Origin of the sequence: Paenibacillus timonensis, assembly GCF_022427145.1 — a bacterium.
Classification (GTDB): domain Bacteria; phylum Bacillota; class Bacilli; order Paenibacillales; family Paenibacillaceae; genus Fontibacillus; species Fontibacillus timonensis.
In genome coordinates this window covers 1-115,343 of record NZ_JAKSXN010000004.1, presented here as the reverse complement: position 1 = coordinate 115,343, position 115,343 = coordinate 1, and the positions used below count along the sequence as shown (strand labels likewise).

The 115,343-nt window shown below is 51.4% G+C and carries 91 protein-coding genes, 1 tRNA gene, 1 other RNA gene and 3 pseudogenes; 32 read left to right on the top strand and 64 right to left on the bottom strand.

Annotated elements, in window-relative coordinates; translation table 11 throughout:
- Positions 1-82: 82 nt before the first annotated feature.
- Positions 83-1,300, bottom strand: a complete 1,218-nt coding sequence (locus MJ257_RS02700; protein ID WP_240267785.1) for a transporter substrate-binding domain-containing protein — start codon at positions 1,298-1,300, stop codon at positions 83-85.
- Between the two features lie 415 nt (positions 1,301-1,715).
- Between MJ257_RS02700 and MJ257_RS02695 the strand changes: the two genes are divergently transcribed.
- The 4 genes from MJ257_RS02695 (at position 1,716) to MJ257_RS02680 (ending at position 4,545) form a co-directional block, all read left to right on the top strand.
- Positions 1,716-1,901, top strand: a complete 186-nt coding sequence (locus MJ257_RS02695; RefSeq protein ID WP_240267784.1) for a hypothetical protein — start codon at positions 1,716-1,718, stop codon at positions 1,899-1,901.
- On the top strand, positions 1,894-3,309 hold the full coding sequence (locus MJ257_RS02690) for an amidase (protein WP_240267783.1): 1,416 nt from the start codon (positions 1,894-1,896) through the stop codon (positions 3,307-3,309). Before MJ257_RS02695 ends, MJ257_RS02690 begins: the two co-directional genes overlap by 8 nt.
- A 169-nt stretch (positions 3,310-3,478) precedes the next feature.
- Positions 3,479-3,886 (top strand): CidA/LrgA family protein, encoded by a 408-nt coding sequence (locus tag MJ257_RS02685; protein ID WP_240267782.1) that lies wholly within the window; start codon positions 3,479-3,481, stop codon positions 3,884-3,886.
- The gene (locus tag MJ257_RS02680) at positions 3,856-4,545 is read left to right on the top strand and encodes an LrgB family protein (protein WP_240267781.1); all 690 of its coding nucleotides are present in this window, start codon (positions 3,856-3,858) and stop codon (positions 4,543-4,545) included. Before MJ257_RS02685 ends, MJ257_RS02680 begins: the two co-directional genes overlap by 31 nt.
- Before the next feature lie 307 nt (positions 4,546-4,852).
- Here MJ257_RS02680 and MJ257_RS02675 read toward each other — a convergent pair whose 3' ends face one another.
- Together MJ257_RS02675 and MJ257_RS02670 are read right to left on the bottom strand one after the other, a co-directional pair.
- Positions 4,853-5,755 (bottom strand): VanZ family protein, encoded by a 903-nt coding sequence (locus MJ257_RS02675; RefSeq protein WP_240267780.1) that lies wholly within the window; start codon positions 5,753-5,755, stop codon positions 4,853-4,855.
- A gap of 251 nt (positions 5,756-6,006) precedes the next feature.
- Entirely contained in the window at positions 6,007-6,525 is a 519-nt protein-coding gene (locus MJ257_RS02670; protein ID WP_240267779.1) for an SRPBCC domain-containing protein, read from the bottom strand.
- A 186-nt stretch (positions 6,526-6,711) separates the two neighbouring features.
- Here MJ257_RS02670 and MJ257_RS02665 point away from each other — a divergent pair, with 186 nt between their 5' ends.
- Positions 6,712-8,010: an arsenic transporter gene (locus MJ257_RS02665; RefSeq protein ID WP_275693642.1), complete on the top strand. Its 1,299-nt coding sequence runs from the start codon at positions 6,712-6,714 to the stop codon at positions 8,008-8,010.
- A 157-nt stretch (positions 8,011-8,167) separates the two neighbouring features.
- Here MJ257_RS02665 and MJ257_RS02660 read toward each other — a convergent pair whose 3' ends face one another.
- The 3 genes and pseudogenes from MJ257_RS02660 to MJ257_RS02650 form a co-directional block, all read right to left on the bottom strand.
- Positions 8,168-8,452, bottom strand: coding sequence for a DUF6809 family protein (locus tag MJ257_RS02660; protein WP_240267778.1), 285 nt, complete (start codon positions 8,450-8,452; stop codon positions 8,168-8,170).
- 548 nt (positions 8,453-9,000) lie between these two features.
- A pseudogene (gene cas2 / locus MJ257_RS02655) lies at positions 9,001-9,291 on the bottom strand (CRISPR-associated endonuclease Cas2).
- A 10-nt stretch (positions 9,292-9,301) separates the two neighbouring features.
- Positions 9,302-9,494, bottom strand: a pseudogene (locus MJ257_RS02650) (subtype I-C CRISPR-associated endonuclease Cas1); the annotation flags it as partial.
- A gap of 304 nt (positions 9,495-9,798) precedes the next feature.
- Here MJ257_RS02650 and MJ257_RS02645 point away from each other — a divergent pair.
- Positions 9,799-10,347: a hypothetical protein gene (locus MJ257_RS02645; protein ID WP_240267777.1), complete on the top strand. Its 549-nt coding sequence runs from the start codon at positions 9,799-9,801 to the stop codon at positions 10,345-10,347.
- A 13-nt stretch (positions 10,348-10,360) separates the two neighbouring features.
- Positions 10,361-10,536: pseudogene (locus MJ257_RS02640) on the top strand (class B sortase); the annotation flags it as partial.
- 48 nt (positions 10,537-10,584) lie between these two features.
- Here the strand turns inward: MJ257_RS02640 and MJ257_RS02635 are convergent.
- Positions 10,585-11,421 carry a YitT family protein gene (locus tag MJ257_RS02635; protein WP_240267776.1) on the bottom strand — a complete coding sequence of 279 codons (837 nt, stop codon included), beginning with the start codon at positions 11,419-11,421 and terminating at the stop codon, positions 10,585-10,587.
- A gap of 256 nt (positions 11,422-11,677) precedes the next feature.
- On the opposite strand from MJ257_RS02635, the gene MJ257_RS02630 reads away from it, so the two are divergent.
- The 8 genes from MJ257_RS02630 (at position 11,678) to MJ257_RS02595 (ending at position 24,720) form a co-directional block, all read left to right on the top strand.
- Positions 11,678-13,015, top strand: coding sequence for an ABC transporter substrate-binding protein (locus MJ257_RS02630; RefSeq protein ID WP_240267775.1), 1,338 nt, complete (start codon positions 11,678-11,680; stop codon positions 13,013-13,015).
- Positions 13,016-13,115: 100 nt separating this feature from the next.
- Complete coding sequence (locus MJ257_RS02625; RefSeq protein WP_240267774.1) at positions 13,116-14,153, top strand: SGNH/GDSL hydrolase family protein; 1,038 nt, start codon at positions 13,116-13,118, stop codon at positions 14,151-14,153.
- A gap of 86 nt (positions 14,154-14,239) precedes the next feature.
- Positions 14,240-16,057, top strand: coding sequence for a sensor histidine kinase (locus tag MJ257_RS02620; RefSeq protein ID WP_240267773.1), 1,818 nt, complete (start codon positions 14,240-14,242; stop codon positions 16,055-16,057).
- A 28-nt stretch (positions 16,058-16,085) separates the two neighbouring features.
- Positions 16,086-16,907, top strand: a complete 822-nt coding sequence (locus MJ257_RS02615; RefSeq protein ID WP_240267772.1) for a response regulator — start codon at positions 16,086-16,088, stop codon at positions 16,905-16,907.
- Positions 16,908-17,129: 222 nt separating this feature from the next.
- Positions 17,130-18,011, top strand: a complete 882-nt coding sequence (locus MJ257_RS02610; RefSeq protein WP_240267771.1) for a carbohydrate ABC transporter permease — start codon at positions 17,130-17,132, stop codon at positions 18,009-18,011.
- A 19-nt stretch (positions 18,012-18,030) separates the two neighbouring features.
- Positions 18,031-18,858, top strand: a complete 828-nt coding sequence (locus MJ257_RS02605; protein WP_240267770.1) for a carbohydrate ABC transporter permease — start codon at positions 18,031-18,033, stop codon at positions 18,856-18,858.
- Positions 18,859-19,165: 307 nt separating this feature from the next.
- Entirely contained in the window at positions 19,166-21,421 is a 2,256-nt protein-coding gene (locus MJ257_RS02600; RefSeq protein ID WP_240267769.1) for an FAD-dependent oxidoreductase, read from the top strand.
- A 233-nt stretch (positions 21,422-21,654) separates the two neighbouring features.
- Positions 21,655-24,720, top strand: a complete 3,066-nt coding sequence (locus MJ257_RS02595) for an endo-1,4-beta-xylanase (RefSeq protein ID WP_240267768.1) — start codon at positions 21,655-21,657, stop codon at positions 24,718-24,720.
- Positions 24,721-24,767: 47 nt separating this feature from the next.
- Here MJ257_RS02595 and MJ257_RS02590 read toward each other — a convergent pair whose 3' ends face one another.
- From MJ257_RS02590 to MJ257_RS02540, 11 genes are all read right to left on the bottom strand, one after another.
- Complete coding sequence (locus tag MJ257_RS02590) at positions 24,768-27,089, bottom strand: M28 family peptidase (protein WP_240267767.1); 2,322 nt, start codon at positions 27,087-27,089, stop codon at positions 24,768-24,770.
- Between the two features lie 397 nt (positions 27,090-27,486).
- Positions 27,487-29,007 carry an ABC transporter substrate-binding protein gene (locus MJ257_RS02585; protein ID WP_178024451.1) on the bottom strand — a complete coding sequence of 507 codons (1,521 nt, stop codon included), beginning with the start codon at positions 29,005-29,007 and terminating at the stop codon, positions 27,487-27,489.
- Between the two features lie 27 nt (positions 29,008-29,034).
- Positions 29,035-29,796: a response regulator transcription factor gene (locus tag MJ257_RS02580; RefSeq protein ID WP_178024449.1), complete on the bottom strand. Its 762-nt coding sequence runs from the start codon at positions 29,794-29,796 to the stop codon at positions 29,035-29,037.
- Between the two features lie 7 nt (positions 29,797-29,803).
- Positions 29,804-31,531 carry a sensor histidine kinase gene (locus MJ257_RS02575; protein ID WP_240267766.1) on the bottom strand — a complete coding sequence of 576 codons (1,728 nt, stop codon included), beginning with the start codon at positions 31,529-31,531 and terminating at the stop codon, positions 29,804-29,806.
- Positions 31,532-31,665: 134 nt separating this feature from the next.
- Positions 31,666-32,997: an ABC transporter substrate-binding protein gene (locus tag MJ257_RS02570; RefSeq protein WP_240267765.1), complete on the bottom strand. Its 1,332-nt coding sequence runs from the start codon at positions 32,995-32,997 to the stop codon at positions 31,666-31,668.
- Positions 32,998-33,229: 232 nt separating this feature from the next.
- A complete protein-coding gene (locus MJ257_RS02565) occupies positions 33,230-34,159 on the bottom strand; it encodes a carbohydrate ABC transporter permease (protein ID WP_155607009.1) in 930 nt (309 codons plus the stop codon).
- A 12-nt stretch (positions 34,160-34,171) separates the two neighbouring features.
- Positions 34,172-35,116: an ABC transporter permease gene (locus MJ257_RS02560; RefSeq protein ID WP_240267764.1), complete on the bottom strand. Its 945-nt coding sequence runs from the start codon at positions 35,114-35,116 to the stop codon at positions 34,172-34,174.
- Between the two features lie 170 nt (positions 35,117-35,286).
- Positions 35,287-36,816 carry an alkyl hydroperoxide reductase subunit F gene (gene ahpF, locus MJ257_RS02555; protein ID WP_240267763.1) on the bottom strand — a complete coding sequence of 510 codons (1,530 nt, stop codon included), beginning with the start codon at positions 36,814-36,816 and terminating at the stop codon, positions 35,287-35,289.
- A 12-nt stretch (positions 36,817-36,828) separates the two neighbouring features.
- The gene (gene ahpC / locus MJ257_RS02550; protein WP_155607006.1) at positions 36,829-37,392 is read right to left on the bottom strand and encodes an alkyl hydroperoxide reductase subunit C; all 564 of its coding nucleotides are present in this window, start codon (positions 37,390-37,392) and stop codon (positions 36,829-36,831) included.
- Positions 37,393-37,665: 273 nt separating this feature from the next.
- Positions 37,666-38,100: an HNH endonuclease gene (locus MJ257_RS02545; protein WP_240267762.1), complete on the bottom strand. Its 435-nt coding sequence runs from the start codon at positions 38,098-38,100 to the stop codon at positions 37,666-37,668.
- A 23-nt stretch (positions 38,101-38,123) separates the two neighbouring features.
- Positions 38,124-39,227, bottom strand: a complete 1,104-nt coding sequence (locus MJ257_RS02540; RefSeq protein ID WP_155607005.1) for an NAD(P)/FAD-dependent oxidoreductase — start codon at positions 39,225-39,227, stop codon at positions 38,124-38,126.
- Positions 39,228-39,544: 317 nt separating this feature from the next.
- Here MJ257_RS02540 and MJ257_RS02535 point away from each other — a divergent pair, with 317 nt between their 5' ends.
- On the top strand, positions 39,545-40,405 hold the full coding sequence (locus MJ257_RS02535; RefSeq protein ID WP_240267761.1) for an RNA polymerase sigma-70 factor: 861 nt from the start codon (positions 39,545-39,547) through the stop codon (positions 40,403-40,405).
- A 65-nt stretch (positions 40,406-40,470) separates the two neighbouring features.
- Here MJ257_RS02535 and MJ257_RS02530 read toward each other — a convergent pair whose 3' ends face one another.
- From MJ257_RS02530 to MJ257_RS02520, 3 genes are all read right to left on the bottom strand, one after another.
- Complete coding sequence (locus MJ257_RS02530; protein ID WP_155606997.1) at positions 40,471-40,950, bottom strand: carboxymuconolactone decarboxylase family protein; 480 nt, start codon at positions 40,948-40,950, stop codon at positions 40,471-40,473.
- A gap of 128 nt (positions 40,951-41,078) precedes the next feature.
- Entirely contained in the window at positions 41,079-42,470 is a 1,392-nt protein-coding gene (locus MJ257_RS02525) for a glycoside hydrolase family 32 protein (RefSeq protein ID WP_240267760.1), read from the bottom strand.
- 27 nt (positions 42,471-42,497) lie between these two features.
- Positions 42,498-44,765, bottom strand: coding sequence for a GH92 family glycosyl hydrolase (locus MJ257_RS02520; RefSeq protein WP_240267759.1), 2,268 nt, complete (start codon positions 44,763-44,765; stop codon positions 42,498-42,500).
- A gap of 214 nt (positions 44,766-44,979) precedes the next feature.
- Between MJ257_RS02520 and MJ257_RS02515 the strand changes: the two genes are divergently transcribed.
- A complete protein-coding gene (locus tag MJ257_RS02515) occupies positions 44,980-45,855 on the top strand; it encodes an FRG domain-containing protein (protein WP_240267758.1) in 876 nt (291 codons plus the stop codon).
- A gap of 125 nt (positions 45,856-45,980) precedes the next feature.
- On the opposite strand, the gene MJ257_RS02510 is transcribed toward MJ257_RS02515, so the two are convergent.
- The 13 genes from MJ257_RS02510 to MJ257_RS02450 form a co-directional block, all read right to left on the bottom strand.
- Positions 45,981-50,168: an S-layer homology domain-containing protein gene (locus MJ257_RS02510; RefSeq protein ID WP_240267757.1), complete on the bottom strand. Its 4,188-nt coding sequence runs from the start codon at positions 50,166-50,168 to the stop codon at positions 45,981-45,983.
- 195 nt (positions 50,169-50,363) lie between these two features.
- Positions 50,364-51,560: a hypothetical protein gene (locus tag MJ257_RS02505; RefSeq protein WP_240267756.1), complete on the bottom strand. Its 1,197-nt coding sequence runs from the start codon at positions 51,558-51,560 to the stop codon at positions 50,364-50,366.
- Positions 51,561-51,733: 173 nt separating this feature from the next.
- Positions 51,734-52,516, bottom strand: a complete 783-nt coding sequence (locus MJ257_RS02500; RefSeq protein WP_213623086.1) for a sensor domain-containing protein — start codon at positions 52,514-52,516, stop codon at positions 51,734-51,736.
- 186 nt (positions 52,517-52,702) lie between these two features.
- Positions 52,703-53,125: a DUF1259 domain-containing protein gene (locus MJ257_RS02495; protein ID WP_372489731.1), complete on the bottom strand. Its 423-nt coding sequence runs from the start codon at positions 53,123-53,125 to the stop codon at positions 52,703-52,705.
- A 52-nt stretch (positions 53,126-53,177) separates the two neighbouring features.
- A complete protein-coding gene (locus MJ257_RS02490; protein WP_155606990.1) occupies positions 53,178-53,597 on the bottom strand; it encodes a DUF1259 domain-containing protein in 420 nt (139 codons plus the stop codon).
- Positions 53,598-53,738: 141 nt separating this feature from the next.
- Complete coding sequence (locus MJ257_RS02485; RefSeq protein WP_240267754.1) at positions 53,739-54,482, bottom strand: CPBP family intramembrane glutamic endopeptidase; 744 nt, start codon at positions 54,480-54,482, stop codon at positions 53,739-53,741.
- Positions 54,483-54,484: 2 nt separating this feature from the next.
- Complete coding sequence (locus MJ257_RS02480; RefSeq protein WP_240267753.1) at positions 54,485-55,066, bottom strand: TetR/AcrR family transcriptional regulator; 582 nt, start codon at positions 55,064-55,066, stop codon at positions 54,485-54,487.
- A gap of 139 nt (positions 55,067-55,205) precedes the next feature.
- On the bottom strand, positions 55,206-55,859 hold the full coding sequence (locus tag MJ257_RS02475) for a phosphatase PAP2 family protein (protein WP_240267752.1): 654 nt from the start codon (positions 55,857-55,859) through the stop codon (positions 55,206-55,208).
- 228 nt (positions 55,860-56,087) lie between these two features.
- Positions 56,088-56,561, bottom strand: a complete 474-nt coding sequence (locus MJ257_RS02470) for an SRPBCC family protein (RefSeq protein WP_240267751.1) — start codon at positions 56,559-56,561, stop codon at positions 56,088-56,090.
- A 3-nt stretch (positions 56,562-56,564) separates the two neighbouring features.
- Positions 56,565-61,328, bottom strand: a complete 4,764-nt coding sequence (locus MJ257_RS02465; protein WP_240267750.1) for a leucine-rich repeat protein — start codon at positions 61,326-61,328, stop codon at positions 56,565-56,567.
- 103 nt (positions 61,329-61,431) lie between these two features.
- On the bottom strand, positions 61,432-62,022 hold the full coding sequence (locus tag MJ257_RS02460; protein WP_240267749.1) for a response regulator transcription factor: 591 nt from the start codon (positions 62,020-62,022) through the stop codon (positions 61,432-61,434).
- Positions 61,994-63,235, bottom strand: coding sequence for a sensor histidine kinase (locus MJ257_RS02455; RefSeq protein WP_240267748.1), 1,242 nt, complete (start codon positions 63,233-63,235; stop codon positions 61,994-61,996). Before MJ257_RS02455 ends, MJ257_RS02460 begins: the two co-directional genes overlap by 29 nt.
- 91 nt (positions 63,236-63,326) lie before the next feature.
- Complete coding sequence (locus MJ257_RS02450; protein WP_240267747.1) at positions 63,327-63,908, bottom strand: TetR/AcrR family transcriptional regulator; 582 nt, start codon at positions 63,906-63,908, stop codon at positions 63,327-63,329.
- Positions 63,909-64,081: 173 nt separating this feature from the next.
- On the opposite strand from MJ257_RS02450, the gene MJ257_RS02445 reads away from it, so the two are divergent.
- From MJ257_RS02445 to MJ257_RS02425, 5 genes are all read left to right on the top strand, one after another.
- Positions 64,082-64,840: an SDR family oxidoreductase gene (locus MJ257_RS02445; protein ID WP_240267746.1), complete on the top strand. Its 759-nt coding sequence runs from the start codon at positions 64,082-64,084 to the stop codon at positions 64,838-64,840.
- A gap of 17 nt (positions 64,841-64,857) precedes the next feature.
- Complete coding sequence (locus MJ257_RS02440; RefSeq protein ID WP_240267745.1) at positions 64,858-65,766, top strand: oxidoreductase; 909 nt, start codon at positions 64,858-64,860, stop codon at positions 65,764-65,766.
- Between the two features lie 185 nt (positions 65,767-65,951).
- On the top strand, positions 65,952-67,976 hold the full coding sequence (locus MJ257_RS02435; protein WP_240267744.1) for a right-handed parallel beta-helix repeat-containing protein: 2,025 nt from the start codon (positions 65,952-65,954) through the stop codon (positions 67,974-67,976).
- 254 nt (positions 67,977-68,230) lie between these two features.
- On the top strand, positions 68,231-69,097 hold the full coding sequence (locus MJ257_RS02430; protein WP_240267743.1) for a sigma-70 family RNA polymerase sigma factor: 867 nt from the start codon (positions 68,231-68,233) through the stop codon (positions 69,095-69,097).
- A 32-nt stretch (positions 69,098-69,129) separates the two neighbouring features.
- Positions 69,130-69,615 (top strand): effector binding domain-containing protein, encoded by a 486-nt coding sequence (locus MJ257_RS02425; RefSeq protein ID WP_240267742.1) that lies wholly within the window; start codon positions 69,130-69,132, stop codon positions 69,613-69,615.
- 161 nt (positions 69,616-69,776) lie between these two features.
- Here MJ257_RS02425 and MJ257_RS02420 read toward each other — a convergent pair whose 3' ends face one another.
- Positions 69,777-69,974, bottom strand: coding sequence for a hypothetical protein (locus tag MJ257_RS02420; RefSeq protein WP_240267741.1), 198 nt, complete (start codon positions 69,972-69,974; stop codon positions 69,777-69,779).
- Positions 69,975-70,203: 229 nt separating this feature from the next.
- Here MJ257_RS02420 and MJ257_RS02415 point away from each other — a divergent pair, with 229 nt between their 5' ends.
- Complete coding sequence (locus MJ257_RS02415) at positions 70,204-70,707, top strand: hypothetical protein (RefSeq protein ID WP_240267740.1); 504 nt, start codon at positions 70,204-70,206, stop codon at positions 70,705-70,707.
- A 23-nt stretch (positions 70,708-70,730) separates the two neighbouring features.
- Here MJ257_RS02415 and MJ257_RS02410 read toward each other — a convergent pair whose 3' ends face one another.
- The 4 genes from MJ257_RS02410 to MJ257_RS02395 all read right to left on the bottom strand — a co-directional run bounded on the left by MJ257_RS02410 (position 70,731) and on the right by MJ257_RS02395 (position 74,934).
- Positions 70,731-71,150, bottom strand: a complete 420-nt coding sequence (locus MJ257_RS02410; protein ID WP_240267739.1) for a hypothetical protein — start codon at positions 71,148-71,150, stop codon at positions 70,731-70,733.
- A gap of 157 nt (positions 71,151-71,307) precedes the next feature.
- On the bottom strand, positions 71,308-71,871 hold the full coding sequence (locus tag MJ257_RS02405) for a nitroreductase family protein (protein WP_240267738.1): 564 nt from the start codon (positions 71,869-71,871) through the stop codon (positions 71,308-71,310).
- A 21-nt stretch (positions 71,872-71,892) separates the two neighbouring features.
- A complete protein-coding gene (locus MJ257_RS02400; protein ID WP_240267737.1) occupies positions 71,893-72,903 on the bottom strand; it encodes an iron-siderophore ABC transporter substrate-binding protein in 1,011 nt (336 codons plus the stop codon).
- A 129-nt stretch (positions 72,904-73,032) separates the two neighbouring features.
- Positions 73,033-74,934: an ABC transporter substrate-binding protein gene (locus MJ257_RS02395; RefSeq protein ID WP_240267736.1), complete on the bottom strand. Its 1,902-nt coding sequence runs from the start codon at positions 74,932-74,934 to the stop codon at positions 73,033-73,035.
- Between the two features lie 84 nt (positions 74,935-75,018).
- On the opposite strand from MJ257_RS02395, the gene MJ257_RS02390 reads away from it, so the two are divergent.
- On the top strand, positions 75,019-75,282 hold the full coding sequence (locus MJ257_RS02390; protein ID WP_240267735.1) for an AbrB/MazE/SpoVT family DNA-binding domain-containing protein: 264 nt from the start codon (positions 75,019-75,021) through the stop codon (positions 75,280-75,282).
- Positions 75,279-75,686 (top strand): type II toxin-antitoxin system death-on-curing family toxin, encoded by a 408-nt coding sequence (locus tag MJ257_RS02385; RefSeq protein WP_240267734.1) that lies wholly within the window; start codon positions 75,279-75,281, stop codon positions 75,684-75,686. Before MJ257_RS02390 ends, MJ257_RS02385 begins: the two co-directional genes overlap by 4 nt.
- A gap of 53 nt (positions 75,687-75,739) precedes the next feature.
- Here MJ257_RS02385 and MJ257_RS02380 read toward each other — a convergent pair whose 3' ends face one another.
- Together MJ257_RS02380 and MJ257_RS02375 are read right to left on the bottom strand one after the other, a co-directional pair.
- The gene (locus MJ257_RS02380; protein WP_240267733.1) at positions 75,740-77,599 is read right to left on the bottom strand and encodes a DUF2357 domain-containing protein; all 1,860 of its coding nucleotides are present in this window, start codon (positions 77,597-77,599) and stop codon (positions 75,740-75,742) included.
- A gap of 50 nt (positions 77,600-77,649) precedes the next feature.
- The gene (locus MJ257_RS02375) at positions 77,650-78,147 is read right to left on the bottom strand and encodes a hypothetical protein (protein WP_240267732.1); all 498 of its coding nucleotides are present in this window, start codon (positions 78,145-78,147) and stop codon (positions 77,650-77,652) included.
- A 208-nt stretch (positions 78,148-78,355) separates the two neighbouring features.
- On the opposite strand from MJ257_RS02375, the gene MJ257_RS02370 reads away from it, so the two are divergent.
- Positions 78,356-78,550 (top strand): ribbon-helix-helix protein, CopG family, encoded by a 195-nt coding sequence (locus MJ257_RS02370; RefSeq protein ID WP_240267731.1) that lies wholly within the window; start codon positions 78,356-78,358, stop codon positions 78,548-78,550.
- 471 nt (positions 78,551-79,021) lie between these two features.
- Here MJ257_RS02370 and MJ257_RS02365 read toward each other — a convergent pair whose 3' ends face one another.
- The 13 genes from MJ257_RS02365 to MJ257_RS02305 all read right to left on the bottom strand — a co-directional run bounded on the left by MJ257_RS02365 (position 79,022) and on the right by MJ257_RS02305 (position 91,644).
- Positions 79,022-79,579 carry a hypothetical protein gene (locus tag MJ257_RS02365; protein WP_240267730.1) on the bottom strand — a complete coding sequence of 186 codons (558 nt, stop codon included), beginning with the start codon at positions 79,577-79,579 and terminating at the stop codon, positions 79,022-79,024.
- Positions 79,563-81,248, bottom strand: a complete 1,686-nt coding sequence (locus MJ257_RS02360; protein ID WP_240267729.1) for a DEAD/DEAH box helicase family protein — start codon at positions 81,246-81,248, stop codon at positions 79,563-79,565. The genes MJ257_RS02365 and MJ257_RS02360 overlap by 17 nt, the downstream gene beginning before the upstream one ends.
- Positions 81,241-83,667 (bottom strand): ATP-binding protein, encoded by a 2,427-nt coding sequence (locus MJ257_RS02355; protein ID WP_240267728.1) that lies wholly within the window; start codon positions 83,665-83,667, stop codon positions 81,241-81,243. Before MJ257_RS02355 ends, MJ257_RS02360 begins: the two co-directional genes overlap by 8 nt.
- Positions 83,636-84,676, bottom strand: a complete 1,041-nt coding sequence (locus tag MJ257_RS02350; RefSeq protein WP_240267727.1) for a DNA cytosine methyltransferase — start codon at positions 84,674-84,676, stop codon at positions 83,636-83,638. The genes MJ257_RS02355 and MJ257_RS02350 overlap by 32 nt, the downstream gene beginning before the upstream one ends.
- A 225-nt stretch (positions 84,677-84,901) precedes the next feature.
- Positions 84,902-85,195, bottom strand: coding sequence for a site-specific integrase (locus tag MJ257_RS02345; protein ID WP_308193143.1), 294 nt, complete (start codon positions 85,193-85,195; stop codon positions 84,902-84,904).
- Positions 85,196-85,348: 153 nt separating this feature from the next.
- Positions 85,349-86,491, bottom strand: a complete 1,143-nt coding sequence (locus tag MJ257_RS02340) for a DUF3800 domain-containing protein (protein WP_240267725.1) — start codon at positions 86,489-86,491, stop codon at positions 85,349-85,351.
- Positions 86,488-87,645, bottom strand: coding sequence for a hypothetical protein (locus tag MJ257_RS02335; protein ID WP_240267724.1), 1,158 nt, complete (start codon positions 87,643-87,645; stop codon positions 86,488-86,490). The genes MJ257_RS02340 and MJ257_RS02335 overlap by 4 nt, the downstream gene beginning before the upstream one ends.
- Positions 87,646-87,724: 79 nt before the next feature.
- Positions 87,725-87,798, bottom strand: a tRNA-Ala gene (locus tag MJ257_RS02330).
- A gap of 120 nt (positions 87,799-87,918) precedes the next feature.
- A complete protein-coding gene (locus MJ257_RS02325; protein WP_240267723.1) occupies positions 87,919-88,302 on the bottom strand; it encodes a hypothetical protein in 384 nt (127 codons plus the stop codon).
- Between the two features lie 10 nt (positions 88,303-88,312).
- Positions 88,313-89,272: a caspase family protein gene (locus MJ257_RS02320; protein WP_240267722.1), complete on the bottom strand. Its 960-nt coding sequence runs from the start codon at positions 89,270-89,272 to the stop codon at positions 88,313-88,315.
- Positions 89,273-89,665: 393 nt separating this feature from the next.
- Positions 89,666-90,029: a transfer-messenger RNA gene (gene ssrA, locus MJ257_RS02315) on the bottom strand.
- A gap of 178 nt (positions 90,030-90,207) precedes the next feature.
- On the bottom strand, positions 90,208-90,687 hold the full coding sequence (gene smpB / locus MJ257_RS02310) for an SsrA-binding protein SmpB (RefSeq protein ID WP_155606970.1): 480 nt from the start codon (positions 90,685-90,687) through the stop codon (positions 90,208-90,210).
- A gap of 102 nt (positions 90,688-90,789) precedes the next feature.
- On the bottom strand, positions 90,790-91,644 hold the full coding sequence (locus MJ257_RS02305; RefSeq protein WP_240267721.1) for a MurR/RpiR family transcriptional regulator: 855 nt from the start codon (positions 91,642-91,644) through the stop codon (positions 90,790-90,792).
- Between the two features lie 187 nt (positions 91,645-91,831).
- Here MJ257_RS02305 and MJ257_RS02300 point away from each other — a divergent pair, with 187 nt between their 5' ends.
- The 4 genes from MJ257_RS02300 to MJ257_RS02285 are packed head-to-tail and all read left to right on the top strand — an operon-like array spanning position 91,832 to position 96,163.
- A complete protein-coding gene (locus MJ257_RS02300; RefSeq protein WP_240267720.1) occupies positions 91,832-92,719 on the top strand; it encodes a DUF8171 family membrane protein in 888 nt (295 codons plus the stop codon).
- Positions 92,712-94,562, top strand: a complete 1,851-nt coding sequence (locus tag MJ257_RS02295; protein ID WP_240267719.1) for an ABC transporter ATP-binding protein — start codon at positions 92,712-92,714, stop codon at positions 94,560-94,562. Before MJ257_RS02300 ends, MJ257_RS02295 begins: the two co-directional genes overlap by 8 nt.
- On the top strand, positions 94,537-95,358 hold the full coding sequence (locus MJ257_RS02290) for an energy-coupling factor transporter transmembrane component T family protein (protein WP_240267718.1): 822 nt from the start codon (positions 94,537-94,539) through the stop codon (positions 95,356-95,358). Before MJ257_RS02295 ends, MJ257_RS02290 begins: the two co-directional genes overlap by 26 nt.
- A gap of 19 nt (positions 95,359-95,377) precedes the next feature.
- On the top strand, positions 95,378-96,163 hold the full coding sequence (locus MJ257_RS02285; protein ID WP_240267717.1) for a PHP domain-containing protein: 786 nt from the start codon (positions 95,378-95,380) through the stop codon (positions 96,161-96,163).
- Positions 96,164-96,211: 48 nt separating this feature from the next.
- Here the strand turns inward: MJ257_RS02285 and MJ257_RS02280 are convergent, their stop codons facing one another.
- From MJ257_RS02280 to rnr, 7 genes are all read right to left on the bottom strand, one after another.
- The gene (locus MJ257_RS02280; protein ID WP_240267716.1) at positions 96,212-97,972 is read right to left on the bottom strand and encodes a sugar-binding domain-containing protein; all 1,761 of its coding nucleotides are present in this window, start codon (positions 97,970-97,972) and stop codon (positions 96,212-96,214) included.
- A gap of 22 nt (positions 97,973-97,994) precedes the next feature.
- On the bottom strand, positions 97,995-100,457 hold the full coding sequence (locus MJ257_RS02275; protein WP_240267715.1) for a family 43 glycosylhydrolase: 2,463 nt from the start codon (positions 100,455-100,457) through the stop codon (positions 97,995-97,997).
- 9 nt (positions 100,458-100,466) lie between these two features.
- On the bottom strand, positions 100,467-101,306 hold the full coding sequence (locus tag MJ257_RS02270) for a carbohydrate ABC transporter permease (RefSeq protein WP_240267714.1): 840 nt from the start codon (positions 101,304-101,306) through the stop codon (positions 100,467-100,469).
- 39 nt (positions 101,307-101,345) lie between these two features.
- The gene (locus MJ257_RS02265) at positions 101,346-102,239 is read right to left on the bottom strand and encodes a carbohydrate ABC transporter permease (protein WP_240267713.1); all 894 of its coding nucleotides are present in this window, start codon (positions 102,237-102,239) and stop codon (positions 101,346-101,348) included.
- Between the two features lie 90 nt (positions 102,240-102,329).
- Positions 102,330-103,721 (bottom strand): ABC transporter substrate-binding protein, encoded by a 1,392-nt coding sequence (locus MJ257_RS02260; RefSeq protein ID WP_240267712.1) that lies wholly within the window; start codon positions 103,719-103,721, stop codon positions 102,330-102,332.
- Positions 103,722-103,849: 128 nt separating this feature from the next.
- Positions 103,850-104,920 carry a GntR family transcriptional regulator gene (locus MJ257_RS02255; RefSeq protein WP_240267711.1) on the bottom strand — a complete coding sequence of 357 codons (1,071 nt, stop codon included), beginning with the start codon at positions 104,918-104,920 and terminating at the stop codon, positions 103,850-103,852.
- 503 nt (positions 104,921-105,423) lie between these two features.
- Complete coding sequence (gene rnr, locus MJ257_RS02250) at positions 105,424-108,090, bottom strand: ribonuclease R (RefSeq protein ID WP_240267804.1); 2,667 nt, start codon at positions 108,088-108,090, stop codon at positions 105,424-105,426.
- A 274-nt stretch (positions 108,091-108,364) separates the two neighbouring features.
- On the opposite strand from rnr, the gene MJ257_RS02245 reads away from it, so the two are divergent.
- Positions 108,365-109,999, top strand: a complete 1,635-nt coding sequence (locus tag MJ257_RS02245; RefSeq protein WP_240267710.1) for a methyl-accepting chemotaxis protein — start codon at positions 108,365-108,367, stop codon at positions 109,997-109,999.
- A gap of 51 nt (positions 110,000-110,050) precedes the next feature.
- On the opposite strand, the gene MJ257_RS02240 is transcribed toward MJ257_RS02245, so the two are convergent.
- Together MJ257_RS02240 and secG are read right to left on the bottom strand one after the other, a co-directional pair.
- Complete coding sequence (locus tag MJ257_RS02240) at positions 110,051-110,623, bottom strand: GNAT family N-acetyltransferase (protein WP_240267709.1); 573 nt, start codon at positions 110,621-110,623, stop codon at positions 110,051-110,053.
- A 196-nt stretch (positions 110,624-110,819) separates the two neighbouring features.
- Positions 110,820-111,053, bottom strand: coding sequence for a preprotein translocase subunit SecG (gene secG / locus MJ257_RS02235; protein WP_240267708.1), 234 nt, complete (start codon positions 111,051-111,053; stop codon positions 110,820-110,822).
- A gap of 301 nt (positions 111,054-111,354) precedes the next feature.
- On the opposite strand from secG, the gene MJ257_RS02230 reads away from it, so the two are divergent.
- Positions 111,355-113,376 (top strand): methyl-accepting chemotaxis protein, encoded by a 2,022-nt coding sequence (locus tag MJ257_RS02230; protein ID WP_240267707.1) that lies wholly within the window; start codon positions 111,355-111,357, stop codon positions 113,374-113,376.
- A 115-nt stretch (positions 113,377-113,491) separates the two neighbouring features.
- Here MJ257_RS02230 and MJ257_RS02225 read toward each other — a convergent pair whose 3' ends face one another.
- Positions 113,492-115,174, bottom strand: a complete 1,683-nt coding sequence (locus MJ257_RS02225) for a glycoside hydrolase family 13 protein (RefSeq protein WP_240267706.1) — start codon at positions 115,172-115,174, stop codon at positions 113,492-113,494.
- Positions 115,175-115,343: the final 169 nt, after the last annotated feature.

Below are 115,343 nucleotides of genomic sequence, written 5' to 3'. Positions count from 1 at the left end.
CCTTTATAGAAGAAGAGGGGAGTCGCCTCCCCTATCTTCCGGCTGGCGTGATGATGCCGCTAACCTCGCCGACTTACTTGGCTTATTGGTTCCAAGGCTCCTCATGATCCGGGAAAATCAGTTTTGACCACGGTTCAGGACTAATCGGCTCGAAGGTTTCAACGATGTCGAATTGCGCTTGATCATTGGCGATCCCAATGTAAGCATTCAGCTTCGTATGATGATTCTTGGCATCCACCTGAATCTTCCCTTGCGGCGCCTCGAGCTCCAACTCGGCAAAATTCGCGATGAGCTGCTTCGTATTCGAATAATCCTCTGTCTTCGCCAACGCCTCTTTCAGCAGATAAACCGAATAATAAGCGGATTCCATTTGTGTGTTCACCGGCTCATCACCATATTTTTTCTGGTAACTTTCGATAAAGCTCTTATTCTCGGGCGTGTCGACGGTTTGAAAATACGGTTGCACGGTGATATGCCCTTTGGCCGCCTCGCCTCCCATCGCAGCTAAATCCGATTCCGTCGGCGTCGTGCTGGCAATCACAATATCCTCGGACGTCAATCCGTAATTGGCAAATTGTTTATAGAATGCAGATACACTCTCCGCGACTAAAGTTGAGAACACGATATCCGGTTTAGCCTCTTTGATCTTGTTGATCAACGAGGCGAATTCGGCCTGACCCATTGGCACATATTCTTCGCCAACCACGGAACCTCCGTTCATTTCAAGCAATGCCTTAACCTGCTTATTCGTTTCTACCGGAAATACGTAGTCCGAACCGATCATGAAGAATTTCTTTCCTTCGTTCTCCAACAGCCACGGAACAAACATTTGCAACCCTTGGTTCGGAACAGGTCCGGTGTAAATGATGTTATCGGAATACTCCTCACCTTCGTATTGCATCGGGTATACCAGCAACCCGTCGTTTTGTTCGACAATCGGCAATACAGCTTGCCGGCTTGCTGAAGTATAAGCTCCAATAATGGCCGCTACCTGATCTTGCATTAACAGCTTCTTCGCCTTCGTGGCTGCCATGGACGGGTCGGATGCATAATCCTCTTGAATCGGAACCAGCTTCTTTCCATTGACGCCGCCATCGGCATTGATCTCATCGATCGCTAGCAGCGTTGCGTTCGCCATACTTTGTTCGCCTAAAGCCGTTTGACCGCTCGTGGAAAACAACACGCCGACCTTTATGCCATCCTCACTGCCAACACTGCCTCCAGAGTTTCCGCAGCCCGTTAACGCAAGTGTCAAAACCAGCCCTGCCGCCAAAACGGACATCCAGCTTCTTTTTCTCATCACGCATCCCCTACCCTTTATCCAGTGTATGTGATTCTCACGCCAATTCTCTCGTTACTTTAATGTTAGAATATATAACATTTTGAGGCGTGTTTTATATCAAAAACTATAGCATACAATGTGGATCCGTAAGGTATATCAACTTTTTATACCCTCATTTTAGGTGATTAGGTCAACCGAGCTTATACGGATACGTTTGCCAAATCCCCCGCCAATAAAGGATTTATTATGTCATTGCAGTAAGAAATCACTGTGAATCGTTTGTGTATGTTAGGTTTGTGTAACATATATCATTTTGTTATATCTCAAACATCTTTTTGTCTGATAAAATGGCATTCAATATCCCGATTCGACCAAATATGTAATGTTATCTAACATTGAATTCCGGGATAAACCTGTGAAGGAGGAAGTGGGAATGGAACAATATGTTCAAACTTTGCTGATATCGAACGAAATCGAGTTGCCCCAACAGGATATTCCGATTTTGGTTGACAGAATGGCCGATTTCGTCCAACTGAGAGAAGAAGCGGAGACAGAGTGGCTGGACATTCAAAACATGCAATTATTTCTAATTCCGGTAGGAGGGGAGAATCATGAGTGAAGCATTGATGCGTCAATCCGTTTCGCAACTCGCTCCGCTGATCAAACAGAAGCAACTGTCCCCCGTCGAACTAACCACAGCGTTGCTGGATCGCGTAGAACAATTGAATCCCCACGTCAATGCATATATTCATGTTGATGCGGAATCGGCCATAGAGCAAGCCAAACAAGCTGAAGCCGACATTGCGGGCGGCGGATACCGCGGTCCTTTGCACGGAATTCCGCTGGCGCTTAAGGATATCTTCTTCATGAAGGACAAAGTATCGACCATGGGTTCAAAAATCCATAAGGATTTTATCGGGGGGTATGACGCTACCGTCATCTCTAAACTCAAAAACGCAGGAGCGGTATTGACGGGCACTCTGAACATGCATGAATACGCCTGGGGAGGGACCACGAACAACGACCACTTCGGCGCCTGCCGCAACCCCTGGGATTTGGAGCGGATTCCCGGGGGCTCCAGCGGCGGTTCAGGCGCAGCCGTCGCCGCCGACATGTCCTTCGCTTCCCTGGGTACAGACACGGCGGGTTCCATCCGTATTCCCGCATCGATCTGCGGTATCGTCGGCTTGAAGCCTACTCACGGGCGTGTCAGCAAGCACGGTTGCTTCCCGCTCTCCTGGTCACTCGATCACATCGGACCGATGACCAAAACCGTATCGGATGCTGCTATTCTGCTGCAAGTTATTGCCGGCTACGATGCGGAGGATCCGACGACGTTGAAGGTGCCTGTCCCGCAATATTCCGACTTCCTTACGGAGGATATTCGCGGGCTGGTCGTCGGGGTCGAGGAGGACTACTTCTTCCACAATATCGATCCGGACGTGGCAGCGGCAGTTCGTCAAGGCATCGAAACGCTGCGGGCTCTCGGCGCAGTGATCAAACCCGTATCGATTCCGACGCTCAAGCATACACTGTTTGCCGAATTAGCCACGGTATTAGGCGAGTCGGGGGCGATTCATCACCACAATATGAAAACTCGGCCTATGGATTTCGGCGAAAACGTCCGGCATTCCCTTGGGTTAGCCCATTTACCAACCGCCGTGGACTTTGTGATGGCCCAACAAATTCGTCGCAAATTATCCCTCGAGTTTGAGACTGCCTTAGAGCAATGCGACGTAATCGTCGCACCAACGCTGCCGATCACAGCCAGCAAAGTCGGCGAGAGTTTCGCAAGCTTGAACGGAACCCAGGCCAACGTTGATAACGAGCTTATTCGACTCACGCCACCCGCCAATTTGACAGGTCTGCCCAGCCTGTCTGTCCCATCCGGGTTCAAAGACGGACTGCCGGTCGGCATGCAGATCATGGGGAAGCCCTTCGATGAAGGGACCTTACTTAAAGTGGGCTATGCTTTTGAACAAGCTACCCAGTTCCCGGCGAAGAAGCCAGCCCTAGCGCTAACCTAAGTCAAGTTCAAAACAAGCCGGCCAGACAAGATGATCATCTTGCCCGACCGGCTTGTTTCCACATATTTGTTGCTTTTCACCCTTGTAAGTGTGCTCCGGAAGGGATAAGATTACTTTGACATTTTTCGGCAGCAAGGAGGCGCAATGAAGGGATCCCTCTTCATCAACTATGAAAGTCATCAAGTTCTTCTTACAGATTGCCCTGCTCACGGGGTTTTATGGTGCGGGGTTGTTGCTTCAGACGGTAAGCAAGGCACCGATTCCCGGGAGCATCTTCGGCCTTGTGCTATTGTTCCTGGCTCTTAAACTGAGGATTGTTCCTGCGAAGTGGATGGAACAAGGGGCCGGGTTTATGCAGAAGTTCATCCCTTTATTCCTGGTACCGGCCACGGTTGGCGTCATGGACTATTTCCAGGTGTTCACTGCGGGCGGACAATGGCTGATTCTGATCGTTGTGCTCAGCACCCTTTTAACCATGATATTGGCAGGGTTGACTACGCAATGGGTAGCCCAACGGACCCCGAAACCGAAAGAGGAGGCGGCCCCATGCGTGAAATCTTTCACGAAGCAGGCATAGTGCTGGGCGTTGTCCTTTTGTACCTCCTGATGAGCGGGCTGTACCGCAAGTTGAAGTGGGCCGTTCTCGTTCCGGTCCTGACCTGTTCCACGCTCGTGATCGGCTTGTTGCTAACGACGGGGAACTCCTACGGAGATTTCATGAGAGGCGGACGTTGGCTGCAGTATGGTCTGGGCCCCGCCGTCGTAGCGCTCGCCTACCCGATGTACAAAGAACTCAACGCATTGCTAAAAGAATGGAGAGCGGTCCTCGCGGGCACGATCGTCGGCATTGCGGCCGGGATGATCAGCGGCATCGGGTTTGCCCTATGGGCAGGGTACCCACGTGAGCTCATCCTGTCGATCTTGCCCAAATCGATTACCACGCCGGTGGCGATGGAAATCTCCAGCAGCTTGGGCGGCAACGCCTCCATTACCTCTGCGCTGGTGATGATCGCGGGGCTTACGGGAGTGATCCTAGGTCCTATCGTCTTCAAATGCTTTGGCATCACCAATGACAACGGACGGGGCATTGGCTTTGGGGCCGCCTCCCACGCCCTCGGAACGGGCAAAGCCGCGGAGTTTGGACCTACCGTCGTTTCGACCAGCACGGTAGCCCTGACCTTTAGCGCCGTGTTCGGCTCCGTGTTGGCGCCGTTGGTCGCCTGGCTTCTGTTGTGAGAGGGGAATAAGAGGACGCGCCTTGTGAATTGTAACCTGCTCCCTCTGCGGTTTCTGCGCATGCAAAATAAGGCCCTTTTGGGGCCTTATTTGCGTTGATTGGGTCCATGTCCCGAAAATAAGGGACTTTTATGCCCTTATCAATCCGGGCGACCTGCCAAAACCGCCCCTTCCGGCCCATTTAGCCAAAATAAGGCCAAAAAAGTCCGCTATTTCAAGCCAAACTCCGAGTTTGCAGCGAATAAGGCCCTTTTTTTTACCCTTATTCCCGCGCGCGCCCACTATCCATGAAACACTCCCGCACGCCTTATTCAACCACGCTAACCAGCACCGCTTCGGCCACTTGCCGATCATCGCTGGAGAACCAGACTTTAACCGGGGGAGCCATATCCCTCGTTTCCAACAAAGAAACGACTTCGGGATTTGTTGCCTCCTGATAGTCGCTGATCACGGTATGTTTATGGGAACGGATATGGCTGATGAAGAATTTCGTAGCGTCCGTGATCGGGATCCGGACCTCCTGCCCCTCCGCTTCTGTTGGCTCCGACGTTTGTCTATGCATCGGATTCACATGCACCGTCAATTCTTGTGCCCCTACGGCAATCAAATTCCCAAACACGTCGGCCCGGACTTCGTCCCATCCCGCCATCACCTCTTTGTTCTCGTCGACAAATCCAACCCTTGCATTGGAAAAAGGCAAAAGGCTGTCATATCCCAGCATCTTGGCGGAAGCGCCTACGGCAAAGCCAACCACCAAGAAGAGGGCGATCAAAGCCGTCAGAAGGCGATTGGTTGTGGCCGTTTTTTTGCGGAACCAACGATAAATCCCGATACCGATGACCCCACCCAAAGTATTCAATAGAATATCATCGATATCGCTGCTGCCCAAGGCCAGGACATATTGGATGATTTCAAGCAGGAGCGAAGCGATCAGCAACCAAAGCGATTGCATGCGAAATGACTTTCCGTTCCCGATCTGGGCCGCCAAGATCCCCAAGGGCACAAAAATCGCGATATTCCCCCCTACATTAATGAACGCCCTCCCTATCCCAATGTCCCGGCTTGTAAAAAACTCCGCGATCGTATAGAAAGGAATCCAATTGATGCTTCTTATCGACCGCACTCCGGCGTGGTAGAAGATCGCCGAAAACGGAACCGTCTTAAACAAAATCACCTGAAGCGTAAATAAACCAGATGCGAAATATAGCAAGTAAAAAAGAGTCAGCAGCCATCGGCTGGTCCTGGCTTGGCTGGATATGACGCTCCTTCTGCGATCGAACGGGGAATCCATACTGTAGACACACCTTCCTTGGTTCCTTGATTGGGTCACCTCCCACAAGGAGGTTCCGATATATCGGAATTACGTTTGGAGGGATCCATTAGTTAGCGTCTCTACGGCTTCTTAGGCAAAAGAAAACAGCCGCCGGCACTTCAAGCCGACAGCTGCTCTTGCGTTCTAGCTTATTTCACTTCGTTCAAGCGCTCTTCCAGGCGATCCCACGTTTCGGTAATACCTTGCAGCATGCCCATATCCATAACGGTTTTGAGGGAATCCGAGGAGACGTATTCCCCGCGGCTGACCAGCTTCGTTTGTCCGCCGCCCAAATCAATGAACTCCATCTTAACTACGGTGGCTGGCAACGAATCGTTTACGTTCCCCTCGGCATCCGAGAAGTAATCGGTATAAACGAAACCGTCCGGTTCGTCAATTTCCTTGTATACGGCTTTGCCCCAGGATTCCGTTCCGTAAAAATCCCCCATCTGCGGGTCCATGCATTTCATGCAGTAATGCCAAACGCCGCCAGGCCGGAAATCGACGGTGCACACCGTAACCTCAAATCCCCTTGGCCCCCACCAGTGTTTCAAATGCTCCGCCTCCTTAAACATGGAGAACACCAGCTCTTTCGGCGCGTTGAACACCCGTTCCAGTACCAGTATCGTTTCATTTTCCACGCGGTGAACCATCGTTTGATTCGACATCGACAAATCCTCCTCATTGGGATTAGAGATTTAGGTTTTATGAGAACAATATACACCATTCTGAATATTCCTGTAAAGGAATATTTGAAATCTATGTACAAAAAAAGAAAGCAGTGAGACAATGATTAACGGCTCGCATACAGAGCTCAGAAAGATAGAGAGCGTTTGGGGGAAGAAGAGAAACCGATGGAATTTGACATCTTGGCGGCATCGCTGATTTTTGTGATTACTTTAACTTTTGTTATATGGCAGCCGAAGGGGCTGAATATCGGGTGGTCCGCCTGCGGCGGCGCGGTGCTGGCCCTGCTGGCCGGCGTTGTCGGGTTCGGCGACGTGGGGGAAGTCGTGCAGATCACGTGGAACGCCACCTTAACGTTTATCGCGATCATTATCATTTCGCTGATCTTGGACGAGATCGGCTTGTTCGAATGGGCGGCGCTGCATATGGCCCGGGCCGCACGGAGCAGCGGCATTCGCATGTTCGTTTACGTCAGCTTGCTGGGGGCGGTCGTTTCGGCGTTTTTTGCCAATGATGGGGCGGCCTTGATCCTCACGCCGATCGTGCTGGCGATGGTCCGGCATTTGAATTTTGAGGAGAAAATGATCTTTCCGTTCATCATGGCGAGCGGATTTATCGCAGACACCACCTCGCTGCCGCTCGTCGTCAGCAACCTGGTGAACATCGTATCGGCGGATTATTTCGGGATTGGCTTCGCGCAATACGCCGCCCGGATGATTATACCGAATCTGTTCTCGCTCGCGGCGACGATTGCCGTGCTGCTGCTTTATTTTCGCAAAAGCATCCCTCGCGCCTATGACCCATCCAAGCTTAAAGCACCGGCCGAGGCCATTAAAGACCAGCGCTTATTCCGCTTGTCCTGGGTGGTGATGGGGATCCTGTTGGTCGGATATCTGGTCAGCGAGTTTCTCCACCTCCCGGTGTCCTTGCTCGCCGACGCGGTGGCCCTGATCTTCTGGGCCATCGCCCGCCGAAGCCAAGCGGTCGACACGAAGGCCGTCATGAAAGGCGCGCCGTGGAACATCGTCGTTTTCTCGATCGGGATGTACGTCGTCGTATACGGCCTTGGCAATGCCGGGCTGACCGATGTTTTGGCCGACCTCATCCAAGCGGCCGCGGACCATGGCCTATTCGTGTCCACGATGGCCATGGGCTATATTTCGGCGTTCCTGTCGTCGATCATGAACAACCTGCCGGCCGTCATGACCGGCGTGCTCGGCATCGCCGAAACCGCCACCTCCGGCACGATCCGCGAATCGTTGATCTACGCCAACGTCATCGGTGCCGACCTCGGCCCGAAGATTACGCCGATCGGCTCGCTCGCCACCCTCGTCTGGCTCCACGTCCTCGCCAAGAAGGGCGTCCGCATCTCTTGGGGGACGTACTTTAAAGTCGGCATCGTGCTGACGATCCCGATTTTGTTTGCGACGTTGTTGGGGTTGTGGGTGGTTTTGGTGGTGTTTTAGGGAGGGGCTGTGGTAGGAAAGTGAAGTTGCTGAGCTACTAATGGTAGCTTATGGGGTTGCGCTGGGGAAATGCTTGGGCTTTTCCCGAAGTTAGGTACGGGCATTGAGGTTTCCTATTGCGATGCCTTGCTATACTCGGCCGGTCGTTGCTTGGGGTTTATGCCCTCTCCGGCCCGCTCCCAATCAGAACTTCGATCATGAGTCCCGCCCCCAGCTTAAACCCATTCGTAAACACCTCGGTCATTTCCATTCCTTGAATCTTCTGTTGTAAATCGATTAGAGTCTCCAATTCGGTGAAATCCTCGCCGGATAACTTCTCCCTCCAAGCAACCATTGCTTCGGATAGTTCTCTGCTTAATTGGCGGTATTGCGGGTCTTTGGGGACAACCTGCTCCTCGGGGAGAAGGTTGCCGTAATAGAGGGATTCGAGAAGGGATGGCATGGGATTCCTCCTTTTTACCACAAGCATAGCAGAATCAGAGGCAGTATGTGGTGGTACGTATTTACGTAATCACTTCTCCAATTTTTCGGCAGCCACACCCATTTCAATCTCATCGAACCTTTTTCAATCCCTCCCCTTCAAACCTCCATCAAATAACCTCCTGATTTCTTGTAAATGCCAGAAACATGCGATCTTCCGGTAGATAAATAACAATTTATATTGATACAATGATCTGCTTAATCTGGAAATCAAATACGAGATTTGGCCGCCATGTTTCATAATCTGGCCAAACCTATCTGAGTGTAACCGCGAATGGCCCCTTTTAACAGCATCAGCTCGATTTCAATCCACACACTCACAAGGAGTGCGACAGCGGGTCTTGTGAAGCCTTGAGCCGCAAGGCCTCACGTACCAAGAAGTGCGAACCTATTGTGTAAGTGCGAAATTTTACCGTTTATTTCAACCAGAATCTCAATAAACCTTATAATGGCGTGGGGTGCGAACCTCCCAGGGATTTCATGTGAACTTGGGGTTCGCACCATTAGCCATTAAAAGATTAAGGGGTCTTCTAAATCCAATGACGGTTTGGCACCCATATGCTCTACTTTGATCTTGTAGTTATTGCCCAGCCGATAAAACCGCAAGTTGTCTTTTTCTTGATCAATGAGTTGGGATAGTTCCAGTTTCAGAGCAGTGAACTGTGCTGTATCGATGATACATTCAAACACGGAGTTTTACACCCGCTGCCCGTAGTTCTGACATGCTTTTGCCACTTTCCGAAGCCGCGCGGCACCTCCCACACCTGATGTTTGAACATCATAAGTAATGAGTACAGGCATCCCGACTCACCTACTTCCATAAAAAATGGCGATTATTCATCTAAATCACCGCACAAAAATCGGGCCAAAAATAAGGCTTGAAAGTAAGGGACCCGCCCCCAAGGGATTTTTTCACCCAGATAGGGGTGTGTAATATTCTCTTACTTCTTGGTTTGCCATGCTTTCAGAAACATTTTGCGGGCCTCGTCCGTCATCAGCATAGCCCTTTGGATCACTTTGCTTTGTGTCAAGAAGGTAATGAAAAATATTACGACTAGCATAGAACCCAGTCCTATTCTACCGCAAAATTTGTCATTATTCACCAATACACGAGTGAAAAGCCTCAATAAAAAACTCAATAAAAAACTCAATAAAAAACTCAATAAGAAACTCAATAAGAAACAATCCCAACAAGCAAGATGCCTGCCGAGATTGCTGGTGGTTTACGTTTATCTTCGGTGTACACTTCTTCGGTTATAATAGTATAATTTAACCATACTTGGAACCGTCATGAATGGAGGGATTTATTTGACGCCAGTACTGAAAAAGAAATGGTTCCTTCAAGGATTGGCCCTCCTTCTGCTTTTCTCACTTTTGGCCCTGATTCACTTCTCTCAAAGGGATTCTTACAGCAAAATTTCCGATCTTCATATTCAACAGCTAAGTGAAAAGGAACACATTGAAATCCTCGATGTCGAAATGAAAAACGACCTAGACAAGCCCTTTGCCTATGTTTTTTACAAGCGGGGCGTGAAAGTAGGGGCATACTATCTAAGCGTCATTAATGATAAGTTGGTTTACGGCATGGACTTCATGCTTAACGAGGATGAGGACAAACCTGTCCAGGTTTTTGGAATTCGAACGGGATATCCTTATCTTATGATTCAAATCAATGATGATCACCTTCTCAAAGAGGGCGACCAGATTTATGCCACTTTCAATCAAAATAAATGGCATCGTTTAGACATAGATAGCTCTAAAAGGAACTATATCGTTTCCGGTGACTACGACGAGGCATCGGACGGAAGATCATCTGTTCAAATCTACAATGCTAAAAAAGAAATGATATTTGAGTGAGCTCCCCTCCGGGATTGTTGCCGTTATTCTGTCAAAAGTTTATCGCAAATCGGACGACGTTTTTAATACTACCAGATCGAGAAGGTTAGAACGCCCGCCGAGTTCGATTCCTATGTTCAGAACATCAAGAATCTCGCTCTTTACGACACGGGAGTAACAGCACGGTATGGCGACAAACTTGTTGTCTAAAGAGTAATGAATTGACCGTTGAGTAAGTTCCCCTCGATCCAACACCCCTCACTTCGAAATATCCAAAAACCCCTCCCCAAACACATCCCGCACGTCGTGAATCGTAAGGAACGCCGCTTGGTCGATGGAACGGACGATTTTCTTCAGGGTGGACACCTCTTGCTTGCTGATGACGATATAGAGAACCTCCTTCGGGTTCTTCGTATAGTAGCCATGGCCCGACAGGACGGTTACGCCGCGGTCCATTTGGGTGATGACCATCTCGGCGATGTCGTTTTGCTTCTCGGAGATGATCGTGACGGCTTTCTTGGGATTCAGCCCTTCGATCATGAAGTCCATCACTTTCGTGCCTACATATAAGATGACGATCGTCAGCATCAGCTTCTCCGCGCCAATGATGAAATAGGAGGAGAACGCCACGATCAGGTCGAAAAACAACAGCGCATAGCTGATATTCCAATCGAGATATTTATTGGCGATCCGGGCCAGGATGACGGTTCCCGCCGTCGTTCCGCCGACCCGCACGATCAGGCCGATGCCAACCCCCACGATCACGCCGGCGAACACCGCATTGATGGTCGGCTCGTGCGAATCGATTCTCCAGTTCTCGGTCAAATGCAGGAACAACGAGTTAAAAGCCACCGCAATCACCGTATAGATCGTCGTCTGCCGATCCAGAAATTTGTACCCGACAATCAGCAGCAACCCATTGATCCCAATATTGACCAGCGACGGCGACCACTGAAACAGGTAGTACAAAATGATCGTGACCCCCGTAACGCCCCCTTCGCCGAAGTCGTTCGGAATAATAAACAAATTGACGGCCAGCGCAAACAAAAAGGCCCCCACAATGATAATAACGATATCCGCGATTCTCTTTTTCATTCCAACTCTAATCCTCTCTCTGCCACATTTCTATCCTAACAACCAGAACATCGTAGCGATTCGGATTTGGAAAGTCAAGATGACTTTAACACTTTATTTCTCTAGTCCAATAGAACATTTCCCCTCCCCGCCTCCCGGCAAAATGCACAGGTTTGTTCCATATTCTCTGGTATTTTGTTACTTATGACGGTTTACCCGGTTTGTTATGCTGAGGATGCAAAGACAATAACGAGTTTGCTTAGGGAGGGTGTCAATCGTGAATAAGAAAAAACGCTGGATCGCCGGGGCTGCGGCGCTTGTACTGTTGACGGGCCTCTTGGCGGGTTGCGGGGGGAACGGCAACGGCTCTTCCGCCGCCAAGAATGAAAGCGCTAGCAACGGAGGCGCGGAGACGGCCAAAAGCCCGGTCAAGTTAACCATGTGGGGCGGCGTTCCGCCGGAGTCGGGGCCGCAGGAAGTGATCGACAACTGGAACAAAGAACATCCCGACGTTCAAATCGAATATGTCCGCTTCGTGAATGACGATGACGGCAATTTGAAGCTGGATACGGCGATGATTACCGGTCAAGACGTGGATTTGTTCGTCAACTACACGATTTCGCAAGCCTCCAAGCGCAAGGATTCGGGATTGGCCCTGGACCTGAGCCAATTCACGGATTACAACATCGACGAGAAAATGGGCGGGGACGCAGCCAGCTGGAAAATCGACGGCAAATACTACGGCGTGCCGACCACGAAAAGCCCTTTCTTCATCGCGATGAACAAGGAAGCCTTGGATGCGGCAGGTTTGCCGGTCCCCAAGGACTGGACCTGGGATGAATTGCGCGAATACGCCAAGAAGCTGAAGGGCAGCAACCAATACGGGTTCATTCAAAATATGGAGCCTTTCGTAGACCCGATCGACTCCGTGTTATCCCAAGAGGGTTACACCAAGGCGGACGGCACATCCAACCTGGACCATCCGCTCGTGACCAAATGGCTGGAAACGCTAAACACGATGATGAAGGAAGACAAAACGACGCCGCCGCTCGGCGAGCAACTCACGTCCAAAATGCCGGTCGAACAGGTATTCCTGAGCGGCGAAGTGCCGATGCTCAATATCGGCGCCTGGCTGCTGCGCAGCTCGAACAACTTCACGGATTTCCCGCGCGATTTCACCATCGCTTTCGCACCGGTACCGAGACTGGTGGACAGCGCCGATCAATACGTGACCCGCGGCGGGCTGGGCGACTATATTTCCATTAACGCCAAATCCAAACATCAGGCGGAAGCCTGGGAATTCCTGAAATGGTATTCGGACGGCGGCATGGCCCCGATGGCCGCAGGCGGAAGATTACCCGCCTCCAAGGACGCCAACCAAGACGACGCGTTGAACAGCTTGCTGGGCGACAAACGCGATACGTACGATCTCGACTCGTTGATGTATGTCATGTTCGACAACACGACGCCGACTTACGTGCGCAGCCTCCCGCAGGAAGTCATGGACCTGCGTGCCCAAGAATACGAGAAGTATTTCCTCGGTGCCCAAACGCTTGACCAGACGATCGAAGCCATGGTCGCCCGGCATAACACCTTTTTGAAACAAAACCAATAAACGCAGCCAGTTTCAAAATAAAGAGGAGGAACGTTGCCGCATCCTAAGGCGGCCTCCTCCTCTTTTGGTATTTTTCATAAGGACTAAGGAGGCAGGCAACATGTTGTATGGCAATGCCGAATTCCATAACGTCGCGGAACTCGTCCCCGTGGAGGGCCGTCCCGGGCTGCTGCTGCAGCGGGTATCCGAATCGGTACGGACCGGGTTGTTGGAGAAGGGGCAAGAGCAAATCCGCCGGGCATCCGCCATCGAAATCCGGTTAGGCGCAGAGGAGGGCACGGCAGTGCCCGTGACGCTCGCCAGCTATGGCGGCATCAGCCTGGCCCAGGTATACTACGGCGATTACTGGGTGGAGGACGTACGCCTCGGCGAGGCGCCAACGACGATCCACCTTCAAGAACGGGAGCCGATGTTCCAGTTCGCGGCGCCTTGGCGCGGGGAAGTCCCCCGCTCCGCGTATGGCCCGATCTGGCGGATCGTGCTGCAGGGATTCGAGGTTCATTTGATCGACCTTCCGAGCGGCAGGGTCCGTCCACCGCAACCGCATGAGAAGCCCGCCTTCAAATACTTGGCTTACGGCACCTCGATTACGTTCGGCATCTCGGCTTCGACGCCGGACCTATCCTACGTCAGCCAAACGGCCTGGCGGTTAGGGCTGGATCCGATCAACCTGGGCATGCCGGGGGCCGCGTTCTGCGAACCGTCAATAGCCGACCATATCGCCGCAAGGAACGATTGGGCCATCGCTTCGTTATGCCTTTCGGTCAACATGCTGAATCAAGGCATATCCGCCGAGGAGTTCAAAGCAAAGGCCGCCTATATGGTGCAGACCATCGCCAAGGCCCACCCGGACAAACCGCTCGTTTGCATCGGCTTGTTCCCGAGCTTCGCCGATTTGGGCTGGGCCTGGCCGGAGAGAGAGGTCAACGCCGCCAGCCGGGAGTATCGGGACGCGCTGCGCGACATCGTGCGATGCTCCGGGCAACCCCAGGTCCATTACGTTGACGGACAGGAGCTTCTCGATGACTGGCGGGGCTTGTCCCACGACCTGCTGCATCCCGGCAATTTCGGTATGGTCCGCATCGGCGAGCGGCTGGCGGCTTTCATGGGGCCGTTGCTTCAAAGCCGGCGCTTATGATATCGGAATAGAACAAATCTTTGCATGATTGATACAAAACTATGCAATTTTCGAGAAGGCGTTTGCGGGATTAGGCGTGTGATATAATGGACACAAACACCGGTTACACCGTATTGGGGGCGTTCCGCATGTCCAAACTGCTGCGATGCCTGATCCCGCAGAAGCTGAAATATCGTCTGTTCATGGCGTTCGTCTGTCTGATCATTCTTCCCTTCAGCGCCCTGAATTTGTACAACTACCAACGCATCGAAACCTTGGTCCAGCAAAAAATCAGCCAACAAAGCCACTCCCAATTGGAGCAAATGTACCGGACGCTGGAGGACCAGATCGGCATCGCCTTCAAAACGCTGATCTTCCTGAAGCAGGAAGACACGGTCAAATCCGTCCTTCGCTATCCCGAGCAGCACGATGAGCTGGAGAACAAACGGCAGATGGAGAGTATTTTCAACAACCTGAACAATAGCTTCTTCCTGTATAATCCTTCGGTATATTTCTTGATCCTGGACCTAAATGAAAACGCATACACCTCGTATCTGCCCAAGGAGCCGTTGGCCTACGACAAGCTCCGAAGCCTGCCGGGCTTCAGCAAAGAGCTCATGAACGCAAGTGCCTACCATTGGGTGCCCAATGATCCGAACTACGTCCTGCGGGACGTCTCGACCAGTACGTATCTGCTGTCCCTCTACGCGTATTTGGAAGACAGCCGGAACACGCCCTACGGGTTAGCCCGCATCAGTATCGACTACTCGTCCTGGCTGCGAACCATTCACAAGCAATCGGATTTGCAGCAGCAGTATTTTATCATGACGAGCGCGGGAGAGGACATCTCCCAGTCGGTTCCGGATACGGCGCTGCCGAAAAAGGTAAAAGCGGAAATCGCGAACCAACCGGGGAAGCAGTATTTTATCGACAAGGATTCCAACTCCTTCATTAATTACATTTACGTCGAGTCGTTGGACTGGTATATCGTCAACCGCATCCCGCTGTCCGTGTTGTTCGTGGAAATCGAGGAGCTGAAGCGCCAATATTTCGTGACCTTCTTCGCGCTGATGGGCGTCTTCCTGATCATGACCTTCGTCATCTCGACGACGATTACCCGTCCTTTATCCCATCTGCAGGCCAAGATGAAAGCCGCCGTTCAGAAGAACCTGAAAATCCGCCTGCCGGAGCACAAATTCCACGGCGAAGTCCTGGACCTGACGCGCACCTTCAATACGATGCTGGACGACACCAATCTCCTGATCCAGAAGCTGAACGCCGAAGAACGCCAGAAGGAAGCGGTCCATTTCCAGATGCTGCTGGCCCAGACGAACCCCCACTTCCTGTTGAACACGCTGAACACGATCAAATGGATCGCGATCCGCCAGCACAACGACGAGATTACGAACATGACCTTATCTCTCGGCAAACTGCTGGAAGCCAGTTTGAATACCGAGAAGGACCTGATTTACCTAAAGGACGAGATCGAGCTGGTGCAGGCTTACGTGCACATCCAGCAGGTCCGCTATTCCCATAAATTCGACGTCACGTATCAATACGAAGACCATATTCTATTCGCGCTGGTACCGAAACTCAGCCTACAGCCGCTGGTGGAGAACGCCATCATCCATGGCATCGCCCCTTTGCGCGGCCAAGGGTTCATCCATCTCCGCGTGTACCTGGAGGACTCGGGCCGACTGATCGTCGAGGTTCAGGATAACGGGGTGGGGATGGACCTCTCGCGAAAAAATCAGGCCGAGCGCAAACGTCCAGGCATCGGGCTAAGCAACGTCAAGGAAAGACTGCGGCTCCTGTTCCGCGATCAAGGCACCATGGAAGTGCTGTCGTCCGAGCAGGGCGTCACCGTGCGGTTCGCGATCCCGTTCCTGCTGTCCACGCCTTACGGGTCCGAGCATCCGGCTTAATCATCTTTGCAACGGGAGGTTGTTGATCATGTGGAAAGTGTTGCTAGTAGAAGACGAAGTCTTCGTACGGGAATCCGTGCGGGAGATCATCGCCTGGGAAGAGCTAGGGTTTACCGTCTGCGGAGAGGCCGGAACAGGCACGGATGCGCTCGAATTCATTCGGCGGGAAGAACCCGATCTCGTGATTACCGACATCATCATGCCGGACATGGACGGCGTTGAACTGTTGAAGCAGACCCGGGCCGAGGGACACGATTCCCGGTTCGTCATGCTGACGTGCATGAGCGATTTCGAATACGTGCGGCAGGCGATGGAATACGGGGCTTCAAACTATATCCTGAAGTTGTCCATGAGCGTGAACTCGCTGCGGGATACGCTGCGGAAGATCCGCGGCGAGCTGCTCAGCCGGGAACCGCAGGCCTCCGGAACCCTGCCTGCCGAGGCGGCGGCGGATCGCCAGCCGAGAGCGCTGCCCCTTCTCCATGAAGAGGTCACCTCCCACCCGGAAATCCAGAAGATTCTGCAATACATTCATGCCCATTACGCGGAGGACATTACCGTCAAGTCGATGTCTCAGCTGGTGATGATGGGCGAGAACTACGTCAGCACCTTGTTCAAGAAGAAAACCGGACACACCTTAATCCATTATCTGCATCAGGTGCGGGTCAACCATGCGATCCATTATCTCCGCCATTCGGATTTACCCGTTTACGAGGTGGGCCATCGCGTGGGCTTCCTGAACGACAACTACTTCATCAAAATCTTCAAACGGCTGACGGGGCAAACGCCCAGCCAATACCGGCAAACGGCTAAAACCGGGAGGCCTTCCGAAACGGCCGTGTCCTCATAAACTTTCCCTTTCGCGGTTAGCGGTGCTCCAGTGGAGTGCCGCTGTTTTTTTTCGCGTAAACAAGCACTTGCGATAGAACAAAACTATGATCCTGCCCGCTTGCCCCAGCCTTGAAATTGCGTATTTCTGTAGCATCAAGTCGGGGGTTTTGTTCCTTAACCGCCTAAGCCCCGGTTGATATGCTGGAGTTGCAAGCAAACGACGTTAAGGAGTGAGACCCGCGTGAGAAGTTCCTGGATGAAACGGCAGCAGTATCTCGGCTATCTGTTTATCGGGCCGAACATGATCGGCGTGATCCTGTTTTTTATCCTGCCTGCCCTCTATTCGTTTTACCTCATGTTTACGGATTACAAATTCATGAGCCCGGACACGAAATTTGTCGGACTCGCTAACATTCAACGGATGCTCGGGGATGAGGTTTTTTATATCGCAATCAAAAACACGTTGCTGTTCCTGGTGTCCGTCCCGGTCTCGATCGCGCTGGCCTTCGTGGTTGCCGTCATCTTGAACCGTTCCGTCTATTTGAAGAACCTGCTTCGTGCGCTGTATTTCATGCCCTACATTACCAGCGGCGTCGCCGTGGCGTTCGTGTGGATGCTGCTGTTCAGCCCGAACAACGGGCCGATTAACGGAATCCTGCGGTCGATCGGCATCGCCCATCCCCCCGGGTGGTTGTCGACGACGGAGTCCTCGATGTACGCGATCGACATCATCTGGATCTGGTTCATGCTCGGCTACAACATGATCATCTATTTGGCCGCGCTGCAAGAAGTGTCCGGCGAGCTGCTGGAAGCCGCCAAGATCGACGGTGCACGGACCTGGCAGATGATCCGCAGCATTTTGTGGCCTCTCGTGAGCCCCACCACGTTCCTGCTGCTGATTACCGGCCTGATCATGTCGATCAAGCATTTCGGGATCATTCAGGCGATTACCCAAGGCGGCCCGGGCAACAGCACCACCGTTTTATCGCTGTTCATTTACCAGAACGCCTTCCGCTATTACGAAATGGGCTACGCTTCCACGATTTCCTGGGCGTTGTTCGCCATTATCCTGATCTTCACCGTCGTCCAGTGGCTGGGCCAAAAACGCTGGGTCCACTACTAAAAGGAGGAGGAAAACCGACATGTCCAAAGCCATGATCCGCAAAACGATCCTAACCCTTGTCATGTTGTTCTTCAGCATCGTGATGATCGTTCCTTTCCTCTGGATGATCAGCACGTCGTTTAAGACGCCCGCAGAGGTGTTCGAATATCCGATCCGGTGGATTCCGGCCCATTTCAATTGGAGCCATCACGTCAAAATCTGGTCCGGCGACAACAGCTTCGTGCAGTATTACGCCAACTCGCTGAAGGTCGCCGTGATCAGCACGGCGGGGGCCGTCCTGCTCTCGTCCCTCGCCGCTTACGGGTTCTCCCGCATCGAGTTCAAGGGGCGGAACGCGATGTTCCTCATTTACCTGTCGATGATGATGGTCCCGCCGCAGGTGCTGTTCGTGCCGAAATTCATCATGTTCGACTGGGTCGGGATATTCAACACGCATTGGGCGCTGATTTTGCCCGGCATGTTCACGATCTTCGGCGTATTTATGATGCGGCAGTTCTTCCTCTCCGTGCCGGCGGAAATTTCCGAAGCGGCGTTTATCGACGGGGCGGGCCATTTCCGCATCTTCTCCCGCATCGTTCTGCCGATGGCCAAGCCGTCGCTTGCCACCTTAGCTATCATCGACTTCTCCTGGCATTGGAACGATTACGAGAATGCGCTGGTCTTCCTGATCGACCATAAACTGTTCACCGTTCCGCTCGGCCTGCAAAACTTCATCCTGGAAAACACCGTGGATTACAACGGCATGATGGCCGCCGCCGCTGCCGGCATTATTCCGATGATCGTCGTTTTCCTGATCGGCCAGCGGTACATTATCGAAGGCGTAGCCAGCTCGGCGGTGAAGGGGTAAGGCGATTTCTTCGTCCGTAATTGTATTCGGTTTTTCGAACACAATTCGTTGCTAACGACCAAAAATGCGAATTGTATTCGATTTTTCATACAGATTCCCAGCTTCCGTCCCCCTGATCGCTGATTATATATGAAATTTCATATACAATCCGCCAAAATCGCCAAGAGCGACGAAATGTATTCGGTTTTTCGCATATATTACTCGCCACTCGCGTTTATGGCTCGGCACTCACACTTAGGGCTCGTCGGATCATCATTTCGGCATCTCCTTCAACTAATTCAGTCAAACGAAAGGGGTTTACAAACCAATGAGAAACGAAACGGTACACAGTGACATTACGGTCGTCGGCGGAGGACTGGCCGGCGTTTGCGCCGCCGTGGCGGCGGCCAGGCTCGGGCGCAAGGTGGCGCTCGTGCAGAACCGCCCGGTACTCGGCGGCAATTCCAGCAGCGAGGTGCGCGTCTGGGTCTGCGGAGCGACCGCGCACGGCACGAACCGGTATGCCCGCGAGACCGGGATCATGGGCGAAATGTTCGTGGAGAACCAGTACCGCAATCCCGACGGCAACCCCTATCTGTGGGATATGGTCGTGCTGGAAACGGTGCTGGCCGAGCCGAACCTCTCGTTATACCTGAACACCGACGTGCACGAAGTCGAGGCGGACGGCGAAGAGGAGGCGCGTCAGATCCGGTCCGTCACCGGCTGGATGATGGGCTCGGAGCGGCGTATCCGCTTCGAGAGCCCGATCTTCCTCGACTGCACCGGGGACGGGCTGGTCGGGTTCCTGGCCGGCGCCAAGTACCGGCTCGGCCGGGAGGCCCGGCACGAATTCGGTGAGGCCTGGGCGCCCGAGGTCGCCGACGACATCACGCTCGGCAGCACGCTGCTGTTCTACACGAAGGACGCCGGGCACCCGGTGAAATTCGTCCCGCCGTCCTTCGCCAAGGATATTACGCAGACCCCGATCCCGCTCAAGCGAGTCATCCGCAGCGGCGACTCGGGCTGCCACTACTGGTGGATCGAATGGGGCGGCGAGCTGGACACCGTGCATGACAACGAGCGCATCCGCGACGAGTTGTCGGCCGTCATCTACGGAATTTGGGATTACATCAAAAATTCCGGACAGTTCGATGCCGACCACATGACCCTGGAATGGGTCGGCTCGATCCCCGGCAAGCGGGAATACCGCCGTTTTCTCGGCGACTACACGCTGACCCAGAACGACATTCTGGCGCAGGAGCCGTTCGAGGACCGGGTCGCGTTCGGCGGCTGGTCGATCGACCTGCATCCGCCGCAAGGGATGTACGCCACGGAGAGCGGCTCAAAGCATCTGCACGCGGACGGGAACTACCATATCCCGTTCCGCTCGCTCTACTCCGCGAACGTGTCCAATCTGCTGTTTGCGGGCCGCAACATCAGCGCGACGCATGTCGCGTTCGGCACGACGCGGGTCATGGCGACCTGCGCCACGATCGGCGAAGCCGCCGGGACCGCCGCCGCCCTGTGCGCGGAGCTGGGCATCGCGCCGCGGGAGCTGTCGCGCCGGCACACCCCGCTGCTGCGGCAAACGCTGCTGCGGCAGGATGCCTCCGTGCTGGGCGTCGCCAACGAGGACGCCGCGGACTTGGCCCGGAGCGCGAAGCTGAGCGCCTCCTCCTTCCTGTCCCGGCTGGCGGTGGAATCGGCCGATGAGGCGTATCCGCTGGAACGCGACGTCGCCCTGCTGCTTCCGGCCGATCCCGGCCTCGCCGGCACGATCGAATGGCGGGTGGACTCGGCGCAAGACACGGAGCTCACCGTCGAGGTGTGGAGCACCGGAAGACCGGAAAACTACGTGCCCGCCGCCCTGGAATACCAAGCGACCGTAGCCGTGGCCAAGGGCGATGGACAGTGGGTGCCCGTCCGGCTCGACTGGACGCCGGAAGAGCCGCAGAACGCTTTTGTCATCATCCGCAGCAACCCCTCGGTCCGACTCTACTTGTCGCATACGCCGCTGACGGGACTGCTTGCCTTCGAACGGGGCGCGGCAGCCGGCGTCTCGAAGGATCTGGAGGACCATGACGACAGCCAGCCCGTCGTGGAATGGAGCATGAAGCGCCTGGTGCGCAAAACGTTTTGCTTCCGCGCAGACTTCACCACCGACGCCTATCGCCCTGAGCAGATTCTGGACGGTTATAAGCGGCCTTACGGCGGGCCGCATCTCTGGCTGTCGGAACCGATGGCGCGGGATGCCCAGCCTTGGGTCGAGCTCGTCTGGGAGAACGAGCAAACCGTCCGTGAAATTCATTTGATATTTAACGACGACGTCAACGAGGACCTGATCAACCTGCACCACCATCGCACGCCGTTCGAGGTGATCCCTGAGCTGGTCAAGAGCTATCGGCTCGAGGCCCAGGATCCCGCCGGAAACTGGATCACCCTCGTTTCGGAAACCGACAACCGTCGGCGCAAGCGGGTGCACCGCCTGGAAACCGCCGTCCCGGTCAGAGCCATCCGGCTTATCATCGAAGAAACGAACGGGTCGCGGCATGCCGAGGTCATCGAGATCCGGGCGTATGCGTAAGCACACGTAACCAACGACAAGGCCCAAGCGCTGCAAGAGGCAAGCGAAACCTATGGTTTTGCCGGCTTGCGGCGCTTTTTTCCATTTCTTCTAAAAAAACCACGGCAATACCTTTAATTTCGAGAATGCCGGGCTTCCCGACGGGGTGGTATCATTTGAGCAGGAAAGGAGGAGCCTTCCAACAAAATGAAAGCGCTTAACCATCACATTCATTGACAAAGGGGAGTGATCGAATGAATCAAACGATGAAACGTGCCCTCATGCTGCTGATCGCCGTCGTCTTGCTGTTGCCTGCTGGATGGCCGATCTCGGTAACCAAGGCCGATACCTCGGCTTCGGACGGCACGGTCACGGTGTATCATGAGGACTTCGCAACCGGAGTAGGCAAGGCGATCCAATCGGGAGGTGCAACCCTGACCCAAGTCACCGGCAAGACGTTTGCCGGCAACGAGGACGGAGGCGCCCTCTATGTCAGCAACCGGGTGAACAACTGGGATGCGGCCGATTTCCGGTTTAGCGACATCGGCCTGACTAACGGCAAAACCTATACGGTCAACGTGACCGTATACGTGGACGCCGCCGTTAGCGTGCCTGCCGGCGCCAAAGCCGCCCTCCAAACCGTAGACAGCTACGGCAATTATGCCGAGGCGGATTATCTCGCCGGCCAAGCCGTGACGTTAACGAAGGAGTTTACCGTGGATACAGGCGCGGACAAGGCGCTGCGCATCAACTCCAACGCTGAAGGCGCTGCAATCTCTTACTACATCGGAGACATTCGCATCACGGAACAAGCAGGCTCCGGCGGCGGCGAGCAACCGCCAAGAGACCCGGCATTGCCTTTCTCCACGATCACCTTTGAAGATCAAACCGCCGGCGGGTTCACGGGACGAGCCGGTACGGAAACGCTGACCGTGACGAACGAGGCGAACCATACACCGGGCGGTTCCTATGCGCTGAAGGTGGAAGGCCGCACCAACACCTGGCACGGACCCACGCTGCGCGTGGAGAAATACGTGGACCAAGGCGCCGAATACAAGATTTCGGCCTGGGTGAAGCTCATCGATCCCGCCAGCTCGCAACTCCAGCTGTCCACCCAAATCGGCGAGGGCAGCAGCGCGAATTACGTCGCCCTTTCTCCCAAGACCCTCAGCACCGGGGACAACTGGGTCCAGTTTGAAGGAACCTACCGTTACAACAGCGTAGGCGGCGAATTCCTAACGATCTACGTCGAAAGTTCGAATAACGCGACCGCTTCTTTTTACATTGACGACGTGAGCTTCGAAAGCACCGGATCCGGCCCGATTGCCATCCAAAAAGACCTGATCCCGGTTAAAACGGCTTACCAAAACGACTTCTTGATCGGTAACGCCATCTCGGCAGAAGATTTGGAAGGCGTGCGCCTGGAGCTGCTTGGCATGCACCATAACGTTGCCACGGCCGGCAACGCCATGAAACCCGACGGCCTGCAGCCGACGAAAGGCAACTTTACGTTTACCGCGGCGGATGCCATGGTCGATAAAGTCCGGGCGGAAGGCATGCAAATGCATGGCCACGTATTGGTATGGCATCAGCAATCGCCGGCCTGGATGAATACCGCTACCGATGCGCAAGGGAACGTGGTGCCTTTAAGCCGGGAGGAAGCCTTGGCGAACTTGCGCACCCATATTCAAACCGTCATAGAGCATTTCGGCGACCGGGTGATTTCTTGGGACGTCGTGAACGAAGCGATGAACGATAACCCCGGGAATCCGGCGGATTGGCAAGCCTCCTTGCGGCAAGCCCCGTGGAAGACCGCGATCGGCGCCGACTATGTCGAGCAGGCGTTCCTCGCCGCCCGGGAAGTGCTCGACCGGCATCCGGAATGGAATATCAAGTTGTATTACAACGATTACAACGAAGATAACCAGAACAAAGCCCAAGCCATCTACAACATGGTCAAAGCGCTGAACGACAAATATGCGCTGACCCATCCGGGCAAACGGCTGATCGATGGCGTCGGCATGCAGGCGCACTATAACGTCAACACGAATCCGGAGAACGTTCGACTGTCCCTGGAGAAATTCATTTCCTTGGGCGTGGAAGTCAGCATCACCGAGTTGGACATCCAAGCCGGCAGCAACTACCAGCTGTCCGAGAAGCTGGCCAACGCGCAAGGTTATTTGTACGCGCAATTGATGCAGATCTTCAAGGCACATGCGGACCACATTGCCCGCGTCACCTTCTGGGGATTGGATGATGGCACCAGCTGGCGCTCCTCGTCCAACCCGTTGCTGTTCGACAAGAACCTTCAGGCCAAACCGGCTTATTACGGCGTGATCGATCCGGCCAAATTCATCGCAGAGCATCAACCGGATGTATCGGAAGCCAACCAGTCTACCGCGTTCTATGGTACGCCTACCGTAGATGGAACGGCGGATGCGGTTTGGAGCAAGGCAACGGCGATGCCGATCCAGCGTTACCAAACGGCTTGGCAAGGCGCAACCGGTACGGCTAAGGCCCTCTGGGATGATCACAACCTGTACGTCCTGATCCAAGTCAGCGACGCGCAGCTGGATAAGAACAGTCCAAACCCTTGGGAGCAGGATTCGGTCGAGGTGTTCGTGGACGAAAACAATGCCAAGACCTCGTTCTACCAAGACGACGATGGACAATACCGCGTCAACTATGCGAATGAGGCCAGCTTTAATCCAGAGAAGCTCGCCACTGGTTTCGTATCGGCCACCAAGGTCGACGGCACGAATTATACGGTCGAAATGAAGATTCCGCTTAAAACGGTCAGCCCGGCGAACAACGTGAAAATCGGCTTCGACGCGCAGATCAACGATGCCAAGGACGGCGCGCGCCAAAGCGTGGCCGCTTGGAACGACACGACCGGCAACGGGTATCAGGACACCTCCGTTTACGGCGTACTGACGCTGGCGGGCAAGGGACCTGCCGATACAACGCCGCCCGTCTTGAAGATTACTGCCAGCCCCGCCGTTCTCTCAACGCCGAATCACAAGCTGGTTCCGATCCGGATCAGCTGGAAGGCGACCGATGCGGGTTCCGGCCTCGCGTCGATCAAGTTGGTATCCATCACCAGCAATGAGAGCGACAACGGCCTCGGCGACGGGGATAAACCGAACGACATCCAAGGCGCCGATATTGGAACCGCCGATCAGGAATTCCAGCTTCGGGCGGAGCGTTCGGGCAAAGGGAACGGAAGAATCTACACCATTACCTACGAAGCTACCGACAAGGCCGGCAACAAGACGACCGCCAACACTACGGTCCAAGTCCCGAAGGGAAAGAAGAAATAGGAACGAACAAGCACTGACCCACAAGGTCAGTGCTTGTTTTTCGCCCACTATTTTAAGATCTTCCACAATTCATTCATGTCGATGGACATAAAATTATTGCTGCTGTTATCAAATAGGTTCATGGTTAGATTCTCAACGGATCGCAGTTTGCTTACGGGCACCTTGACCTGAAGCTTATTCGTTCCTGGCTTTACTTTATCCCTCACGCTGATTTGATTGCCGTTTGGCGGATCAAACAACAAGAAGGAAAACTCTCTTTGACTTGTATAAGCAATGGAGAAGATCGCATCCGTCCCTTTCTGGGCAACCGTAACCGAGGAAATTTTCAAGCCTTGGCTCGTGATATTTCCTTGGGCGATATTCCCCGCGATAGCCTGAAACGGACTGTTCGAGGCGGTTCCTCCCGAATGATCCCCTGCCGCGCTTCTTGCGGGAGGAGAATAAGCGCCCTTCTTATAGGGAAGGGGGGTTACCTCTTTCTCCTGAAACCAATCATACCATCCTGTAATAAAATCATCGAAATCGACGCCCAAGGTTTCCTTCACGATGGTTTTCAGCGGTTGATTATCCTCCGTATACATGCGGTAAGCAAACTCCCGCCCTTTCTCCGGATCATACTTACTGTAAATGTAGAAGATCAGGCTGGCGGATTGATTATACGTCGTATCCAGCTCCTTGCCCGGTTCCAGGTCCGTGACATACCGATCCCAGCTGATGCTGGACAGCGGCTTTTGGAGGAGGCCCGCTAGCGAAGAACGGAGTGCGCGATACCCCATTTCTTGAGATTCATAGTTATTGGCATGTCCTTGAATTTCCTGCACCTCGGTTTTGTACCCGTTCCCGTATCCCAATTCCTTTAATTTATAGGTCACGAGATTGTGATTAAGCTCATGATAGATTGTCCCCAGCGAGTTGACCAGATCCTCCGGAACATTAGGGACATAAACCACGCTTATGCTATGGTTATCCGGACTTTGCAGCCCGCCCGACGTTTTGTTCTGGGGTTCCGGCGTTCGATGGGCCGTCGCCCAGTTGTCTTCATAACTGTTCGTATAATATACCTTGATGCGTTCATGATCCTGCGGGAAATAGTTCCACCAGGAAATTTGTTCGTAGACCTTGTCGATTTTCTTGGCGAGGCCCTCGGGATTCTTCCAACGGTCCGCTTCATAATAGACATCAAAGTATTCGGTTGAGAAGAAGCTCATGTTATGGTTTACTTCCGGTACGTATACCATGCCTCGTTCATCCGGGGTCACGCTTGAGGGCGACACATAAAGGGCATAACCCGGATCCTTCATCAACTGGTCGACAAGGCCTTGAATGGTCTTGATATGCTTCTGCAAGGCCGAAAGGTTGATGGCCTGAATCGTATCTTTCAAGGCATCGATGGATTCAGAGCCTCGGATGAAGGCATTGGGAATCCCCTTGGATTCAAAAACCCCGTTGGTGAAATTGTATAGCTCTTTAACGCCATGGTCCGTATAGGCCACGTCCTGGCTTGTTTTCATGGATTCGGCTATCGGGCTGCCATCCGTTGCGGTTCCGTACAGTTTCGGAAATTGCTCGATGCCGCCTAGATCAAATAGATTGTAGGCTCCGATGATTTTGGCCTTCGACAGTGAAGAATACTGTTTCAAGAAGGAAGTAACCCCGTCGCGATTTGTGGTTTCGCTGCCGAACAGGGCAAATAGGACGTTGGTTTCCGGTTGATGTTCTTGATAGTATCGGGCCAGTGACAATACCGCCGCTACGCCGCTCCCGTTCATGCTTGCCGATTGAAAGGCCGCCGTATTCGGGATGTACCCCAAACCATCCAGCGTCGCGGACACGATCACCGTACGATGCGGGTCTTTCCCGGGTACGAAGCCAACCACGTTTTGCGCCTCCACGGAGCTTTTCCGGTCGATCTTGACATGAATCTCGATACGCTTGGCCAACGAATCCCCTACCTTCAAATTCGCGGTATCCAGCAACTTCTCGCGGATATATACCGAGACTATACCGGTCTCCGCGCCATTTAATGGCCGCTCATAGGAGTAAATCGGGTAAAACCGGGTTGGCAGCAGAAGCACCGCTTTGGCTCCTTTGTTTTTCATCAGGATCATTCGGTCCGCTACGCCCATGGCCTTATCCGGCTTAGTATTGGCATCCATCAGAACAATTTGATTCTTAAGGTTAAGCGATGCAATGTCCTCGGGGTACCCCATGCCGGCATAGAGAATCGATTCGCCCTTGATCGTTCCGGAACCGCTGCTTCCGTGAGGCTTAAAGTCTTGCAGGATCGTCAGAGGCTTCCCGTCTAACGACATGCTGGGCTGATCTATGTACGTGGCCAGATTGGTCTGGTAACTTAAGAGATGGTCCACCCCCAAAGGAGCCACTCCCCACTTCTTGAACAAACCTTTGACATAAGTGGCGGCTTGCTTATACTGAGGCGTTCCGGGTACTCTCCCTTTATACTTCGCATCCGAAAGCTCCTTGAGAATGGAGTAAACCTCCGAGCCGCTTCCCGTTGGAACGTTATCACCATACGCATCATGAGGAAGAATCGGACTCAAGGCTAAGATGAGGATTAGGAAAACGTGAAATCGAAAATACCGAAAAATCTGCTTCAAAATGGCTCCCTCCGCTAGTTCGATAATTTTGCTGATTTAGAGTTATTCTCCGTTCCCGGAACATCTCCTTCTACAATAACACCAAAACGGCGGTGCCCGGGAGTTCTCCCTGCACCGCCGTTTCCATTTCCACCTCAGAACCGCGGACTCACCGCTTATTCGAAGCGCGCCAAGCATCCAGCTGCTTTTGAACCTCGGCCCGAACCTCGTCCAGGCCCGCCTGTTTCAGCTCCTCATTAAACTTCGGCAACTCCGTGTCTACGTCGACGCTGCCTGTCATGAGGCTCGGATAGTATTTTTGCCAGACCATCTTGATGTTCTGCATCTGGATCGGCATCATCGATAAATCCGGCGTAAACCCAAACGTGCTGGATTTAACGGCTCTTTCGTTCGAAGCGCGAAATTCCTCCCATTTGTTTAGCGGTTCCGGACTCTCGCCGCCCCTCGTCTTTAAGATGAACCAGTTGCCTTGGGTATACGTCACTCCCGTATAGCTTGGCGGGGCGTCCGGTATCGGATGACCGTCTGCGTCTTTCGGGGGGATCAGCACGATTTGACCGTTCTTGTCCAGCATGTAATGCACGCCCTCGATCCCATAATTAAACAGGTTGCGGACCTCCGGGTCGGTATTCAGCAGATTCAAAAACTGGATGCACTCGACCGGGTACTTCGTATCCGCGCTGACCGCCATAACGCCTCCCCGTACGTCTTCGGTCGTAACCACTTCCTTCGTTACGGGATGCGCCACCACCTTGTAGCCGCGATCCTTGCTCCAGCTGTTCTCGGAAAGAGGTCCGCCGCTCGAAGCCTTCCAGAACACCTTCTTCCCTCTCTCCAGCTGCTGACTTTCCCGCAAGGCCGCATCTTCGTTAATGTAGCCTGCTTGGTAATAACGCCGAAGCGTATCCAGCACCTGCCGGGCTTCCGCGGTTTCGAAAATATTCACGACCCGGGATCTCGGATCTAAAGACCTCAGCATCAGCGGGAGCTCCTTATCAATCACGTACTCGTAACCATACAAAGCAAAAAAGTTGTGGGAATCCTTATCCAGCTCCATCGGCAAATAATCGAATTCCTTCTGCTTGATCATCCGAAACAAGGGTTCCAGCGACTCCAGGGTGTTGTACTTGGCAATATCGAGGTTATACTTGTTCACCAGCTCTTCCGGATACATCCACTGTTGCCGCACCGATAACTCCTTGTTGGTCGGCACGCCATAGATCCCCCCGTCGTCCATGCGTACCCCTTGCCAAAAAATAGGGTCGATCACATCGTACATATCCTTGCCCGTACTGGACAAATAGTCATCCAGCCGCAGCCAGGCCCCTCGCTTGACATACGTGGTGAACTCCGGGGAGTAGGCAATGTCGAAGGGAGTCCCTGCCGATACCATCGTGTTCAGGCGATTTTCGTATTCCTGCCATCCGATCTTGATGTAAGTGACGGTGATGCCGATTTTCTTGGCCAACACTTCATTGATTTTGTCGTTCACCATCTTCAGATCCGGATCCGGCTCTCCAATCGTATAGTAGATCAGATTGACCATGTCCCCGCGGGGTACCGTATCCCCTTTGTCCGAAGAAAGGGAACAGCCTGCGCCAAGCAGGGAGAACAAGCCGGTCACCACCACGCAAAGGACCATGCGACTGAACCAAGAGGGGCGCTGCATAACATCCTCCTTTCCGCTACGAGGAGCCTAACCTTTTTTCCGCAGATCCGAAGGGGACAAGCCATAATATCCTTGAAAATGCGTGTAAAAATAATTCAGGTTCTGGTACCCCACGTCATGGGCGATGCTGGAGATTTTCTCGTTCGTGGCCAGAATGCGCTCCTTTGCGCTCCGCATCCGATAAGCCATCAAATATTCGGAAAATTTCATGCAGGTTTCCTTTAGAAACAGCTGCCCGAGGTAGGTACTATTCATGCGAAAACGCTCGGCCACCGACTTCAGCGTGATGTTCTGGGCATATTCCGCCTTCACCATCAGCAGGATGCGGTTGGTCAGCTTGGATAACTCCTCGTAAGGAATCCCCAGGATCGGATCCGTGTTCATGTCCTTCCGGTGGATCCCGTCCAACGTCCCGTTCAGATCCTCCACGATGATCTTCTCGATCACCTTCTGCAGCTTGGAACGATCGACGGGTTTAAGCAGATAGTCCTTCACGCCGCAGCGGATCGCCGCCTGAGCATATTCGAACTCGCTGTAACCGCTCATAATGATATATTTGGTAGGGAGCCGCAGCTCATTGAGCTTATGGATGATCTCATAGCCGAGGTCGGTGCCGATACAGACATCGAAAATGGCGATGTCCGGCATGAACTCCACGGACTTGGCGATCGCATCCTGTTTCGTTTCGCTCGTCTCGACTTGGTGGAAGCCGTATTCGGCCCAATCCAAGGTTCGCTTCATGCCTTCCAGAATCTGCGGTTCGTCATCAACGATCAGAAGTTTGTACATCCTGAAGTCACCCCTTTGAGATCATCACGGTAATCTTGACTCCTGCTTCCTCGTTATTCTCAATGTCCATCGAAAAGACTTCTCCATAGAAAAAATGCAGCCGGGTGTACACATTCCGCAACCCTATGCTCCGTACAGGCGTTTCTTCCTTGCAGTAAAGGTTACGCCTCACTTCCTCCAACCGCGCTTCGGGTATCCGTTTTCCGTTATCCACGAATTCCAGGACGAAGCGTTCTTCCTCCTCCCAGCCATTCACGACAAGCAGATTAAACTCGCTGCTCGGATTGAACCCATGAACGAAGAAGTTTTCGGCCAGCGGCTGCATCCAAAATTTGACCGTCAATAAGGATAAGAGGGCCTCATCCACATTGATTTGGAAATAGAACCTTCCGGGATATTTCAGTTCCATGATGCTTAGGTATTTCTGCAATAACTCCAGCTCTTCGCCGATCGAAATCAGATTATCTTTATGGACGATATCGCGGTAGAGAGAACCTAAGGTCGCAATGGCATCCGCAGTGTCAACGTCACGGTGAACCAATGCGGTAGAGCGAATCGATTCTAAGGTGTTGTATAGAAAATGCGGGTTGATTTGATGATGAAGCGCTTTCATTTCGGTTTCCTGCTGCTTCAGCTTCAGCAGATACTCGGTGCGGATGTGTTTATCGAGCTCATGAACCATATCGTCCAATTCACGGGCAATCATGCCGTATTCGTTGCGCCGATACCGGGCAGGGGAATTGGACGTAAAATCCGCCGTTTTCACGCGTTTGATGGAATGGATAATGTGCTTTAAGAATCTCGCATCGTCCCGCATATTGTAAACGATGAGCAGCAGCACGCTGATCATGGCCAACAGAACGATCCCTACGACAGTGATCAGGATGCCCGCCTTTTGACGCATCAGGTGCGACAGATCCACGAGAAACACAAATCGGTAATCAAACTTGGTGGAGGTAAAGGTCATGAAGAAGACATTCTTCATCCCCCCTAAGGAGGAATACCCACTGCTTCGTTTCTCCTCCGTGGCTTTGAGCGCCATCTCCTTGGTCCCATGGTCCATGCCGGAGATCATATACACTTCACCCGAATCACTAATGGCCGCGGCGATGTCCAACTTATAACCTTGTACTTTCCTGAACAACGGATCGCTGCCGATCAAGAAGCGGAACTCTCCGATTTGACGAGAAATCTGGTTGGGGTCGGACAATTTCTTTCGGTACACAAATCCCTTCTCCATAGACTCGCGAAAGATCTCATCCGTGTTCGGCACGCGAAACAGAAAGCTAGGATTGCCATTGTCATCAAACCGCACCACGTTGCTATCGGAATCGGTATGCAGACTGACTTGGGTCAGATCTCCCTTCATGGAACTGTGTAAGAAAGCCCTCATATCTTCCGGGAAAGAGACCAGCGGTTCATTGTATTGGCTATTCTGCAGCCTGCTCGTCTGGTAACCTTCCGCGGTGTTCCCAAGAAAGAAACGAACATCCGTCATCAGGCGATCATTAGAGTAAATTCGCTGCATATAAGCTTCAATTCGATCGGTATCATACTGCAGCTCGTTCTCAATTCGAGCAAACGTGCTGATTGCTTCAGCTCGAGCACCCTCGATCCACTGATACATGAGAACTGCACAGGTCATGATGCCCAGCGCCAAACCGATGGTCACAACAGATATCGTATAGGCAATGAATTTACTTCGGTATATTTTAATCTGCCAAAAGGAGCCCATTCGGCGCCTCCTTTGCCTTGTGTCTTACGGCGCTGATTCCAATGCCATCCTCTGTCCTCATTATACCATCATATTGAAAAGCCCGAACGGTAGATAAATCTTCCGTCCGGGCCAATCGAGTGGAGCCTTAGCTCTTATTTAAAGAAGGCATCGATCTGCTCTTGTGCAGCTTTCATGATGGTATCCATTCCGGCCTTTTTCAGTTCTTCGATGATCTGTGGCACCCTCTTCTCCGGATCGGATGCGCCTGTGAGCAATTCATAACGGTACTTATCCCACGTCGCTTTCACGTTCGCTACTTCGGTAGTCAGATTGGTCGTGTCGAGTGAGAAACCGAGCAAGGATGAAGCGGTTGCTTGTTCATTCAGCTTCTGAACTTGTAACCATTGATCTTCCGGAGCTCCTTTGGTTGTCGCCATATTGAAGAAGGTCCCTTGCGTATATCCAGCCAGCGGCCAAGTATCGGAAATACGTTCAATGACTTTCTCGCCGTCCACTTTCACGTAGTCGACGCCCTCTTCACCAAAGGCCAGCATGTTGCGAAGCTTCGGATCGGTATTCACCAGCTCCAGGTATTTCAAAGCTTCCTTCTTATACTTGGAATTGGCCGAGATTCCGTTGAGGGAACCTTGAATCGTTGCCGTCGTGTAGAGCGGTCCGTAAACCTGCGTCATGTCGTACTTCTCGACGCCCTCGTTGATTTGCCAAGTAATGTCCGCCCCTGGGAAGCCTTGAGCACTGAAGAACGCGCGGCCTTTGTCCGCTTCCGGCTTGGTTGGAGCATCTGGATTGATAATGCCATCCTTATACCATTGGTGCAGAATCTTCAATTCGTCCATGACATCCTGTTGTTCCAGAACGGATACCACCTTGCGGGAAGCGTCATCCACCGACACCCCAATCGGAGGGAATCCCAGCGCAAGATCGTCATACCGGTTAAAGAATCCGTTAAATCCGTCGCCTTGCGTCATCGGCAATGGATAGAAGCTCTTGCCCTCTCCGGCTTTCATGTCGTGGAACGGTTTATCCAGATCCTTCAGGGTTTTGATGTTGTTCAAGTCAATGCCGTATTTCTCAACATACTTATGATCGAACACCCAATATTGGGTTAGAGAGGAGTCCTTATAGGTTGGCACGGAATAAAGCTTGCCGCCGATTCTCGTCCCATCCCATACCTTCTCTGGAATGAACTTATACAGTTCCGGTGTCTCGCTTTGCACCAAATCGGTGATGTCTGCGAGCGCCCCGATGGTCACTTGCTGATTGTATTTGGAAACGTTGGTGAAGAGGATATCGAAAGGTTCACCCGTGTTTACGATCGTGTTAATTTTCGTATCCCAATCGCCCCAGCTTGCCACTTTAATGTCGATCTTCACGCCGATTTTCTCGGCTGTGTATTCGTTCATGGCTTCGATGGCCTTCTCGAAGTTATCCGGAACCTGACCGCCGATCGTCCACCATACCAACGTCGGGATCTCCCCCGAAGTTGTCGGTGTTTCTGTAGAAGTGTTCGTCGAAGAGTCTGGCGAGTTGTTCGCCGACGAAGAATTCGACTTCGAACCGCATGCGGCAAGAACGGACATGAGAAGCATCATAATACATAGGGTAGAGATGAGCTTCAAAGACCTTGTCATAGATATTTCCTCCCTTTTGTGTTCTTAATATACATAAACTGAGACAAGCCCAGTTTATTTCGGATTATCCTTTGACTGCGCCTACAGTCAAGCCGGAGATGAAGTATCGCTGGAAGAAGGGATACGCAAAGGCGACCGGGAGCACAATCACGACAGCCACCGCCATGCGGGCGGATTCTTTAGGCATCGTGGCAACCAGCTCCGCGTAACTAATCCCCAGACTAGAAGCATTCCTTGCCAGCGCGTCCACATTGCTCATCAAGTTATTCAACAGTGCCTGCAACGAATACAGGTCCTGATTGTTGATGTACAACATCGATTGGAACCAGTCATTCCAGTAACCAAAACATAGGAATAAACCTATCGTTGCGATGACCGGTAAGGAGATCGGTAAAATGATCGAGAAGAAAATGCGCAACTGGCCGGCTCCATCGATTTCTGCGGATTCGATTAATCCGTCCGGAATCGTGCTTTTAAAGAAGGTCTTACAAATAATGACGTTAAATGAGGAGACCGCCAGCGGCAGGATCAGCGACCAAACGGTATCCTTCAGCCCCAGTAAATTGGCATTGATATAGTAGCTCGAGACCAAACCGCCGTTGAACACCATCGGAATAAATACGACCCACGTCAGGAACCCCTTCAGCTTATAGTTTGGCCGAGAGAGAACGTACCCCATCGAGGTGGTGAGCAGAATCCCCAACACGGTTCCAACGATCGTAACAAAGACGGAGATCCCCAAGGCCTGCAAAATCATCGTTCCCTGCTTCGCGATATACCCGTAGGCATCTCCCGAGAAGGCCGTTGGGATCAGGTGATAGCCGTTCTCCCGAATCGAGTCTTCACTGGACAGCGAGATGGATAAGACCACCAGCATAGGCACAACACAAATCACCGCAAGGAAGAAGAAGAGGAGATGGAGGAGTACATTCACCCCTTTGCTTGGACGATTAAAGCGATCCAGGCCGCTCTCGTAAACCGTTCTTGTTGCCATAAACGCACCTCCTTAGATCATCGCGCTATCCGAATCGATTTTGCGAACCGTCCAGTTCGCCGCTAGAATCATCAGACAGCCGAGAACCGATTGTACAAAAGCCGCAGCCGAAGCCATGCCGACAGTTGCCGTTTTGAGCTGCTTGTAAACCAAGACATCAATCGTCGTGGCCACATTAAACAGGGAATTGGAGTCCCTCGGGACCTGAAAGAATAACCCGAAGTCCGTGTAGAAGATCCGTCCCACCGCCAAGATGAACATCATCACGATAACCAGTTTCATCAGCGGCAGCGTGATAAACCGGGTTTGCTGCCAGAGCGTAGCGCCATCGATCACGGCCGCTTCATAGTAGGTCTTATCAATCCCGGCGATTGTCGCCAAATAGACGACCATTCCATAACCCAGCCCCTTCCAGATATTCATGAAGATCAAGAAGTAAGGCCAATATTTCGGTTCCATGTACCAGTTGACCGGCTCATTTCCCCAATTCACCAACATTTGATTGAGAATCCCCTTATCGAAACTTAAGAACGCCCAACCCACTGCGGAGACTACAACCCAGGAGAGAAAATAGGGCAGGAACATCATCGTTTGATAGGCTTTCCCGGCCCGGCGGTTGTGGATCATCCCGATCATCAAGGCTAAAGCCACGGGGATCACAATCCCAAGGACGATAAAGATCAAGTTGTACCCGATGGTGTTCCGAATAATGATCCAGGCATCGTTCGACTTGAAGAGGAATTCAAAGTTTTTGAGGCCTGCCCAGGGGCTGTTGAATACATTGCTCAGAAACCCACCGGTTATTTTGAAATTCTTAAAGGCGATAATGATGCCGAACATCGGCAGGAAACTGAACAGAATATACCAAAGGGTTGTTGGCAAGGCCAATAACGTCAGCTCCGTGTCTTGTTTGCGCCAACGCGTTTGTAAGCGCTTTCTGTTTTCCTTCGACTTCATGTTCCGTCACCTCTTTCCTTCAGCGTGTACTGCTCTGTCTACTCTCATTTTATCGGGAATACAGCGCTTACATCCAGACCATAAACTTGATACTATAGTCAACAAACTTTAGATTTGTACACAAAAATAGCCCGCTCTCGATGAGCGGGCTTGATGTCATACCTATGATGTTATTGATTGCGGATCATGTAATCGAAGGCGCCCAAGGCCGCTGTCGCACCTGAACCCATCGAAATAATGATTTGTTTGTAAGCCGAGTTCGTGCAGTCGCCGGCCGCAAATACACCTGGAAGAGTTGTTGCCCCACGGTTGTCGACGATAATCTCGCCCATCCGGGTACGTTCCAGCGTGCCTTCCAGCCATTCCGTATTCGGCACAAGGCCGATTTGAACGAATACGCCTTCCAGCTCGAGATGCTTCTCTTCACCGCTTTCCCGCTCGATGTAGGTTACTCCGTTCACCTTGCTGTCCCCCGTAACTTCCTTCACTTGCGCGTTCTTGATTACGGTGGTGTTCGGCAAGCTGTTCAGACGATCCTGCAAGACAGAGTCGGCTTTCAGCTCAGGCATGAATTCAAGTACGGTCACATGCGATGCCACGCCCGCCAGGTCAATGGCTGCCTCAACACCGGAGTTGCCTCCGCCGACAACAGCGACACGTTTCCCTGCAAACAATGGACCATCACAGTGCGGGCAATACGCCACGCCTTTATTCTTAAATTCCGCTTCGCCCGGTACATTCATGTTGCGCCAACGTGCCCCGGTGGACAGGATAACCGTTTTGCTCTTCAGCACCGCACCGTTCTCCAGCTCCACTTCGATCAGGTCCTTCTTCTGAAGGCCCTTCGCCCGCTGCGACATCATGATGTCGATATTGTATTCCTTCGCGTGTTCCTCCAGATTGGCCGCAAGCATAGGCCCTTCCGTATACTTCACGCCGATTAAGTTCTCAATACCAAGGGTGTCGTTCACTTGTCCGCCGAAGCGTTCAGCAACGATCCCGGTACGGATGCCTTTGCGTGCTGCATAAATCGCCGCACTGGCGCCGGCAGGTCCGCCCCCTACAACGAGAACGTCGTAAGGCTCTTTGCCTTCAAATGCCGTCGTGTCCGACGAGCCCAGTTTCCCCAGAATATCCTCGACAGACATCCGGCCGTTACCGAACAGCTCCCCGTTCAGGAACACGGTTGGCACCGCCATGATCTCTTTGCTTTCAACTTCATCCTTGAAAGCCGCACCGTCGATCATCGTATGGGAAATGCCTGGATTCAGTACGCTCATCAGGTTCAATGCCTGAACGACGTCCGGGCAGTTGTGACAAGTCAAGCTGACATAGGTTTCGAAGCGGTATTCGCCTCGAACCCCCTTAATTTGATCTATGATGTGCTGTTCAACCTTTGGAGGTCTTCCGCTGACTTGCAACAAAGCCAGTACCAGGGAAGTAAACTCATGGCCCAGTGGGACACCGGCAAAGGTGATGCCGGTCTCTTCCCCAACGCGATTCACGCTGAAGCTTGGGGTTCTGGGTAAAGTCGTTTGCTCGACGGTAATTTTATCCGACATGCTGGACAACTCGTGAACGAGGTCCAGCATATCGTTCGAAACCGTATCGGTTCCGGCACTGACTTTCAGCAGAACATTCCCTTCAAGAAGCTGAAGATATTGCTCTAATTGTTGTTTGATGTCTGCATCCAGTTTCATGATTCTCTCTCCTTAGATCTTGCCAACCAAGTCAAGGCTTGGTTTCAAAGTTGCGGCTCCTTCTTTCCATTTCGCCGGGCAAACTTCACCTGGATGGTTATGAACGTATTGAGCTGCTTTGATCTTGTCGATCAGGGTGCTTGCATCGCGTCCAATCCCGCCAGCCGTGATTTCGATAGCTTGGATCACGCCGTTCGGGTCGATGATAAAGGTACCCCGATCCGCCACGCCTTCTTCTTCGATCAGAACGTCGAAGTTACGGGAAATCGTGTGGGAAGGGTCACCGATCATAATGTAAGTAACCTTGCCGATCGCTTCGGAGCTATCGTGCCAAGCTTTATGCACGAAGTGGGAGTCGGTCGATACAGAATAGACCTCAACGCCAAGATCTTTCAAGGTAGCATATTGATCCTGCAAGTCTTCCAGCTCCGTAGGGCATACGAACGTGAAGTCCGCTGGATAGAAGCATACAACGCTCCATTTCCCTTTAAAGTCTGCATCGGAAACATCGATGAATTTCCCGTTCTGATAAGCTTGAGCTTTAAAAGGCAATACTTCTTTTCCAATCAATGACATGATTTTAACTCTCCTTTTGGCTGTGGTTTGTCTGTTATTTATATTAATTATTATATGCGAACCATTCTCAACGTCAATCTACTTCACCAAGTCTTCACAATTAATATACCCTCATCCGTTGAAACTAATCGTTTGCTATGTAACTTTCACAAATTAATCACACGGATTTCAGAGGAACCCACTCGACTTTTAGAGCTTACTAGAAAGGATGAATAGGATCAGGGGGCGCAAACCTAAAAGGCCTCGGACCGGAGGTTCGGTCAGAAGCCTTTTTTACGATTCCCCCCTTCGTTTCCGTTTGGACAGAAGGTACGGACCGATCATCGCTCTGATGATACGGTAACGGAGCTTGAAGGGATAGGGTGCATTCCACCCGTTTTCTCTTAAATAACTAAAGGCCGCACGGTTCCCCCGTCTCGAATTACATTCGCTGCACGAGGCAATCAGGTTATGGGGTAGATCCGAACCGCCTTTGCTTGAGGGAATGAGATGATCTACCGTCGTTGCAGGAGCACCGCACCATAAGCAGGTGTAGCGGTCTCGCCTTAGGGCGCTCTTCCGATAATCTCGGAATAAGAACGGGTTGTAGAGCAATTGGATGGTCTGCTCGTCCAGCCAGACAGCCCGTTCCCGGTTTACTTCCCGCCAAGCGCGATCCAGCGTGCACGGGGTTAGCTCTCGGCCATCCATATTCAATACGGTGATCACGCTGATCCCCTCCTAGGATTTGCTCAGGAGGTCACTCCTTGTTTGATTTTCACATAAGGACGCATCAAATAACTGGCTACTTTCAAGGGATTGATCCGTTTGGCAAAATACAGCTTGTTCGCCAGAGGACCATCCAGCACCCGTACGATCCGATCCAAATCGGCATTGTCGAGCTGTTCCATCACCCTACGCAGAACCAGCGAATCCTCATAGCTTTGACGCAGGGGGGCAGTCAACTCCTCATACTTGCCTTGACCGCATAGATCGTAAGCCGCATAAACTCCGGTCAAAAGTGCACTATATTGCCCAAATCCCAAGAACGGCATCATGCTGCCAAAGCAATTTCCAACATAGAAGGTGTTGCCGATCCGGGCCCTTTCGCAGATCCCCATCAGGTAATGCGTGATATGAAATTCATCCGTCATGGGAAGAGTCTGCCCTAGTTCGGTTCGAACGGTTTGGTGGAACGGTTCCCAGAGGTCCTGAAGTTTGACTCCCTCATTCGCGGGGATATCGGGGATGCCGATGACCAGGTTCGCTTCTTTCTCCGAAAAAGGAAGGAGATATCCGTACCCTCTCGGAGCAAGGTCGTAATCGAACCAGGTCTTGACTGCGTAGCGATCAAATTGACCTTCGACGGTAGCCCCCATCAAGGATACAGAGAGGTCTTCCCGAAAGTTTCGGGTTTTTTTCGCGTAACCCGCGTCCCCTGTAGCCATGACCACATGCGTATAGTCCGCAAGCAGCTGCTCATAGGTTTTCTCCGAATGAAAATGGATTGGCGATTTCACTTGCCGGCTGAGCTGGGCTTCGAACGAATCTTCTTCTCTCCCGCGGATATTGAGGAAGCCTAACGGTCCCTCCAGGATGGCCTTCTCCCGCTTGGATTGAATCGTCATCTGTTCAATGCTCGCAGTCGGGTGAAGGAACAGTCCGTATTCTTCGGAAAACTTAGCAATGACATCCTGAACCGGCCGCGAAAATATCGAAAGAAGCGCCTCCGCATTCACGAACCGGTCGCCGACTTGGCTCCTTTTCTCAAAGATGACCGGCTCAATGCCGTTACGCTCCAAGGTAATCGCACAAGCTAGGCCCGATAACCCCGCCCCCATAATAGCTACCTTCATACCCCAACCCTCATCTACTCAATAGTTGTAAGATATAGGGTCTCTTATTTAAATTTGAGCATGCATGACTGATGGATGGGAGTTCATGGGAGGTGGGTGGTATCAGATACTTGTTCATTCGTCATCGTCATAAGCTCCCTAACCGTCACCAACCGATCGAATAATACCCGAACTCCTCGGCAAGCGATAAGATAACCTCATTCACGGCAAAATACGGCTGCCGGAAGTTTTGTCACAAAATCACCCCGTACCTCGTCTTATGATTAAGGCCTAGTATGAATAGGTTATGAAACCGAGAAACGATAGGAAGTGAAACCATGAAGGAACTGTACGAGAAATATAATAGACTGCTCTTTAAACTCGCTTATCAACTGACCGGATCCGTCACGGATGCGGAGGATGTGGTACACGACGTATTTCTGAAAATCGCCGATGTGCCGCCAGAGAAGCTGACGGAACCCAAAGCTTATCTTTGCAAGATGGTCACGAACCGTTGCCGGGACCTGTATAAATCGGCACGCCGAAAACGGGAGCAATACTATGGGGAATGGCTTCCGGAGCCGCTGCACAGCCTGCATAACGATGCGATGGAAGCCGTCGTCCGCGATGACCTGCTGTCCTATGCGATGCTGGTTCTGCTTGAAAGGTTATCTCCAACGGAACGTGTCGTGTTTGTGCTTCGAGAGGCGCTTGGCTTTGACTATCAGGAAATCGCCGAACTGGTGGAGAAAAGCGAAGTGAACTGTCGCAAACTGCTCAGTCGAGCCCACGCAAAAATGGGGATGACTGCGGATCAACTCGTTCCCCAGGAGGGAACCGCTCCCGAGCTCGTCCATCATTTCCTTAACGCGCTCAAACAAGGGAACCTCGATCAAATCTTATCCATTCTGGACCAAGAGGTTGTCCTTGTCGCCGATGGAGGAGGCAAAGTCTTGGCCGCTGCCAAACCGATCTTTACCAGAGATCTCGTTGCCCAATTCCTGCTGGGGCCGTTCCGGCAAGCCACCACGATCGATGGAATCCAATTCGAGGTTACTCGGGTGAATGGACAGCCGGCTTTTCGGATTCGATCGGAGGAAGGGATTCATTCCGTCGGAATTTTCCATGTGGAGAACCACCAAATCCGCAACATCTATCTGGTTAGAAACCCGGATAAACTAAAACATGTCGAGGAATGAAACGAAGCACCAAGAGCCCCTAGGGATTCTTGGTGCTTCTGTTTTTTTACGTCGAGGCTTATCGCTTAGCTCAGTCCGGCTTTCGTCAATCCGAAGGCGGCGTCGGCAGAACCCGGTACGGTCTTGAAGGCAACGTTAACCCGGTTCCAGGCATTGATCGTCATGATCGAGAACGTGAGGTCGGAAATCTCTTTTTCGGAAAATTGCTCGCGAACCCGATTATACATTTCATCCGGCACGCCATGCTCCGGCAAATGGGTCAGAATCTCGGTCCAGGCCAGGGCCGCCCGTTCGCGGGGGCTAAACAGCGTTGATTCCCGCCAAATCGAAATGTGGTACAGGCGCAGCTCGCTTTCACCGTGGATTTTCGCCTCCTTCACGTGCATATCGAAGCAAAATCCGCATCCATTGAGTTGCGAGGCTCGGATGTGAACGAGGTGGCGAATCTCCTCCTCAATGGAGCTTCCCTTCTCAGCCCCGCTGAGTTCCATTAATCGGTTGAAAAATTCCGGGGATTGTTGCATGTAATTGATGCGTTGTGTCATTGTTCATCTACCTCCCATTTTTGATCAAGCACGAAAATATAACGACGAGGCGATTCATTCTGTGACAACATCAACATCAGAAAAAAAGCAGCTGAGTCGAGAGCTTCTCGTCAGCTGCCAAGTCTTCACTAAATCCCGCGTAAATTCCATGCGGAAAGGGAACTCATCGCCACGCTTGGTCCCTGTACAAATAACCGAATCCCCTCACTATCCTCGCGAAGAGGATACACTCGGCCCGTCAAGCAAAGTTCTTCATTGACGAACACTTCAACAATGGAGTGGTCGATGAAGAGGTGAACTCGAAGTTGTTTGTGCTGCTGCATATCGTAAAGGGCCGTGAGTTCCCAAGCGTGAACGCCCGCCGCTTGACTGGATCGGGAACGGTCCAGTACGATCCGTCCTCCCGCTACATCAAACTTCAGGGTGGTTTGTTCCTCTCCTTCCGGCGAACGGAATACTTCAAATCCAAACGACGCCTCAGAACCGGCCAGCTCAAACTCAGCGATGATCTCGACGGCTTTACCTTTTGTCTCTAGCTTATGATGGCCTTGCGTCCAGACCGTCTTCGGAAGCTCATACGGATTCTCCCTTAACCCCTGGAGTTCCGCGACCGGTTGAAAGCGCAGGGTGTTCGTGTCTGGGCGGAGCTCCACGGTTCTCGGGATCGACTGCACCCCTGACCATCCCTGGATCTCCGTCATCTCTCCGCGGGCGTTGTCGGGGAGCCATCCCCACAGAATACGCCGGCCGTCCGGAGCGAGCATAGATTGCGGTGCATAGTACCCTTCCCAGCCGCCATGATCCACGAAGCCCTCCTGCTCTTTCATAAACCGGAGATCGTCCCCCATGGATCCTACAAGATACTTCACCTTGTCGCTTGGCGAGTAGATCAGAACCATTTTGTCTTGCAGGCGGAAGGCGTTCGGGCATTCCCACAGGTTTTCCTCCCCCGTATGCAGGAGATGCAAGAAGGTCCACTCCTGCAGATTCGCCGACTCGTACAATAACGCGCAGCCTTTACCTTCCACGCTTCCTCCCAGCACCATCAGCCAGCAGTCTCCCTCTTTCCAGACATAAGGGTCTCGCCAATCCCGTACGGTCAGATCCTTGCCGTGGATATCCGAGGTTAATACTGGATTTGCCTCGAACTTTACCCAAGTCAACAGACCATCGGGGCTGGTGGCCATCCATTGCTCCGCGCCGGTCTCGGCATTCCGCTCGCCCTCACCTACGCTGGTATAGAACAGGGTCGGCACGCCTTGATCATCGATCACCGCACAACCGGAGTAGCAATGCACCTCGCCAAGCTCGGTGGACGGCGCCAGCGCGACCGGCAGAGGCTGCCAATGCACCAAATCCGTGCTCACCGCATGCCCCCAGTGGATCGTCCCCCACTGATCCCCATGCGGGTTGTATTGATAGAACAAATGATATTGGCCTTCGTGATAAACAAGTCCGTTCGGATCGTTCATCCAATTCGCAGGCGGGGTAAAATGATAAATGGGCTTGCCAAGGGTCATGTCACATTCCTCCATTTCACCGGGATCCTAACGCGAAGTCATCGAAGGCGGGGCATCCTCCGGGGAGCTTCCCCATGCCTTGTTCGGCCGCGGCCCCATCTCCAGCACAAGCTGTCCTCCGCTCATCAAGTCCTGATGGGTAAGCCAAGGCCGCGAATGCGGTTGCCCGTTCAAAACGGCGGATTGGATGTACTTGTTCGCCTTGGAGACCTGACGCGCTTCGATGACAAACGTTTGACCCTCCCCGACACGGAGCGTCGTCTTCTCGAAGATCTGGCTGCCGATATCATAGACGGGCCGCCCCGGGCACACCGGATAGAAACCCATCGCGCTGAATACGTACCAGGACGATAGCGAACCGATGTCATCGTCCCCGCACAGACCGGCTGGCCCGGCGTTGTACATTAGGTGTTGGATATCGCGTACGCGCCGCTGCGTTTTCCAAGGAGTCCCCGCGTAATTGTATAAGTACGGGATATGAAAGCTGGGTTCGTTGCCGTGGGCATACATTCCGATCAGTCCCGACATATCGGGAAATTGCCCGAGAAACCAAGGTTTCTCCATCGTGTACTGCTCCGTAAACAACGCATCGAGCTTTTGGACGAAAGCTTCTCTCCCGCCCATCAGCCGGATTAATCCCTCCACATCGTGCTGCACATGGAAGGTATAGATCCAACTGTTCACTTCGGCAAAATACTCCTCCCCGGCAAATCCGCCGGACAGCTTCGGATCAAACGGCTCAACCCATTCCCCTTCCGCCGTCTTGGGAGCCATCAGTCCGAAATCAGGGCGGAACAGATGGCGGTAGTTACCCGCGCGTTGAAGGAAACGCTCGGCTTCCGCTTCCCGCCCCAGCTTACGGGCCACTTGGGCGACACACCAGTCGTCATAAGCTCTCTCTAGCGTAACGGATATGGATTGCCGGCGGTGCCAGGGATCGACCTCCGGCACCCATTCGTCAACGCCCACATCGGGGACCCAGGTAATCTGATTCGGCATTTTCTCCATGACGAGGTCCCAGAGTCGTTTTCTCCACTCGTCCGGATCCGCGACCTTCGTATCCTCCCTTACGGGGAGTGCCGGGAACCAGCCTTGTTCGTGGTACACCCGGTCCAATTCCGTAGCCGGCACCGTCCGCCAGGGAATCAGGGACATCTCCGTCGCATCTTTGAGCATGCCTTCATAGGCCTTCTCGACCTGGATATCATCCAGTCCCTTGGCACAAGCATCGGCAATAAGCGAAGCGGCATGATGGCCGATCATGACCGCATGATCCCCCCCCGGATGGGGAAATTTCGGCAACAACCCGCCCTGTTCGTACATTCTGACCAACGAGTACACCATATCCTCAAACACGCGCGGTTCGATGAGGCTTTGCAACGGGCGAGCGCAGCGATACGTATCCCAAAGCTGGTCATGCGTGTAAAAATCCCGTCCCTCCGCCTTGTGAACGCGTCCGTCGAAGCCACTGTAATACTGTCCGTCTTCCGTAATATTCCGCATCCGTTGTAGCGTACGGTACATCGCCGTATAGAAAATCGTCCGTTCTTCCTCCGTCCCGCCTTCCACCTCGATCGCGGAAAGCGCGCGGTTCCAAGCCTCGCGGGCCCGGGAAACGGCAGCGTCGAAATCCCAGTCCGGCAGCTCTTGCTGTCGGTTCTTACGGGCTTGCTCCAGGCTGATGTAGGAGATGCCTACCTTCAACTCGATCGTAGCTTCCCCCTGCGGCGATCCGTAGGCTAAGTAGGCTTTGGGGCCGTTTTCGATAAAACCAAATGATGACGTTGCCTCTCTCATTTCCAAGCTAAAATAGCAAACATGTCCTTTATGGGCGCGCTCCCCTTCGATCGCGCGGCCATCGTGCTTGAGAATTTGCGTAGTATCGCCGCCATCGAGGATGACATGGACCGGCCCGGCGGAGTGAAGGCGGAAATAAGCGCTTCGCTGAGCCACGGTCATCTCGGCATCGATGTCATGATCCTCCAGGAAGACGCGATACTTATAGGGCCGGGTCTCCTCCAAATCATGATCGAAGGTAGAAGCATGCGCTTCCCGCCGATCGGACAAAGATCCGCCGGAAACCGTCACGGTTGCGGGTCCAAAGGAAAATCCGAATATTTTATCCGCCAAATACTTGTCCCCGATGCCCGGCGTGGTCACCGGATCAATCTCCATCATCCCATGGGGAAGCTGAACGGTTGGAGACGTGGACCACGTTTTGTAGGACAAAGTCCCGATATTGGTATTGACGTACGATGCCCAATCCCGATCCGCACGAGCGGTTGTATTCTTCAATTTTATCCCTCCCAAAATGATATTCCTATTTCAATTATATATAATATATTCATCATAACATATAGTACAGTACACAAATCTCATCCGCTAAAAAACAAAAAAGCGACCTTTATCGGTCGCTCGCTTTTTAATCATGGATATATAAGCGGGGAGTCGAACCCTCCTGGGCATCTGCGCATATTTTATGGCGTATGACAATTGAGGAGGTTTAAACGTGGCGAAACCCATGAAGGTGATTCAACCCGCAGCTAACGGCGGAATCTATGAAATCACCGGCATCGATACCGTGGAGAAATATTTGCAGGCCGTCGACCAAATTTACCGGAAGATCTCTCCGCCGGACCATCCCAACTCCTGCGTGTTATGGTTCAGAGGCGTGAAAAGTACGACGTACCACCTGGATCCGTCGATCGTTCGTGGTTTAGGGACGCAATCCGAAATCGTATACTTGTCCAAATTTCGTTCTCTTGCTTATCCCTTTTTAGGGGATCCACCCTATTTTCCTTATTCCGAAGACAAAACCCATTCGTATTGGGGGTGGCTCTTCCTCATGCAGCATTATGGCGTCCCCACCCGTCTGCTGGATTGGTCCCGGGAAGCGCTCGTAGCTCTGTTGTTCGCTCTGGGCGAGCCGACGAACCCCACCGAAGTGACCAACGACAAGGCCGTCTGGCTGCTTGATCCCGTTACATTGAACCAGGCTTTTCGTTTCTACCGTTATTTAAAGCCCGGATATATTCCGAATGTCGTTGAGCCGGCATTTACCGCCCGCTTCGGCCCGAACGCCAAGAGCGACAGCGTCAAAGCCGCAGCAGCCATCGGTCCGCTCAACAATCCGCGGATTATCAAACAGGCCGGGACGTTTACCATCTTTCCCATCACTCCAAAAAGCGTCGCTCTGGACCTGCTTCCCGACAGCCCAAGCTACTTGTATAAAATCGTCATCAACAACAGCGCCCGAGTAGACATGAAGCAACAGCTTCTCCACTACGGCTTAACTGAGCACGACCTCTATCCGGGAATCGAAAATGTCGCGGCCGATATCCGCCAAGAAATCGAAGAAGAGGGCTTGACTCCGGTCACAAGCTGATCGCCCGGTTCGAATATACCTGGTTTTCCACTCTACCGGCTTGAGCTTTTCTCATGCGAATACCCATTTCTATCGTTTATCGATTTCCTTCCAATCTATTTCGAAGGAGAATCGACAAGTGTGGGTTATCCTTCTATCATTTTTATCATTCTGCCAATGACCATCACCGCCTCCGCCCGGGTTGCCTGGTCTTGGGGGCGTATGGTGCGGTCAGGATATCCGGAGAAGATCCCCTGCTCCGTCACGGCTTGGACGGCATCCTTCGCCCAACTCGAGATTCGTTCCCCGTCCGCGAAGGACAGAACGCTCTTCGGCTTCTCTAAATGCAAGGCGTTTGCCGCTATCACGGCCATCTGCTCCCTCGTAATCGGCTGGTCCGGTGCAAAGAGTGTGTCGTCAATCCCCCGGATGACCCCGTTGGCGTAGGCGATGGAGATTGCCGACCGTGCCCAATGCTTCTCCGTGTCGGCAAACGTTTTATCCCCCGCCGCTTTCCATGCCATCGCCGAGTTCAGGATCGAAACGAACTCTGCCCGCGTAATCGGACGGTTCGGCCGGAAGGTGCCGTCCGGATACCCGCTGACGATCCCGCTCTCCGTAAGATGCCGGATCGTTTCCTCAGCGTAGTGGCCTTGGATATCCGTTAGTTCGACCGCTGGCTCTTGGATCTCAAGCGTTCGGGAGAGGGCCGCAAATTTCGTAAAATGATCGGTTGTGCCGCTGATGATGCCGTTTTCGTAGTCAACGAGCAGATCGTTCAACGCAACCCATTCCCCCGTCTCCTCGTCCAGCCAAACTAGCAGGATCTGTTTGCCATCCTCCTGCTTCACGTCGGCGTTCAGACGCAGTTGGATGGTCACAGGGACAAGGAATTTCCCCGGCACATTCTTCTTAAAATCGAATACCCGGCTAACCAGACGTTCCTGCTCGGACAACGGCAGGGCACTCGTATCCGTGATCTCTTCGATCGTCACCTGGAACGGGCGATCCATCGCACCTGCTGGAAACCGGATTTCCCCTCCAGTGAACTTCGCTGTGCCGCCAGCAGCTCCGATCGGATATACGTTATTCGGCAAGGACGGAGCCCCGCTGTTGGAGGACGTATTGCCGCCCGGCGATGGCGCCGGGTTACTGCTTCTCTGGAACAGCCGGAACCGCTGGGACGTTGCCGTCTTCTCGTTCCCCGTCTGATCTGCCGCTCTCACATGCAGGTACCAATCGCCGTCCGCTCCGCTCTTTGTCAAATTAGCGCCACTAACGAACGGTACCCAGCCATCCGTTGGCAAAGCGGGATCCGTTGTCCATACATATTGGAGCGTTGAAGCATCGACTCCGCTTCCGGTATCCCCTACCGTCGTCCGGGTTGAAGCCGAAACCTCCGCGACTTCCCGCCCGTTCGGGGAGAAATCGATAGTAGGAGGCGTTTGATCGATCCTCACCTTCATCTCTTCGGACAGACGATGTCCAGCTTCATCCTCCACTTCGAAAACAACTCGATGATCCCCATCCCCGGTGATTTCGATTGGCGTCCCGTTCGCATACGCTTGCGGCAATCCGCCATCCACCGCATAGGTAAAGGAGACGATCTCGCCGAATCCCGCCGCAGCGTACACACTGACGGTAACGCTCTGGTTCGTCCAGTCCCCTTCCCCATAAGGACTGCCATCCGCTTGAACCATCTCCGGGGTCAAGGTCAGCCCGCTGGCGCTGATTTTCACCGTACGCCGTATCGTCGTTTCCATCCCCGCCGAATTAGCCGCCTTGAAATCGAGGACATGTACGCCGTCATCCCGAAGCTCAAGGCTCGACGTGTACGCCGTCCACGTATCCCCGCCATCCAATGAATAAACGAACTCGGTGACGGCTGCAGAATCTCCATAAACCGAAGCGCTCACCGTCACTGGCTCGTTCGTCCACGTTCCGTCTAGATATTCGTCCCCATTTGACGTGGTCATCGTAATCGTAATCTCCGGCGGCCAAGGTTGATCTGCCACACTGAGCAGCGGATGACCCGCCAGATCGGAGACATTTCCCACATTCGCGTCATAGGACAGCTGGATGTCCTGTCCGCTATGCAGCTCCTCGCCGACCGTCAACTCTAAGGTTTTCGCTCCGGTTTTTACGGTATCAAGAACCCCAATTCCAACACCGTCTACGGATACGAAAAACCCTCCCGTTGCAAGCAGGTTTACCTCTTCATCCAAAGTCACCACAAGGTGATTGGGAACTTCGACTCGTAGGTTCACGATCGCCGGGGGAGCGGTGTCAATGCCGAGATTCGCGGCAATGCCTTGCAAGGCCGGATACGATTTCCCTTCCTCGATCGTCCAGGTCCCATTAAAATCCCACGTCTCGAACGTGGATTTGCTCTTCATCGCTGCAGTCGGCTTCCCGCCTCCATGGCCTGTTGTTGCAGCATCATAATATCCCGCGGTGACGCTGGAAGTCGGGCTGAAATCCCGGCCTACCAACCCTCCGATTTCGGAACCGGAGCCTGGGACATTCCCTGCGGCATAAGCCCGGTTGACCGTTCCGACATGTCGTCCGATCAGACCGCCGGTTTCGGAGCTCCCTGCAACGGAACCGGTGGCATAAGCATCTTCAATTAAACTCCCCAGATCGGCACGGCCCACCAGGCCGCCAACCACCATCCAGCCGGAGACATCGCCTCCCGCGAACGATTTCGTGATGACGCCGGGATACATATTCCCCACCAGGCCCCCGACTTTCTCAATGCCGCTTACGCTGGCTGTCGAATAGGACAACTCGACGGTTCCCCCGCTCATATCCCCGATTAAGCCGCCGCTGGAGTATCCTCCGTTGATGCGGCCGCCCTCTACCCCAATGCCGTGCACGCGGCCTCCAACGCCGAGACTCCCAATCAACCCGACCTGGACGGTTCCCGGGCGGTTGATGAATAAGCCGCGAACCGCATGCCCTTGGCCATCGAGCTGCCCGGTAAATGGGCCGAGCGTCGCATCGCCAATCGGCGCGAAGCCCGCCCCATCCTCGTTGCTCGTGGCCCACATATCGGCTCGGCTATCGTCCGTGAACACCGTGCCGAAATCCATATCGCTTACCAGCGTATAATCCGCCGTCAGATCCATCGCCATCAATTGTAGTTGATGGGCGTTGCCGACAACCTGTGACCATTCCGCCCGAAGGAAAGGCCGCGTTGAACCTTCCATCATGAACCAGTCCGCCGTGAAATCCAACCCGGTGTAGCTCGCTTGGCTCAGCGCTTGTGCGGTTGTTAGGCTTGTCGCGTCACAAGAAACCTTCTCGTAAGCATCATTAAAGTAGCCGCACCCGTCCGCCTGCCCTGAAGTCTCTTCATCCCAGTAGTTACCTTCCATAAAGGTGCCGTTATTGGAACCAAGCACACCGCCGACATCACCTGCGGGAGCAGTAACCTGACCGGAGGCATGGGACTTACCGATATAGCCATCTACCGCCATACCGACCAGTCCGCCAACGATTTTGTCTCCGCTGACAGACCCGATGTTATAGGATGTGCTTAAGATTCCACCGGACAGATACCCCGTCAAACCGCCTATGTAATTACCACTTCCATGAACCGTGCCGGCAAAATAGGATCGACTTAACTCCCCCCCTTCCTTCAGCCCGATAAGTCCGCCAACCGTGTCATTTCCTTCCACATGACCGGTCGCATACGATTTCGTTACCGTTCCATCGCTGCGTCCTACCAATCCTCCGACATTATTCGTTCCGCTGACATTCCCCGTAGCGTACGAGGCGAGAATCTGGCCGTATTCGTAACCAACCAGCCCCCCAACCACTCCAGATCCCCATACATCGACCCCGGCATGGGACTGCTCGATCGTCCCGTTATTGTTCCCTGCCAGTGCGCCGGTAGAGGTGCCGCCCGTGATGGTACCGCCCTCCATCCCTAGATCTCGAACCATGCCTCCCGTGCCAATCATTCCAAACAGCCCCACCCCATCCTGAGACGGCCGATTGATCGTCAGGTTACGGATGACATGACCTGCCCCGTCGAACACCCCCGTGAACTGCGTGGAGCTGTCCCCGCTGCCTCTTTCCCCAATCGGCATCCAGCCCGCTCCGCCGTCCCAACCCGCCGTCGCCGACGCATCGATATCCGCGCCAAGCCGATAGTGGGCCGTCAAGTTGCCCCGTACTTCATCTAGCTGATCCAGCGTCGTGACGATAAAGGGATCCCCCGCCGTCCCGTTTCCCGCCATCGCCGATCCTTCCGAATCCGCGAAAACGGCCATTGGCGGGACACCCAACACCAACGACAGTACCATCAACCCTATGAAAAAACGCTTCATTCCGTTCAACCCTTCCTTCTCTCTTTCACCGAATGATAATCATTCTAAAATTATAAAAGATCTCATCGGCTATCGAATCTAACCGCGGTTATAGATTCGGTTATAGAAGGTGGGGATGAACGCTCTTATATAGCAAAAAAAGGGCTCTGCATGCATCATTCATGAATGACAGAACCCTGTCGAAAAATCCAGGGTCTAAGTAATTTCAATTCTTGTTTCCTGGACATCTACAATTGTGTTTACTTCCTCATTATCATGCCAATAGATCTCGCATCTAATGTTCGAGTTTGGTTCTTTCTTTATGGCGACAACTTTATTTACGTTCCAATCGATCGACACCTTAAATTGACCTGAACTAACAGGAACATTTTCAGAACCAAGTTCCCATATCACTATTTCACCAATTCTATTTATCTCTTTATCTGCCCGAGTTTTTGAATAGAAATGGATCGTTGTATTTTCTGGTAAATTCATTAAATCATAGTGGATACTCGGATTGCTGTACTGTCCGTCTCGATCATTCCCTTGGACAATTACACCCCTTTCCAAAGAATGGTTTTTGCATCTATATTGAAGTAAATTTTCCACATCTCTAAATACAATCGATGTATTTGCGGGTATACTTCTCCACAATTTAACACAATCGATGATCTGGTTATGTCTTTCCAGGGCCGGAACCACAGTATTATTGTAATGATTCAGTCGATTCTCTTCACATCTTCCCTTATAGACAGATAAATTCTCAGATCCACTCCATCTATGTTTTTTTTTGCCCCACTGTGAAGTGTAATAGGCATAATTTTGAGGGTCCATATCTCCTACGGGCAAGCCTCTACCGCTGCTACAGGATGAAGAGACAAAGGTTTTTGCCAATTCTATAATTTCCGTTGATTTTGCCTCCGCCCAATCTGCGTATTCCTTTGCACGACTCGTCAAATCTTGAACAAAAGCTCCATTGGTACTCGATAGATATCTTAGACATACTAAATCCATACTTGCAGAGATCATGAAAGGTCCTAAAGTTTTAGTGCCCTCCATGATAAAACGCTCCGCCAAAATATGAACCTTTCCTTCAAGTTGTTTGATCATATCCGTATCTTGCTTGGGTAAATACATTAGAATGTCTTTTCTAACGGCTTCAAGATCAGCAGACCATTCCTCAATAAATTGTTGATTTACGATTTGATCAATCCGTTGGCAGATTTCATCAACTGAACTTCGTATTAATTGATCAGTAGATGATTCAATGCCAAGTAGTTTTTCTAATTCTACTCCAATCGTATCTCCGGCCAATTTGCTAACAATTCCTGCTGCAATCCATCCTGCAACAGCCATCCAATCGACAACAAATGTTTCTTCAATAAAATTGTTTTGATAGTTTTCTCTCGTCATTATTTAGCCCCCCCATTTTCTTTGAGTATTTTCCCCCTTCTTCTACCACATTATCCATATTCCTTATATGATAACGACGGTCTGGGAATGGCCGATGATCAATAAACAAAGAAGAGTTATCGGAAGTGATCCGATAACTCTTCTTGTGTATCAAGGGGATATCCAAACCATATCTAAGCCAACCACAACTTCTCTTGCCCAGGTTGCTCGTCCAGGAACTCCTCATATTGCGGCTGAACAGGCGCATGGAATTGAGTTGGAGCCGGCTCTGGCGTCGGCTGCAGATAAGCCTCGTCCACATACATGATTCTGCGTTGAACCTGCATCAATCCATTCACGACGCGAAGCGCGACCCAGAACAACACCAGGCCAATGCCTTCGGAGAGCAGATACTGCTGATTATAGGTCCAATCGATATGGAAATACGTGAATAGGGTGTTTTCCAAAATATCCAGCTTCATTTCATTCATCAGAATGATATGCACGACGGGAAGGGCAATAAAGCCGATCCCTAGGGCAAGGGCCGTAACCATCACCGCAAAGAAGACGATGCCGGTGATGAAACGAAGGATCACGAGCATCAGATTTCGGAAGAACAACTCCCCGTCAAACCCCTTCACCATACGCATAAACCAATTTTGTCCAGCCTCTGCTTGTGCGTAGTTTGGAACCGCCGCGGGCGGAACCGGCAACCTTAAAATATGCCGAATCAGACTTTGCTCAAAGCTCACAATCCCATTCAACAGCTTGGCCATTCCAAAAAACATCGGGATCCCGATAAACACCGGAGTCAACGCAATGGAAAGGGCAAGCCCCGTAATCGCTAACGTCAAATAGATGATCCCCAACGGGAGAGAGAGCAAGAGATAGAGCATCGTTGCATAGGTCTTGGGATTAAACAGCGCCCAATTCACCTTCCCCACCTTCGCCACATTCGTCGCTTCTACTGCTTTCACTTTCAAACACTCCTTTACCTTCATCAGTCACGCGCAAAGTTTATAAACCCATTATAACTACCGTATTGGCGCGATATAACCGTCTTAGGTGGTGTTTGGAAGCTAGACTTTAGGCTAGGGCGATTCGATTAGAAAAGATAGGTTTGGGGGCGAACCGTGGAATTTCCACCATCCGCCGCCGTGCAATCAGCCCAAGAATGCGATAGAGCGCTTTACTTTTTTGGCAAAATCAATCGGATCATCAATGGATTCCCAGTGAACATACATCAGCCGCGGACTATCAAAGAGCCAGTGATTGTGAACCGCCGTTACTTTAATCCCGTTTTTGCGCAAATTGGTTAACAACCGATTGACCTGGCTTTGGAAGAGAGCCGTTTCCCCCAAACAAAGGGCATGACCTGAGCGATCCAATGACTCAAACGAGAACAGTTGATAACGGATCAACGGGGAAGTCGTTTTTCTCCTCAATATTGCAGCATTGATTCTTCGATTTCGGCTGACAAAACAAACGGGGCCTTTGGTGATTTCATGTTCCGTTCCGCCTAAAATGCTAGAAAACTCGTTACACAATCTTCGAAAACGAGGACTTGCCTTCACTTGTGCCGCCATTGCATTCATCCTTTCCATTCATCCGATAATCAAATCACGAAACAAAGCCGGACTAACCCAAAAAGGCAATTGAAGCTTTGGTTTTTCTAGCAAACTCAATAGGATCCGAGACAGCCTCCCAGTGGATATACATCAACCGTGGATTTTCCTTCAGCCAGTGGTTATGAACGGCTGTCACTTTGATCCCCCGCTTCCGGAGGTTCGTGATCAAACGGTTGACCTGATTCTGATGCAGAGCCGTCTCCCCCAGACAAAGCGCACGCCCCGACTTATCCAGCGATTCAAACGAAAACATCTGCATCTGAACCAAAGGAGACCGCGTTCTTCTTCTCAAGATCGACTCGCGCAGATTCGTCATCCGCGTAACAAAACAGACCGGACCTTCTTCGATCTCGGATTCGCCGCCCAAGATTTTGCCGAATTGGTTACACAGTCTTCTGAATTGAGGACTTACCTTCCCATGTGCCGCCATACACATCCTCCTTATATCAATATCAAGACATCCTATGTCAGAAAAAAATCATATGCATAGACATTTACTCTTGCTGAACAAATAAAAAAAGCACCCAAAAAGGTGCTTGATAAACCGTAATTAGCATCGCCTTAGTTCGCGTCAGGCTGCTGCCGTTCCGCGTTTCCATAACCCAACCGTGAAGATCAACAGAATCGCTAGCTGGGCCGAAACCACCATCAACGCCGTTTGGTCAAAGACTACTTCCGTGCCGAAGGAAAGGAAATTATGTACTGCATGCCATACGATGCCAATCCAAAGGCTGCGGGTAATACTGACGATGAGTGCCAGTACAATACCAACAAGAAATGCAAAGACAATCTGTAGCAACACCTCGACCGGATTGGTTCCGCTCAGGGCGTTGGCGGCATGCAGCACGCCGAAGACGATGGACGAGCCGATCACGGCCTGTTTACGGGTTAATCGGGATAGGAAGGAAAAAGCCAATCCTCGAAAATAAAGCTCCTCGTTAAAGCCTACCATAATGGTGAACAGAGCAAGCACGGCGTATTCGGCCCCCGGACGGGTATACGCGTCGGGACCGTAGGCGACGAGCGGAATGACCTCCAACAGCAGCAACGGCACGCCTAACCAAATGGAGCGTACGCTACCCGAGGCAGGGCGGCGAAAGCCGATCTCTTCAGCCGAAATTCGGGAACGGCGCAACAACCACAGGCCCACCAAGATGGATAAAACCACGGACGCTGTCATGACAAGGTAAGACGGGACTTCCGCCAATTCGGCGACTTGGGCTGCCGCAGAGCCGACAGCGGTCAGAAAAGTGCAGATCAGTGCCGCGATGACGGCTGCAAGATAGGGATGTTTGGTGATGAATTTCTCGGACATGGTTAAAGCTCCTCGCCTTCTTTTTTGAGTACAACCAACAAGCCTTTAAATATGCTGCCTAACACGTCTCGTGCCTCCGCGTCGTCCATCGTGCTGCTATTCGTTGCGACCAATGAGGCGATCCCGTGGGTCGTATACCAGATCCCGGCATATAACCTCCGCGCTAAATCGGGCGAAAGTCCGGTCATGCTCCCGATCATCGCAATCACCTGTTCGTCGCCTTCGGTGGAGCCGGCAATCTCGGTCACTTTCTCCTGCTGCAGCCGGTTCGACATAAACAGAAGCTGGAATAGCTTCTTCTCCGTCCGTGCAAACCGGATATACGCGAGACCCATCTCCAGAAAGCCGTTCCCGCCGCCCTGCATCGCTGCCAGCATCGCCGTATTGTAGAGATGCTCCGCATAGGCGTATATCGCTTCTCTTAATTCCTCCATCGAAGTAAAGTGGCTAAAAATCGGCTGCGTAGAGGTGCCCAGCTTCTTCGCGACGTTTCGCGCATTGACGGCATCCATTCCCTCTTCACGCAGCAGCTCCAGCGCCGCATCCAATACGATCTCCCGCGTCACCTTCGGTTTCGGGGGCATATGGTTTCCTCCTCACTTACGTTTAATAACAATTGTTATATTACGTATGTTATTTTATATTCAGCCCTATGTCAATGATATTTTTTCGGTTCGCGGGCCCTCCCGTCAACACCCTCATTTCCTTATCTCCCTCGTTTTTTCAGCTGAAACCTTCGGTTTTCCTTTTTTCCAGATACCTCTGATAAAACCAAATGGAAACCGTTAACCAGCTGCCGCTTGCTAAGAATCCACCAAGAACATCACTTGGATAATGTACGCCTAAATAGATACGGCTGACTCCAATTGCGGTGATCATCGTGATGCTAATTATGATTAACAATCCACGGCCAACGGGTGTTGATATATGGTTCCAGAGTAAATAGGCGAGAACTCCATACAAACTAAAAGCAGCCATAGAGTGTCCGCTGGGAAAACTAAACCCGTTTGCATTTACAATTCGATGTAATGTGGGACGGGCACGATGAAAGATAACCTTTAATGTTTCGTTTAAAAGAGCTGAACCGACGACCACAGATGCAAATAAAATCAACTCTCTACGGTGATGTAGAACTTGATATAGAAAAAACAGAACAATTATTGTAAGAACGACGACGGGAATTCCTCCGCCGATAAAGGTAAAGAATCTCATGATATTCGTAAGTGCAGGTGCTTCTCGTCCTTGAACCAAAGAAGTAATTACGCTGTCAAATTGGTTTATCTTTTGATCGGATACCAGCAGGGCTACGATTCCAAATCCTAAAGCGCTCAGAAGGCTTATAAAAAAGGCGCGGGTTAGCTGTACCTTTAAATTCACTTTTAAACAGACTCCTCTTTTACTGGGCTCCTTTTTGCTGCCCTTTGAATTGTTGACCGTTCCTGAGATGGTCGCATCGCCCCAACCACCTTAATCTGTGCATTTTTAGGAAAAATACCCTTGAACGATATGCGTTCAAGGGTATTTCGGAATCGTATTCGTGATCTTAGCCAATAGTCACCTTGGAAAGTAGAGAAAGTTCTGCTTTCTATTTTGCAATCTGGCAGATCAAGCCTCGCGCCTCCGAATCAGCTCCTTCTCCAGACTCTCTCTTCCTCGGTTCATCGCCCAGAAATGGTTCGAGGTGAAGAGCGGTTTCAAGATCGGCGAGAACAGTTTGAGCAAGGGCTTCTCGGCGTTCACATACCAGTCGAATTGTACGTTTACGTATTCCCCGTCCTGCTCGAACCGCCATGTTCCGTGACCGACCAAGTCACCCGAAGACTTCAAAGCGATGGAATGCGGCGCTTGTTCCGCCGTCTTGCATGACCTCCAGCGAAGCTTGTAGGGCAACTTGCCTCTGGAGAGAATATCATAGACCTCGTTGCCTGTCTCCTTGTCGGTACCTCCCGTTTGAATCTTTAAGTACACTTCGGGCCACCAGCGTTGATAGTCCAAGAAGTCGGAGCAAATCTCATAGATTTCCCAGATGTTCCCCTTTACCCGCCAGTGGGTCGGCATGTAATATTCGTTCGCAGCCATGGCTTAGTTCATCCCCTCCAACAGTTGTTCGATTTCAGGACTTAACGAGATCGCTCGCAAGAGGACGGTCAACACTTCGGCCCGGGTAGCGCTCTGATTCGGGCCGAATGCATTCTCGCTCCGGCCATTGATAATGCCGGCATTCGCGGCTAGCCGAATCTGATCCTTGGCCCACGTAGGTTCAATATCCTGCAGATTCACCGTCTTCTCTTGCTTCACCTCCGCCAAATTAACAATCCTGGCGAGGATCGCAATCATTTCGGCACGCGTGATGTTTCGATCGGCATGGAACATGCCGTCCTCGTAGCCCTTGATGATGCCGTTACTGGCCAGCATAAGAACTGCATCCCTCGCCCAGCTGTTCTCAAGATCGGTAAAGCCAGGCGTTGCTGCGGTGCCTTGGGCAAGCGGGAACAGCCTTACGAGCATCGAAGCGAATTCTCCTCGCGTGATGATGGCATCCGGCTTGAAAGCCCCGTCGCCGTATCCTTGAACAATCCCTAGTCTTGCGAACAAGCGGATGCTATCCGCTGCCCAGTGGTCTTCCGTATCCGGAAAGACGGGAACATTCGCATGGCGAGGATCGTTGAATTTGGCGGTCAGAACCTCCAGCATCGTATGAATCGCTTCCGCGTCATTCACGTCAATCGGAGGTCGGCCGGGAACGACATGGAGTACCGAAGGCTTCTCTGGCGGCTGCGTTGTCGGGTCCGTCGGCGTCGTTGGTCCCGTCGGTGTTGTCGGGTTCGTTGGTGTTGCCGGGCCCGTCGGCGTTGTCGGACCCGTTGGCGTTGTCGGATTCGTTGGCGTTGTCGGGGTATCCCCGCCGCCAGATTGACGCTTGTAGATCGTGACTTCTTGGCTTCCGACGACCCCGGAGCCATCCTGAGCCGCCGCCTGAACCGTCACGGTGCCAGCATGTTCCGCCTTCAGCAATCCATTCTCATCAATGACCGCCTTACCGGTACCGCCTTGGATTGACCACGATACCTGCTTGTTCGTGGCATCGTCCGGATTCACGCGGGCGGTCATTTGCAGCGTGCCACCTTCATAAACGGAGGAGGTGACGCTTGTCACCGTAATGCTGGCAACCGGGATCGTGACCACCGGTTCCGAAGCCCTCGTGATCGTAACCCGATAAGCTTTGGTCGTTCCATTATCCGCTATTACGAATAGCGTTACGGGGTTGGAGCCCACATTCAGGTGGACCTCTATAGGATGACCGGACTCAACTATATTCCCGTTGACGGTTATGGTCGCCGCCAGATCAGATACTTCAGGCACGATCGTGACGCTGCTCGTCGCATGTCCGACGTCGGCAGTATAGCTGGTAACCTCCGCTTGGAACTGAGGCGTTAAATCACCGACGCTCAGCGTCAAGCCCGATAAGTTGGCATCCGAGCTTGGATTTGAGCCAGACATCGGCTTAACCCGAATCGATACCGTTGCCGGCTCCGCACTCGACCCATCAAGGCTCGCCGATAGCTCGACTATGGTTGTCTCGGTTACCTGCGGAGCTTTCCAAATGGTTTCGAAAGTGCCGTTCTCATCGGTCTTCACCGTTGCCGTGTCGGTCTCCGTCAGGATCCACTTGCCTCCGTTCGGGCTGCTCAAGTGAACGGAGAGGTTCGCTTGAGGCGTATCGTCTTCATCCACAACCGTACCGGTAACCCGAATTTCCTCGCCGCCTGACACCACATTGCTGAACGCGAACAGTTGGATCGCGAGTTGCTTGCTCTCCCACTTGGCGTATAAGGTCATGTCCCCGGTAACCGTATCCTGTTCGAAGTTCCATGGTGTCGCATAGCTCGAGTCCTTGTACCAACCGGCAAATCGGTACCCGTCTTTGCCCGGCACGGGCGGTTCGACAAGATGGGCCCCCCCGCTGGCGGTCGTCGCAGGGATGGCCGTTCCCCCGTTCGTCTCATACGAAACGGAATATTGCGCGGGCGCAGGTTGCCATACGGCATAAAGCTTCACAATTCCCTTTATGAGCTTGAATTTATAGCTTTTACCCGCCTCATAGAAATTTCCGTTTCCATCTTCCCCCGTATTCCATCCTTGAAAAGTATATCCCGTTCTCTTTAAGCTCCCGCCCGACTGAATGACAGATGATGAATAATAACTGTAATGCGTATTGTCGGCCGGCGCTTCCCCTTCGGTTTGTCCGTTGCCGTCATATTCGACGCGGACATCGCTCGTCTCAAAAGGGAGCCCGTTCGAGTTCGCATAATTAACTAGGTCTCGATCGCCAGCGGCCGGAAAGATGAGCTTGACTCCATTCTGCGTCCCTCCAAATACTTCGTCCCCTAACCTCAAGGTCGCAGGCAGGATCACTTGAGTGAGCCTGTTGTTTTTAAAGGCATTGGAATCCAAGTAAGTGGTCGTCCCCGGCAGAATGATGGAAGACAACCGATTCTCGGAGAACGTGCCGAACCCGATCTCTTGCAGCCCGTCATCGGCGAACATTACATTCTCGAGAAGATTGTTATAGAATGCGTAATCACCCACCTTAGTCACACTGCTTGGGATCGTAATCGAAGTTAGCCGATTATTCTCGAAAGCACGGCTGTTCACGGAAGTTAAGCCATTCGGCAGCGTCACCGCCGTCAGCTCCTCGTTCGCAAAAGCCCCCTCTCCAATCTCTTTCACGTCATAGCCGTCGATCGTCTCGGGAATGACCCCATTCGAATCCGTTCCTTCGTACCTCGTAATCACAATCCCGGTGCCGTCGTCTTTCAGACGGTAGGTATAATCTCCGCTGGTCGTCGTACTGGCTCTGCGTACTTGCAGTGTATACGTCTGCGTGTGGAGTCCGTCCCCCGCGGTGACGACGATCGGGATTAAGTTCAACCCGGTTTGCAACGGTACACGGACGGCTGAACCGCTGGCGGCAGGCACATTATTAATGTTCAGCGTGGAAAGATCGCTGGCTGTGCTTGCCGTCACGTCGATACTCGTGACGACATGGCTGACGTCCGCAACGGTGTAATTGTACGTATCGCCCGAGAATTCCGGACTGAGCGTCATGGAGTCTAGCGACAATCCGCTTAACCGGGCTTTGGACTTCTCCGACGGGACGACCTGAATCGTCCGACTGTCCATCACGTCGATCGTACCGTCTACGCTTGCCGTGAGGGTCACGGATTCAGGATCCGTGACCCAAGGAGCCGTCCATTCCGCGGTAAAACTGCCGCTCGCATCCGTTGTCACGGACACGTCACTGCCCTCCGTAAGCTTCCATTTGCCCCTCGTGCTATTCAGATTCACGACGGCATGCGCAACAGGCGAGTTGTTCTCGTCTCTCACCACGCCGGTTACCGTCAGGTTATCGCCGCCCGTCACATTCACGTTATCAGCCGCCAGCTCTAGTGAAGCGATCGCTGCCGATCCGTTCCACTTCCATTTCGCATACAACGTTATATCTACGAAGACGTTATCCTGAGCGAAGTCCCATGGTTGCGAGTATCCGATGTCCTGATACCATCCGTCAAAGGCATATTCCGCCCTCGTCGGCACCGGAGGTTCAGTTGCTTGTTCTCCGTAGGCAACCGTTTGGGATGCGACGGACGTTCCCCCTCTCGTATCGAACGTTACTTGATAGGTACTTGTCTCCCAGTTGGCATACAAGGTCAAGTTCCCGTACGGAAAGCCATAAATAATCGGATAGTTGCCGCCGAAGTAACTCGTCCCGCTTCCATCCGGCATCGTATTCCATCCTTTGAAGGTATAACCGACCTTCGTTAACGAACCTTGATCCGGGACCGCAAACGGTTTATAGCACACATAAGGCGTCGATGAGGGAGGCGTGCCCCCTGTGCTGCCGTTCCCGTCATAGGTAATCCCATATTTGCAAGGGATGATCTGGAGACCGTATTTGCTGGCATGGTTTTGAACCGATACGTCGCCGGCGAGCGGAACATAGATCGCAACATTCGGATTCAGACCGAATACGGGATACATATCCCCGCTGCCCAAATCGACATTCGGTGGGATCGCAACATTGCCCAATTGATTGCTCTCGAAGGCATTGACGTGGATGGCGATTACCGATTTGGGGATTTGAAGCGTCGTTAATTGATTGTTGGCGAAGGCATAATCCTCAATTCGAGTCAGTCCTTCAGGAAGGGCAACGCTGGCCAGACGATTATGCTGGAATGCGCCCATTCCGATGGAATTCAGGCTACCGGGAAGCGTTAGGCTTTCCAACTGATTGTTCTCGAAGGCATAGGCACCCAGGAAGGTTAAGTTTTCAAGCGTAACGCTTTGTAGAAGGTTTTTTTGAAAAGCCCCTTTACCGAGGTACGTTACGCCGGGAATCTCGATCGCGGTCAAGCGATTGTCTTTGAAGGCATAATCGTAAATCTCCGCAACGCTCAGCGGGATCGCGGCGTGGGATAATTGGTTGGACTCGAAGGCATTGTTGCCAATGTACGTAACGCCATCCGGAATCGTGAGGTCTGTAAGCTGATTGCGGTAAAAGGCGAAGCTCTCGATTCTTGTAATGCCGATCGGGATCGTAACGCTGGCAAGTCCAGCGTTGGACAATGCGCTACTTCCGATGACGGTGACCGGCTTGCCTTCGATCTCGCTCGGAATGACGACCTCTGTGCTTGTTCCTGTATAACCCGTAATCGTGACCGTGTCATCCGATTGCACCACATAAGTAAAATCGCTGTCTTGAATTTCTTCCGCATGAGCCGTCGGCAGGGACAAGTTACCTCCAAGCATCACGCACAACATGAACAAGGTAAAAATTCGGCGCATAATTCTCCTCCAATTAAGATTGATCCATTGTCTATTAATGTAGAATAATCAATCCTATTAAAAAATCCCCCGAATGGGGGGGATTGGATGGAGCGCCTGTCGGCTATGAAATAATCTTCAACTCTTTGGCGCGCTGCAGCGCCTTCACGCGGTTATTGACGTCCAGCTTCCGAAAGACGTTCTTCAAGTGAGACTTCACCGTTTCCGAAGTGATGTGCAGCAACTCCGCGATTTGTCGGTTGGATAACCCTTCCGCGATATATTGGACGATTCGCGTCTCCTGTCCGGTCAGCAAGCCGGTTGAGGCCGGCTCCTCCTCGGAAGCCTCCTCTCGATATTTCTCCCTGATCTTCTCCCACGTTCGGGCAAATCGTTGTTTCGTCACTGGCTTCATTAAGTAGTCTAAAGCGTTCACTTCGAACGCTTGTACCGCATAATCGTCGAAGCCCGTGACGAAGATGACGGATAGGGAGGGAGCCTGCTCCAGTAATAGTCGGGACAACGACATCCCATCAACTTCCGGCATGGAGATATCGAGGAAAGCCACTTGAATGGGGTTGGCCCGCACATACTCATACGCCTCGCGCGGAGTCAGAAACGCGCCGCAAACTTCGAGGTCCTCATATTCGGCAAGTAGATGCTGTAGCCCTCGCACCGACAAAGCTTCATCGTCCACGATCATCGCTCTTATCATCCAACTTCCTCCTGTCTGACGGATAGGGGAGCTCGAAGAACACTTTCGTTCCGACTCCGACCGCACTTTTGACTTGCAAGCTTGCGTCGTATAGCAGCTTGATTCGCCGTGCTATGTTTCTCAGCCCGATTCCTCTGCGCCCCGAATCCGAACCAAGCACTTCTTGCCGCTTTGCCTCGCTCATTCCGCATCCGTTATCCTCAACGCTGAACCGAAGCTTCTCATCCGCTTCCCGAACCGAGATTTTAACGATGCCGCCTCTTACGCTAGACATCAGACCATGCTTGATCGCATTCTCGACCAAGGGCTGCAAGATGAGCGGAGGAATGAGGCGATTCGGATCGGCCTCGATTTCGTACTCGATGGCCAACCGGTCGCCGAATCGTGCTTTTTCAATGTTGACGTAAGCCTGGGTCAATTCCAACTCGTTCTCCAATGTCGTGAACGTGTCCATTTGCTTGAAGTTAAGCCCGGATCTGAGATATTGAGAGAGGTCCAGCGTAAGCTGTTTCGCCTGTGGGGGGTCTTCTACGCAGAGAACGGCTATCGAATTGAGGGCGTTGTTTAGAAAATGCGGCTGAATCTGCGAACGTAAAAAAGCGATCTCCGCATCTTTGGCTTCCGCCAGCCGCTGTTGATTTTTCACGATCGTCTCCTTCACCTTCTCATTCAACGCAACAAAGACCAGAACGACGGCCACCATAACCAGGGTGTACAGGAGAATAGAGCTCAAGAACGTATCGAATAAGCCAATAAAGAGGGCCATTGAAAGAAAACTGCAAATGCAATAGCTAACCGTTAGGCCTGTCGCGATCCGCAGCTTTTGGTTCTTATTCGCTTGCAGGAATCGGGACTGGAAATACATGAAGATCGGGATGCACATAAATACGGCCAACGTCGTCGCGTAGAATCCGCCATCCATCCCAAGGTAGGCGCGGTAGAGCAGAATAAGCAAGGATAGAAACAGCGTCGTCTCGACCCCGCCGTAGAACGCCCCCAGAAGCAACGGAACGATACGGATGTCGATGGATAATTGATCGGTAACGTGGACGGGAAAGGTCATGCATAACACAAGCGCGACTCCGAATAGGAGCGCCTGCGTCAGCCTGAAATACTTAAATCTTCCGAAGCCGATCGAATAAAATAATTGGAAAGCGAAAATCAACGTAACGACGAACGCTACCTGCAGCAATAAGTCTTCAAGGATATTCATCACAACCGCCCTGTATCCTTCCCATCCATTCTATTATGCCTATTGTAAATAATCTCTGGCTGTTTTGTCTAACAGGGATGCTGCTCTTCTATTATCCTGTGACGGGGGCTAAACCTGCAGCAACGACCACCAGAACGTCTTTCACCGTGTCTTCCGCCGAGCTCTGCTGCGGTTGCCGGCTCCACTCCATGGCCGCTCCAAAGATGCCCCAGCTTGCGATCCGGGCGGTCGTCTCCACCGTCTTGCGCGAAACAGAGGGTTCCGCTTGTTCGCCTAACCAGGCAAATAAGAGATCATAGAGTTCCTTTTGCATCACGAGTTCAAACAGGGTCTCATACTGGCGATCCGCCAAAGACATATACGGGCGCGTACAGAAGAGAAAATCGAAAACGATCAAAATCAGCGTCCGCAGGCTCCCGATATCGGATAAAGCCGCATTCGGCAGCTCATCCTCCAGCTTCTCCAGGAATTTCTCCCTCATCCAGCTCTCCAGAAACGTGAATTTGTCTTCAAAATGCGCATAAAACGTCGAGCGATTTACGGTCGCGTAGGCCGTGATATCTTGTATGGTAATCGAAGAGACGTTTTTCTTCTGCTCCAGCAATTCCATAAAAGCTTGCATCAGGAGCTGACGCGTTCTTTTTACACGGGGATCGTCGGGGTTCGTGAGCATGTTAAGCCTCTCCTCTCTATCAGGATAAAAAACAACAAATCCGAGCATATGTTGGATAAGCCACGAATGCGCCGGTTTATTGGTTGTATGAGCCAAATCGCTTAGATAAGATTAGCACAGACAGGGTGTCTATGAAAGCCGTAAATCGGTTCAACCAAGGGAGGAAGAGGAGAATGGATCACAATCAGGGAAATAAATATGCAGGCAAAAAAATCGTAATTACGGGAGGCAGCAGCGGGCTCGGCCTTACGACAGCGAAGCTGCTGGCGGATGAAGGCGCAAGCGTCCTGATCACCGGTCGTACCCAGGCGAAGCTGGACTCCGCTCGCGAAGAGCTTGGCAGCAATGCGGTCGCCGTGCTTAGCGACGCCGCGTCGTTAACGGATATCGACGAATTGGCCAATCGGGTCAAGGCCGAATTCGGAACAATCGATGCCTTGTTCGTTAACGCCGGCATCACGGGCTTTGTTCCCTTCGAATTGACGACCGAGGAAATGTACGACGAGTTGCTGGCGATCAACGCCAAAGGTCCGTACTTCACCGTGCAGAAACTGACCCCGTTGCTCAACGAAGGAAGCGGCGTGGTGCTCACGACCTCGATCGCGAACACCGTGGGGATCCCGATGCTCAGTGCGTACGGGGCCAGTAAAGCTGCGCTGCGCTCCATGACCCGCAGTCTGGCCCGCGAACTGCTGCCGCGGAAGATTCGCGTCAACGCGGTCAGCCCCGGCCCAATCGACACGGGCATCATGGAGAAAACGATGCCGAAGGAAGCGGCGGAACAGACCAAGTCTCAGATGGAACAGCAGATCCACATGCTGCGTTTCGGCGCCCCCCTCGAGGTAGCCAAAACCGTCGCATTCCTGGCGTTCGATGCGACTTACACAACCGAAGCCGAAATCCCCGTGGATGGAGGCGGCTCTCAGATATAAAGGAAGGACGAAACCCTATGACAACATCCTGGACAGAAGACCACATGCCGGATCAGACGGGACGTGTGGCTATCGTAACCGGAGCCAACAGCGGGATTGGCTGGGAAGCGGCGCGGGCCCTAGCCAGCCAAGGGGCGACGGTCATTATGGCCTGCCGCAGTATCGCCAATGCCAACCTTGCCGCTGACCGGATTCAAGCACTCAAGCCGTCGGGCAAAGTCGTAGTCATGGCGCTCGATTTGGGCGATCTGGCCTCTGTCCGCACTTTTGCGACGGCCTTTCGCCAGAACTACCCGCGGCTGGATCTCCTGATCAACAACGCCGGCGTGGCGCATCCCCCTTACGGGAAGACCGTACAGGGCTTCGAACAGCAATTCGGGACCAACCACCTGGGGCATTTTGCGCTGACTGGTCTGCTGCTGGATCTGCTTGGCGCGACGCCAGGCGCACGCATTGTGACTGTAAGCAGCATTTCACATCGCTCGGGAGTCATTCACTTTGATGACCTGAACCTGGAACGGAATTACAAGCCATCGCTCGGCTATGCTCAGAGCAAGCTGGCGAATCTCCTGTTCACCTACGAGCTTCAGCGTCGGCTTGTGGCCGCAGGCCAATCCACGCTGGCCGTAGCGGCACATCCGGGCTGGTCCGCGACCAATGCGCTGCGGCATTCCAACTTCATGCGACACCTGAACCCGATGTTCGCGCAACCCCCGAAAATGGGCTTCTTGCCGACCCTTTATGCGGCCACCGCGCCAGACGTCCGAGGCGGCGATTACTTTGGGCCAAGCCTTCTCGAATTGCGCGGCTTCCCCAAGAAGGTCGAATCGAGTCCGCGCTCGCATAACGAAGCCGCCGCGCGGCGGTTGTGGATGGTTTCGGAGGAGCTGACGCAGGTGAGGTATGAGTTTGGTGCGGTGCAATAATCAAATAGGAGCTTGAAAGTGAAAACCCGCTCGGTGAGCGGGTTTTCACAATATATAGGGCAATTTCGTATCAGCCGATTCTAAATCCATCGAGGACTCTTTTTGACCATTCCGGCTATCGTTTGTACAATATTTATAGCCGTTTAAACCGGCGACATCCGATAGGCAGGAAGAAGGAGATTCTTATGGAATACCATGTATCCATGCATGGGAAGGATCAGGCAAGCGGAACAATGGATCAACCCTTTCGTACGATATCACGCGCTGCGGCTCTTGCCCTGGCTGGGGATACGGTTATCGTTCATGCCGGAGTATACCGGGAATGGGTGAACCCGGCCAATGGAGGAACAGAGGAACATCGAATCCTCTATCGATCCGCAGGCGACGGGGAAGTCGTCATAACAGGCGCTGAACGGATTACCGACTGGAAGTCGGAGGGAGGCCCTGTTTGGAGTACAGAAGTACCTAACTCCCTATTTTCCGTTCGTAATCCCTTTAAAGAGGAGCTCCGTGGAGACTGGGTGTTTGACGGGCCCTTCCCGGTTCATCTCGGGGATGTTTATTTGGATGGCAAATCGCTGTATGAATGCGATGGTGTCGAGAAAGTTCACCAGCCCGAAGTTTGGCCCGAAGCCAAATATCCGAAAGACTCGTTGTTAACGTGGTATGCCGAAGTTGGATCTGCAACAACCAAGATCTGGGCCAATTTTGGCGGAAAAGATCCTCGTAAGGAAAATGTAGAAATCAATGTTCGTCCTTATTGCTTCTGGCCTGAGAAACCCGGACTTAACTACATAACTGTAAGCGGATTCACGCTTCGCCAAGCCTCTCCACAATGGGCGCCGCCTACGGACTATCAGGAGGGTTTGATCGGGCCTCACTGGAGCAAGGGTTGGATTATTGAAAACAATATCATCAGTGAATCCAAATGCGTGGGGATCAGCCTGGGTACCGAAATCGGTACAGGTCACGCTAAGTCTTCCGGGAAGCATATTAAAGGCGGTACTCAACGCGAGCAGGAAGTTATTTTGCGAGCCTTACGCTCCGGTTGGCATAAGGATCGCATCGGCAGCCACATCGTTCGAGGTAATGTGATTCATGATTGCGAACAGGCAGGGATCGTGGGCCATATGGGGGCCGCCTTCAGCCGTATTTATCAAAACCGCATTTACAATATTCACCACAAACGGCTCAGACACGGCGCTGAAGTCGCAGGAATCAAACTGCATGCTTCCCTGGATACTCAAATTAGCGAAAATATCATCTATAGCTGTTACCGAGCACTTTGGCTTGACTGGCAGGCACAGGGCACCCGCATCAGCCGCAATGTATTTTTTGACAACCTATCCGAAGACTTGTTCGTTGAGGTTTGCCACGGTCCGTATTTGGCGGATCACAATCTGTTCCTCTCTCCCATGAATTTCCGAAATATGGCGCAGGGCGGCGCATTTGTCCATAATTTGTTTGCAGGCCGATTTGTCGTTCGTTCCGAGATTACCCGTACGACGCCGTATCACTTCCCTCACGAGACGGCAATGGCAGGGTACTCCAATATCACCGGGGGCGATGACAGGTACTACAACAATATCTTTTTGGGGGATGAGGGTGCGAATCAGGAGCCGGTTCCCATCACCTTTTTCGAGCATCTTCCGCTTAAACCAAGGGATGAAGTTGGAGAGAACGGGAAGACGGTCATGGATGGGGTTCCGGACGATTCCATCTGCTATCTGCATGCTGTGGGACTGGGAGGCTACAACAACCACCCTGATGCCAAAGATAAGAAATGGTGGGAATACACCAAAGAAGAGCTTGCTGCGCTTGGCGAAGCCGCCAAGGATTTCTTTATCGGAAATGCTGTTCTTCCGGTGGCGATGGGCGGAAATGTATATCTTAACCATGCGGTTCCAGGTAGTCATGAACCCCATGCGAAAATTGATGCACAGAAGGGCATCACCGTCCAGGTTCATCCTGCGCAAGGCCGCGTGCAAGTTCAGGTTAATGCGCCCGAATTGCTTCGGGGAGCCTCTGCCCTATTGGTGACCACCGATCTGCTTGGCAAGACTTATCACGCCGAGATGAAGTATGAGGAGCCGGACGGCACTCCTTATCGTTTTGACTCCGACTTTTTCGGAAACAGGAGACCTGATGCAGATGTCACACCCGGTCCGTTTGAATGGAGCGAAGAGGGTAGCTTTGATTTTGAATTTTAGATAGAAGAAGGGCCCCGACCATTTGGTCAGGGCCCTTCTTCTACATATGGAGGCGAAAGGCATCGAGCCCCATTAAGGTACATACAATACCTTTTTATCAAATTTCGGAAATCGTTCCTGCACTTCTTCCCAGCGCATACCCGCACTCCGAGACAAATTGTTTATTTGCTCGAATCGGGGATACTTGTCACATAATCCAATGGCCATACGTCAGACTAATAAGAACATAATTTAAGGGAAAAGGAAGCGGAGTGATGAACGCACAGGAATTGATAGCGGAACAATTTGAAAAGAATCGCAAGAACCTTCTCGCGATAGCCTATCGAATGCTGGGATCTTGGAGCGAGGCAGAGGATGCAGTTCAAGAAGCTTGGCTGCGTCTAAGCCTGTCAGATTCCAGAAATATTGAGAATCTAGGCGGTTGGCTGACTACAGTGGTCTCCCGAATCTGCCTTGACATGCTCCGGGCACGTAAATCGCGGCGAGAGGAGTCGGTGGAAGACTATTCGCCCCATGCATTCATGAATAATTCGGATAGTGATCCTGAACAAGAGGCCCTACTGGCAGACTCGGTCGGACTCGCAATGCTGGTAGTGCTTGGCAGTCTGAGCCCATCCGAGCGTGTCACCTTTGTTCTGCACGACATATTCGCTATTCCCTTTACTGAAATTGCCTCTATCCTGGGTAAAACCGAGGCAGCTACTAGACAACTTGCCAGTCGTGCACGACGCCGTGTGAAAGGTGGGACCCCAGAAAAAGACAAGACTCCTCTGGCTTATCAACGCGAGCTGATCGAAGCATTCCTCGCCGCGGCGCGGGATGCTGACTTTGACCGGTTGTTGGCTGTGCTTGACCCGAATGTTGTGCTTCGGGACGACCGTCAGCGTGGAGGATTGCGCATCACTCATGGAGCGCACCATCTAGCCCAGCAGGTTGCCGGGCGCATACAGGCTTCACAAACCGCTCTCATAAACGGTTCCGTCGGTGTGATCGTGGCCCCTCGAGGTCACTTGCAGTACGTGCTCCAATACACCATTCGGCAAGGAAGGATTGCCGAAATCGATTTGATCTCCGATCCCGTAAATATCAGCAAGCTGGACCTTGTGCCGCTGGACTATTGAATTCAACCTTTTAAAGGAGGATTTTGATCAAAATGAGCAATTACAGAGTGGAAGAGAAAGATGCCTTTCGTTTCATAGGATATCCTATTTTGCTGGGTGGAGAGGCAATCATCCATACCGATAGTTATTCCATCCGAAAGACCGAGTTCTTCAAGTCCGTCATTCAGAGCGGCAAGTTGACCTTGCTTCGCCCCCTCTCGGAGAGTAAGTATGGGTATGGAGTAATCGCCGCGAAGGATAGCGGTACTTACTACTATGCCGGTGTCCGTACCACCCAACCCCCTATCGACGGAACGGAAGAGGTGTTATTCCCCCAAAGTCACTATCTGATTCTGAGCGGCCAAGGCGGGTTGTCCCGCCTTGCCTTTGACAAACTTGAAGATCAAGCATTCACGGAGGTCTTGACCGAGAACTTCCCTTACGAATATCACGGGGGTCCCATTGCCGAAATCTTGTTAAACGGAAATCCGGCCGACGCTGAAGTCGAAGTATGGATACCCGTAATTCGGAAACCATGACCCAAACGAAAAGAGGCTTCTCTACATTTTACTGTAGCGAAGCTCCTTTTCGTTGTTGTGGATTTACCCTATGGAGGCAAGGGGAGTCGAACCCCTGTCCGATGGCAACGCCACATAGGTTTCTACGAAGAATGTACCCGATAACGCACTTCGAGGGATGGTTATTCAATACACTCCCGCTCTGTCCGCTTTCCCTCTGTATCGAAAATGATCTCGAATTTATTCCCCTCAGCATCCTCGCGAATACGTCTGTTATCCTTAATATAGTACAGGGATGCTCCCGATTGTTTGGCTTGTAGACGAGCACGTTGGCTGGCCTTCTTAAGTATACTTTGAAGCTGTTCTCGATCGACTGCCATAACGAGGACCTCGTTCTGTTTTCTGTTCATTGCTTTACATTATTATACACATAAAAAAGCCATCAACCACATCATTGGCTGAAGGCTTGTTCGTCTTGTTTCATGGAGGCGAGGGTTTCACCTCTATTGACTAGTAAATGAATAGGACTGATTACATGTACATTCTAATGCAACTTCCCAGCTAATGGAAACGTAGTAGAAGTAACTATTCTGGTATCGAGGTGATTAAATGAAACCTGTACATAAGTTGCTGTTCCTATGTATGGTGCCACTTTTATTGTCTGCCTGCTCACAAAATACGGAAGGTAAGCCACCTACGACTAATTTGGATCTACGTCCTCCAGTCGAAATTTCAATTGAAGAGGCGGAAAATAAGGTCCCGTTTGAAATAAAACAACCATCCATTCCTTTCCCAGTTACTCAAAAATCAGCAAGGATTTTAGATACCGATGGTAAGTTTGATACAGTAGAAATTACGTATGCAAATGCTGATGAAGGATTGAACCTGATCCTTATGATTACAAACTCAAAAGCTGATACGCCTCCGAGTGGGAAGAAAGGTCAAAAATTAGCTAACGGTTCGCAAACATGGGACCAAGGAAACGAACATGTAAGTGCCATCTATTGGAGAAACGAGGGTTTAACTTACTCTCTTATTTCAGGGAAAAATAACAATCTTGAACCGTTATACGATTACCAAAAGTTAATTGAAATCGCAAATACAATAAAATGACTGCGCATGCAGTTCTATCATTTTCATTCTGAAGTAATACTAATGATCTCTGTGTTCTGAGTAGCCCCATCACTTCCTAAGGCTTGAACATAAATGCGGTCGTGAAAACTCCGGTTGCCGAAGTTCCATGTCAAAGACCAGCCGTCACTCCCATCCTTATCATAACCAATGAGTTCTCTTTCCCCCCAAGTTTCCGTACCCGTCGGAGTAATCCAAAATAGAACGGTTTCGACATGTTTAGCCTCTACCTGAATGGTCATCGCATTCACATCTTTATGAACAATCCACCACCCAGCATTCTTCGGTAAATCCGTGGATACCTCTAAGATTTCTGCTTTCCCGTCCATGATTGGCGATTGTTCTGATACCGTTTGTTGATTGTTACACGCGGATAAGAGTAAGGCGAATAAAAAACATATACCCGTGATGTTCATTGTCTTCATCATTTCCCTCCAGAAAAAATGCTGTTATCGAAAAAGATCGTTGCAAACGGCGTACTTCTTTGCGGATGGAATCCAGACAAACCTGTTCTAACGTATAAACGATATAGGTTGACCTTTTGTAACAGAATGCTAAAGGAGAGGGATTGCCCTCTCCACTTTACGATTTATGCCAGCTTATTAAGTGCTCCGCCCTTCGGCGGGGGCGCGGCTTCGGTAATTTGTCCAAAGGGTAGTAACCCATATGAAGCGTGCCGACAACCTTCTCCCCCGGCCGAACCCCGACAACCTTGCGGAATCGCGGATCCCAGTTGTACTCGTTGGTTTTCCATACAACCCCGATTCCTCGGCTCCATGCCAGAAGCTGAAAGTTCTGAATAAGTGCCGCACATGCCAGAAGAGCCTCCTCGGCCTCTCTCGGACGCGGTTCTTCTTTGGCGACAACAATCAGATGCGCGACGGCATTATCACAATAATCCCGTTCCGCTGACTCGCCATATTGCTCGAGTTCTTCCCTGGTATAGGTTTGGAGAACCGCCCGCGCAAATGTTCTCCGTCCTTCTTCTTTAAACAGGATGAAACGCCATGGTTCCCTGGCCGAATGATAAGGAGCCCACACCGCATCGTCAAGCAATTCCAGAATAAGCTCATCCGTTATCTCCTTCTGGCTGTATCTCCTGACGGTTCTCCTCTCCCGGATCACGCGGGACAGTTCATCGCTCATCGTGGTTCGCCCCCGTTCCGGTTAGTTGTTCTGTTCAATGACTTTCACGATCTCGTCAATGGCATAGGTGTTGGCTACAGGCGAAAAACCAAAGTTAAACCACTCATTGTCTCCTACAAGATAAACGTGGCCATTTTTGACTGCATTCAAATTTTTCCATATTGAACTGATTGCCATATTTTCATATTCCATTTTCGCTTGTTCCGCTTCCGAGCCGCTGTCCACCTGGAGAATGATATGATCCGGATTGTATTCCGGCAGTATTTCTAAAGAAATCTGCACGGTGCTCTCTTCTTGCGGAAAAGCTTTAACAGGTTTCAGGCCAAGCTCCTCGTGAATAATACGCCCTCTGCTTGAATCGGCCCCATAAATAAAGACTCCCTTTGGAGTTATTCTCATATAAGCAACGGTTTCGTCCCCGATTAATGTATGGAGCTTTTCTTTCGCCTCTCCCGTTGTACGTTCATATTCCTGAATGGCTTGTTCGGCCTTCTCCGTTCTTCCGAGCGCTTCCCCGATATCCCGAAGCTCATCGCGCCAATCGTCCCGGTTCGGCAGCAACACCGTTGGGGCGATTTTCGCAAGCTGGTCGTAGCTCTTCTCATCCCTCCAAGCCGGCGCAAGGATGAGATCCGGTTCGGCAGCAAGTACGGCTTCGAAATTAGGGCTATCCACCGCTCCCAGATCTATGACCTCTTTGAAGCCCCCGTTGAAATACGACGGGAATTCCTCATGATAATTTTCAGCTGCAACCGGCGTTATGCCCAGCGCAAATAAGAACTCCGGATAGGTCACCGTAGTGCCAATCACTCTTTCAGGATCGGCGGGCACCGTAATATCCCCTTTCATGCTTTTGACGACACGCTGCTTTTGTGCTGCCGATGAAGTTGCTGTCCGGGTCGCATTTGATGCGGTATTCGATGCTTCTTCGGCCGCAGGAGCTGGCTTATTGCCCCCCGCACCGCAAGCTGCGCACAACAAAAGTACCCCTAAGGATACGAATAAGGCCATCCTGTTTCTTGTCCGTTTCATTCGCTCGTTCCTCCAAGTCTATGCTCTAATTAATAATAATTCTCATTCTCATTATAAATAAACCACTGCACTCCGCCTATGGAGGAATGAGAATGACGGCTTGGAGAATTGGGAAGTGCGGCTTCCGTTTTAGGAATGTCGAGGCTTGCGTTGCCTTTTTTCAAGAATCCGAACCATTTCTTCCGCGGCATAACATGTAGCGATTGGAGAAAAAGAAAAGTTATACCAATCCCTACCTCTTACAGGATATACCTGCTTATTCATGACCGCCGTCAAACCGTTCCACTGCTCGCTTTGCGACAATTCCTCATAGAATTCCCTAGCCTGTATCTGTTCGTCGATATGCAGAATGATATGATCGATACTTAATCGCCTTAAGGTCTCGCTGGACAAAGCGATACCCGGATTCTCGTTATATAATAACGCGGCAGGCTTTAATCCCAGTTCCCGGTGAATGGTTTTTCCTCTATGCGAATGCATGCCATGGATATAGGCTTCATCTCCCGATATCCGCACATACATGACCGATTCGTCTCCGATCATCGACTGCAAACGCTCTTTCGCTACAGCGATTCTGGACTCATAATCCTGTATGACTCGTTCGGCTTCTTTTCTCTTTCCCAAAATTTCCGCCATATCTCGCAATTCATCTCGCCAATCCTCTTGTTCAGGCAGCAATACGGTCGGAGCTATTCGGGACAACTCCTCGTAGTGATGCTGGTCCTGCCAGGCCGGTGCCAGTATGAAGTCGGGCCTTGCTGACCGAATGGATTCATAATCGGGCTTCTTCGAACCGTTCAAGCGATAGACACCTGAAAACTCACTTTTAAGATAGGAGGGGAAATCATTCTGGAATACGAGGGCGGCGACTGGCGTAATGCCAAGCGAATACAGAAGCTCCGGATACGTGACGGACATCCCCAGATATCGCCGGTTCGTAACATACTGTCGGGGAGAAAGCCCGACGGTCTGCTTGAACCGCCTGCTGAAATAGTGTTCGTCCTGAAAGCCGACTTGCCGCGCGATGTCATAGAAACGGTTGCCGGTCATATGAAGCATTTCCTTCGCACGGCGGATTCGAAGATCGGTCAAATAATGGTTTGGGCTTTGCCCTGTTTGTTCCTTGAATAAGGAACTGTACCAGCGCCGGCTTATGCCCGCCATTTGCGCCAGTTGCTCCACGTTTATCGCTTCTTGATAATGCTGCTGGATGTACTGAATCGTCCGGCCCACAGCCGCTTCCGGACTTTCCTTCCCCGCTGGGTCAACCTTCCGTTCGAGAATAAAATACATCAAATTCTGAAATCGGAAGTGATCGGCCATCTGAAGTTGACCCTCATGTTCGTCAGCATGCCGGTACAATTCCATCATCATTTCCTCTAGCCGACTGAACGCCGTTGCCGCCATATCTCCATATGGAAGCGTCTCTTCTTGGCTGCTTGGTATCAGACGAACCTCTCCATTCCCTCGTGCATCTTCCATACGATACACCGTGAAGGACAGCAAATAATAGAGAAGCGTTTGCTTCCCCTCTTGATGGATCCTCGCTGTGGTTACCGGAGGCAACAACAGACTGTTCCCCCGATTCAGCTCGACATGGAGGCCGCTCCCCTCCAGCTTTCCTTGTCCTCCTGCAATCAGCAACAGCGTATGCGTACCTGTCAGCTCATCCGTTAACCCGGTTGTTAGTTTTCGATAGTGGATGCCGGTCATCGAAAAATGCAGATCGCGAAATGGAATCCCGGCTGATCTATTCTGATTCATGTTAATACGCAGTCCCTTCGACCAATCTCGAAAATCTATCGATCTCCACGAGTGATAACGATTATCAATAGTATAGAAATAAAAAGAAAGTTTATCAACCTGAGTTGACAAGCTTTCCGTCACGGCTTGAGCTGACCGTTTCGCATAGGGTCTTCTATCATCCGCATGAATGAAGACAACACAAGCTTCTACAGGTGTAGTCACGGTTTTGATGTCACCTAACCTAAGCATCGTATGCGATACTGGGACGCCCCGTAATCGGCTCAATTCCAGGTCAGCCTGATTGTCTTCTCGATTTTATAACTGTATAATTGTTATAACAATTGAATATGATGATAAGGAGGAAACCTAATGAACAGGATGATTGAGATGGAACGGAAAGTGACCAAATTTGGCAACAGCCTCGGTATAACCATGACGGATGCCTTGAAGCAAATTGGACTGGATCAAGGTGACACCGTCACCATTGAGGTTAGTCCAGCCACAGGAGAAATTATTATTAAGAAGTCAACAAAAGTCTCCTTGCCTGAAGGAATAAGTGCGGACTTCATGGATACATTGACGGATGTCATTGAAGAATACGATCAAACGCTTCGAGGACTTAAAGACAGATGACATCCATCCGTTATTTATCCGTCCAAGAAGTAATAGCAATCAATGTTGCCATGATTCAACGATATAGCCCGGGGGAACACATTGGAGTTAAAGAACCTGGATTGCTCGAATCGGCTGTCCATCGACCTCAATCTTCTGCCTTTGGCGAAGATGCTTATCCTACTATTTTCGAAAAAGCCGCAGCTATGTTCGAATCGCTCGGCCAAAACCATCCTTTTCACAACGCAAACAAACGGACTGCTTTTACAGCACTGGTTGTATTCCTGCGCTATAATGGCCTGCACTTCAAGATGGACACAAAGAAAGCCGAGGATTTTACAGTAGATATGGTTAATCATCGTTTTCATTTTCAAGAGATGGTTTCGATTATTGAGGCTCACTGCATCACGGTTCCCAATTCATAAAGTGCAAAACACCATCCTCTTGCGGATGGTGTTCATAATGGTGAGCCATACCCCTACGACTCCTCCACCCGAATCCCCACCACTTTCTCGGCCAAGTCCACATCGGTGTGATCCAGTTGCACCTTCACCTTACCCAGTCTACGAGCTTCGCGCCATTCTCGCAGATCTTCCTCATTCTCCAACTTCAACTCGGCAATTTCACTGGCCCGATCAAACATGTACTTGCTCGTGTAGAGGCAGGTGTAAATCCCTTGTCCTCCTAGAGCAATCGGCTTGTCCCGCCGCTCCCAACGTTCAATCGTAAACTTAACATATAGCTCCTCTTCCGTTCCGGACCGGGCCGGCCGTTCCGTAATTTCCCGTCTCCGGACCACTTTCCAATCCAGGACGCGCCCGAACCAATGAATGCCGGTGTTCCCTGGGCCCTGAAACTTTTTGCGAGACTGGCACATGGCGATGTATTCGATTTGAGTTAGCAGCTTGTGGTCGACGATATTTTTCAGCGGCATATGGTAGAACTGATGTTTTAAGGCCATCTCCAGTTGGGAAGGCTCCCTGAGCGAACCTACCAGGACATTCTTACCCGCAAACTTGTTGTAGTAATATTCCTTCGTCCCGCGAGGGCGAGTGGAACGTTCGTAGGCTTTCTCCGGGCTGTCTTGGATGATCTCCTCCAGCAGTTGTTCCATCAAATCCGTCGTGTTCGGCAGAAACGGGATCGCCCCGATGTTGACGAGCTGAATGCTTTTGTAAAAAGGATGCTCCCTAAACTTCGCCTCATCCGGATACGGAAACAGCACATACGCCCCAAACATACTCCGCTCATACTCACCGTTCCGTTGATCCTGGTACACAATCGCATCCCGATACCGGTGCATCGTGTTGATGTCGTCCTCCTCAGGCCCCGGCTGCTTGTACTTCTTCCAGTAAGGCGTCCCCTCATAAGCGGGGTTCAAGCGGTATTTCGCATCAAAAATATACTTATACTCAATCGCCGCATCATTCTTTTTCAAAGTCAGCACGTTATCGGGTCTCTGCGCTAGCGTAGAGTGACCATCTCCCTGAGGCAAGGAATTGTAGTAGAGCGTAAAAACCTCCCCATTCCGCGGATTCCGATAGACCATCTTCGCCTTCTGCCCGCGATCCAACGTCACAAACAGACCCGTCCGATTCACCTTAATCAGATCCTGGCTCACCAGCTCATATTTCCGCCGCATCAAATCGTGGATTTTCAGGAAACACCAGTACTCATACAACTGCGCCAGATCCTTCATCGATAACCGGAACAGATCCCCTTGAATCGAGAGCCCCTTCATCAGCAAGAGATAAATCCGATGGACCTCCCGATACCCCGGAGCCATCTGCAGGACCAGCGTGATCGAAACCTGCTTCATATCCCCAACTTGTAAAAAATCCTGCTGTAACAGCCGCTGCAACTGCGAACGCATCACGTCAATTTTCTTCAGTAAGACGGGATCCGCGGTTCCTTTTTTCGCAACGTAGGACCGTAGTTCCTTTAGCTTCGAAGTAATGCGCAGCAACACCCAGCGGATGAACCGATTCTCCGCCGTATCGAAGTCCATATACCGCCGGGTTTCAAGCACATGCGTAGGCAGCCCCTGCCCCGGAACAAACAGCTCCGGCCTTTTGCGCAAAAAGGCGATATTCTCCTTCCCCACCCGCTTCGCCCTCGACGCCTCCACCAGATGAGATTCACGGCGCATTTTATAGTGGGGGGTATTTTTGATCCGATCAACGCCTTGGGTCGGTTGCCCAAAAACCTGCTGTAATATCGTAAAAAACTCCGTCACACTCTGATGCCGGGTCTCCCTTAACCCGGTAAGCTGAAACGTCTTGCGCAGAAAGTCAAAAGACAGATTATAGATCTGCTCATTCACCTCTCGCAAAATCACTTCGTAATTAGCCCCGAGAGGTATATGTAATATGTCGTTTCAGCATAAAGTCACCCTTTCAGGTGTTCCTTTATATCTATGAGTACATTATGCGATGGTGTCTCATCATCACTCGGCAAATCATTTAGCATCTTCTCGTACTGATTAAGATTCCTTTGTGCTTCATACTTGCTGTATTGTAGTACTTCCCTCTTTGATAGGTATAACAATGTCCACCATTTACTCCTGTCGCGAGGTTCCCATATTATCGCAAGCTCTTCGGGACAAGCCGTGTTTAGCTCCTCATCATAGGCATCCAATTCAAGCCTAGCGTCCACGATCAAATTTTCTAATAAAATGCGTTTAACCCTAACGTCATGAACGTAGGGCAACAAATGATTGATATGTCGTTCAACTTCGAGTTCCGTTTCTTCTGGATTTGGACCATAGCCATAAATGGGGACAACGATCCTTTGGCCCTCCAAGTAAATTTTCACTTTAAACAAATCGTCTGCGTATTCATCATAAAATAAGGCTCTACCTGGAATGGAATCTACAACAATCTCCATCAATGCTGCCCTCCTATACAAAATATACCGACTCGGGGCTAAAGATAAGTCTAGTGCAACGAGGTGTGCTTTCTCAGTCAGCGCATCAAACCCTTGTGATCATTATTGTATCATATTTACATTGCAATTTGTATTTAAATAATAACAGAAATTGTGTTATGTTATATTCCCTCACTTTCTTTCTATACTGATACGTGAGGTGATTCATATGAGTAATGACGAGTTCATCATAACCCCAAGGGAAGATAAATCCGTAACGATGTCGATCCGCATTGAAAAAATCCTTCAAGAACAATTAGATGAGCTTGCCCGAAAGAGCAACCGTTCCCGAAACGAAATCATTAACATGGCGTTGGAATATGCCCTCAGGAATGTAAAGTTTATTGATTCTACAAACGATTAAAACTAAATAAAAGGGGCATTCAGCTGGGGCTTCGCCAGGTGCTTCTAATACCACAAATAGATGTGTATTATATGCAAAAAGCCCGCTCAATGAGCGGGTTCTATGTAGTATAGGAGCTTAGTTGCACCTTTTCTCTAAACGGATTATCATCTTTTATATATCTATGAATATGATATAAGTGATTTTAAAGTAAACCCCTAATGATTCATCCGTCCGTGATAACAATATTGCTAATTTTGATGTTCCATTCATATGTCGTTTTTTCTAAAGCACGGAAATAGTTAGAATACTTCAACTTTCCAAGACTTTTACACCCTTTGATTGCAATTGTCCACACAGTATAATCATATTTTGAAGCCCAATCATTCCCTTGCTGTTCTGTTTAAAAACCTAAAATGTATAATTTTTGTCCTCGTTCCCATTCCGGTTAACCTTGAGGTTCTTTTAATATAGCAAAGTTTCACTTTTATATTATATAGCAACAAGTCCCACGTTTATTTCCGACAAGGCGCTGCGCAGAGCTTCTTCCTCTCCTGTTGGAATTGGTACGCCACCCGTCGTAATAACAATGGCTTTAATAAGTTGGTTATTCTGTTGTTTAAGTTGTGGCGTAGCAGCAATGTAAAGCAGCACCTTTCGAAGTGCTGTTTCCCATTTCATATAGCTGCCTTTGGCAACTACAATATGTGAACCAGTAGATTCTGCCCTAAACATCATAACGTCGTTTTGCGACGATAGCATACACACAGATTCATTACATAAGTGTGCAATCTTAGTAGTAAGGTTGTATTGGTTGACTGCTCTTCGATCTTTGGCATACTTGTTTAGCAGACTATCCTTAATATAGACCCTGACACGGTCCTTTTCCATGAAGTCTTGAAGTACTAAACCCACATCCTCGTTATCAACTAGCCTCTCAAGAAACATGGAATTATTAACCCTGTTATTTGTTAGGTACCCTTCACTGTCTGCAAGTTCATAGACTCGCTTCAAGATATCCTGGCGTATTGGATTAGGTAATTTCTTCATTGTTGACCTCCGAAGGAAATATTAGCTTATTATTCTCCTCATCGGAAATTGATTTCGTAACGTCAGCCAACCATTTCTCAACGAATGGTAATATTCCTTCGTTTTCGAACTTAACAATTCCCTTAGGAAAATATACCGTAGTAAAAGGATCACTACTTTGATCCCTTGCCTCTCTATCCAAACTAATTAGATCCGCAACTCTTCTTAAATCGGATACAAAATCCAGAACAGTAACTGTTGTCTTATTCCTTGACAATCTTAGACCGCGTCCTAGTTGTTGAACAAAGATTCGCCTGGAATGAGTCACTCGAAGAAATACAATGATATTAACATCTGGTACATCAATACCTTCATTCAAGACATCTACCGCTGTAACTGCTTGAATCCGCCCAGAACTAAATTCCATTAAAGTTCTAAATCTCTCAACTCGACTTATGCCTGACACTGGCTTACACTTCAAGCTTCCTGACAAATTAACTAAGTCAGCAACCCTTTTGCAGTGCTCTATGCTTGAGCAAAAGAATATAACTCTCGGGGATGTTGTTTCCATAGAAACCTTTAAAGTTTCACTGATCATAGCCTCGTCACGTTGAGGAAGAAAAAGCCTTTTATTTAGGTCCTTAATTGTATGTGTCTTTGCTTCTTCATATTCAAAGACCTTCTCCCAATCCACAGTGTCACAAAAAACTCTGTAGGACACCTTGGCCAAGTATCCCATTTTCATTCCATCAACCAGAGATATCTGTGCTACTGGCTCACCGAATACAGTGTCCAAACTAACAGAATCTCCTCTCCACGGCGTTGCAGTCATTCCTATTAATAATTTTGGTCTTAGGTGATTAAGACAGAGCAGAAATCCGTCAGACATTGCATGGTGTGCTTCATCAACGACAACCACATCAAAATCATCTTGATTTAAGCTTGGTAGATATCCTATCAATGTTTGGTAAGTACCGAAATTAATTCCATTGAACCGTTTTGGTGGAAGCCCATCGAAAAACACGTGTGTCTGAACTTCTTGTTCAATTTGAGACCAAAAACTTTGATCAAGTTGTAATGAAAGGTCCTGAGAATGGCATAAGACTAGGACTCTATTAAGACCTTCTGCTCTTAACGTTTCCAAAATGCCAGCTGCTATTGTAGTTTTGCCAAGTCCTGTTGCTACAACATACTGAACAGCCTTACCCCCGTCACGATATTTCTGAAAAACCCTGTTTATTACTTTTTCTTGATAAGGCCTAGGCTGCCGCTTATCCCAATGTTGGTTTGGCCACTTTCGCAGTAAGCTTTTCATAAAACTTCCATTCCATAATCGACAATCGAACCCAAGGCGACTAAGTTCCTGTACTCGTTTAAATGCACTTTGAGTAAAATCCCCATTGGTCGCAACAATTGCAATATCACCACCGTATAGAGATAGTGCATCTATTACCTCATTCAAAGCATCTGGGCCAATATACTTCGCACCCGTAACTGCCTTCACTTGAACAATAAATACCTTATTATCCCTTTTCCCAATAATATCGGCACCGCCATCACCCCGCCTACCGACAAGCCGAACTTCATTCCACCCACAATGGTACATAAAACGTGCGACAGCTCTCTCCATCGCACGCCAATCTGTACCTTTCATCAACTCTTCTGATAGAAAGTTATTGATTTCAGTCACAAATAACCTCCTCTAATAAATCGAGACTGTGACTACATCTCAGCAACTCATCCCTCATACGCTTTTGATTATTTCCACGTTGTGCGGCCCCCAAGGGGGATAATACCCATAATGCATCTTTTATGTAAGTGAGAATGCGCTCTTTAGCTTCATCACGGATCCTTTCTGTCGCCTCTTGAGTTGGAAGAACTAAGCTTTGATAATTAATTCTAAAGAACTTACCATCGAAGAATTCCTCTGGAAACTTTGATATTAGACGTAAAAGTGTTCTATTAGGAACCGCAACAATCGAAGAAATACCTCCAGGCGCTCTAGTCTGAAGCTTAACTTGTAAGTCTGGCGAAGACATTAGTCTTGCTAATGTATCCTCTAGGTCACCAGCATGTTCATGGATTGCATCCAGGACTTCCGCCTCCCTACTACTGAGTAAACGAGTCGATGCAGTCCGTATCCTTTCAAAGACATTATCAGCACGTTCTTGAATCGTAAGTTGATCGATTCTCTCTTCTGGGAACATTTCTTCTAAAAGTTCTATATATACTGAAGAGATGGTCTTATCCAATCTGTCACGGATTCGAAATGTCTCGGCAAGGTGTAAAAGCATTACTTCGTGCGGTGTTGTTTTCCATGACATAAAGAACTGATGACTCGGGTTATAGAAAAATTTCAATTCTCTTATGTTTCTTGTATCCCAAAAGACTGGTTCGCCTTCAGTCCCACTTCCAATAATACCACTCGTTAGTCTCCTAACCTCCACCTCAATTGCTGATGGACAGGTCTTATACCGATAAGCTCTTGTTAATGCTATGTCAATAATTGATCTACTTATCAGTTCCGCAAACTCATCCTGGGGCACTGTTGTGCCAGATGTTTTACCACTATTGTTTGTTCCACTTGTTCCGTTACTAGTATTAATTGATGATCCTTGTCCGCTTGAACCCGTTGATGTCGATGGCGGACCATATCCATCAGGATCATCAGAAGGATTACTTCCTATATTTACAGGCCCTGAGCTGGAAGCGCCACGATTTGCTCTCTCTTGGTCGCATTGTTGAGCTGCCTCATACCATTTTGTATCTGCTTGATAGTCAGGGTCGTTCTTTTCAAATTTTTTCTTCCATTCACGAGCGGTTTCCCTTGGGATTGCAAGATTCTTCGTTCCAGGGTCCATACGACTAAACGCTCTTACTAATGAACCCAGTGGAGAAGTATTAGGGCCCGAATAGCCCAACTCCGTTCGGGTTTTTGGAAGAATAGGGCCATCCCCACGGATGATATTAACCAACTCATACCATGACTTATCAGTACGATCAAAATCATTCTTTTGGTAAGTGGGGATAAGATGATCTACATGTATTTCACCTACGATGCGCCCCCCCCATGTCGAGCCTAATTCTGTCGGGTACTCTAATTTACTCGTACCAGAAATATCTATATAATAATTAAAAAGAGTCTTGTCCTTCCTTAGAATTTTTCTACCATTTCGAATGAAGTCAATACCAAATAAAGAGGTGTCTGAATACCTTTGAATTCCTAACCATCCAGTTACCCTCTTCTCCCTTTCAATTACATCGGGAGGAAACGTACCTGTGTTCCTATTTAGTTCGTATGCCACCTCTTCCTCCTCATAGGATAAATACCTATTTTTAGAGACATCAAATAATGAAATCCCCACGACTTCATTAATTGGAATTATCGCTGGTACTTGGTTACTGCTATGGATAACATAGCGTGACTCTCCCCATACACAATATGGTGTTGGCTTACACTTCTTGCTTTGTACCAGAATCTCAAGTTCTGTGTTGGAGGAAAGAATTGGAGAATACACATCTTCAATAGTGGACTTTATTTGCGATTCAGTACGTCTTAGTTTCTCGAATATCCCTGGCTTTAGTTTTCGAATAACAACTCTGGTACCATGTTCATTTGGATCACCTTTCTCCAATGATACAACCGGTACATCATAGTGCTCATTGTTAATCATCGATTCAAAATCAATTTGTACACCAATCCATTCTAAGTCCCCAGGTTTCGTTGACAGAAAAAGAGTTTCATCCCCTAATCTTGCAGTCGAAATATTAAAACCCATACCGAATAAACCTAGTTCGCTTGTCCTACCTTTCGAGGAGTATCCAGCTTTTACAGCATCTCTAATAGTATCCAAATCCATTCCAGGGCCAGTATCACGAATTTCAACTCTTCTGTCTACGGCTGCGGTTGTCTCAGAAGACCAAGAAATAATAATTTGCTTTTTGGAAAGGGGAATTTGAGCACTATCTGCATACTCCATCGCATCTATACTATTATCAATAAACTCAGCAAAACATTGCCATGGTTCAAAGGGGATCTCTCCCAGAGTTCTGAGAATTCTCGGATTTGGGGTTACATCAACCGATCTTATAACTTTGTTGCTTGCCATCTATTTCATCCTCCTTCGAAATCGCTCCTAAGTACTGAGAAATCGATTTAGCAACATAATGTCCTAAAACTGGAGGAACAGCATTTCCAATCTGCATGATATTTGTCGTAGCAGAGTGATTAAACACAAATTCGTCGGGGAATGTCTGTAGCCTTGCACACTCTCTCACGGTAAGTCTTCTGCCAAGCTTGTAGTGGAATTGAACCCTAGATTTTGCATTTGCACGTATAGTGTAACTAGGCTCTCCTGCTTTACTTACCTCATCACCCTGACCATTTCCTCTCTTAGCCCTTGAAGCCTTAAAGTATTGACTTTGATTAGGTATGGTCTCATCAAGAATATCCTCTAAATCAGAAATTGCCCAATCTATTGAGCGGTAATTGGTAGAGTAAAAAGGGGCATTGGGTTGGGTCGGAAAGCCTGGGAGATCTTCCCTAACCCCTATCAAGAACACTCTCATCCTGTTCTGAGGGACGCCAAAGTCCGGGGCATATAGAGTCCAAACCTGAAACCGATAACCAACTGACTCTAGGTCATTCTTTATTGTTTTTATTACCTCACCTTTCTTCATCCTTAGAAGGTGGGGAACATTTTCTGCAACCACAACCTTAGGTCGGTGCTCCTGCATTACCTTCAAAAAAACTTTATATAACTGTCCCCGTTCCGATGATAAGCCTCTCTGAGGTCCACATGAACTGAAATCCTGACAAGGAAATCCACCAATCAACACTTGATGTGAGGGAATCTCATTAGCTTCAAGAATCGAAAGGTCGGACTCATGTATATGATTGCCTATGTTATTGCGATATGTCTCCACTGCCTGAGGCGAAATTTCATAAGCTGCCTTTATATCAAAGCCGTTATCCTCATAATGCTCATCCTTATAACGAAAATCACCTAAGAAACCTAGATCCAGCCCACCACATCCTGCAAATAACGAACATACAGCCCACTCATCACCAGATTTTGTGACTTTTTGCTTGATTGATTTATTGGATATAACTTTCATAGTAAACTCACACCACCATTTCCTGCTGTTTGTATTCGTTTTAATGCTTAATGTTTAATAATTGCTTCAAAATGTATAATAATTAAGATTTCTAAAACACTATGAAAATTATACCAGAATCTTCCGAATTCGATAAGATATAATATAAGGCAGTAGGATTTTAGTACTACCGCCAAGTAGTTAATTATCACTGCACAACTAATTAAGCATGCCCTAAAGCAGCTGTTAATTTAAAAGCCTAAAGACGTTATCATTTTTGGTGGTGCCGATATCCGAGTGACCCATCATTTCAGATATTGCCTTTAAGTCAACACCAGCTTCATACATCACACTCGCAAAAGTATGACGCAGATAGTGTAATCGAATCTCCGGCAAGTCATGCTTACGTAAGAAATCCAAGAAGTGCTCAGATACAGAATTAACTCGATATGGCTTACCATCATCACGAGCAAACACGTAATCCGAATCATGAACTATCTGGCTGAGACATACAGTCTCAATTAACCAACAATAAAACACAAAAAAACGGCATCTCTGCCGTTAGCGTTTAAAGTGTTGGTGGAGATATCAGGATCGAACCGAAGAGCTCTTCGCTGCCAGTGATGCGCTCACCGAATAAGGTTATTACACTACCATTGAATAAGAAAAAAACGACAATACCATAACAATACATCATCGTCGACCTTGATAATTATCCATTTCCTGTATCATTTGACTCAATACTACTGTTAAACGTTCTAGCCAAAACCCCGTATAACACCCTCGTCTGTTGATCATCTGAAATAATTCAGCACATTTGTCGGTTAGTTGCACTCCTGAATCATTAACCTTTTTCATCATCCATAATGCTAAATCGATTAATTGAACACCTGCATTTTGAGATGATTTAACAAACTCTATGTTGCCCGAAAAGGTGTCCATTGTCTTTGCTTTTGGAAATTCAAAAGGGTTCGATACAATTGTAACTTTACTTATATGTTCAAATGCATTTTTAAGCTGTTTGTCAAACTCCGTTTGCTCGTCATGAACAACCTTAGTAATTATTTGTCCTTTATCCATTAGTATCCTATGCAATGAATCTATCGTCATGTTGAACGCCGCTACATTGGCTGACCGATACTTTGCGTGATTAATAAAGACATCTTCTGACGCATCAGCCATTCCTTCCGTGCGTATACGCTTCTGCGCACTACTTAGAATATCTAACTCTAGAATCTTTATTGGATGAGAAGCAGCGTAATTAAAAATTTCAGTAAACAGACCTACATCTTGTATATATTGATCATTATCAATTATATGTCTTTTCAAATCATTCATGAGCTCGACAAATTTTACTACACCTTTTTCACCCAAACTTACTGCATCCCAGAATCGTTTACGATGATCAGTAGTTAAAGTTTTAGCCATCGAGTATATTGTTACTAAACGGTAAAACTCCTTATTATACATCGCAGATGGAACAGCATTATTATTTTCGGGATCAAAAACCAAATCCATAAACTTCATAGTTGCAACATGCTCTCGTTCAACGCGGGTAAAAACAAACTGTACATCCAATTCTTCGTATAGTGAAATGAACTCATCTGCAAGTCTATTGATCCTTGTTAGACCTAGTTCGCCAGCATGGAGCTCATCAAATCCTTCGGATTTAACAAGTTCAGAAATCCTACTGTGGGTAGAGTCTGCTTCTCTAGAAGAGAGCATAACCCCAACCCAATGGAACTTGTCATGACCACTAAAAATCTTGATACCTGAATTACCGGATTCATCAATGTACGCAGTTATTTTTTCCATCCTTTTGGTCAATACCGTCATACGTCTTTAGGCTCCTCATCACTAAACCCTACACTAACTATATTCCCTGTCATAAGAAAGGGGCTAATTGGGTATTTCTTCTTAGTTTGTTCTATAAACGACAGAATCCCTTCATAATTATCCTTTTTATAGCGTCTATATTGCAATAACCCATCATTATTTATAACTTCGTCCAAATTATATCTACCGAGATAATTTCCGTCTTTGTCTCGAACTAATATATCATCATAATCAGAATTCATTGAGCTGATTTCTTCATTAATTTTTACAAGTAATACCCTCAAAATATCTGGTAACTCATCAATTGTGTTCAATACTTCAGCAAATATTACGGTAAAGCTATTATCAGGTTCGTCCTTAATATTTTGCACATGAAATTTTAAATCATGTATACGTCCATGAATAAAATTATCCTGTTTTATATCATCAGTAATAGCGTCTAATAATGAGATGATTTCAAGACTCAAGAAGTCGAACACTCGTTTCGTTATCGTTAGTATGTCTTGTTGAGCAAATTGATTTCCTTTCTTATAAAAAGCGTCAATTTGGGAGGTCATACCTTCCCCAAATAGTTCATGTGACATAATAATCTTTGCATCACTGATATGTTTAATCCTATTATTAAATTCGGATACGTACGCAAACTCATTACTGGTTTGGATTTTCTCTAGAGCAGTTAGTGTCTTTGTAAATATTTGTGAATATGCAGGTTTATTCAACTCAGTAATGACTTTATTAAAGTCAACCTTTTCGATATTGAGACTCTGATTAGCTAATAAAGCTGAATTAACTATTTGAGCAGCAGAATCAATCGCATTTCGTATGTACTGAAAAAAATCTTTAATATACTTATCAATTAGAAAATGGTAATCGACAGGTAAACCAAACATATCCATTTTGAACGAAGGTAACTTATCGTAAGATATTCCTACCGACCCGCTGCCTTTATCAGCTAGCATATGTGTAATATCTCTATTTATCTCTTCTTGCCAGCCCTTATGCTCCTCTTCCATTTTAGAAATTAAGGATTCAATAATATGACAGCAATAGCTAGCAGTATCAATATTCTTTCGCATATTATTTACAAATTGCCAAGCATCAAGTACGTAGTGTTCTGCTAAATACTTCTTATAATCCTCCGAAAAATATTCCATGAATTTTTCCCCTTTACTTTTAATCTACAGAATAAATATAACTAACACAAACGGCATTTCTACCGTTTGTGTTAGTTATTGGTAGAGCATAGGGGAATCGAACCCCCGAACTCATCGCTGCCTGCGTTGCGCTCTCCCAGCTGAGCTAATTCCCACATATTCAATTCCTGAATTGCTGGCTGTGTCAACGCTACATGGTGTGCTCCCAGCAGAGCTAACTCCAACATCTCCAAATAAGGAGCCAACGTCATCATTTGCTCTTGCTTAATGCCACTATAAATTCTGACTAATCCAAGCTTCTAATGAATCCTTTCTCTTAGCAATAACATTAATATTTAACTGAGAAATATACGAACTTGTGCTTTCTGTTATTTTGACCGCAACTACAGGCTTTCCTATGCTTTTCGCAAACTTTATTTCTTCGATTGACATCCCAGAATTATTTGCCGGTCGATTTGAACATATAACAACATTGGCATATTTAATTTGTTTTTGTATTTGGGGGTCAACATTAAATCTCCTATCAACACTATCAAATGGTGAACTACTTGGTACTGAATAATCTCTAACATTGAATTTTGTGCGATCCAGTAGAGCACTAATCTCAGCGTAATCAGTGTTATTCCAACGATGTGGTATAAATACGTTAATTTTCATTCTAAACCTCCTAAAATCTTGTATCACTGGATAATTTCCAATAATGCAATCCTAGAGCCGTCAGCTTGCATGACTTACTCTTCATTGCAGCAAAATACATATGTTCTTCGTCAACAGGTTCAACAAGCCCAACACTTTCAAATAACTGTAGTTCTTTAAAGATTTTAACGTTTTCTTCGATTGAAAAAGGCTCAACTATTTCATGGTTGAAATTAGGATTATTTGTATACTCAAAAGAAGGATCTAACTTAAATTCAGAACTGGGAGAATCAAAATATTGACCTAATCTACGCAAAATGCTTTTTGGAACTCTCGGTTCTATATCTCGGATTGAAATAAAATGTGAGATATTTGTCTTGAAAACTGGTCGTTGTTGCCATGCACCCAATGATTGATCGATAAATGCATATATACCTGCTGGCGTAATTTTCCCAGTTATATCTGCTGCACTTCCTCTCAAACCTTGTAAAAACAGGCTTGTAAAAAGACCTTGTCCATTGCTTTCCGTGGCTACTTCATCTTTTGAACTCGCAGTCATGATCGTTACGCCTTCACCAAGTGTAGATTCATTACTATTTACAACCGGTGATTCACCAAATTTGCCCGAATAACAGCAGTCCAAAATAATTATCTTATTTTTACATCTTGATTTATTTGCATATCCTAAAACTTCACTCATAAGTACACCTAAATCTTTACCCTTATAATCAGGCGTTACAAGATGACCGTACTCACTTCCATGTCCTGAAAAATACAGCAAGGAAGCATCGGCATCTCCACTAAATAATTTGTCAATCAAGTCCAATAACTCAGCTTTTGTTTTTATATTAAGTTTTAAGGAAACATCGAAATTTGGTGCCCCGTCTCCATTTGTTTTTAATAATTCTGCTAATGCACCTGCGTCATTTACACATCCATGTAGTTGAGCACTTGGATATTCATCAATTCCAACAATCAATGCTCTTTTCATGAAAACACCCCTATACATATTAATAAATATTCCATTCAAGATTATCTCCGATTCATCAATTATCTTCAAAATAATTCGACATAGTATTTCAATTCCCTTCCATTTCCTGAAAAACTTTCTCTTCATAAGGAAAGCCCAAGCGTTGAATACGCTTAGGCTCTAACAGTCTTAATTCAATCGGTAAATGCGCCTCTTAACTACTACTTCCTTCCGAGTGACACACAGCACTCCACATGTGTCGAAGTTTTATGAAGGTTTGGAATCGGGTTCTTGTAGACATGTTGTCTACAGGATTTCCGTCAATTGATCAGTAATATTCCTGATATATACGATTGATCTACAAAACTGCCTATAAAAAGGCAAAAACCCGCTCACTGAGCGGGTTTTCTAAAAGTATGGAGGCGAGGGGAGTCGAACCCCTGTCCGAAGGCAACGCCACATAGGTTTCTACGGGTGTAGTGACAGATTTGATGTCACCCTAGAGACTCCCTGTCACCGGATTCCCTTCGGGTCAGCCTGATTATCTTCTTCCGTTGACCCCAGGCGGAGACCAGACGGCGTATCCCACTAAAGTTGGGCCCTATTCCCGGCACATGGGCGATGCAGGGATAGAGCTAGCTCACAGGTTATTAAGCTGCGAAAGCTAAGTTGTTGTTTTGTTTGCCGTTTAATTGGCTTTAGCGTTGATGAAGTGGACGCGTCCCCACTACCCGCTACCCATGCTCGATCTACCCCCGTCGAATCCAAAAACGCCCCCGAAATAAAAGGGTGTTGGATCAAAAGGTGCAGCCTGCAAGGGCCTGCTGTTGTTCGTTATCACAATTCCTTCTCCATAACAGGAACGTGATCATCTCTTACATCAATTAGTATACCACGTCTGCGCTTCTCGATGTTTATGGACTTGATGGAAACGCTGGGAATGAATTCGCCACACGTTACCTAGCGACCTTCTGCTTCTCGCGCAGCGCCCGTTGAATATCACGCTGAGCATCACGCTTCGCAGCCGTGTCGCGCTTGTCGTATTGCTTCTTCCCTTTGCCCAGGCCCAGCAGCAGCTTCGCATATCCGTTACGGATGTAAATCTTGAGCGGTACGATCGAATACCCCTCCTGCTTGGACAAGCCCAGCAGTTTGTTGATCTGCACCTTATGCATCAGTAGCTTGCGCGTCCGCGTCGGGTCCAGCGGATTGAACCGGTTCCCCTGTTCGAACGGGCTGATATGCATGTTGTGGATATGGATCTCGCCGTTCCGGATCGTTGCGAACGCATCCCCGATATTCACCCGGGCGTTCCGAATCGACTTGATCTCCGTGCCGGTCAGCACCATGCCCGCTTCGTAGGTATCTTCGATGAAATAGTCATGGGAAGCTTTTTTGTTCTGCGCCAGCACTTTACCGTCACTTTTCTTACCCATGTTCTCACTCTCCTCTGAAGCCCCACAGGGCAGTTTACCAGACATTTATTGTACCAACTTAGGCGGTCAAAAGCAAGGATGAGCGCCCTCCAGCCACCAACTTCAAGCCTTCCCCCGCGGCAGCTTATCCGCATACCGGGACCGCAGTTCTCCCAAGTACTCCAGCTTGGCTAACACCTTCTCTTTGTTGAGTAGCCCGATGCTCAAGATCATCTGCTCGATCAGCAGCAGCGGTGTCACCATCGAATGAAATTCCCCCAAGTCCCCCCGGCTCACATAAAAAGCAGCGTCCACCTGCGCCCCATACCGGAACTCCTCGCGGTCCGTCACCATCACCGCCGAGCAGCCGATTCGCTTGACGCAGTCGAGGATCACCTCGGTCTCCGGCAGCAACCGGGTGAAGTTGAACAGCAGCACGACATCCTCCCGCTGCACATGCGCCAGCGACTCCAGCAGCTCATGGCCGCTGGCCGCCATCATCCGCACCGACATCCCAAACCGCGACAGCCGGTAAAATAACAGCTCTCCCAACGCCACGGATGGCCCCGGCGCGTAGACGTAAATCCGTCTAGCTCCCGCCATCAAGGCGGCGGCATGCTTCAGTTCCTCCGGGTCCGTCCGCTCCGCCGACTCCCGCAGGTGAAGGCTCGTTTGCTCCAGCAGCTTCAACGGCAAGCTCGACGGATCGAGCCGGGAGATGGTCGCCTCCAGCTTATGCGCCGGCGTCGTATCGATGGCCTGGCGAAGCCGCAAGCGGAAGTCCTTGCCGTTCTCGTATCCCGCCGTCCGCCAAAACCGCGACACCGTGGCAATGCTCGTGCCCACCCGATCCGCCAATTCCTGCTCGGTCATGAACAACGCCTCGTCGGGATGACGCTCGATGAAATCGGCGATTTTTTGATGGCCGGGGGAGAACTTCACTTGCTTTGCAAAAATTTGATTCCGATACTTCGACATGGGCTCCGCTCCTTAGGGTCTCGTTCTGTTCTTCCCCTATCCTAGCAAGCTATTGTTATGTAAATTTATTTACATCATTTTCACTATGTAAAAAATATTACAATCCGTTGACATACACCCACGCCTCATTTAATACTCGGCCTCTACACTTTGGGAAGAACGACTCATTAAAGGAGGTTTTCCCTTCATGAACCGCAAAACCCTGTACACCCTCACGTCCTCGCAAAAAATGATGATTTTCGTCCTCTCCATGTCCCTGTACGGCTTGTCCAACATGTTCACCGAGCTCATCCCCGAGTTTCGCCTCGGGCCGATCGAACTCTCGGTGGAGTACTTCGCGTTCATCCCGCTCACGTTGTGCATGCTGTTCCACCCGCTGTATGCGGCGGTCGGGGCGGCGCTGGGCGAGGTGATTTTCGGCGAGCTGATGCTGGGACAATTCGGCGGACTTGGCGAGCTGGAAAAATTCCTGACCTTCTCCTTCGCCATGTACGTCGCCGGACGGATGGTCCGTAACCCGCAAAACCGCCTGCAAGTCGGCACCGCCGCCATCACGGGCGTCATCATCCATCAGCTGTGCAGCAGCCTGGTCGACATCGGCAAAGTCTGGATCGGCGTCGAAGAATTCGAAGCCGTGCCCGGGCTGGCGCAAAGCGTCGTCATCGTCGAAGGCGTGGGCTTCCTGAACGACGTGCTGTTCTCCGGCATCCTGTTCGCCCTGCTGCCTACCCTCTATCTAGTCCCTAGATTATATGGAAAAATCGAGCCCCTCCTCGGCATCAAACCGCGCGACAAATCCACCAAATACGAAGCCGCCGGCGTCATTTCGCCGAAGCTGGTGCTGAGCGGGATCGCGCTGGCGCTGATCGCTTTTGGCGCGGAATCGCTGTCCGAGACGGACTGGAACTTCGGCGAGTGGGACAGCGGATTGGCTGACCGGTTGGGCTCGGGGGCCATCTGGCTCAGTATTGCCGCTGCAGCCGTGGTGGCCGTTATCGTCCTGCTGACCATGCGAGCCAAGCGGACGCGCAGCATCCCAACCGGGGACGAGTCCGAGAACCTGCCGTATGCTTAATCCGAACAACGAAACCCGCGGCCCTGTGATCGACATCCGCAACGTGTCGTTTACTTACCCGGGCTCGGAGCTGCCTGTGCTGAACCAGGTGAACCTGACGATTGAACCCGGTTCCTTCACCGCCATCATCGGCGGCAACGGCTCCGGCAAATCGACATTATGCAAGCTGCTGAACGGGCTCATTCCGCATTATTATTCCGGCGACTTTGAAGGTGAGGTACACATTCACGGCCAATCCACCGCGCAAAAAACCGTCGCCCAACTCTCTCGCCGCGTCGGCTACGTCTATCAGGACTTCGACAACCAGCTCGTGCGGCCCACCGTACTGGACGAGGCCTGCTTCGCCCCGCTGAACTACGGGCTGCTGGACTATAAGGTCCGAGCGCTCCACGCTTTGGAGCTTTGCGGCCTCACCCACTTGCAGCAACGCTACATTTGGGAGCTGAGCGGCGGACAAAAGCATCTGCTCGCCCTGGCCGGGGCCCTCTCGCTCGGCGCAGAGATCCTGATCGTAGACGAGCCGGTGTCCCAGCTCGACCCGAGCCATGCTCGGCAGGTCTACGAGGTGCTGCGGGAGCTAAACCAGAACCACGGCAAGACGATTATCGTCATCGAGCATCATGCTGAGTTTATCGCCGACTACTGTCAGGAGGTCTGCCTGCTGGATCAAGGCCGGGTGTTGTGGAAACGACCGGTCTCCGAAGCCCTGAACAGCCTAAACGATCTGGAGCGGCTAGGTATTCAGCCGCCCGAGGTCACCCAGGCCGCGGCCTACTTATCAGCCCTACAGGACATCAACAGCCCAATGCGGCGGAATCCCAACGAGAACCAAGCCCAGCAGGCAGCATATCCGATCACGACCGAAGCTGCGATCCCTTATTTTCAGCGGCAGCTTCAAACACTACCGGAGGAAACGCCTGCCCCATGGGCCAGCACACGTTCCCTATCCGCCGAGGATGAGCATCACCCTGACGACGCCCAACAGAACCCCGTCATCCGGTTCAACGGGGCCTCCCTGAACTACCGCACGATCCGCAAAGCGGAGCGGACCGTGCTGCACAGCATCGACCTGACGCTCTATGAAGGCGAGCGGATCGCCCTTATCGGCAACAACGGTGCGGGCAAGTCGTCTCTGCTGAAGCTGATCGCCGGGATTGCCAAGCCGTCCGACGGCAGCGTTGCCGTCCTCCAGCAGGATACCCGCAGCATCTCCATCGAGCAGCTGTCACGGGATGTCGCGTTTGTCTTCCAGAACCCGGAGGACATGTTCATCGAGGACAGCGTGCGCAAAGAGATCGCGTATTGCCTGAAACGGCGCGGCTACCCGGACGCGGACGACACGCTGCAACGCATGCTGCACAGCTTCCGGCTGGAGCCGCTCCAGGACCGCGACGCGCGCCTCCTGAGCGGCGGCCAGCAGCGCCGCGTCTCGCTCGCCATCGGGGCGGCGATCCGGCCCGCCATCATGCTGCTCGACGAGCCGACGGCCAACCTCGATCTGGCCACCCGCGAAGAGCTGCTAGGCACGCTGGAGGAGCTGAACCAGCATGTCCGCACCGTGCTGATCGCCACGCATGACATGCAGCTCGTCCATCGCTGGGCGACGCGCGTCATCGTCATGCACGACGGCCGGGTGTTGGCGGACGGGACAGCGGCTCAGGTCTTCGCCAGCCCGGAGCTGATCCGCCGCGCCGGTCTGGCGCTAACGCAAAGCATGGAGCTGTCCGCCGTCCTCGGCCTCCAGCCGCCATGCGGATCGCCGACCGAGCTGGCCGACCGTCTGAACCGCATCCTCACCGGAAAGGAGAACCACCCGCATGCAGCTCGTCCGCAATTGGTTTAACAAAATCTCGCTCGACCGCATCCAGCTCGAATTAATGAACACGGCCTACGGCAGCGGCCATGCTTCCCTTTCCCGGCTGGATCCGCGGGGACTACTGATTTGGTATCTGTTTTTTGCCATCGTCCCGTGGTTTCTTAACAGTTACGTTGTCTTAGCCGGCATGTGCCTGTTCGTCATCATCACGACCGTGTTGTCCCGGGTCACGCCGTTCATCATCATCGTGCTCTGCCTGGGTCTGATCGGTCAGGTGGGCTGGCTGTTTATTATCTCGCTTTTCTTCGGAGGAGACATTTCTTCCGCCCTGCCGCTGCTCAAGCTTACGCTGAAGCTGTCGATCGTCTCGCTCGCCAGCATCACCGTGTTCTCGGGCATGGATCCGGAAAAAATCAGCGACGGCCTGCTCGCCCTTGGCGTCCCCGCCGCCTTCTCGTTCAGCTTGTCCTACGGCTACCGCATTCTGCCTGTGTTGTTCGAGGAGTTCCGCAACGTCCTGCTCTCGTACCGGCTGCGCGGCAAAGCACCCGAGCGGCACGGCGTTCTCTACTGGCGGCTGGGCGCGTATTATTTGAAGCTGCTGGTGTACGCTTTTTTTCCGCTGATGCTGGCGACGGCCAAACGCTCCCGCACCACCGTAGAAGCGCTGGAAACGCGCGGCTTCTCGTACGGCATGAAGAACCCCGCCGCCAAGAAGCTCAAGCTGTCACATTTGAAACTGCAGCGGCGCGATGTGCTTTTTCTGGGGGGATCGGCGCTTTATGTGGCGCTATTATTCTGGACGTCCGCTTCAATTATCTAACCGACAAGGAGTTGTTTCGATGCGCATCGACCTGCACACCCACGCCAAATTATCCAAGGCCACCGATTTCTCGCCGGCCTATTACGAGGAAATGATTGCCGAAGCCAAGGCGAACGGGCTGAATGCCCTCGCTTTGACGGAGCATTTTAATACGCGCAACTTCCATGAGGTCTACGACAACCTCGATCGCCTGTACCCCTTCAATGGCGAATATTACGAGGCGGACGGCCTCCGGATCTTCCCCGGCATGGAGGTGGATATCCGCGAAACCGGCCATATTCTGCTGATCGGGCGCAAGGAGCAGATTCTGGAGGTTCGCCACGCGCTGGACAACTATACGGAAAAAGGCTCCTTTATCCCCTTCGACGAGCTGATGACGTTAGCCGAGAACTACCCCCTGCTCAAAATCGGCGCGCATCCGTTCCGCGTCTCCACCCCGCTCCATCATCTGGAGGCGGAGCAACTGCGGCGGCTGGACGCTTTTGACCTGAACGCCAAAGATATGTACGAATACGGCAACGAAGTGAATCGCGCCAACGTCGAACGCTTCGCCGCCGAGCTCGGTAAGCCGGTGACTGCCGGGAGCGACACCCATCAGTGTCTGCAATACGGCAGCTTGTATAACGAGCTGCATCGCCCCTGCGATTCCGTCGCCGAGCTGAAGCAGGCCATCTTGAGCGGGGCCTACGAGCTGCACGTCGCCGACAGCCTGCCCCTTCAGGTCAAGGCCTCCGTCATGCTGAAAAAACTGCTGAAACGCCTGGCGCAGCTGGAAGAGCCCACCCCCACGTTAGCCGATGCCTAAAAAACAACCAGCCCCCGGAGCCATTACTCCGGGGGCTGATTTTTTTCGCTATGCCAGATTAATCCGTCGGATCGTCTCCAGCGGCACCTTGGGCTCGCGAGTCTCCGTCAACAGGCCGTTAACCTCCTGCTGCACGTCGGTAATTTGCGTATAACAGTAGCCGCAGATCTCCTCGATCGACTTGATTGCTTTCGTGATGCTCTCGAAGCGTTCGATAAACGCCTCTTCGCCGCTTACTTGGTTGCCGTATCCCCAACCCGACTCCGATTGGAAGGCGATCCCGCCGAACTCCGAGATGACGATCGGCTGGCCGCGATAGGCGTACCCGTTCGCCATGGCATATTTCCAATTATTAAACGAAATCTGGTTGCCGGTGACGGCTTCCATGTCCTTGTAGCGCTCCAGGAAACGGCTTCCCGATTCCTCGTAGTCATGCAGGGTCAAAATGTCCGAAACCGTGTGCTCCCACCCGTCGTTCGTAATCACCGGACGGTAAGGATCCATCGCTTTGGTCAGGTGATAAATCCCCTCCGTAAACTCCTGTTGCTTGCGGTCGTTCAAAATATTGGCCACGCCCCAGGATTCGTTGAAAGGAACCCAGGTGATGATACTCGGGTGGTTATATTGCTGGCGGACGATCTCGACCCATTCCTTCGTGAACGCCTCGACGGCCCGATCGTTAAATTCGAACGTCGCCGCCATCTCCGACCAGACGAGCAGCCCCTTGACGTCGCACCAGTACAAAAACCGGGCGTCTTCGATCTTCATATGCTTGCGCACGCCGTTATAACCCATCGCCATGATTTTATCGATGTCCTCGAGGATGGCTTCCTCGGAAGGCGGCGTCAAATGCGAATCCGGCCAATACCCCTGATCCAAAATCAATCTTTGGTAGATCGGCGTATTGTTCAGCAGCACCTTGCCGTTCTCGATCGAAATCTTCCGCATCCCGAAATAGGAAAACACATGGTCGACCACCTGTTGGTCCCGGTACAAAATAAATTCCACGTCGTACAGATTCGGACGCTGCGGGGACCACTCGCTGAATTTCCAGGGCCCTCCCGCTTCATGCAGCAAATCGGCATCGACCCGAAGCCATGGCCGGTCGATGGCCAGGCGCATCTGCTTCACGATTCTTCCTTTCAAAGAGATGACGGTCTCAAGCTCAAGCTGGCCGTCCCCCAAATCGCCCGCGACTTGGTATTCAAAAGCCACGGACCGGTTATCGAAATCGGGCGTGATCTTCACGGCGTCCAGATGCGCAGGGTCCACGAACTCCAGCCATACCGTTTGCCAAATGCCCGTGGATTGCACATAGAAGCATTCGAAGCTTTCGCTCTGCCAGCGTTGCTTCCCGCGGGGCTGCGTACAGCTCTCGCTGTCTTCCGCCTTCACCGTCAGCACATTTTCGCTGCCGAAAGTCACGTACGGCGTGATGTCAAAAGAGAACGCGGCGTAGCCGCCTTGATGCTGCCCGACGTAAACGCCGTTAACCCACAGCTTGGCGCGGTAATCGACGGCCTGAAAGCGGAGAATCGCCCGCTGCCCCGCCGCATCGGCCGGGAGGGTTAGCTTCTTCTCGTACCAGACCTGAGGGTGGAAGGTTTCCTCTCCGATCCCGCTCAGTTTGGTTTCGTACGTAAACGGCACCTGGATCTTTCGATCGGCCCGCAGATTCTCGTACCAGTTCTCCCGCTCGCCGATATTCTCATCGTCAAAGCGGAAGTCCCACTCTCCATTCAAATTGATCCAATGCTCCCTCACGAATTGCGGTCTGGGATAATCTTTGATATACATATGGGTTGTCATGGGTTTACTCCTTTTCCTCTATCTATCTCTTTACAGCATTCGCTTGCATCTGGTTGAAGCTGAACGTCGAACCGATGCTTCGAAGGCCGACCCGTCCGTGGAAATAAGGATCGGGATCCATATAATCGATGACCGGCTCATCCGCCCCATCCCAATAGACTTGGATGCGCGAACCGGCCAACACGACGCGCAGCGAGTAGGTCTGTCCGGGTTCCATCGTAGCGCGTCCGCTGCTGACGGCAATCGATCCGTAATTCAACTTCAGCAACTGCAGCTGCCCGTCGGTAAGGCTGATCGCGTAACCCATCGCCGAGTCCTGTACTTGATGCTCGAAGTAGGATTCGTTCGTCGTGCGGACGTAAACCTGAGCTTCCCCGGCCGGATTTTCCGGGATGCCGACTTGCACGGACATCTCATAGTCATCCCAAGCCTCATCTCCGACGAACAAGCGATCATCCGCGATCCCGCTCCCCCTGAACCCGCCGTCAATGGCTTCGAAGGCACCGTAAATATCCTCGGCCTCCACCGCTTCTAGCAGATTCGCCCCCGATTTCGGCGCTTTCGCCGACGCATAGAGATCCAACGCGCTGAAGGTCACTTGACCCTTGCGCAGTTTGATTTTCAATGTATGGTAGCCTTCCGGAAGCTTCATGGCTCCCAGCTTGACCGTTTTCCAGTCCGGGTCGGGATCGGGCGCAATCTTGAAGGTTTGCTTCTCGTTCCCGCTGCTCACCTCAACCGTCGCCGCTTCCTCCGAGGTCAAGAGGCGCATCGCCAAGCCGTAGGTTCCGGCCTCGGCCACGTTGACCTTATAGGTCAGCCAATCCCCTTCCTGCTCCAGCTTCACGAAATAACTGCGATCCTCCGCCATGCCGATGGAAACCCCATCCGTCTTGCGGAACTCCCCGGCGTCGGCAGCCGGATTCACCTTAAAGCCGCGTTCGGCCTCCTTCAAATAATGGATCGCATCAATCGTGCCTGGAATCGGCTTGTAGACTTCAAAGTCGCTGCTCCCGCCCACATCGTTGGAGAACGCCGTGTACGAATACGAAGGATCGGCATGGAACGCCGCGTACCCGATCCGGCCCGCAACGGTCGCTTGAACCGGCAGGTTAAATTTCAACATTTGGTCGAAATAAACGCGAACCGCGCTTCCGTCATTTTCCACGCGCACCGTATGGAGTTTCGTAAAATCGAAGTCTTCCGGTAATCGAAGACTGCCGACCTGCTCCACCTGGCCTTCGTTAACCTGCACCACAGACAACTCACCGCTCGCCGGCGTCAAACGCGTTGACCAGTAATTTTCCGAATCGGTATATGAAAAAATCGCCTCCACATAAGCCTGTTCGTCATCGACCGGTTGCACTAGGCTCAGGTTGTATTCGGCGGTAAATCCGTCGTTCGTCTCCACCTTGCTTAACCATCTTTTCGTGCCATCCGGCAGCGTCTCCACGTCCCAATTCGCCTTGGCCTCCGGCTGATCCAAACGGCTTTGAAAATCCGCCAGCTTCGGAACCGGCTGTGCGCTGTTCGTCGGCCCAAGCACTTCCATCCGGTCGCCGTTGAACACGATGCGGTCGATATCCATTTGCCGCACCGGCGGACCTTCCGCGGAGTGGCCGACCAAATTGTGATACACCATATAATAGGAATCCAGATCCGGCCCGACGAAGCTCGAGCTGTGGCCCAAACCGACGAACGAACCAGAAGTGTGAATGATCAACGGATTATTGTCCGGCACCTGATAAGCGCTTGTCGGGTCATCATGGGCAACGGCATAGTTAATCCGATATCCTTTGCTGAATACATGATTTCCGGTATAAGTCATATAGTACGTGCCGTTGCGTTTGATGATCGTGGAGCCTTCCGTCCACCCGCCCAGATAAGCGTTGGTCGTAGACCCGATATCGATCGTATAGGGATCCGTCATCGGATGAATGACGATGCCCTGGTCTCCCGCATGCGTGAAGTACCACGCGCCGTTATCGTCAATAAAAACCGAGCCGTCGATGCTAAGTCCCAAGTTCTCCGTTTGTACCTCGAACGGCCCCGTCGGGCTATCGCTTCGCAGGACGTAGTGTCCGTTCCCGGCGGGTGAGGTGTACATATAGAAGTACCCGTTCCAATACACCACTTCGGGTGCGTATGCGCCCGTCGTGATCGGGTCCTCGGTCACCAGGCCTTCGGGCGTCCAATGAATCAGGTCCTCCGAACTCCAGCCCTTGATCCCGGCGCGGAAGTCCTTCGTACTGCAGTAGAGATAATACTTTCCGTCGTGGCGAAGAATATAGGGGTCGCCGATTCCGTAATCCTCCCATTCCTCGGGCAACGTAAAAGGGTTTTGATAAGTTGGATCCTGATCGCTATACAATTTCACCTTCACCCCTTCGTTCGAGCTGCATGAACCAAGAATTAGCGCTAGGCAGACGGCCGTGCACAAGGCGGCCAGCGTAAACTTCTTCCTTCTCCCGGGCAGATGGTCCATTGTCGCATCCTATCCCTTCAACCCGCTGATCGCGAGCGATTCGACGAAATACTTCTGGCAGAAGAAGAACACCAGGATGACGGGAACCATGGCAATGACCGAAGCCGACATGATCAACGGATAATCGGAATTGCTGATATACATCGATTGAAGGGAAGCGATCATCACCTGGATGGTCTGCTTCTCCGGCGTATGCAAATAAATCAAAGGACCGAGGAAATCGTTCCAGATCCCCATGAATCCCAGCGCAGCTTGAGCGGCAATCGCCGGTTTGGCGATCGGCAGGGCAATTTGCATGAACGTGCGAATGAACCCGCTCCCGTCCAGCTTCGCGGCTTCGATCAATTCCGTCGGAATCGAGCCCTGCATGAATTGACGCAGGAAGAACACCACCACGATATTGCCGAACAGTCCGGGAACGATTAACGGAAGCAACGTGTCGACCCAATCCAACTCAGAGAACCCGATAAATTGCGGAATCATCATGACCGAATACGGAATCATCATCGTGCCCAGCAAACACATAAAGATCGTTTCTTTGAACGGAAAATCCACCTTGGCGAACGCATACGCCGCCATCGTTGAAACGAATAAACCGATCGTCAAGACGAAAACCACGATCGTCGCGCTGTTCAGAAAACCGTGGAGTATCGGGGCCTCGGCCCAAACTCCCTTGTAGTTGGCAAACGTGATGGGATCCGGAATCCATTTCGGCGGAAGGTCGAACACGTTCTTTTTCTCCTTGAGGGAGGTCGATAGCGACCAGGCCAGCGGTGCCAACATGATGATGGAGCCAAACAATAAGATAAGGACATTGATGCTAAGGGCGATTCGACGTCTCAGCAGCATAAACACGCCTCCAATGCTAAAGTCTCAAGTAACGCGTTCCTAATCGTTGTAAATCCAACGTTTGGACAAACGGAATTGGAGCAGCGTCAAGATGAAGATAATGATGCCAAGCACCCAGGCCAACGAGCTGGCGTACCCCATGTTGAAATATTCGAACGCATGCTGGTAAATGTAGAAGACCACCGTAGCCGCGCTGAATTCGGGCCCCCCGTCCGCGGCCATGACGTAGATCTGGCTGAACGCTTGGAACGTGCCGATGACGCCCATCACCACGATATAGAAATGAATGTTCGAGAGAAGCGGAAACGTGATATGAACGAATTTTTGAAACCCGTTAGCCCCATCCACCTCGGCCGCCTCATAGTAGCTTCGGGAGATCGACTGCAATCCGGCCAGATAGAGCACCATATTGCCCCCGATGCCGCCCCACAGCCCCATTAAGATCAAAGACGGCTTGATCCAAAGGGGATCGCCGAGCCAGTTCGGTCCGGTGATATGGAACGAATTCCATAACAGCTGATTTAACAGCCCGTAATCTTGGTTTAAGATCCATTGCCACAAGAGGGAGACCGCGATGATCGGCGAGATCACCGGAATGTAATAGATGGTTCGAAAAATCGAGATGCCTTTGATCTTCTGGTTCATAAGGATGGCCAGCAGCAGCGAAAGCACCATGCCGAGCGGAATCCCGATCAGCATGAACACCGTGTTGAACAGCGACTTCACCACCTTCTCGTCCTTAAACAGATCCACGTAGTTGGCGAATCCGACGAACTTGGGGGATGAAACCATGTCCCACTGGGTTAAGCTTAAAACGGCTGAGGCAATTAACGGAGCAAGGCCGAAAATGAGGAACCCAAGCAGCGGAACCGCAACGAACCCGTAAGCCCACATGATCTCCTTGCGCCGAAAACCGGGGATTTTATTTGTCATGACCCTTCTTCCTTCCCGCGAAAGAATTAAGAGAAGGTGAAAGCAGTACGCGCCTGGCTTCCACCTTCCATTGTTCGTGTTTATCCCGCGTTACTTGTTCCCTTTGTCGTACAAATCCTGCAGCTTAGGCGCAATTTCTTTCGCCCATTCCGCCGCCGTTTGCTTGCCGGTCCACACCTTGCTGGCCTCTTGGTTAAAGGTATCCAGCCATTGCGTATCCTTCGAGCCGTATTCCACCGGCGGATGCCCGTAATCGATGATGTCAAGGAAGACCTGCTTGTGCTCCGGCGCTTTGCCGTTGTTTAAGTAATCGTTTTTCGCCATATCGATCAGGTTCGGCACGGCCTGGCCCATTTCCATGTTTTGTTTTTGACCCTCAGGGTCCAACGATAGGAAGGCAGCCAGGTTAAACGCTTCTTGCGGATGTTTGGATTTGCTGGAAAGGGCAAAGCCCATCGATCCGAGCCAAGTTGACGTTTTTCCCGTGTTCGGGCTGGCCGGCCACGGCGCGATATCCCAGCCGAAAGGCAGATCCCAGAAGGCAGGTTGGTCCCAAGGTCCGAGCGGGAACATGCCGATCTTGCCGGCGACGAACCGCGAATAGCTGTTCATGGCCTTCTCGTCATCCGCGGAAGGGCTGACGTGATATTTCAGGTTCAAATCCGCGATGAATTGCATCGCTTCGGCAAACTCCGGCGTATCCACGGCGATTTTCCCTGTCGCATAATCGATGTATTGTCCGCCGTTGCCCCATACCGCCGCTTCTAAAGGAAAACCCGCACCGCCGAAAATATCGGATTTGCCGTCGCCGTTCGTATCCTTCGTGACCGCTTGGGCCGCCTTCAGGTAATCGTCCCAAGTCCAGCCGCCCGGCTCGGCGGACGGATATTCCGCCCCGGCTTCATCAAAGAGATCTTTGTTATAGGCCATCGCCCAGGGGCCAACGTCTTTAGGAAGCCCGTACAAGTCTCCCGTTCCCAGATTCGTACCGTCGTACCGGTATCGGTCGAGCGCTTGCTTCCAAACATTGTCTTGATTGAACAGATCCGTGTTATCCAAGTAGCTTTGAATGTTGAGAATCGTGCCGGCTTCCGCATATTTGAAAAAGGCCGGTCCGGACAGATAGAAGATATCCGGCGCCTTGCCGGAAGCTACCAGCGTCGTGAGCTTCTGGTTGTATTCGGCCGGCGGCACGCTGGTGTAATTGACTTTCACGTTCGGGTATTTGTCTTCAAAGGATTGGATCAATGAGGCAAAAATCTTCTTCTCGTTTGGATCTCCGTGACCCATGAAAGAAATTTCGACTTTCTCATCCGAGTTGACTTGCTGTCCGTTTGAAGTACCTTGATTCTGGTTACCCGGTTCCTTCGAGGCATTGGCCGAGTTGGCATTATTACTAGAGCCACAACCTGTAAGCGCTACCAACATGGACATGACCAAAAGCACCGCAATGACTGCCAAGCGATTGGTTTTCACGTGCATAACCTCCCTATTGAATTCGTCGCGATTACGGAATGATGTGTGTCTGTTTCGGATTGTAACCGCTTTACATTTGCATTTTAGTATATCCACTTAGATATTAGTATACTTTATTTAGTATATAATATACTTTATGATATTAATTCTACGGGAACCGTAACTCTCCGCGGATTCGAGTGACCTTCCAGCTGCTCCAGCAAACATTCCACGGTATGCTTGCACATCGTTTCGATATCTTGCTGCACGAAATGGACGCCCGGACGCTCCGGCCCGTCGAATCCGAACAGCGCAAAATCCTCCGGCACTTTCTTATTCAAACGACCCAGCGCATTGTAAGCAAAATTCGTGAGCTGCGCGTTCATGACGAACGCCGCCGTAATTTCGGGATGCGAAACGAAAAATTCATGGATTATTTTTTCGCCGTTACCGTTATGGATATCGTCGAAATTCAGGATACACCATTGGTTTTTGTTGATCGGCAGTTGATTCTGATAGAACGCCCGTTCAAAGCCGGCCGCGCGGTCTTCGGTTACGGTATTCGTGATCACGGGAGAGATCAGGGCGATTTCCCGGTGCCCCTGTTCCAGCAAGCAGCTGACGGCGTCGAAGGTTCCCTTTTCGTTATCCGCGCTGACGCTGTAAGTCCGAATATCTTTCAAATAACGGTCGATCAGAACGAGTGGGAATTTATCGATCGACAGGCGAAGAATATCCTCGTTGTAGTTCTCCTCCTCGGTCGGAAAGATAACCATGCCCTTCACGCCGTTGCGATGAAAGGCTTCGATCGCTTCGCTTTCATTTCGCTGCGATTCCCTCGATATACTGAGCGTCAATTGATAGCCGGACGCCCAGGCAAACCGTTCGATATTGTCCACGATCCGTCGTTCCACCTTGGTTTGCAGTGTAGGGATGATCAAGCCGATCGTTCCCTTGCGGGTCGCATCCGTGCGCTGCGCGGCCTCGGACGCGTTCAAATAGCTCCACACCTCGTCATTGACGAAAGTCCCCTTGCCTTGATGCCGCGTGAGGATCCCTTCATCCGCCAGGCCGATCAAGGCATTTTTGCTCGTGATTTGGCTGACATGGTACTCCTCGGCCAGTTCCTTCTCCGACGGAATTCGGTCTCCCGGCCTCAGTTCCCCGGATTGGATGCGCTCTTTGATATCATCCTGGATCTGTTTATATAAGGGTAGATTCTTCAAATCAGGCCACTCCCATCTTCGCTCATCATAATATATATACTTAGTATATTATTTATTTTTCTTTTGTCTATGAGGAAGATGTGAAGTCGCGGTAGGGAGATAGCCGTTCAAACCAAGCAAACCTGTAGTGGGAGGAAAAAATGGCCTTACTCGCCAAGCATGAACTGAATCTGCATTGCACGAAATCATCGAAATAACTGCGTGGATGCAGTTATTTCCTCACAGCCTGATCTCAACGGCTAAATAGCTGCGTTAATACAGTTATTTTCTGTGATTTCGAGACAATCGGCCTTTTGCCTTGGGAATAACTGCACTCTTGCAGCTATTTTGGGATAAACCCGACAATCGGCGAAAATAGCTGCACTCCTGCAGTTATTTTCCCTCCGGCAGGTCTCAGGAGGCTCTAAGGGGGAGTGAAAATTCGTACAACCGCTGCGTATCGAACAAAAAAAGTCGATCCGAAACTCTCCGGATCGACTTTTCTCATGCTGCCCGTTGCTCGCTTACTTCTTCTTCTTGCCCTTGCCGCCGCCCCGCTTGCGGCCCGTGGCGGCCTCCCCGGCGCCCTCGGCCCGGGCGCCGACGAAAATCCCGCTCGCGGACGTTTTCTTCCGCCGCGAGCCCGGGGCCTTGCCCTCGCCGGTGCGGTACCCGCGACCGGCATCGCGGGCGACGGCGACCGTCCCGGAGGCATAGCCTCCCTTGCCGGAGCCGAAGCCGAACACCGGCGCGCCGTCCGCCGGCGCGCCCGGGCCCTCGCCCGCGCCGCTGTCCGCGCGGGCCACGGCGCCGCCAAGCGCGACGCCGCCGCTGCCTTTGGCAGCCCCGCCGCGCTTGGCGCGCTTCCCGCCGGGGGCGCCTGCCCCGGCGGCTTCGGCCTCGGCGGCGGCGAAGATCCCCGCCGCCGCTCCACCCCGGCCGGGCTTGCCTGCGCCGCGGCCGCCCTTGCCTTTGCCGGCGGCCTTGCTGCCGCCTTTGCCCGGCTTGCCGCCGCGGCCACCGCCGCCCCGGCCGCCGTCAAAGGCGCCTCGCCCGCCGCCGAACTCGCCGCGCTGCCGCGGTTTCATGTCGACCATCTCGAAGTCGATCGTATGGTCGTCCATGTTCACGCGGGCTACGCGGATCTTGACCTCGTCGCCGATCCGGTAGATCTTCGACGTCCGTTCCCCGATCAGCGCCATATGCTGCTCGTGGAAATGGTAATAATCATCCGTCATCGCGCTAAGCCGGATGAGCCCTTCCACCGTGTTCTCCAGCTCGATGAACATGCCGAAGCTCGTTACGCTGCTGATGATGCCGGGGAATTCCTCCCCGACCTTATCCAGCATGAACTCCGCTTTCTTCAGCTGTTCCGTGTCGCGCTCCGCCTCCACGGCGATGCGCTCCCGCTCGGACGATTGCTGCGCGATGTCCTGCATGCGGCTGGCCAAATACTCCATCCGCGCATCGCTTAACGTCCCGCCGGATTCGATCACCTCGCGGATGACCCGGTGGATCACCAGGTCGGGATACCGCCGGATCGGCGACGTGAAGTGCGTGTAGAACTCCGCCGCCAACCCGAAGTGCCCGGTGCTTTCCGCGTCGTATTTCGCCTGCTTCATCGAGCGCAGCATCATCGTGCTGATGACCGTCTGCTCCTTGGTGCCCTGGATGTCCTCCAGCAGCGTTTGCAGCGCGCGCGGATGCACCTTGTTGCCTTTCCCGCCTTTGACCGCGTAGCCGAAGTTGGCGACGAACGCCATGAAGTTCATCAGCTTCTCCTGGTCCGGATCCTCGTGGATCCGATAGATGAACGGCACCTTAAGCCAGTGGAAATGCTCCGCCACCGTTTCATTCGCCGCCAGCATGAATTCCTCGATGATCTGTTCGGCGATCGAACGCTCGCGCTTCACGATGTCGACCGGCTTGCCGCTCTCGTCGACGATCACCTTCGACTCCTCGAAATCGAAGTCGACCGCGCCGCGCCGCATCCGGTTCCCCCGCAGCTTCAGGGCCAGCTCCTTCATCAGCTGGAACGTTTCGACCAGGTTGGCGTACCGTTCCGTGACTTCCGGATCCTCCTCCTGGAGGACTTTGCGCACATTCGTGTAGGTCATCCGTTCCTTGGTACGGATCACGCTGGTGAAAATATCGTGCTTGACCACCTTCATCTGCTCGTTGAATTCCATTTCGCAGGACAACGTGAAGCGGTCCACCTTCGGATTCAGGGAGCAAATCCCGTTCGACAGCCGATGCGGCAGCATCGGAATGACGCGGTCTACCAAATACACGCTGCAGCCGCGGTTATACGCTTCCTGATCCAGCTTCGAATTCTCCCGCACGTAATACCCGACATCGGCGATATGCACACCCAGTCTGATATTCCCGTTCGGCAAACGCTCCACGTTCACGGCGTCGTCCAGGTCCTTCGCGTCCTCGCCGTCGATCGTGACGATCACCTTGTCGCGCAAGTCCCGCCGCCCCTGGCGGACGATATCCGCCTCATCGATCACGTCCGGCGCTTCCTGCGCCTCCGCCATGACGTCCTCCGGGAACGCCTCCGGCAGCTGATGCTTGCGGATGATCGACAGGATATCGACGCCCGGATCGTCCTTGTGCCCGAGAATCTCGATGACCCGGCCAACGGCCGCAGACCGCCCTTCCGGGTATTCCACGATTTCGGCCACGACCTTCTCGCCGTCGACCGCGCCGCCAAAGCCCTCGCGCGGGACGAACAGATCCTTGTTGATCCGTTTGTCGTCCGGAATGACGAAACCAAACGATTCGTTGTTCTGGAAGACGCCTACGACTTGGGTGACGGCGCGGTGCACGATGCGCACGACCTCGCCTTCCAGCTTGCCGCCGCCCGCGCTCTTCGAGCTGACGCGCACCAGCACCGTGTCGCCGTTCATCGCGCTTTTCAAATCATTGGCATGGATGTAGACGTCCGGGTGGTCGCGATCCTCCGGGATCAGAAACGCAAAACCCTTGGCATGGGCCTGCAAACGCCCGCGCACCAAATCCATCCGTTCCGGAACGCCGTAACGATGAGTGCGGGTTAATATGATTTGTCCTTCCTGCTCCAACCGGTTGAGCATCTTCAGGAACTCTTTGAAATCGCCGGCATCGGTGATGCCGAAATGCTCCTCCAGCTCCTGGTACGTCAACGGTTTATATGCGGTTTCCCGCATAAAAGCGAGCAGCTCTGCTTCCGTGATTAATTTCAAATGATTTCACCTCAAACCCGGCTTGTCCCGCAGGTGCCGGGGTGTTATTTTGCACGGTATTTCCATGATATTCCTCTACCCGTATATCCCTTAGTATACACGAAATTCGCGATCGGCATCCGTTTTCGCCCCGGTTTCCCGTGAAATCGCATGGATTTCATGAAAAAGGCTTAATTTTTATGAAAACTCAGCCGACAATATAAAGGAAGAATTCCACGAATTAGGAGAGGGAGAAGGTATGGAGAACAATAGCATTCTGCAACGGCGCAATAAGTTATTCGTCAAAATCATTTGGGGAATGGTCGCCCTCGGCGTTCTGACCGACATCATGATCCAGGTCGACAGCAAAGTGCTGTTTACGTTGATCATCGTCGGCGGCATCTGCTGCTCCATCGCGACCTACATGACCTACGCCAACAAAGGCACGCGTTACGTCATGTTCGTCATCCCCGTGATCACCCAGCTGCTGACGTTTCTGCTGATCTATCAGGATCCGGACCCGATCATCAGCACGTATCTGCTTGTCTACGTGTCCATCGGCATCATGACGTTGTATGCGAATTACAAGCCGATTCTGTTCTCGGGCGTATTAGGCATGGGGATCACGGTTTATTTCTTCAACGTTCCCTTCTACCACGATAAATTATTCCCCCGGGAGTCGCTCAGTTATTTGCTGCTGTTCCTGGGATTCCTGATCGTCGCTTTAGCCTTTGCCGCCCGGTTCAGCGAACGCTTGCAGAAGGACGTCTTGGCCAAGCAGCAGGATACCGTAGAGGCCAAGCGCCGCAGTGACGAGCTGCTGGCGAATTTGCAAACCTCGCTGGACGTACTGGGCCGCCTAAGCTCGCAGCTGCGGGAGAACGTAAACGTCACCGGCACGATCTCCAAGGAGATTACGACAACCTTCGGCAGCGTCTCTTCGACGCTGGAACGGCAAACGCTAGGTTTGCAGGAAACGACCCAATCCGTTCAAGAGGTGGGCGGAGCCGTGGAGGTTACGGCCGAGATCTCGGCCCAGCTTCAGGAGCTGTCGACCGACATGCTTCAAAATACCGAGGCCGCCGGCGCGAAAATGAATTCCTTATCCGTACATATCCAGCATCTGCAGCAGGTCATTGCCGGCACGGTTGCGCAGATGCAGAAGCTTCGCGACCAGAACGAGCAAGTCAGCCAAATCGTCGAGACGATCCACGGCATCTCCGCGCAAACGAACCTGCTGGCGATGAATGCCGCCATCGAGGCGGCCCATGCCGGGGAGCACGGCAAAGGTTTTGCCGTCGTCTCCGCGGAAATTCGCAAGCTCGCGGAGAACTCGCAGCAAGCGACCCAGCGGATTAACGATATCTTGGCGGACGTAATCGGGCAAATCAACAGTGTAGCCGAACAGATTACGCTGGGTTCCACCGCGATCCACTCGGGGCAAGAAGAAGCCCGGGAAGTCCAAAGTTACGTGGACAAGGTGTCCGGCAATGCCCGCTCGGTCAACCAGCAATCCGGCGAGGTGGATCGGTCGGTCCGGCAGATGCAGGATCGTTACGGCCGCATTATGGCGGAAATCATGGAGCTGGCCGAAAGCACCGAGCATAACATGAGCGCGGCGCAGCAAATCTTGGCAGGCATCGAAGCCCAGGACGGCAAAATCCATGAGATCGTCCAGCACTACCAGGACCTCGACGCCCTGATTCTCTCGCTGTCGGCTACCGCCGCGGGCGAGACGGCGCAGGAGGCCAAGCCAGCCGCGAGTTCCAAGCCTACTCCGGTAGCGGCGGAACCTGCTTCTTCGCCGGCAAAACCGGAAAAGGAGAAGGGTCAGGCTCAAGAAGAAACCTCCGTTCCGACGGACACCGCCAAGGAGCCTGTCGCCATCGGGTAATGGATATATAAAAGGCTTGCCCGCGGGCAAGCCTTTTGCTTTTTGCATGATTTATGTAGATAACACCGTTTCCTGCTCCAGGCTTTTCAGCGTGTCCATATACCACTCGTAATGTTCCTGATGCTCGTAAAATTCGGCAACATGGATAATGGTCGGCACGACGTCGTCTCCTTTATAGAATCGGCGTTCCCCGACCTGGGTCATCGGGACATGGAAGGAGATGCGCAGCGCCCGGAACAACGTAGGCTCAAGCAGGGTAACATAATGACGGATCCCGTTCTGCCGGGCAAATAAAACGATGGTCGCAAGTAACCGGTTCAGGTTGCGCCCGCGATGCCTCTTCAGCAGCGCCACCTTATCGACCTCGGCGATTTCCCCCGGCCCGGAGAGCAAGATGGCCGGTTGATCGTCGAACGGCACCAGCCCGTTCAAAGGCTCGTCCGATCGCGGAACGTAGGGCTTGAATTCCACCGTTCCCACCGGCAACCCTTCGGCGTCATAAACGAGGCAACGGCCTAAGACGTTGTCGGCAAATTCCGGTTCAAAGCCTTTCTCCATCCAGGCCTCCATCCAAATCGAGTGAAACAAGGTTCCTTCCTCCAGCGTTTCCACCAGCTTGTACAATTTCCTTCCTCCTCTCATTGTCTGTACCAAAATTGTAATATTTTTACCTTTCGCGAGCCACGAAAATACTACATAATCTAACATTTATTACTAATAAATTCCTTTCAATATTGTTACAATTTGTTTCAAAAAAACACGCAAAAAAACCCCCGTCTCCCAAAGGAAACGAGGGCTTGCTCTGGCTAAATGTTATGAGTTAGTCCAGCACGACAGCGACGACGACCGACAAAACGAAGAAACCGACGGCCAATCCGACCGTGATCCGTTCGAGAACGAGCTCCATGCCGCGCGCTTTCGTTTTTCCGAAAAGATGTTCAGCACCCCCGGAGATGGCACCGGAAAGACCCGCGCTCTTCCCTTTCTGCAGCAATACGACTGCGATCAAGCCGATCGAGAAAATAACGAGCAATACTTTGAGCAAAATTTCCATTCAATCCACCTCCTAAGTGAGAAACATCCTTCATCTATTTCACAATCTGATATTTACGATACAAAAACAGCATTATTATTGTACCATAGCGTCCTCGGAATAACAACCGTTTTCCTTCTATACCGGCTCCCTTGATCCATATATACCCAACGTCCTACATCAGTCAACGAAATTTGTCATTATCATCCAAAAATCGACGAGATTTGAGTCCCATATTTCTCTATTTTGTGCCAAATAGCCCCTTTTTTTCGTGATACGATGAACTTAAGTCATATTTTCACAAGCCTCAGGAGGGTAATTTATGTTCAAGTTCAAGAAAGAGAAACGCGAGTCCCAAGGGAAGTCCGGATCTTTTCAACGGAAACTGTTGATCATTATTCTTGCGACCTCCCTCCTCCCGCTCCTCGGCGCCAGCGTATTTTTCGTCAGCTATTTCGCCGACGTGATCAGGCAGGACAACGAAGAGCTGATGCAATCCACGCTTGATTCGAACATCGCGAAGATCGATGAGTGGATTTCCGGCAAGACCAAAGCCGTCGAGCTGCTTGTCGAACAAAATCCAGAGTTTCAGAAATCGCTCGCACCGGATCGGATTTTCCCGATTCTGAACGTGCTTGAGCAAAGCGACGAACAGTCGGAGGGCTTTAGCGTGATCGACAAAAACGGCACGCTCACGAACATGCTTTACATGTCCGCGGATTCTTCCAAAAGCCCGTATTTCGTAGAGGCCAAGAAGAACAAAACTCCGGCCTATTCCGAGATGACCTATCTTGAAGCGCTCGACAAGTATTTTATCTCCGCCATGGTTCCTGTCAGCGATAAGAGCGGACAATTTTTGGGCGGGGTGGCTTTTTCCGTGACCCCGGACGTGCTGTCCCAGATGAGCAGCAGGATCAAGATTGCCCAAAGCGGTTACGCTTACGTGATCTCCAATACCGGCGTGTATTATAGCTACCCGGACAAGGAACGGTTCAACAAGAACATCAAGGATTACGCGAAGACCGCCGAGCTCAAAAAGGCGGAGAAAGCGATCCTCGGCACTCCAAAAGGAACGGTAACTTACCGCGACGAGTCCGGGAAAGAGGTCATTACATACTTTGGTACGGTTCCAAGTACCGGTTGGAAAATGGTCATCACCGTACCGACCAGCGAAATTTTCTCGAAAGTGAGTCATGCGCGGAATCTCTCCATCCTCATCGCGATCGGAGCTGCGATCTTCGTTTCCATCGTTGCTTACTTCCTGGCTCGCCGAATCGTGAAGCCGATCCTTTCGGTCTCCGCGGTCATGAAGAAGGTTGCAGACGGACAGCTAAGCGACCGGGTGAAGGTTAATTCGAAGGACGAAATCGGGCAAATGAGCGGTAACATCAACCAGATGATCGATTCTCTGGCGACGATGGTGAAGCAGATCAACCGTACGATCGGCGAGGTTGCGACCGCTTCCGACGAGCTGCTAAACGCTGCCCGCCAATCGACCGAAGCCACCGGGGAAATTACGCATGCGATTCAGGGCGTCGCCAGCGGCACCGAAACGCAGTTAATGGGCGCGGAGCAGTCGGCGCGGGCGACCGAAGAAATGGCCGTCGGCGTTCAGCGAATCGCCGAAGCCTCCGGCAGCGTCTCCGAGCGGGCCGAAGAGGCCGCCGGCGAGGTCGAGAACGGCTACGTGCAGATTCAGTCGGCCATCGAGCAAATGGCCCACATCCAATCCACCGCGAATCAGACCGCGACCGATATCGAACGCCTGACCGCGCATTCCAACGAAATCGGAGAGATCGTAAACGTCATTTCCGATATCTCGAACCAAACGGCGCTTCTGTCGCTGAACGCCTCCATCGAGGCAGCGCGGGCCGGGGAGCAGGGACGCGGCTTTGCCGTTGTCGCGGGCGAAGTCAAGAAGCTCGCGGAGCAAACCAGCCAATCGATCGCCCATATCGTCGAATTGATCCAGTTCATCCAGGGATCCACGTCCCAAGCGGCGGATTCGGTGAAGAACAGCATTGAGGAGATCAACAAGGGCATCCATCGGATGGAGAACGTTGGCGTGACGTTCGGCCAGATTCGCGAGTCGATCCATCACGTGTCCTCGCAAATCCAAGACGTGTCGGCAACGACGCAGCAAATCTCCGCAGGCACCGAAGAGATTGCCGCCTCGGTCGGCGATATGCTGAATACCGCCAAGGATTCGGCATTAAGCGCGCAATCGGTGGCCGGCTCCTCGGAGGAACAGGCCACGATCATCAAAGGCATCGAGGCTTCAGCCCAATCGCTGAACCAGCTGATGAACGAGCTGAAGGAGCAGATTCGCGTTTTTAAAGCTTAGGATTAAGACCCGACGCGAAATATGTCAGGTCATACCATTAACTACATCAACTTGTGAAAATATGAACATAAAAATCAAGGACGCCTCGAGTTTCAGGCGTCCTCTTCTTTTGGGGTTAGTTCGTCAGCTTATACACGCGCGCCTCGTACGGCCGCAAATCCAGGCTCCGCACGTCCGCGCCGGTCGGTACAGCGTCATAGTTCGCGATGAGCAACTCTGCCGCCCGGGCCTTCTCGGCGCTCATTGCCGAGGCCTCCGGCGTTGTCCAGGCAAAACGGGCCGGCTGGTCATAGAAATTCAAGACGACCAATAATTGCTCTTGCCCCATCGTGCGGGTATAAGCATATACCTGCTCATCGTTGGCATTCAGCAGCTCGTATCTGCCGTAGACGATCACTTCATGCTGCTTGCGCAATTGGATAAGCCGGCGGTAATAATGAAAAATCGAATTCTCGTCCGCTAACGCGCGCTCCACGTTGATGTCCCGGTAATTCGGGTTAACCGCAAGCCATGGCGTCCCTGTCGTAAAGCCGGCATGCGGGCGGTCGCCCGCCCATTGCATCGGCGTACGAGCGTTGTCCCGCCCTTTGGCGTAAATCGCCTCCATGATTTCCTCCGGCGTACGGCCTTTCTCCAGGTATTCCTTGTACATGTTCAACGTCTCGATATCGCGATACTCGTCGATCGATTCGAACCGCACGTTGGTCATGCCGATTTCCTCGCCCTGGTAGATGTACGGCGTGCCTTGCAGCGTGTGCAGCAGCGTGGCCAGCATTTTGGCCGACACGTTAGGGTACTCGCGGTCATTCCCGAATCGGGACAGCAGGCGCGGCTGGTCGTGGTTGTTGAGATAGATGCTGTTCCACGCCTTCCCTTCCAAATCGGTCTGCCATTTGGAGAGGATCCGTTTGAAATCGGGCAGCGTCCACGGCTTGCCCCACCATTTGCCGTCCGAGCCCGAATCGATACCCATCAGCTCGAATTGGAACACCATGCTTAACTCGCCCCGGTCCGTTCCGGCGAACAGGATCGCATCTTCCGGCGTGACGTCCAACGTTTCGCCCACCGTCATAATATCGTATTTGGACAGAACCTCGCGATTCATTTCCTGCAGGAACTCGTGAACCCGCGGCCCATTGATGCAGGTCCCGCCGTCCGCACTGTCCGGCAGCCCCGGCGGCTTGGAAATCATGTTGATGACGTCCATCCGGAATCCGTCGATCCCTTTATCGAGCCACCAGGTCATCATGTCGTACACTTCGCGGCGCACCTTCGGATTCTCCCAGTTCAGGTCCGGCTGCTTCTTGGAGAACATATGCAGGTAATATTCTCCCGTGGATTCGTCGAATTGCCATGCCGATCCGCTGAAGAACGAACCCCAGTCGTTCGGGGCTTCTCCCTCTTTGTCGGGACGCCAGATATAGTAATCGCGGTACGGATTGTCCTTCGATTTGCGCGACTCCACGAACCAACGATGCTCATCCGAGCTGTGGTTGACGACCAGGTCCATGATCAATTTCATGCCCCGGGCATGCAGTCCGTCCAGCAGTTCCTCCCAATCCCGCATCGTACCGAAGGAATCCATGATCGACTGGTAATTGCTGATATCGTACCCGTTGTCATCGTTCGGCGACTCGTACACCGGGCATAACCAGACCACGTCCACGCCCAGCGTCTTCAAATAGTCCAGCTTGGAGATGATCCCTTGTAAATCGCCGATCCCGTCCCCATTGCTGTCCATAAAGCTGCGCGGATAAATTTGATAAACGACGCTTTCCTTCCACCATTTTTTGTCCACGAACCTGTCCTCCTCTAGTCTATCTCCTTAGAATTGCCCTTTTCCGTTCTATTTTGCGTTTTCCATATCATACAGCGGTTGAGTAAACGTTTACGTAGAGAGTAAAAAACAAGACCTCGGAAAATAAGAACATGAAATGGTCTTATTTTGCCTGGGGGCATGTTTATCG

Excerpts from the sequence above, each read along its gene's own strand:
- MJ257_RS02700 (WP_240267785.1), bottom strand. The coding sequence starts at position 1,300 with ATGAGAAAAAGAAGCTGGATGTCCGTTTTGGCGGCAGGGCTGGTTTTG.
- MJ257_RS02695 (WP_240267784.1), top strand. The coding sequence starts at position 1,716 with ATGGAACAATATGTTCAAACTTTGCTGATATCGAACGAAATCGAGTTG.
- MJ257_RS02690 (WP_240267783.1), top strand. The coding sequence starts at position 1,894 with ATGAGTGAAGCATTGATGCGTCAATCCGTTTCGCAACTCGCTCCGCTG.
- MJ257_RS02685 (WP_240267782.1), top strand. The coding sequence starts at position 3,479 with ATGAAAGTCATCAAGTTCTTCTTACAGATTGCCCTGCTCACGGGGTTT.
- MJ257_RS02680 (WP_240267781.1), top strand. The coding sequence starts at position 3,856 with ATGCGTGAAATCTTTCACGAAGCAGGCATAGTGCTGGGCGTTGTCCTT.
- MJ257_RS02670 (WP_240267779.1), bottom strand. The coding sequence starts at position 6,525 with ATGTCGAATCAAACGATGGTTCACCGCGTGGAAAATGAAACGATACTG.
- MJ257_RS02665 (WP_275693642.1), top strand. The coding sequence starts at position 6,712 with ATGGAATTTGACATCTTGGCGGCATCGCTGATTTTTGTGATTACTTTA.
- MJ257_RS02660 (WP_240267778.1), bottom strand. The coding sequence starts at position 8,452 with ATGCCATCCCTTCTCGAATCCCTCTATTACGGCAACCTTCTCCCCGAG.
- MJ257_RS02635 (WP_240267776.1), bottom strand. The coding sequence starts at position 11,421 with ATGAAAAAGAGAATCGCGGATATCGTTATTATCATTGTGGGGGCCTTT.
- MJ257_RS02625 (WP_240267774.1), top strand. The coding sequence starts at position 13,116 with ATGTTGTATGGCAATGCCGAATTCCATAACGTCGCGGAACTCGTCCCC.
- MJ257_RS02620 (WP_240267773.1), top strand. The coding sequence starts at position 14,240 with ATGGACACAAACACCGGTTACACCGTATTGGGGGCGTTCCGCATGTCC.
- MJ257_RS02615 (WP_240267772.1), top strand. The coding sequence starts at position 16,086 with ATGTGGAAAGTGTTGCTAGTAGAAGACGAAGTCTTCGTACGGGAATCC.
- MJ257_RS02605 (WP_240267770.1), top strand. The coding sequence starts at position 18,031 with ATGTCCAAAGCCATGATCCGCAAAACGATCCTAACCCTTGTCATGTTG.
- MJ257_RS02600 (WP_240267769.1), top strand. The coding sequence starts at position 19,166 with ATGAGAAACGAAACGGTACACAGTGACATTACGGTCGTCGGCGGAGGA.
- MJ257_RS02595 (WP_240267768.1), top strand. The coding sequence starts at position 21,655 with ATGAATCAAACGATGAAACGTGCCCTCATGCTGCTGATCGCCGTCGTC.
- MJ257_RS02585 (WP_178024451.1), bottom strand. The coding sequence starts at position 29,007 with ATGCAGCGCCCCTCTTGGTTCAGTCGCATGGTCCTTTGCGTGGTGGTG.
- MJ257_RS02580 (WP_178024449.1), bottom strand. The coding sequence starts at position 29,796 with ATGTACAAACTTCTGATCGTTGATGACGAACCGCAGATTCTGGAAGGC.
- MJ257_RS02575 (WP_240267766.1), bottom strand. The coding sequence starts at position 31,531 with ATGGGCTCCTTTTGGCAGATTAAAATATACCGAAGTAAATTCATTGCC.
- MJ257_RS02565 (WP_155607009.1), bottom strand. The coding sequence starts at position 34,159 with ATGGCAACAAGAACGGTTTACGAGAGCGGCCTGGATCGCTTTAATCGT.
- MJ257_RS02560 (WP_240267764.1), bottom strand. The coding sequence starts at position 35,116 with ATGAAGTCGAAGGAAAACAGAAAGCGCTTACAAACGCGTTGGCGCAAA.
- ahpF (WP_240267763.1), bottom strand. The coding sequence starts at position 36,816 with ATGAAACTGGATGCAGACATCAAACAACAATTAGAGCAATATCTTCAG.
- ahpC (WP_155607006.1), bottom strand. The coding sequence starts at position 37,392 with ATGTCATTGATTGGAAAAGAAGTATTGCCTTTTAAAGCTCAAGCTTAT.
- MJ257_RS02540 (WP_155607005.1), bottom strand. The coding sequence starts at position 39,227 with ATGAAGGTAGCTATTATGGGGGCGGGGTTATCGGGCCTAGCTTGTGCG.
- MJ257_RS02535 (WP_240267761.1), top strand. The coding sequence starts at position 39,545 with ATGAAGGAACTGTACGAGAAATATAATAGACTGCTCTTTAAACTCGCT.
- MJ257_RS02530 (WP_155606997.1), bottom strand. The coding sequence starts at position 40,950 with ATGACACAACGCATCAATTACATGCAACAATCCCCGGAATTTTTCAAC.
- MJ257_RS02525 (WP_240267760.1), bottom strand. The coding sequence starts at position 42,470 with ATGACCCTTGGCAAGCCCATTTATCATTTTACCCCGCCTGCGAATTGG.
- MJ257_RS02510 (WP_240267757.1), bottom strand. The coding sequence starts at position 50,168 with ATGAAGCGTTTTTTCATAGGGTTGATGGTACTGTCGTTGGTGTTGGGT.
- MJ257_RS02505 (WP_240267756.1), bottom strand. The coding sequence starts at position 51,560 with ATGACGAGAGAAAACTATCAAAACAATTTTATTGAAGAAACATTTGTT.
- MJ257_RS02495 (WP_372489731.1), bottom strand. The coding sequence starts at position 53,125 with ATGGCGGCACAAGTGAAGGCAAGTCCTCGTTTTCGAAGATTGTGTAAC.
- MJ257_RS02490 (WP_155606990.1), bottom strand. The coding sequence starts at position 53,597 with ATGGCGGCACATGGGAAGGTAAGTCCTCAATTCAGAAGACTGTGTAAC.
- MJ257_RS02485 (WP_240267754.1), bottom strand. The coding sequence starts at position 54,482 with ATGTCCGAGAAATTCATCACCAAACATCCCTATCTTGCAGCCGTCATC.
- MJ257_RS02480 (WP_240267753.1), bottom strand. The coding sequence starts at position 55,066 with ATGCCCCCGAAACCGAAGGTGACGCGGGAGATCGTATTGGATGCGGCG.
- MJ257_RS02470 (WP_240267751.1), bottom strand. The coding sequence starts at position 56,561 with ATGGCTGCGAACGAATATTACATGCCGACCCACTGGCGGGTAAAGGGG.
- MJ257_RS02465 (WP_240267750.1), bottom strand. The coding sequence starts at position 61,328 with ATGCGCCGAATTTTTACCTTGTTCATGTTGTGCGTGATGCTTGGAGGT.
- MJ257_RS02460 (WP_240267749.1), bottom strand. The coding sequence starts at position 62,022 with ATGATAAGAGCGATGATCGTGGACGATGAAGCTTTGTCGGTGCGAGGG.
- MJ257_RS02455 (WP_240267748.1), bottom strand. The coding sequence starts at position 63,235 with ATGAATATCCTTGAAGACTTATTGCTGCAGGTAGCGTTCGTCGTTACG.
- MJ257_RS02450 (WP_240267747.1), bottom strand. The coding sequence starts at position 63,908 with ATGCTCACGAACCCCGACGATCCCCGTGTAAAAAGAACGCGTCAGCTC.
- MJ257_RS02445 (WP_240267746.1), top strand. The coding sequence starts at position 64,082 with ATGGATCACAATCAGGGAAATAAATATGCAGGCAAAAAAATCGTAATT.
- MJ257_RS02440 (WP_240267745.1), top strand. The coding sequence starts at position 64,858 with ATGACAACATCCTGGACAGAAGACCACATGCCGGATCAGACGGGACGT.
- MJ257_RS02435 (WP_240267744.1), top strand. The coding sequence starts at position 65,952 with ATGGAATACCATGTATCCATGCATGGGAAGGATCAGGCAAGCGGAACA.
- MJ257_RS02430 (WP_240267743.1), top strand. The coding sequence starts at position 68,231 with ATGAACGCACAGGAATTGATAGCGGAACAATTTGAAAAGAATCGCAAG.
- MJ257_RS02425 (WP_240267742.1), top strand. The coding sequence starts at position 69,130 with ATGAGCAATTACAGAGTGGAAGAGAAAGATGCCTTTCGTTTCATAGGA.
- MJ257_RS02420 (WP_240267741.1), bottom strand. The coding sequence starts at position 69,974 with ATGGCAGTCGATCGAGAACAGCTTCAAAGTATACTTAAGAAGGCCAGC.
- MJ257_RS02415 (WP_240267740.1), top strand. The coding sequence starts at position 70,204 with ATGAAACCTGTACATAAGTTGCTGTTCCTATGTATGGTGCCACTTTTA.
- MJ257_RS02410 (WP_240267739.1), bottom strand. The coding sequence starts at position 71,150 with ATGAAGACAATGAACATCACGGGTATATGTTTTTTATTCGCCTTACTC.
- MJ257_RS02405 (WP_240267738.1), bottom strand. The coding sequence starts at position 71,871 with ATGAGCGATGAACTGTCCCGCGTGATCCGGGAGAGGAGAACCGTCAGG.
- MJ257_RS02400 (WP_240267737.1), bottom strand. The coding sequence starts at position 72,903 with ATGAAACGGACAAGAAACAGGATGGCCTTATTCGTATCCTTAGGGGTA.
- MJ257_RS02390 (WP_240267735.1), top strand. The coding sequence starts at position 75,019 with ATGAACAGGATGATTGAGATGGAACGGAAAGTGACCAAATTTGGCAAC.
- MJ257_RS02385 (WP_240267734.1), top strand. The coding sequence starts at position 75,279 with ATGACATCCATCCGTTATTTATCCGTCCAAGAAGTAATAGCAATCAAT.
- MJ257_RS02375 (WP_240267732.1), bottom strand. The coding sequence starts at position 78,147 with ATGGAGATTGTTGTAGATTCCATTCCAGGTAGAGCCTTATTTTATGAT.
- MJ257_RS02370 (WP_240267731.1), top strand. The coding sequence starts at position 78,356 with ATGAGTAATGACGAGTTCATCATAACCCCAAGGGAAGATAAATCCGTA.
- MJ257_RS02365 (WP_240267730.1), bottom strand. The coding sequence starts at position 79,579 with ATGAAGAAATTACCTAATCCAATACGCCAGGATATCTTGAAGCGAGTC.
- MJ257_RS02355 (WP_240267728.1), bottom strand. The coding sequence starts at position 83,667 with ATGGCAAGCAACAAAGTTATAAGATCGGTTGATGTAACCCCAAATCCG.
- MJ257_RS02350 (WP_240267727.1), bottom strand. The coding sequence starts at position 84,676 with ATGAAAGTTATATCCAATAAATCAATCAAGCAAAAAGTCACAAAATCT.
- MJ257_RS02340 (WP_240267725.1), bottom strand. The coding sequence starts at position 86,491 with ATGACGGTATTGACCAAAAGGATGGAAAAAATAACTGCGTACATTGAT.
- MJ257_RS02335 (WP_240267724.1), bottom strand. The coding sequence starts at position 87,645 with ATGGAATATTTTTCGGAGGATTATAAGAAGTATTTAGCAGAACACTAC.
- MJ257_RS02325 (WP_240267723.1), bottom strand. The coding sequence starts at position 88,302 with ATGAAAATTAACGTATTTATACCACATCGTTGGAATAACACTGATTAC.
- MJ257_RS02320 (WP_240267722.1), bottom strand. The coding sequence starts at position 89,272 with ATGAAAAGAGCATTGATTGTTGGAATTGATGAATATCCAAGTGCTCAA.
- smpB (WP_155606970.1), bottom strand. The coding sequence starts at position 90,687 with ATGGGTAAGAAAAGTGACGGTAAAGTGCTGGCGCAGAACAAAAAAGCT.
- MJ257_RS02305 (WP_240267721.1), bottom strand. The coding sequence starts at position 91,644 with ATGTCGAAGTATCGGAATCAAATTTTTGCAAAGCAAGTGAAGTTCTCC.
- MJ257_RS02300 (WP_240267720.1), top strand. The coding sequence starts at position 91,832 with ATGAACCGCAAAACCCTGTACACCCTCACGTCCTCGCAAAAAATGATG.
- MJ257_RS02295 (WP_240267719.1), top strand. The coding sequence starts at position 92,712 with ATGCTTAATCCGAACAACGAAACCCGCGGCCCTGTGATCGACATCCGC.
- MJ257_RS02290 (WP_240267718.1), top strand. The coding sequence starts at position 94,537 with ATGCAGCTCGTCCGCAATTGGTTTAACAAAATCTCGCTCGACCGCATC.
- MJ257_RS02285 (WP_240267717.1), top strand. The coding sequence starts at position 95,378 with ATGCGCATCGACCTGCACACCCACGCCAAATTATCCAAGGCCACCGAT.
- MJ257_RS02280 (WP_240267716.1), bottom strand. The coding sequence starts at position 97,972 with ATGACAACCCATATGTATATCAAAGATTATCCCAGACCGCAATTCGTG.
- MJ257_RS02275 (WP_240267715.1), bottom strand. The coding sequence starts at position 100,457 with ATGGACCATCTGCCCGGGAGAAGGAAGAAGTTTACGCTGGCCGCCTTG.
- MJ257_RS02270 (WP_240267714.1), bottom strand. The coding sequence starts at position 101,306 with ATGCTGCTGAGACGTCGAATCGCCCTTAGCATCAATGTCCTTATCTTA.
- MJ257_RS02265 (WP_240267713.1), bottom strand. The coding sequence starts at position 102,239 with ATGACAAATAAAATCCCCGGTTTTCGGCGCAAGGAGATCATGTGGGCT.
- MJ257_RS02260 (WP_240267712.1), bottom strand. The coding sequence starts at position 103,721 with ATGCACGTGAAAACCAATCGCTTGGCAGTCATTGCGGTGCTTTTGGTC.
- rnr (WP_240267804.1), bottom strand. The coding sequence starts at position 108,090 with ATGCGGGAAACCGCATATAAACCGTTGACGTACCAGGAGCTGGAGGAG.
- MJ257_RS02245 (WP_240267710.1), top strand. The coding sequence starts at position 108,365 with ATGGAGAACAATAGCATTCTGCAACGGCGCAATAAGTTATTCGTCAAA.
- secG (WP_240267708.1), bottom strand. The coding sequence starts at position 111,053 with ATGGAAATTTTGCTCAAAGTATTGCTCGTTATTTTCTCGATCGGCTTG.
- MJ257_RS02230 (WP_240267707.1), top strand. The coding sequence starts at position 111,355 with ATGTTCAAGTTCAAGAAAGAGAAACGCGAGTCCCAAGGGAAGTCCGGA.